The organism is Rhizobium sp. 2YAF20 (genome assembly GCF_052114685.1).
Classification (GTDB): Bacteria; Pseudomonadota; Alphaproteobacteria; order Rhizobiales; family Rhizobiaceae; genus Rhizobium.
The window spans coordinates 1-114,574 of sequence record NZ_JBFRFF010000016.1; the positions used below are offsets into that span (position 1 = coordinate 1).

Consider the following 114,574-nt stretch of genomic DNA (forward strand, 5'->3'; position numbering starts at 1 on the left):
ATGCCATGCGCCATGCGCTTTTCGCATAGCTGCACTGCAGCAAAGTCTATTTAATGTGCGGAAGGAATGGGTATTCTGGTCTTCATCGAAGCGATGCACCTCCTCCCGCAGAGCTTCGATTTCAGACGGCCCACTCCTCCTCCCGAGGGACGTCTGTCGGAACAGCGGCACTCCTCCTCCCAGCCGTTGTTCGGTTCTTTTCGGAAAGCCTGCCGCACCTCCTCCCGCGGCAGGCTTTTTCGTTTTCAGGCCCGGCTGCATCAAAGTCCCAGATCGAGCTGCGGTTCTTGCCCGCTTTCTGCGGTGCTGAGCGACGAAAGGGTGACCCCTAAGAGCCGCACCGGACGTTTGAACGGGAACACCCAGGCGAGCAGGGTCTCTGCAATCTCTCTGACGTTTCCGCGCGTTGGCCGCCTATGGTCGCTATTGAGCGGTATGGGTGGGCTTGGTTATAGCGTCGCCACGGTGCCGGCCGTTACTCGGCTCACGTTTTTCTCCGCCGACGCCATCGTATCATTTGAATTGCGGACGCTAGTCTGAGGAGGCAGTAGCTACGTTTCGAATCCAATCAAAGACGCATGCGTGCTTTGGTCGTCCGACGGCGTTGCGTTGGTGCATCGTTCAACGGTCAGGGTTGCACGTCGTGTAGAAGTGAGTTGGATTGTTGTTGTGTCTGGGTGACCTGCAGCGTCCCCAAAGGGAGGAATTCCACGTCGCCTCGGATCGTAGCGATGACAGCTGAGATTGCATCAAGCCGTGAGGTACTGGACGACAACAGCGCTGAAGTCACCGAACGTCACTTCGGCCGGGTCCAATTGCCGCGCGGCGTAAATTGCTGGAAGCGTTAGATTGAAAGCGGCAAACTCTGCGCTAAGCGCTACGCCACCCGGTACATGGACATCACCGCTCTGCGCTCTTAGCCAGGTGGCGAGTTCTACGATCAAGCGGTCAATGTCACTTAAGTGCGAATGAATGTCCTGGCCAGCGATATCCGATATGAAGCGCTGAAATCGATACTGTTCTCGATCGAAGATAATGCATGATTTGTTGCGGTGCTTTGCCCCCCCGTACTTCTTTGCACCCAGGAAAACCCCAAGTTCCAGGGGCATGTTGAACCGCGGCAGAGGAGGGTTGCCGTCAACTTCGGTGCGCGAGATATCGTGTATGCCATAACGGCACTCTCCGACTATCCGGCAGATCTTATCAAACCGATTATCGGCCGCATTGTCCGTCTCAAGTGCGCAGCGGGCAACATAACCCGACCGAATGACAGTGAAGACAATTGCGTAGAAAAACTGACGATATTCCGCGTCAAAGGGGCAATTGACGAAAACGTCCCGATTTTCGCCTACCATTTATTTCTTGGTGTCCGTGGCGTCAAGAAAATGGCCGGTTGAAGCGTCGCGCCTTACCTTTTCGATCGTCGTCTTAATCTCACGGGAGGTAAAATGCGTAGGTTTGGTTTTCGGGGTGAGAATAACAACGCCATCAGAAAGCGTTCCTGCACTTTTGTAAGCGCCTGAAGACGTCTTGTCGCTTTTGCTTGATACTCTCTGCGTCGCCTGCTTTGCCATACCCAACATATGACCGCACCCATTCCCAAAATCAAGGTGTTTGATAACGCTGAAGCAGCGCTATGGTTAGAGCCTCGTGATATCCTCAGAGGTCGAGAATCCTCCTCCTTCGGCTGACGAAGCGTCGCCCCGCGGCAGGCTTCTTCTTTTTCGGAGCCTTGCCGCATACCGGCCGGCGGCCTTTGCAAGCCGCAACGAAAGGCCTGACAGAAGACCGCACTCGATCACACGTCAAAGAAGGTCAGAAACTTCTTGCCAAACGGGCGGCAACCACAGAAGTGCAAAACGACACCAGTCTTCGAGAAGGGTCCTAGGTACCGCTCCCACAAGAGCCTTAAAATCTCGATCGCTGTCGGCCCTTTGCGCGCATTGCGGTCGATGCACTCAATGGCGCGCTTCGCGCCCTTATTCCGACCACTTATCTTGTGTTCCCGCCCTCCCGGAAGCGGACATTGTCGCCGCATGTCCAAAATGTACCAAAGTTCGTCCGATGCTGGTCTTCACCAACCTCCGCCTACTGCTGTAGAGGTTCCTCGCGATACCGAACGGACGGCAGTGATCCCGTTCGAGACGAGTCCTTTGTCGGTCGGCTGATGCCCTCGAACAGAAAGATCCTGACATGACTAACATCGCCCACTCCGCTGTGCGTTCCTGGCTTGGCGTTCCGTTCGCCACCGCCGACCGCTTCCTGCGTCCCGCCCTTCTCCCGTTCGACCCCGATCTTCCGTATGACGAGAAAGGCCCCGCGCCCTTCCAGGCCGGCGACGCCGGCTGGCTCGAGGCCGACAACGGCACTAGCGAGGATTGCCTTAACCTCAACGTCTGGGCCCCCCAAAGCACCGCTGAGCATCCTCTGCCTGTTGTTATCTATCTCTACGGAGGCGGATTTGAACGCGGCGCCAACACCCAGCCGACGTCGAATGTCTCTGGGCTCGCCGCCACCGGGCGCGTTGTCGGGATCTCGCTTAACTACCGGCTCGGACCTTTCGGCTTCCTCTCACTCTCTCAATATGGCGGCGCTCTCGGCGAGGCGAGCAATCTGGGCCTGCAGGACATCATCACGGCGCTGCACTGGGTCAAGGAGAATATCACCCGATTCGGCGGCGATCCGTCCAATGTCACTGTCGTCGGCCATAGCGCCGGCGCCTATCTCACCATGGCGCTACTCGGCGCACCAACTGCCGACGGGCTCTACCATCGCCTTGCCGCATTCTCGGGGGGCGCCTCTCGGATCGTCCCGGCCTGGTGGGCCGAAGAACTTGCCTCGCGATTGCTTACCCAACTCGGCATCCAGGACGACCCGAAGAAACTGTTCAAGCTTGACGCTTCACTCCTTGCGGAGACACTTGTCGCCATCAGTCCTCGCGATATCGGCGAGCGGCACGGCATCGACAACACCACTATCGGCGTCGTCAACGACCGCTACCAACCGGGAGCTATCCTTCGCGACACACCGCTGCGAGCCCTCGAGTCGGGGCGCCACCGCGACATCGACATTCTCCTCAGCACGGCAACTAACGAGGCTGACTGGTGGGTCATCAACACGTTGGAGACGTTCGACCCCCGCACCACGGATCACGTCGTCAACGAACTGGCCACACATTCTCGTATACCGCGCAGCCATGCGCAGCGCATTGTCGACGCTTATGCCGTCGAGGGACGCACACCGGCGGAAACCCGAGCAGCCATCTTCACTGATTACTTCTTCACGCTGCCGGCCACGCGCGCAACGCTGGCCCATGCCGCAGTCGGCGGGAAGGCCTATCGGCTCGCCGTCGGACCCGTCGAAGGTGCCCCGGCCGTTCATGGTACCGAAATGTATGGCATCGTCGGGCAGGAAAAACCAGGCCGCAGCGACGAGCAAGCTATCCGCGACACCCTCGTTCGCGACGCGCTCCTCGACTTTGCCACCGGCAACCACGCCAAATTGTGGCCTGTGGTCACGGAAGAGCCAACGGCGCACGGCATAGGTAAAATGCCATACGACGCAACCGCCCATGCCGTCGAAGTCCTGCGCACCTTCGAAGGGGTCGAGCGGACCTGAACGCCATCCTTAACGAAAACTTCAGGGGCGACCCAGAATTGTGCGGACGTTTGTCCGAAATATACCAAACTTCGTCCGATGCCGACCTTCTCCAGGCGCCGCTTCCCGCCTACTCTCATGGAGTCTGCTTGGTGCTATCGTTCAGCGCCAAGTTCACTGCGGCGCCCGACGCTTGGCTCGCAATCCAAGGCTGGCGGTGGCCGGCGAACACTGGCGGGTTTTGGGCCAACTCCCCTGGGGTACAACCTAATATGACTAAGACAATGCGTGCAGTCCTGCTGTCCGAACCTGGAGGCGTCGAACGCCTCGTTCTCAAGGACCTCCCGATACCTCAGCCTCCGCCTGACTGGGTGCGTATCCGCGTCAAGGCATTCGGGGTCAACGAGACGGAGGTTACGAGCCGAAAGGGGCTGTCCAGCCCCGATTTCACCATGCCGCGCATTCTGGGCATCGAATGCGTCGGAGTGATCGACGCGGCAGCCGATGGCACGCCATTTCAGAAGGGTCAAAAGGTCGCAACCATGATGGGGGGCATGGGGCGATCCTTTGATGGTTCTTATGCCGAGTACTTCATCGTGCCCGCGCGACAAGTAATCCCCTTCGAGACGGAGCTGCCGTGGGACGTCGTTGGCGCGCTGCCCGAAATGTTCCAAACAGCCTACGGGTCGCTAACCAAAGGGATCGATCTTCGGCCCGGCCAATCCGTGCTGATCCGTGGCGGAACCTCGACCGTCGGGCTCTCTGCGGCGACGCTGGCCAAGCAGATGGGTGCCGTGGTGCTCTCCACCACCCGCCGGCCAGAGCGGCTGGAACTGCTACGCGACTACGGCGTCGATCATCCGCTAGTTGATGACGGTCAGATTTCTCCGACCGTTCGTAACCTTTTCCCGAATGGGGTCGATGCGGCCCTCGAACTTGTGGGCGGCAAAACGCTGCGGGACACGCTTCGGGCGACCCGAACCCAGGGTGTTGTGTGTTTTACCGGCGCTCTTTCCGATGACTGGATAATCGCCGATTTCAGCCCTCTCGGCTTCATTCCCTTCGGGACGCGGCTCACCGCCTATGGCGGAAATGCCGGCGACCTTCCCGCAGATGCCTTCGATAGACAACTGCGCGCCATTTCAGATGGGCGGCTGAAGGTCGCGATAGCGAAGGTTTATCATGGCCTTGAAAATGTCGGGGAGGCACACGCCAATCTCGAGAGCGGCGCCACGCCCGGCAAACACGTAGTCGTCCTTGACTAAGGCCGGCCCGTTTCAACCTCAACCAAGGCGATAACATGTCAAAACAAAACGAGCAGGCCAAACAGCTCGCTGCACATTATGTCGATATTCTTTCGGATTGGGCGCCGGTCACGACGCGGCCGCTGTTTGGGGCCATCGCCCTCTACAGAGATGAACATGTCTTTGCGATGATCTGGAAGAACGCGTTGTACCTCAAGGTCGACGACGCGTCGCGCGGACAATACGAAGCCGAAGGCTCGCATCCGCTCGACTACCAGAGCGAGGGCGAGGACCGGGCGCTTAAATCCTACCTCGAAGTGCCCGCCCATATCCTTGAGGACGAAAAAAAGCTGCACTCATGGGCAGACATCGCCTATAGGGTCGCCTTGAAGTCTCCCAAGAACTGAGGCCGACGGGCTTGTGATCCCGCGGAACTCGTCATGGGGCCAAGCTCCTGCCCGAGCGAGGTTGGCGTCGTCATTTCCGGCGGGACGCTCGTGGCCACACTTGTCCGAAGACGCGTCGTCGCTCAAGCTTTTTTTGCTTGTCACCGGACGCACTTTGACCGGCTGTCTGAAAAGTCGCCGCCTGTGATACGATGTGGCCGCTTCGCCTACATCGATCAATGTCGGAAATTCATGCAATGCTCCAGTCGGGTCCTAGGAACGTGGATATCGAGCGCCTTACCTATCAACCTTCTCGGCCCTACCCTTACGATGTAGAGGTCTTCGATGTTTCCGACCTGAAGCGCCGAACGGGAGCTGACGCCATGCAACTGACGTACAGTTATGAGTTCTATATGTTGATCCTCATTACCCGGGGCGAGTGCGTTCAGATCATCGACTTCGAGCGGGTGTTATGCTCGGCCGGCACAATGCTGATCCTGCGGCCCGGCCAAGCGCACAACTTTGGCAGATCCGAAGACTGGGAAGGTTGGATCGTTTTGTTCAAGCCCCAGATCCTTTTGCCCACCGCGCTTCTTCGCAACGCGCCCGTGGCACTGGCCCCGGAACACTTGCCGGCTCTATTGCAGTTGAACGACCAAGAGTTGCGGCGAGCATCAGATAGCGTCCTCAGAATGCATGAGGATTCCTTGATTGCGAGCTCGCCGGAAACAGACGGCTCTCTCCGTAGCCTCGGACACGAGCCGGTTCACCTTACCGCCGACGTACACGCGCTGTTGCAATTCCAACTCTACGCATTGCTCACTTGGTTAAGTATCGCCCACAAAAAACAAGGAGCGATGGGCCCACGACATACCGGTGCATCCCAACGGTTCGATCGCTTCCGGGATCTTCTGGAACAGCGCTTCGCAGAATGGAGCCGTCTCAGCGACTATTCCAAACATCTCGGATGCACTGAAAAAAGCCTGACGCGAGCGACCTTATCGGCCGTGGGCATGACCGCAAAAGCTCTCATTTCGAAACGCATCAATCTCGAAGCGAAGCGTTTGCTGGCTCACACAGATTTGCCGATCGGCGTTATCGCGGGACGGCTGGGTTTCCAGGATGCCGCGCATTTCAGCAAGTTTTTCAAACGCGAAGCGAACTGCACGCCAAAGCAATTTCGAACCCAGACCGCGCTGCTGGACCGCAATGGGCACGCGTAGCGTGCGGATTCGCATTGGAACCCGGCCGCCGCAATCACTATGCAGCCGATGCAGGTTCGGCTCTTGGCGATGACCACAAGGAATATTTCGCTCGAGACGTCGCGCTGAAGGCTGCCCGTGAGCACAACACGATGAACCAGTTCGCTGCATAGCTAGGACTGGGTGATCATTCTTGGAAAGAGAAGCGGCCGACGGAAGCATGTCGGCCGCTTGCGCACGGCATCCGGCGCCATTGCGAGCAGCATGCACGAAGCAGTCTTGCAGTCTCTCACACGCTATCCATCTGAAGAGAGTAGGGTGCCCAGTAGGGCGGCGCAGCTTCAACGATGTCGCGAATGTTTTTCGGCTCCGGAAAACCGGTCAGTTCCTGATTGGTGCCCACAAGCCGTGCGAAGCGGATCATGTTGGCAGTCATATAGTCGATGTTTTCCTGCCCCCATTCGTTTTCGCCATGCGGCCCACGAACCGCGAGAATGGCCTTCGGTCCGGTCGCTCGCTTGTAGGCTTCGAACGAACCTTCAAGGCTTTCGGAAAAGTCCCAGAGCCCTCTCGCGATCATAAGGGACGGCCAGTTTGGCAATGACGCAAGTACCTCGCTGGTCGCAAACAACTGAAGGTTCTGTTCAAGCCTGCGAGATGCCTCAACATAGGAATCGTTGGGAGCGCGATAGCCAAGTCCTCCGGGAAACGGAGCCATGAGCAACGCCCCGAGAATATTATAACCGTAAGGTCCTTTCGGCTCAGGATTTGGCCGCTCAAAGTCACAGGAACCAGTGAAGTTCTTATGCATGGCCCATAACGTTACCATGCAACCCTGCGAGGCTCCTGAAACGAAGACCGGCAATTCCCGAGCGGAACTGTAGCCAGCGAGAAGCTTACCAGCGGCAGCTGCACCTGCCAGTTCGTTGCCCTCCGGAGTGAGCAAACGCAGCCCCTCTCCAGTCTCCATCGCGGTCAGAAGCCGGAAGATATCCTCAGCCTGCTCGTTCGTATTGCTGTCGTTGTCGCCGCCGGAAATTCCGTGGCCTCTTTTATCCAGCGTGAGAACATCGAAGCCCGCCTGGTTGAAGCGGTAGATGTAGTTGTTGCGCCAGCTCGCCGTGCCCCATTGTTCCGATCCATTTCCACCTGGATAGGCAGCCTGAATCCACGCGCCAGCCGCCTCATCCCAATAACAAGGAACGTCGTCGGGATGGTCTATGGCGGTCGTCTCAATTGAACGTCCGGCGACCACCACAATTAGGATGCGCTTGCGACCTCCTTTGCCGTCGTCCACACCGTCTCCAGCCAAGTGCCAACCACGAATTCGAACCGAGCTCGTCAAGCCCATGTGAATGGTTTCGTAGGGCTCGCGGGGCACCTCGACCTCGACGGTGGTCGTGACCCTTTCCGCCGCCGCCACTGGTTCATTCCACGGCGCCTGACCGAAGAACGCCGGCCGCCTGATGTCTTTGAGATCGACCGATCCCTTTGCGTCAATCAGCCCGCGCGAATCGAGTGTTCCTGTGACGCGGAACTCGTGAGGCACCACGAAACTCTTGCGCATTGCAGAAAGCTCGGCTTCGACTTGCGGATCGTCTTTCGCGGCGGCGTATCGCTCCTTTATCCTCTTGTCAGAAAATTCTTCGATTACGAAATCACCCGAATAGCCTTCGGGCGCAAACTGAGCCATCGGCGTGAAAGGGACGAGTACCGAGCTGCCGTCGGGCTCCGTGACACGGTACGCGGGGAAACTCTTGTTCTGGTCCCAGCCAAGACTAACGGTTCCGTCGGGCTCAGGCTGCCCCGGCGAGACATACGGTCCTACCTCCGGAAAAGGAAATTGACGCAAACGGGCCATTCCTTTGAACCATTCAAGATCTGTGCCGTCTTTTTCAGCCATCATTCTTCTCCGCTCCGATCGGTACGCGTCTGGCGCCGCAGATCAGCAATTTTGATTTTCACTTTAATCGGTTAGCCGTTGGGAATCAGTCTGCATCTTCTTCGAAACGGGCAAGGTCAGCTTCAATGGCGGCCGTTGTGTCCCCACCAGCCATAAGGTTGAGAACTTCGTCTCGGGTCTTTTCTCCCCGGCGAAATTTCGCAAGTACGGCGCCATGTGCCACCACTACGAAGCTGTCGCCGACGAGCATTGCGTGTCTGGCGTTATGTGTGATGAACACGATGCCGACCCCACGTTTACGGGCAAGCTTGACCATGCCGAGAACCTTGGCGGCCTCCTTAACGCCCAAAGCAGACGTCGGTTCGTCGAGGATCAGGACCTTGGCGCCGAAATACATCGCCCGGGCAATTGCCAGAACTTGACGCTCCCCACCTGACAAGGTTCCGACCAATTGGTCTCCACTGGTGACACGCGTGATGCCGAAGCTACGGATTTCTTCAACGGCAATGTTGTTCGCCTTCTCAACGTCGAAGATCTTGAAAGGCCCCCAACCTTTGATCGGTTCGGCGCCAAGAAAGAAGTTTCGCCCGACTGACATCAGCGGAATACTGCCAACATCTTGGTGGACGGTCGCGATGCCTTTGGAGCGGGCCTCTCGCGGGCCGGAGAAACGCGTTGCTTCCCCACCGACATACACGTCGCCACTCGTTGGTTGATAAAAGCCGGACAGGACCTTGATCAGCGTGGACTTTCCAGCCCCGTTGTCCCCGAGGAGGCACAGGACCTCGCCTGGTTGGACTTCAATAGAAACGTCAATCAGCGCTTCGATACCGCCAAACCGCTTGGAGATGGAACGGAGTTCAATCAAGGGGCTCATGGATCGTATCTCCTCAACGCGACGTCAATGCGAGCTTGCGGAAGTAGCTGTTGGCGAGCACTGCGGACAGCAGAAGCACTCCAAGGAAGAACTGAACCCAGTCGGTGCTCCAGCCTGTATAGAAGATGCCTACGCTGATGATGCTGTAAAGCGCAGCGCCTAAGGTGATCCCTATCGCCGATCCGTAGCCTCCAGTCAGCAGAACACCGCCAATGACGGCGACGATGGGAGCTTGGAAGACATATCCTTGCCCGTTGGCAGCGTTTCCGGAATGAAATTCAATGGTCTGAATTACGCCGACCAGAGAGGCTGAGAGTGCAGATCCCATGAACAGAATGATTTTCACGCGGGACGTCGGGACGCCTGCACCACGGGCAGCGTTGAGGTTGCCACCGGTTGCGAATATCCAGTTGCCGAAGCGCGTGCGTGTAAGCATCAGGAAGACGGCGACGGTCAGCAATATCCACCAAAGGATGGAGATGTTGGCTTGTCCCCATCGCGCCGCAAACACGAAGTCCGTGCTGGGCGATGATTTCATCGATATCGATGTGGTGTTTGTAAACAGCCGGGAAAGTCCGAGAGCCGCGCCGGCGACGCCGAAGTTTGTCGCCAGCGTGACAATAAATGAGGGTAGGCCCGTCCGATCGGCGACAATGCCGTTGATAAGCCCGACGGTCGCGCCGAAGCACAGCGTTATCGCGATCATGACCCAAATGTTGATGCCGTAGAGATTGCATCCGATTGCAAGGAGGATAGAGCTGGCGCCCAAGACGGAACCAATCGACAGATCGAGTTCTCCTGCGATCATCAGCAAACCGACCGCGATTGCGATGATACCCAGTTCAGCTGCTGTGTTGAGCCATGCCGCCGACCCGTTAAACGACATGAAGCGCGTGTTCGCCGTGACTATTGCGAAGAAAACGTAGACTACAACTACCGCCACGAAGGCACCTGCCTCGGGACGCATGATCAGGCGTTTGAAGGGGGACCTGACGCTCCGGTCAGTCGCGCGCTTCGTCCCTAACACGGAAGATTGCGATCCCATGCCGTGAAACTCCGTTGAAATGTGGTGGTTATCAAGATGAGGAGCAAGGCCCGGCGAGCTAGTCGCCGGGCCTGCCGGGAGGGTGGCTAGTTGGTGCCACGAATACCCACGTATTTCTCGTTGACCAAGAGGATTTTCTCGGCATCTTTCTGATAGACAAATCGAGGACCCGCATACATGGGTTGGACGGGAGCCAGGTTGTACTTTACCTTCTGGTAGGCGAGAAGAATGCTGTAGTACCCATCGAGATAAGCCTGCAGATCCACGCCAAACTGGACTTTTCCGTCACGGATGCCTTCGAGCACAGCGGTGGATAGGCCGCTCCCTCCGATCTTGATCTTCCCTTGCTCGTGACCCGTTTCGTCGCTCGCCTGAACTGCAAGCGTCGTCTGCGTAGCGCCCAAAGTCATAATCCCGTCGATCGACGGATCAGCTTCGAGCGCACCTTTCATGGCTTGCAGGTTGGCTTGCGGGTTTTGAGCGTCCTGAACCGCGATGGTCAAAACCTTGCCGGTGCCGCCAGCGTCTTTCACGGCCTTCACATAAGCATTGCAAAGAGCTTCCAGGGACGGATTGCCGGGCACGTGGTTCACGCACAGACCGTTCTTGACGCCCGCTTTTACTTGAATCTGACCAGACTCGACGCCAAGGGAGTCGGGATCGTAGCCCACGTAAGTGAATGCTCCAGTATCCTTCCAGGTGGAATAGCCACCATCTTGGATGATCACATTGATGCCTGCTTCTGCAGCGCGTTTGATGACCGGGCTCATGGCATCCGGGAAATAATTTCCAACGACCATGGCGTCAGGCTGAGTTGCGGCGGCTTGATCCAGCAAGCGGGCAAAGTCCGCTTGTAGATTGTTAGCATCTTGGACCGTTGAGTATTGATAGTGGATATTGAGGTTCGAGGCGGCGTCGTCGGCGCCTTTCTTCAGTGCGCTGAAGAAAGGATCGAACAAGGGGCCTGAAACAACGATAATGTTCGGATTTTCAGAGTCCGCCCAAACTGGATGAGCGAAAGATACGGTGGCTAGTGCGGCCAACATTGCGAGGCGCGTCTTCGTCATTATTTCCTCCATTCCCCCTCGATGAGGCTTTTCCTCACGTCGGCTTTCGTGCATGCTCCTCCAAGCTGAATTAGTTCTATTCGGGACATATTAGTTCTGTCAATCGCGAACGTGGTATAAAATATGGATCAAACGGGAATAAATAATATTTTCGACCTTTCTGATGCTACGCAGGCAGAGACGCGCATTCTCCAGCTGCTCGGACAACAGTCAGGGCTCCGTGCGGCGGAAATCTCAAGGCTGACCGGCCTCTCCAAGTCCACCGTCGCACGGGCTGTCGAGCAACTGCGTGGCATCGACATGGTCGTGGAAATGGCGCAGCCTGTAGATCAGGCTGCCAAGCGTGGACGTCCGGGCACGATTCTCGCGCTCAATCCCGCGAAGGGGACGTGTGCAGGCGTGCTGCTTGGACCGGACACGATTGAACTTACGATCGGAGATCTCTCTCATGCTCTGATATCGCAAAAAACCGTTGACATGCCGCGAGACTACGGAGTCGAGAGAGGCATTGGTGTCGTGAAAGAGCTGATCGACCAAGCCTACCGTGACACAAATCTTGATCGCGACCGGTTACTCGGTGTCGGTATCGCCGTTCCTGGACCCGTCGATTTCAATTCCGGTCGTGTTCTTCGGTCGAGCATGGTCCCGGTGTGGGCAGGGGTCGAGATCCGCACACTCTTTGAAACGGCGCTTCGAACGCAGGTTTTTGCCGACAACGAGTCGAACTGCGCTGCTATCGCCGAAATGACTTGGGGGGCAGCAAAGGGCGAGAGCGACTTCCTGTATTTCAAGCTTGATGTCGGGGTTGGCGGCGCCGTGGTTGTCAACGGTCATGTCTTGCGCGGGGTAGCAGGAGGTGCTGGTGAAGTGGGCCACATGGTTCACGATGCTGAGGGGCCGCTATGTCGATGTGGTAACCGTGGTTGCGTCGAGATGTATGCTGGCTGGGACGCCGTCATCGGACCCGCGAAGAGTCGATTTGGACCTGAGGTGTCGTTTGAGAAGATAGCCTTCCTTGCGCTGGACGGAGACATCGGTTGCAAGCGCCTGATAGAGGATGTCGCCGTAGTGGCTGGCCGAGCGCTTGCGAACGCTTGCGCTGTGATAAACCCACCGCTCGTGGTGCTCGGCGGTCGTCAGATCGCCGCAGGCGAAATTCTTATCGATGCTTTGCGAGCGAGCTTCGCACGCTACGCCCACATAAAGCCATATGAAGTTGAGGAGGGTTCGATCACGCGCATCATCCCAGGCGCTTTCAGCAACAATCGCGACACCGCTTTGGGTGCTGTGGGTCTTGTGCTGCAGAACTATGGTCAGCTTATATAACTCGGCTTGGGAGGAGCGTTGTCCATTGAAAGGCCATTAGCTTCACACCAAGAGGCGCTCTGATTTCGGTGCGCCGCTTGGAGTGGTTGGCGCGCTAAATGCAGGCTGCAGTAAGCTCCAGCGAGCGCAAACGGGCATCATGGTCGTAAACATCCGTGACCGTAATCAGTTTATGCCCGTTGACGATGACACTGAGCGTGGCGGTCATTTGTCGATCATGTGCGTGGTGAAATGCGCGCATGGCGTGGACCGCCTTGTGCAACATACTTATCCGGAAAGGGCGTCGGCGGTGATATCGAGCGACCGAAGGCGCTCTGGATGATTGTAGATATCGGTGACAATCACCAGTTCATCAGCCTGGGTCTCCGCGATGAGACCCGCCAATCCCTTTCTCACCGTTTCCTTGCTGCCGATGATCGATCTCGCGAGCATCCTTTTTACCTGGGCTTTTTCGGTCGACGTCCAGTAGCTCTCTATGTCATCGATTGGTGGCTGGCTCACGTCGCGAATACCTCTAAAGATGCCAGTAAAGGACATCTGCTGTGTAGTGGCCAGACGTCTTGCTTCGTCATCGGTGGAGGCTGCAATAATGTTCACTCCCACCGCAGTGTAGGGTTTGCTCAGCTGCTCAGACGGCTCAAACCGTGCCCTGTAGATTTCAAGAGCGGTCAACAGGTATTCGGGTGCAAAATGCGACGCGAACGCGTAAGGCAGGCCGAGTTGTGCCGCAAGCATTGCGCCGAAGTTACTGGAGCCCAGTATCCAGAGCGGCACTTCTGTACCTGCCGCCGGGATCGCTCGGATACGCTGATCGGGACCTGCAGGGGCAAGAAATGCTTGCAGTTCGAGAACGTCTTGTGGAAAGTTGTCAGAGGAATCCGGCGCCCGCCGGAGGGCTCGGAGAGTCAACTGATCGGTTCCAGGTGCTCTTCCAACGCCAAGGTCAATGCGATCCGGAAAGAGCCTTGCCAATGTGCCGAATTGTTCGGCAATCACATAAGGAGCGTGGTTGGGGAGCATGATGCCGCCCGCACCAACGCGGATTGTTGACGTACCTGCAGCGATATGGCCGATGACGATCGCGGTTGCCGCGCTCGCAATGCCCGCCATGTTGTGATGCTCTGCAACCCAAAAGCGCTGGAAACCAAGCTTCTCAGCATGCTGAGCGAGTGCCCTCGCGTTGTCCATGGCGATCCGAGCGTCTGTGTCACGGGTGACGCGTACAAGGTCGAGAATCGAAAGCTTCGTCATTGGACGTCCCGGTCATTTCGCAAAGATGCGGTGGTTCGTAGCTTGGCGTCTACGCTTATCAATCCAGCGCCCGATGTCACAAAGTAGAGGAACACGAAGCAATATACGGCGGCCGCGTAACCCCCATTTTCGGTGGGAAAAAAGCTTTTGGAGAAATGGGCGACGAAATATGCAACTGCCATCTCTCCACTGAGAATGAAAGCTACAACTCGAGTTTGAAACCCTATCAGAAACAAGAAACCCAGTATCAATTCGATAACGCCGGCTACCCATGCGAGTGAACCCATCGGTGGCGTGAATGGGCCGGGATGAAAGTGGAAAACCTTCGCCAACCCAAATGAAAATATCACCAGACCAAGTGCAATGCGGAGAAGGCTCAGGAGGTAGGGTTGCAAGTTCGAAATTTGCTTCATGATATCTTCCTTAGGTGCCTGCGAGTGAGATATGGGGGCAGGAGTTCGGTCCAGTTGGGCCAGGCACGACGCGCTCAAACCGGCCCGCGACAACAAGGTCATCCATGTTGACTTTAAATGACTCCACAGTCATTTAAAGTCAACATCCGTTATGTCGGAGGAGTCATTGTGAGCGGACAAACAAATGTGAAGGCGAGGACGAGGGGTCCGAGCCTGGAAAAAACAGCGGAGACCAGAAGCAAGATAATCAACGCGGCGCTCACTGTTTTTATCGAAAAAGGATATGCCAACACGTCGGTCGCCGACATTGCCGGGAGCGCTGGCATCGCGAAAGGGACGCCGTACAGGTACTTTCCGACGAAAGAGCAGTTGTTCGAGGGAATTCTTGAAGACGTCGTCGTTGCGGCAGTTGCAGACATTTACAACCGTTCACCCTCCGACGACGAAACGGTTGAAGTCTTTCTCAGGCGACTTGTACTTCCGTTCATGAGAGATTTCGAAACCTCAGGACGCGCGGCAATCGCGAGGCTGGTTATTTCCGATGGTGCGGGTTTCCCGACGTTGGTCAATACCTACAGAACGAAGGTGTACGAGCCAATCATCGATTTGATCAAACGATGCGCGGCTACTGCGATCGAGCGCGGCGAACTGAAAAATCGCGCATTGGCTGACTGTCCGTATCTATTAGTTGCGCCGCTATGGATTGGGATCGTTCATAACGCAGTTCTCAACCCTGGCAATCGGTTGGACATGGGAGCCATGTTCGAAACCCAGCTCGACCTTATCTTCAATTCGTAGCATTTGACCACTGGCTCCAGCCTCGCGAGTGATGGTGGCGGATTGGCGCAGGCGACCGGCAAGGAACTCTGGAAAGGTGCATTGCCCGTTGGCGGTCAGACCGCACTGATGACACACGTCTCGCCTGAAAACGAACGTCAGTTTGTCGTCATATCGGCCGGTGGTGCTCGTCAGTCTTCTCGGCGCGGGGACTACGTGATCGCATACGCTCTGCCAAACTGAAAAACAAAAGCCCGGTGACGTTCGCCACCGAGCCCTTTTTGGGAGGCAGTATATGAGATCGTTACCGGCTCGCGCCGGTCACTTTATGACGAGCGGATCGCAAAGATAAGCCGAGGCGACTTCAGCCGTCTCGATCAGAGCATTGTGCAGGTCGGTCCCGGGATAAAACGCTTCCTTCGCCGCTGCTGGAGATTTAAACCAACAGACGAAAATTGCATCCGGAGCTACTGGCTCGGACCAAAGGCGAGGGCGTGAGTGACTACTTGTCACTTCGTTCACCGACGTCTCTAAACTGGACAAGGCCTTTGATGCGGAACTCAGTTTTTCGGTAACCTCGTCGGCGTCCAGCCCGCCCCGAACCTTGATGGGAATCATAACCTTCGTCCCACCGTGATCGTGAGGCCCGACAGTCTCGACGATATTCAGGGACCATCCCTTCAAAAAAAGAAGCTCGTCATCAGGAATGCTGACCGCGCCGGTCTCAGACGCCTGAGCCACCTTCATGGTTTCTGCGTCAGTGAAGTAAAGTTCGACGATGCCGTCTACGCTGAAGGCCCGAGCCTCGGGGATTGTTAGCAATTCTTCGTTGACGCGATTCTGAACGTATTTGCAAACACCCGGCAAGGACAAAGCGAGCTGGGCGTGATTTCCCGCCCAGTGTAATCGAAAAGCCGCCCTGTCTAAATCTTCGCGCTTTGCCAGCAATGTCATGCGCTTCAGCATCATGTAACCTCGTATGACAATTAAATCAGCGTTCGCTCTCTGCAGTGCGCATAACCCCAGGCGCCTGATCGCACATGTTCCACGACGTTGGGAGCCATGCGCAGGTGAACCTGCTGCGGCCTTCTTCAGCCGCAGCAGAACGTTGGGCTTAGTTGAATACCGCCTTCAGCTTCTCTTCTGAAAGCGTAGAGGATAGGTCAGCATCTGGCGGAGCGGAACGCAGGCAACGCGGTGGCTTGCCAGCTTCGGTGTCGGCGTAAATGTAAGGGACGATGACAGTCGGCTCCTTGCTTTCGGTGCCTTCGAAGGCTGCTACGCCAGCTCTTGCTGCGAAGCGCACCATGGATGTCGCACCATCGACGGAGAAGTGCTTCCAGGCTTTGCCAGCGGCCTTTAGGTCTTCATACTTGCAACCAATTTCGTTGATGCCGTTGATGGTTGCTTGGGGCGGGATCGGCAAACCAGCCTGCTCGTACGCCTTGATCCCAGCAATCGTGGCCATCCCCGAATCCGATACAATCGCGTCGATCTGGGGATACTTGGCGATGAGGCCGGTCACAGCCCGCTGCGCGTCTGCAGGGTTCCAGTTGGTTACGATGTAGTTCTCGTCCAGCATCTTGATGTCGGGATACTTTTCGAGCCCTATCTTTAGGCCTTTAAGAAATTCCGTTGAGGACGTTGCACCCGGCGTGCCGCCGAGCAGGACGATGTTACCCTTGCCATTGAGGGTTTTGTTCACCCAGTCGGCCCAAAGCTTACCGATATAGGCCTGATCCTGGTAGACGTTCACGCTGAAGTCGACGCCCGGCGAGCCAGAGATCTTCGAATAATAAGGAACGACGATAGTCGACCCACCATTAAACGCGCTCCGGTAGGCAGGCAAGGCGGCATCGCCGTAGTCGGTAAACGTCACCAACACATTCACACCCATCGAGGCCATGCTGTTCAGGTCGCCGTTGTATTTCTGCTGATCGCCCAGCGAGTCGGCGTACAAGACCTTGGTGACGTTGGGGCATTTGCCAAGCTCGTCTTCGAATTCCGCGCGAGCGATCTTTCGCCAAGTATCTGCGCCGTATCCGTCCACCAGCGCGACTGTCATCGGCTTGGTTCCGCACAACGGCTTGATATCTGCTCCTGCGTTAGAGAGGACGGTATCAGCAGCCTTGGCAGGCACGCTGCTGACGGAAGCCATAAGCGCTGCAAGAATTGCCGATGTGGCACCAAGTTGTCCGATGATTTTCATTGCTCTCCTCCAATTCGCGATGGGCTTATGCGCAAGCATCTTCGTGATGCCGCTATCTCTCTCCCAGCTAAAACATAAGCAGAAAAATTCGCTAATGCAAAGCTTATTCGTTATAAGTAAACATTTTCAAATTGGAGCTGCTGCGGAAATTGGACGCGGGAGTGCGGCAGCGTGCAAGCTGCACCCTGTCGCAAGGCGATAACAATCGAACGTAACAGTCAGCGATGAATCAGCAACTGTTGCTCCGGGACATTCTAACTGTCGATGTCACGATCTGTATCGTGGGTAGTCGACGTAACCTTTGTTGCCACCACCATAGAACGTATTCCGACTGGGCACCGTAAGCGGCCACTCGTTCTCCAGCCGCTCGACCAAATCAGGATTTGCGATGAAAGGCTTGCCAATTGCAATCAAGTCCAAGAGGCCTGTTTCCAAAGCCTTTTCTCCCATTTCCTTATTGAATCCGCCAGCCGCCATGAGGACGCCTTTATACGTCTCACGCAGTACATGTAGCTGGTCGCCAGGGATGCCCTCGCCGCCGATTGTGTGTTGATCACTCAAATGAAGGTAAGCAAGCTTGCGGGAGTTCAACTCCTTTAGGAAGGTTAGCCAGGTCTGTGCTTCGTCGGGGTAAGCGGCCATGTCATGCAAGCGACCAAAAGGAGAGATCCGCAGGCCTACGCGACGCGCGCCGATTGCGTCAGATACTGCATCGATCACTTCAAGAGGAAAGCGAAGGCGGCTTTCCAATGAGCCACCGTACTTATCGGTGCGCGTGTTCACTGAAGCGTTGATAAACTGGTCGAGCAGATACCCGTTCGCACCATGTATTTCTACTCCATCAAAACCGGCCTCGACGGCGTTTTGTGCCGCTTGAGCGAAGTCGTTCACCACTCTTCCAATCTCGTCGATGGTCAGCGAGCGGGGATCGCTGCAGGAAACCTGTCCTGGAGCACCATTTTCGTCATAAGCGAAAGAGTTGGAGGTTTCAGCCGTGATAGCGGTAGGCGCAACCGGAGGAAGTCCACCTGGCTGCAAGGAAACGTGCGAAATTCTTCCAACGTGCCAAATCTGAGAGAAAATTTTGCCGCCTGCCTTGTGAACGCCCTCCGTCACCCGCTTCCACCCATCAATCTGGGCCCGGTTGTAGATGCCTGGCGTATAAAGGTATCCGCGCCCCTCTGAAGAGATCGGCGTTCCTTCGGTGATGATGAGACCGGCGCTTGCGCGCTGGGTGTAGTAGAGGGCAGTGGATGGATCGGGGGCATCTTTCAGTGCCCGTGACCGGGTCATGGGTGCCATGACAATACGGTTGGCAAGGGACAAACCCGACAGATCGTATGATTGAAACAGCTTTGCCATCGAAGGCTTCTCCTTGTGGTACGCCTAAAATGCGGAAACACCATCGGCGATGATCGAACGCGCCCGCTGTTGTAGTGAATTCGGGTAGCTAGAGCGCCTCAACGCACATGGCGATGCCCATCCCACCACCGATGCAGAGGGTAGCCAGGCCCTTCCGAGCGGACCGCCGTCTCATCTCAAACAAAAGAGTATTTAGGATGCGAGCGCCCGATGCTCCGATCGGGTGGCCGATGGCAATCGCTCCACCATTGACGTTGACTTTCGAAGGATCCAAACCAAGTTCTTTGGTCACTGCACACGCCTGGGAAGCAAAGGCCTCGTTGGCCTCCACCAAGTCAAGATCATGTGCCGACCAACCCGCCCTTTCTAATGCATTTCGCGAGGCGGGGATTGGTCCTGTACCCATTACTTGCGGATCGACACCAGCAGTCGCCCACGACGCAATCCGCGCTAGAGGCTGGATGCCACGGCGAGAGGCTTCTGCCTCGCTCATCAGCAAGGTAGCCGCAGCCCCATCGTTGAGTCCCGAGGCATTGCCAGCGGTAACAGTGCCGCCCTTATCGAACGCTGGACGCAGTTTAGCCATGGCATCCAATGTCGCGCCGCGCCGGATATATTCATCTGCGTCTACAGTGACGTCGCCCTTTCGTCCCTTTACCAGGAATGGAACGATTTCATCCTTGAACCTTCCGGCTGTCTGCGCGGCTTCCGCCTTGATCTGGGAAGCAAGAGCGAATTGGTCCTGATCTTCCCGAGAAATCTGCCACCGACGCGCAACGTTCTCGCCGGTAATCCCCATGTGGTAGCCATAGAAAGCGTCTGTGAGGCCGTCCTTGACCATGGAGTCGATCAAGTTCATGTCGCCCACTTTCGTCCCGGATCGCAAATGAGCGACATGAGGAGCGAGCGACATGGACTCTTGTCCGCCAGCCACGATCACTCTGGCATCGCCGATGGCAATTTGCTGCATGCCGAGCGCTACGGCCCGAAGCCCCGAGCCGCAGACCTGATTGACGCTCCAGGCAGTCGCGGCTTGAGGAACACCAGCTTTCATCGCCGCCTGTCGGACTGGATTTTGACCTTGTCCGGCTTGCAGCACTTGGCCCAGAATGACTTCATCGACTTCACTGACGTCTACATTCGCTCTTTCAAGGACAGCTTGGATCACTGCCGCCCCAAGCTCGTGGGCTGGGACATTCGCGAACGCGCCATTGAAGCTTCCGACCGCTGTTCGCGCCGCGCTGGCAAGGACGATAGATGCGCTGGTCAATTTATCAGCTCCTTCTCACTGGACTATAGTTGCTTCGGTCGCTTGGATGAGGTCGTCTTTTGACACCCCGTCGGCAAGTTCGACGATCTTCAACCCACCCTCAACGACATCGAGCACACCAAGGTTTGTGATGATGCGATCGACCACGGCCTTGCCTGTTAGAGGCAATGTGCATTCACGCAGAACCTTGCTCTCACCATGCTTGGAGGTGTGATCCATGACCACTACGACCCGGCCGACCCCTGCAACCAGATCCATCGCTCCGCCCATGCCCTTGACGAGTTTGCCGGGGATCATCCAATTGGCCAGATCGCCGTTTTCTGCGACCTCCATCGCCCCAAGGATCGCCATCGCAATCTTGCCGCCCCTGATCATGGCGAAGCTTGTCGCGCTGTCGAAATAGCTGGTGTGGGGTAGCGCAGTGATGGTCTGCTTTCCGGCGTTGATGAGGTCAGCGTCCTCCTCTCCCTCGAATGGGAACGGCCCCATGCCTAACATTCCGTTTTCCGATTGAAGGGTGACCGACATACCTTCCGGAATGTAGTTCGAGACCAGGGTCGGGATACCAATCCCGAGATTTACATACCAGCCGTCCTGGAGTTCCTTCGCTGCCCGGGCAGCCATCTGATTGCGGTCCCACATTGGGCGTTCTCCTCTAAGCTCTCTTCCGAACGGTGCGCTGCTCGATGCGCTTTTCATGTTCGCCCTGGACCAAGCGATGGACGTAGATGCCGGGAAGGTGAATCTCGTCCGGGTCAAGGCTGCCAGGCGGCACGATCTCTTCGACCTCAGCGACGCAGACGCGGCCACTGGTGGCGGCCGATGGATTGAAGTTGCGAGCGGTCTTGCGGAAAATAAGGTTGCCGGACGTGTCGGCCTTCCAAGCTTTCACGATCGATACGTCCGCGACGATTCCACGCTCCAGTATGTAGGTCTGTCCGTCGAAATCCTTGTGCTCTTTGCCTTCGGCGATCACGGTTCCGACGCCAGTTTTCGTATAGAAGCCAGGAATACCAGCGCCGCCTGCTCGCAAACGTTCTGCGAGGGTACCTTGGGGATTGAATTCAAGTTCAAGTTCGCCGCTCAGATACTGACGCATGAATTCCGCATTCTCGCCGACGTAAGAGGACATCATCTTCTTGACTTGGCGGGTCTCAAGCAAAATCCCGAGACCAAATCCGTCGACGCCCGCATTGTTTGATGCGATCGTAAGTTCCTTGACCCCAGCTGTTCGGATTGCGCCGATAAGAAGCTCGGGGATGCCGCACAGCCCAAAACCTCCGGCTGCGATTGTCATGCCGTCGAAAAGCAATCCCTCTAGAGCCGCTTCAGCCCTGCTGTAGACCTTTTGCACTTGGTAGCCTCCGTGTTGGTGACGACCGGCCAGTGCCACGGCTTCGGCGAACGGAGGCCGTGACGCTGCCGAAAATCAGCTGTTGGCGCCGGACATATGTCGCGCGGCGATGTATCCAAAGGTGATCGCCGGACCGAGTGTGATGCCACCGCCGGGGTAGTTCCCACCCATGATGCTCGCGGCGTCATTGCCAGCGGCGTAAAGACCGGCGATCGGCCGACCGTCGCCATTAAGGACCTGAGCGTTCTCGTTGGTTTTCAATCCGGCGAAGGTGCCGAGATCGCCCACGTAGAGACGCACAGCATAGTACGGGCTCTTTTCAATGGGCTGAACGCAAGGATTGGGCTTCACGTTCGGGTCGCCTAGTGAGCGGTTATAAGACGTCGAACCCTTATTGAATTCGGGGTCTTCGCCCTTCCTTGCATGCTTATTGAACTCTTCCACTGTCCGTTCAAGCTGGTCCGCGTCGGCACCCAACTGGTCGGCCAAATCCCGCAATGTCTTGCCCCGAATCAAGTAACCGTTGTCGATCTGCTTTTGGAACGGGACGGGAGCAGGCTTTGCATAGCCAAGCCCATACTTTCGGAACGCTTTGTGATCTGCGATGAACCAGGCAGCCAGTTCGCCCCCTTCCTCCTCGCAGCGCTTCACCATCGCCTGGCAGAAGTCGTGGTAGGAGTTTGCTTCGTTCACGAAACGACGTCCCGAACGAGTGATGGCGATGACGCCAGGCTTCGAGCGGTCAACGAAGTGGGGGAACGTTCCAAGAGTTCCATCTGGGCGTCGCGGACGCGAAATCGGAACCCAAGCTGCGGGATGGGGAAGATCGGTAACGACCTGAGCGCCCACTTTCTCGCCAAGACGAAGGCCATCGCCCGTGTTGCCGGGGGGAGCAGGGGAAACGTGTTCATGGCCAGTCGGCGCATGGGGCATCAGTTCCTTGCGACGAACCGGGTCCTGCGGGAAGCCACCGGCTGCCAACACGACGCCCTTTGCAGCGTACACCTCGTACTGGCCATCGGGTGCATCGACTTTGGCGCCGAGCACACGACCGTGGTCATCGGTTATCAGCCCACTTACAGGGCTTGAGGTCCAGATGGGGACATTCATGTCGAAACAAGATTTCACCAAGCGAGCGACAAGCGCATTGCCATTGACCAAGCGCATCGGGCGACCGTGGAAGACCTTGTCTCTGACGAACTTCGCCAGAAGCTTCGCCACATAGAACATCGATATCGGCGAGCGGGTGACGTTGAAGAAGTGTAGCAGCTCCTTGCCCGAGCCGATCATCATGCCAAGGAGGGTAATCTCCCAGAGCGGCGGACGGAGACGGCTGATCTCTTTCCCGAGTTCCCGTCCGTCAAAAGGCTGAGCTACAATCGATCTACCGCCTGGCATGCCGCCTGGGGCGTCGGGATGATAGTCGGCAAACGTCGGGCCAAGGTCAAACTTGAGCGCGGTATTCTGTTCGAAGAAATCGACCGCTTTCGGACCAGCCTCCAGGAAGGCGTCGATCCTTGGCGCATCGAAATACTTACCGGTTTCCCCCTGAAGATAGGTCCGCGCCTTTTCAGCGCTATCGATGACGCCAGCACGCTTTGCCGGGGCATTCCCAGGAATCCACATCCAGCCGCCTGAACGAGCGGTGGTTCCACCGAAGACAGGTTCTTTTTCTACAACGAGCACTTTAAGGCGGCGATGGGCAGCAGCCACGGCGCTCGCAAGGCCACCGGCCCCTGATCCAACGACCAGTACGTCACAGTCATAACGTTTCATAGATCTTCCTCTTTCGTCGCGGCACGAGGCCGCTACCGACCGGCGGGGGGGCGGCCGATCGAAATGGCCTGAAATTTCAAATTGTGAACACCATTGGCAGCCCACCCTCTTCGAAAGGCCGCTGACAAAAGTTCGCCTGCACCAAGCTCTCGCAAAGCACCGAGGCGCGGTTTTGGTGGCCGCTGAGCGGCGAGTATCTTGAGTGACAGGTCGTCGAAGCCATCAAACATCGGTCCTCGCGGAACGCTCGGTGGACTCGTTGATGTACATTGGCAGCAGCGCGAGAGCGCCGACGCAGTCAAGATACATGGTTGGTCCTCCCTGGCGCACGGTCTCGACCGTGCCGTCCTCTGTCGTCAGCGACGCACTCCCAACGCACTGACAGTTACATAGGCTAAAACAGCTCGCCTTTGGCCCTACATTCTTTGATAACGAACCGATTTGTCAATAGGAAATTTCTTCGGCGTGCTTTGCTATGTTGACCGGTGTCGCCAGCTGAGTATTAAGTGTGAGGCGCTGGGACGGAGCAAGCCGAGGAAAGATGAGGGATTTCTATGGGTAAGAGTGAGGGGCGGGGCATTCAGTCAATCGACATCGGGGGACGACTGCTTTCCGCTCTGGTAAGCGCGGATGGCCCGATGATGCTTCGTGACCTGGCGGCGGTGGCGGATCTCCCGCCGGCACAGGCTCATGCTTACATTTCAAGTTTCCGTCGGCTTGACCTCATCGAGCAGGATGGTGCGACTGGCCGGTATCAACTGGGTCCCCTCGCTCTCCAGCTCGGGTTGGCACGTATTTCGAGTTTCGGGCCGCTGCGTGCGGCTCGGGATGCCGTAGTCGAGCTGGAATCCGAGCTTGGCTTGATGGTTGCGCTCGTTGTATGGGGCTTAAGCGCTCCAACTGCTGTACAGGTTCGCATCGGAAATTATCCCCTAAACGTCAACCTGCGGCCAGGGATGGCCCTTCCGGTGCTTGGTTCAGCCGCCGGGCGCGTGTTCGCAGCTCTCGGCAGACCCGATGGCATCGATGAGATAATCGCCGCAGAATTCGCCGAGGCGGCCGGAGGGAAGGCCCCATCGAAATCAACGAGGAAGGCCTTCGAGTCTGAACTCGAAGGTATTCGAGAGAAAGGCTACGCGATTACAACAAGCGAACCGGTTCCCGATGTAGATACGATTGCGGCACCGATACTTGGCCCCGACGGTGAGGTTCTGGCGATCGTTATGGTCGTCGGTAATTCTCAGAATCTGGATCTGAAGCCCGATGGACTTCCGACCCGCTTGCTGCTGGCCAAGACTGAAGCTCTTTCTGGTGAAAAGCGATGAAGGACAAACCACAGCAGCGAAATGGTACAGATGCGCGTGGCGTGCAGTCGGTGGAGGTTGGTCTTAACATCCTGCTTCCGTTCCTGACTGCCCCGGGGCCGCTCAAGCTGCGGGAGGTCGCCGAAAGGGCAGGTGTCCCTCCGACAAAAGCGCACGCGTACATGGTGAGTTTTCGCCGGATGGGCCTTGTTGAACAAGATGAAAAGAGCGGCCGCTATCGCCTCGGTCCGTACGCGCTTCAACTCGCGATTGGGCGAATGCGAAGCTTCGATGCCATGAAGTCGGCGGCGACGGCCGTTGAGGCACTGTCAGAAGAAACGCGGCTGACTGTTGCAGTTTCCGTTTGGGGTTCTTTTGGGCCTACCGTTGTCCAGATCCGCAAGGGTGTCGATCAAAACTACATAAACACGAATGTGGGGACGGTCTATTCTGTCTCGGGGACGGCGGCGGGTATGGTTTTCGCTGCATACATGCCGGAACCCGCTATCAAAGCCGCGATCCGTGCCGAGGTGCGTGAGGCTGGAAAGACGCTCCGCGTCGGTAAGACCCGTGCGTATAACGATATTGTCGAAGAAATCGACAACATTCGGCGACAGGGTTTTGCCACCATCTTCCCGCGCCCGGTTCCAGGCATTGCTGCCATCGGCGCGCCCGTGTTCGACTATACCGGTCAGATCCAAATGGCGGTAACCCTGATCGGTACGGAAACCCATCTCGACATTGACCCCTCAGGTCCAACGGTCAAGAAGCTTCTGGCTGTCACGCACAGGCTGTCGTTCGAGCATGGACACGTCGATCCAACAAGTTAGGCCGTGTTTTTGAACTCAACTTGTTGATGTTGATGGGAGTCGGTCGTCCAGCGGCTCACGATCCCTCGTATCTAATTTCTGCCGACGATGGCCCTCTCGTTATTCGAATATGCGTTATTGACATATTAGTTTGCTTTAGGCAAATCTTTGCCAGCCGGTCGGAACAACTGTTCTGGCCATTCGAGGCATGGGAGATGCCTCAATCCAAGAGGAGTTTTAAAATGATCGTTCGCTTCGGCCTGCTGACGCGGCGCCATGATCTGTCTTCGGAAGCGTTTTCCACGTACTGGCGCGCATCGCATGCAGATGTCGTCAGGGCGCAGATGCCGGACCTGCACGGGTATCTTCAAAACTACGTTGTCGACCGGTCCCAAAAGGGTATCGAGTACAAGCGGGGGTCCGTTGAGGTGGACGGAATGGCGCAGCTGTTCTTCCCGTCGCTAGTCGATACTCGAAAGTTCTCCGACGAAAAGATCCTCAAGGCTCTGAAGGAAGACGAAGACCAATTCCTGGGCGGAATCACCATCCTGACGACTTTGCAAAACGTTGTTGCCATGCCGCCGACCACCGGCAAATTCGCAAAGCGGATGTCATTCATTCGCAAGCGTCCGGAAATCTCAATGGAGAAATTCCAGGATGAATGGTTCAACAGCCATTCCTTCCTGGTCAAGCGACTTCCCGGTCTGCTTGGGTATCGCCAAAACATCGTGATCGACCGCATCGCGGACCGGTTCAATCCTGCTTCCCACGCGCTCGAGGTTCCTATCGACGGAGTGGTCGAGCTTTGGTTCGAGAGCGGCGAAGCGACCGAAAACGCGTTCCTGTCGCCGAGCGGCGTCACAGCAATGTCGCACGCGAAGGAGTTCATCAGCGAGGTTTCGACTTACATGGTCGATGTAACAGAGATCATCCCGGAACCCTCGTTCTAAATCCTTCTCTACGTCGAAACGGCTGCTCGCCGCGTGAAGCGGCGGGGAGTCTGTTGTCTCCAGAAACGAGGTCCATGGGTTGAATTGGCTGTCTTACTCAGTTGCCGCCGTGGCGGTTATTATACTCGGCCTTTCCAAAGGCGGGTTCGCAGGCGTGGGGATGATAAGCACGCCGCTTTTGGCTCTCGTTGTAGGACCAGTCAATGCTGCCGGGTTCATATTTCCTGTCCTCATAATCCAGGATGCTGTGGCAGTCTGGATGTACAAACGCGAATGGAGCCGTAGGATCGTTGCTACGATGGTCCCCGGCGCGGCGGTGGGAGTGCTCGCGGGCTACCAGTTGGCGTCTACGGTTCCCGAATGGATCGTGGAGATAGCGCTCGGCGGTATATCTCTGATCTTCGGTTGCCGTCAGCTTTTCCTTATGCTTCGTTCTCAGAACCCAGTAGGCCGTCCACCGGCGATTGCTCTCGGGGTGGTGAGCGGCGTGGCGTCCGGATTCACCAGTATGATAGCTCACTCCGGAACGCCGCCGTTCCAGCTGTACGCTATGCCGCAGAAGCTGGGTCGGGATATGTATATCGGAACGAGCGTTGTGTTCTTTGCTACGCTCAATTGGATGAAGTTTCCTGCGTTTGCAATGCTTGGTCAACTGAACAGGGAGCATCTAACGTCTGCACTCATCTTCGCGCCAATTGCTATTTTCTCAAGCTGGCTAGGTGTTCGGCTCGTTCAGCGGGTTGATGTGGCGCGTTTCAATCTAATCATAACGCTCATCCTGATCGGCGTCAGTTTGGCTTTGATCGCGCAGGGTAGCTTGGCGTCATTGGTATGTCGTCGGTCCCGACTAGCACCCTCCATTTCGACCGGCTGTTTGTCAAAAGGTTCCTCGCCTGCAGAGTACCTTTCTCGACGAGATCTACTGACTGCTGAGCACCCGGAGTTCGAGAACGACTTGTTTCTTCCCGCCCTAATCTGTGATCGCTTTTCGTCTGCGAGCAAAAGGGATCCGCTCTTTGAGACTAAGTTGGATCTGACAACCATCAAGTCTCTGCCGCGCCAGTATCTGCTATGCCGGCGGCACAATGGTCAGGCGTTGCCCGCAGCGAGCTTTGAGATCGCGTTGACGTCAACGTAATCGCGCCAGGAGACGATGTAGTCGACTCCGATTTAAAAGATACCCATCAGGGTCACTCGCCCGATTTCGCTGCGGTCAGCGCGTTCGAAAATGTCGAGCCGCTCCGTGAGCACACGATTGCCATCTGTAGCGATGGCAAGCATCTCGATGCGAACCGTTGCGATGCCCATAGACTTGTCGGCCTCGTCGATCATTCCGACAGCTTCGTCGATGCCGGTTGCGCATGAAATCCCAACGTTTTCCCAAACGGTATCGGAGGTGAACCAGCGCCGCACCGCAGGCCTTCCGCCATCCTCGAAGATCGCTACGGCCGTCGTTCTACGATTATCACCAGCCAACTTCCCGTGTCAGCCTGGCACGATTTTATCGGCCATCCAACCTACGCTGACGCCATTCTGGATCGCCTCGTTCACAACGCCCATCGCATCGATCTATCCGGCGATAGCCTGCGACGAAATCAGCCGCGAAAATCTTGACTCCCAACCACGATAGACTGAAAACAAGCCAGACCAGCAGGACCCCAGCCTCAAGGGGGCGAGATCATCCCGGAATCCGGGGGCGCAATCATCTCGGAACAAAGGGGCGGCTTCATCGGAATCGGCACAGATCGGCTGAACCGGCGTTTTCAGCGACGCGGTCCGCCCTGGGTGTCATTTGTGAAAGGAATCTGGTTCATACGTTTGTTTTTGACTATGCCTGATGGTCCTGATTTATTGCCTGATCCCGTCAGCACCTTGATCTTTTCAGGCAACTGGTCCTCAATGGGACGATGGATAACCTCGATGAAATACGCTCTCTGGCGATCCGACATGCGGGAGCTAAATATCCCGGCATGTCGCGGCTGAGCATTTACAAGGTCACCGAACCGACCGAGCTGAATGCCTAGTCTATGTCCCGATGGCGTTCATTGTCCTGCAGGGAACCAAGCGGACAATTATCGGGGATAAGCTGTTCGAGTACGGCCCCGGCCAAACCATGGTCGTTGCTGCCGAAATTGCCGCCATGGGCCAGATCGTCGAGGCATCGCCGGACATGCCATTCCTGGCGATCAATCTCGATCTTGATCCTGCCGTCATAATGAACGTGGTGCTGTACCTGTCCGAGACCCCCGAACTGCAGATGCAGCCCGGGTTTGCTTTCAGCATGGCCAATGCCGAGCTGATTGGTGCGTGGCAAAGATTGCTAGGAATGTATGAGCGGCCAAAGGAAATTCCGGTGATGGCGCTTCACCTGGAGCATGAACTCATGTTCCGGCTGATGCTGACCCCGCACGCTGAGATGTTGCGTCAGATCGCCGGCGTCGAGTCACGCCTGTCGCATGTTCGACAGGCAATGGCGTGGATACGTGAACACTACGCGGAGCAACTCAGTGTCGAAGATATGGCCGCTATTGCAGGCATGAGCGAGTCAGTGTTTCACCGACGTTTTAAAGCGGTGACGGCTCTAAGCCCACTACAGTACCAAAAGCACATACGGCAGCAGGAGGCCCGCCGCCGGTTGATCGCCAAGCAGACCGATGCAGCTTCGGTCGCATTTGCTATGGGTTACAAAAGCACATCGCAGTTTAGCCGTGAATACAAGCATCTTTTCGGCGAACCACCGCGTCGTGACGCCGAGAGGGTCTCGACCAGGGTCAAAGGTAGCCTGTAGAGTTTCCCGCCTATTAAGTCGTCCATAATAGGTATCGATCTGATTGGCATGGCGCTGGCGCGATCCTGCCTTACCCATCGTGCGGCTGTCGAAACAGTGTTTGCAATGCTCGATCATTGATGCAATGGCGATGTTTGTGCCACCTCTTCTTCCTTTGTCATGACGATGAAGAAAAGCTACTGGTTTATCCGTTCGAGACAGACCATCCGAGATGGCGAACTGACAGTGAAGAGTGGGACACGATCTGTGAAGGCGTTGACCCGCAGCGAATTTTCTTCACTTTGCGAACGAGGGCCGCCAAATCGAGGCGGCCTTCGTAGGCTATGACGTTTTACTTCTGGAGCGCTTCCCACATTTCCTGGTCGCGCTCAGCTGTCCAAACGCGCGGCGTATCGATGCCGCGAGCTTCGTCGTAGGCTCGCGCAACGTTGAATGGCAGGCAGTGCTCATAGATCGCATAGTCGCTGAACTTGGAATCGCAAGCGGCGCGGCAAGCGTCCCACGCCTCCTTCAGGCTTCCGCCGCGCGAGGCCACCCGTTTGACTGGGGCGTAAGTGCTCTCCAGGAAGTCAATCGTGCTGTTGATCGCCTTGTTGACCATTTCGGGGCCAACAAGCGCGTCACCGCGTCCCGGCACGATAGCTCGCGGCTTGTATTCCGCAATGCGCTGCAGTGTCTGCGGCCAGTCCGTAAAGTGAGCATCACCGCAGTAGCACGCAGAGTGGTATTCAACGATATCCCCGGTAAACATAACTTCTTCGTCTGGAACCCAGATCACAGCATCGCCAGCCGTGTGAGACCGGCCTAAATGCATGATCTCGACCTTTCGCTTCCCAAGGTAGACCGTCATCTTCTTCGAGAAGGTCACGGTGGGCCATGTCAGACCTGGAATTTCTTCATGTCCTTCGAACAGACGGGGGAAGCGGCCGAATTCAGAAGCCCAGTCTTCAGCTCCACGCTCTTCCACCATTCCCCGCGCAACATCGGACATGATGATGTCGGTTTCACCGAATGCGGAGGCGCCGAGCACTCGGACAGCATGATAATGGGTCAGCACGACGTGGGTGACTGGCTTGTCCGTCACCGACCGAATGCATTCGACCACTTTCCTTGCCAGGCGGGGGGTTGCCTGAGCTTCGACGACCATAACGCTTTCATCGCCGATGATGACGCCTGAGTTGGGGTCGCCTTCGGCTGTGAAGGCATAGAGGCCTCTTCCGATCTCGGTGAAGGTTGTTTTCTTCTCCGTCAGATCGCCTTGCGATGCAAACTTCTTTTCCATGACTGTTTCTCCTTAAATTCCTGCGCTTTCGGCGACGGCTCTATCCTTCGACAAGACGATCCGCGACAATGCATCCGCTTGGGTGGCTGCGACAAGGCACTTGGCCTGACCGTTGATCTGGTCAGGCTAATATGCGCTTAAATCATTGAAGTTATATATTTTTCAACTGCTCTCACAGACTGATGCGCCAAGGACCGTAAATGTCAGAATAATCGCATTTGACAAATTGGTTCGCCTATAACAAACATACCCGTATGCTCGAAGAGGTCAAGCCTTGTCGGCGGACAGATCGGATCGGAGGAAGATATGAACGTGCTTTTGTACGATTATTGGAGATCTTCATCCTCCTATCGGGTACGGATCGCGCTCAATCTGGCAAATATCCCGTTCGAGAGCAGGAGTGTGAACCTGCTGGAGGGAAAACAGCGTGCGGCCGACTATCTTGAACTCAACCCGCAAGGTTTCGTGCCGACCCTGCTGATCGATGAACAGAAGTTCACTCAGTCACTGGCAATGCTCGAATACCTTGATGAAACGGGGGCGGTGAAACTTCTGCCGGGCGACCCGCAGGGTAGGGCACGGGTTCGTGCGCTTGCTTACGCGATATCGATGGACACTCATCCGATCTGCAACGTTTCGGTCGCCAAGCATGCCGTCGAGGCTTCCGCGGGCGCCATAACGACGCAAGCGTGGATGACCTTTTTTATCGAGCGGGGGCTGACCGCGTTTGAGGCGCTGCTTGATGAACCTGCGACAGGCGCTTTCTGTCACGGAGACCATGTTTCGCTCGCAGACCTATGCCTCGTGCCGCAGGTCTACAATGCGCTTCGCTGGGGCCTGGATGTTACCCGGTGGCCGCAAGTCAGTAGGATTTATGGTCACCTGGAAAAGATGCCAGAGGTTGCGGCTGCGCATCCAGACAATTTTAAGCCTTAGAAAATAATGGATCCTCTGGACCCGTCTGGTTAGATGTAGACCCAAGCCTTTAGAACGCCGAATTTCCTGATGCGACAAAGCTTTCTCGGGGGCGCGCGAAAGATCACTCCGCAAGCTCGCGATGCGATATTGACAAATCCGCTTGTTATACGCAAATTTCGATATGTGAGCGAAGGCTCTGCGTGTGTCAGTCTGATAACGCAGGACAGGGGGATTGTCTGAAGCCGCTTCGTTGATCCAAAGAGGAGGAAATGATGAATACCGCAAAAGCGCTTGCATCGATCGCGCTCATATCCGTGCTTTTGGCTGGCGCCGGCTGGGCCTCTGCTCAGAACGATAGACCATTTGCTCAAATAGATGTTGCTCCCAAGCGCGTGGGTAGCGCAGCAGATCTGCAGTCCATGGACAAGTTCTGTGGAACGAAGAAGATTCGCGTAGCCTATTCCGACGGATTCGGTGGCAATACGTGGCGCAAGATTTCGCGCGCCGAGCTTGAAGACGAAGCGTCGAAGTGCCCGAATATCACCGAGGTCGCATACGTCGACGCTCAAGGAAATCCGCAAAAGCAGATTTCGGACATCCAATCACTGGCCGCGCAGGGCTACGACGTGATCATCATCTTCGCTGACAGCGGCGAAGCTGTTTTGCGGGCAACCAAAGAAGCTACTCAAGCTGGTATCGCTGTCGTGCTTTGGCAGTCTGGTGTCGATTTCCCGGGCACCCCAGGGGTCGACTACCTTGTGAACGTCACCGCCAGCCAGTCAGACATGGGCGGCGTATGGATGAAGTGGATTGCCCAACGTCTGAACGGCAAGGGGAACGTGCTGGTTTACGGCGGAACGCCCGGCGCACCTCAAACGGCGGGACAGAAAGCAGGGCTTGAAAAGGTTGCAAAGGAATATCCCGATCTCAGGATTCTGGAGGATCCGATCGTGACAAACTGGGATCCAGCCCAGTACCAAAAGTTGACGCCCGCGCTCCTCGCCAAATATCCACAAATCGACGCCATCTATTCCGACTATGGAAACGGCGTTATGGGAGCCCTTCGCGCGTTCAAGGAGGCGGGTCGACCCATTCCAATCGTCACCTCGCAGGCAGCGAACGAGCTTTCGTGCTTCTGGAAGAAGGAGAAGGCCAACGAACCTCAGTTCCAAATTGGCACTGAATCGGCCTTCAACTGGATCATCCGCGTCGCCCTGCGCAAGGGTGTAGCTGCAGCCGAGGGCCTCAACAATACTGAGCCGTCGATCATCATGCCGACGATTGTCGAAGACAGTACGGACACCAAGATGCAACCGGTTTGCAGCTCAGACCTGCCGCCCGACATCGCTGCTGTTTCGACGCAGCTGTCGAAGGATCAGTTAAACAAGCTCCTGGCAAAGTAACACGATCAAATCCGACTGACCCTTGGCCGAGCTAACGTCGGCCAAGGCCGCCTTATACAATCGGAAAATCGGATAGAATGACGAAAGCTTTGAAGCGGCCGACGGTCCGCGCGATAACGGCCCTGGTGGTCCTGGTCATTGTTGGCGGACTGCTTGCGCCCAGCACAGTCACGATAGGCGTCTGGCAAGCGATGCTTCCATTCGTAGCAATTTTGGGTCTCGCGGGCCTTGGTCAGCATTTGGTGATCCAACAGCGGGGCTTTGACCTCTCCGTTGCTGGCGTCATATCACTCGCCGCCGTCATCGCAACGATGGCGCCTTCCAATTCGAGTGCCGGTGAAATTGTCCTCTTCCTGGTGCTCGCCCTGCTCGCTGGATTGGCCTCAGGTATATTGGCCGGATTTTTCGTCGCGGTGTTAGGTGTGGCACCCGTCGTGACGACGATCGGCGTCAACGCCCTTCTGTTGGGAGTAACAGTGAGGCTTACTGGGGGTGTGCCAGGTACCGCTCCTCTCAATCTCATCGCGTTTTCGACGGACCGGGTCGCTGGAGTTCCAGTCATCTTCTTGATTTTCTTGCTAGCCGTCGCAGTGATGGCTTTCATGTTGAATGCGAGCGTAATAGGGCGACGCTTTGTCGCCGTGGGCACAAACCCCCATGCGGCATCGATGCTTGCCATATCCGTCCGGGGCTATCAGCTTCTCACCTATGGGATTTCCGGAATTTTCTTTGCGATGGCTGGTGTGCTGCTTGCGGGATACCTGACGACCCCAACGGTGTTTTCCGGCAACCCGTACATGTTGACCACAGTTGCCGCATTCGTGGTGGGTGGAAACGCACTGTCAGGCGAGCGATCCAGCGTCATAGCAACTGCAATCGGCGTCGTATTTCTGACCTATCTCGACCAGTTGCTGGTGTCGCTGGGAATACCGCGATCAGTTCAGAATATCGTCCAAGCAATGATTGTGATTGCGGGTGTCGCTCTGCCTGAATTCGCCCGCAGGCTAAATCGCTAAGATTGTCACGGGGTATAGGATCATGAACAAGAATTCCCCTCCGGCGGTCGAGCTTTGTGCAATCAGCCGCGATTTCGGGACTGTAAAGGCGTTATCAAACGTCAGCTTGGCAGTACATGCCGGTGAAATTCTTTCGATCGTCGGAGAGAATGGCGCGGGCAAATCTACGCTCATAACCATCGCGGCAGGCGCACTTGCGCCGAGCGCTGGGGAACTTCGCGTCAATGGTTCGCTAGTCTCGCGGCCCTCCTCGGAAACGATGCGGAGGGCAGGAATTGCGGTCGCCTATCAGCATCCGGCACTACCACCCGATCTTACCGTCTTGGAATGCTTTTCGCTCGTCGCGGATGGGTTTGAAGGATATGTTGGCAGGCGAAAAGCTGCGGTTCTTCTATCTCGGATTGCGACACCTGCACTGCAGCCACACCCCAGCGAACTCATAAAGGACCTCAACATCGCGCAGCGCCACGTTGTCGAGATTGGCCGCGCGCTGGCTTCTGATCCCCGTGTTATCGTCTTTGACGAACCAACCGAACCCTTTCAGGAAGCCGATGTCCACCAGTTGTTCAAACTCATTCTGGAGCTGAAACAACAGGGAAAGGCAGTTGTCTATATTTCGCATCGACTGCAGGATGTAGCCCAGATTTCTGATCGCATCGCCGTTCTGCGCGATGGAAGGCTTGTCGCCGACAGGCCCGCGGAGGCTTTCAGTTCGAAGGAAGTTGTCGAACTTATCGTCGGGCACGCACTTGAACAGGCTTTCCCCGAGAAGACGCAAGCGCTGGATCACGATATAACCCCGGTGCTGCAGATCCGAGACTTGTCTGGAAGCGGGTTCTGGAAAGTATCGCTCGCTGCGCGAAGGGGCGAGATCGTTGGGGTTGTTGGCGTCGAAGGACAGGGGCAACGCGAGTTCATCCGTGCGTTGGCCGGGGCTGAGGTTTGGCGGTCCGGCGAAATCGAAATCGGCGGAAAGTCGTTAGCCAAATCCGGAAGAGCGGCTGCCCGCTCTGCAGGAATCGCATTCGTCCCGGATGATCGCCACCATGAGGGGCTTTTCCTGTCGCTATCAGTGCGAGAGAATTTTTCGATCGGGCTGGAGAAAAAGGTCGCGCATGGTGGTTTGATGATGCCCACGCTTGAACGGCAGGAGGCAGAGGCAGGGGTTCGGACGTTTCAGATCAAGACCGCCGATGTCGAAACTCCTGTTGGGCAGTTGTCCGGTGGAAATCAGCAGAAAGTTCTGATCGGAAGAGAAGTTGCCGACAAACCGCGCATTCTGATCGTCGATGAACCAACCAAGGGCGTCGATGTTGGAGCTCGTGCAGAAATTTATAGGCAACTCCGCAAGCTCGCGGACGAAGGGATACCAGTCTTCGTTTGCTCATCCGACGGCGTTGAATTGCAGGGACTTTGCGACCGCGTTTATGTGTTTGGCCGTGGTCAAGTCATTGCGGAGCTGGCAGGCGACGACGTAAACGATCACAACATCACTGCCGCCAATCTTGGCGCGACTGATGATCAAGGCGCACAGAGCGGCGAACCGTCGCGAGCGAGAGATGCGAAACGAACGAGTTTCCTGTCGGCAGGACTGTCATCAGTTTACATGCCTGTTCTTGTGCTGATGATCTTGATTGCAGTTGTCGGATTGGCAGCTTCATCTGCCAATCACCGTTTCTTAACTCCGTTCTCGCTGGGGCCGATTTTGTTGTTTGTCTCTGCACTGGGGATTGTTTCTCTAGCGCAACTTTGCACAATCTTGCTGGGCGAAATCGATCTTTCCGTTGGTCCACTGATCGGGTTCGTCGTCGTCTTGTCATCTTATCTGACGCCAGAAGGGGCGGGTCTCACCACGATCGGGCTGGGGCTCCTGACCGTCCTGTTGATAACGGCAGCGCTGGGATTGCTGCAGGGTGCAGTGATCGAGACCCTGGGGTTACCCTCAATGGTCGTTACGCTCGGGACATTTTTCGGTTTCCAGGGACTTTCGCTTCTCCTACGACCGCTGCCTGGTGGCACGATCAGCATCGTGCTTCACGATATCTTCTCCACTCGCGCCAGCTTTTTTCCAATTGCTCTTGGAATCCTGATTGTCGTCGTGCTCGGCCTGGAGTTTTTATTGTACCGCAGTCGTATCGGCCGATCTGTTCGCGCCAGTGGCTCCGATCCTGCATCTGCATTCAAGCTAGGTGTAAGTCGCGGGAAAATGACCTTGCTGATGTTCACGCTATCCGGACTGTTGGCTGGCATCGCGGGCTTGATGATAGCGGGTGAGATAGGGGTGGGGGTGCCTACCGCCGGTGTCGACTACACGCTGATGAGCATTACGTCGGTCGTGGTCGGCGGTGCAGCGATCTCTGGGGGAAGGGGGTCGTTTCTTGCCACAGCGTTCGGAGCGGCACTAATCCAGTTGATAATGAGCACAACCCCATTCCTCAGACTTGGGACGGAATGGAATTACTGGATTACTGGCGCCACTACACTTGTTGCTGCTGGCCTTTTCACGATGTCGCGAAAGCGCAGCTATGCAAGCGATGCCGTACCTTGAAATCAGCGGCTTGCCGCAACTGGTCTACTGGGATCGGGAAGTTGCAGAATTTTCAATGGTGAAAAGGGCCGAACTCAGCGATTCGGCGTCGACGGCGGGGTCGCCTGTGCGAGAAGGAACAACGATGGCTCGCTTCAACAGAGGCTTGCCATTTATCTCACGGATCAGGTCGTGACAATCGGAGGGCTACCCTTCTGCAAATTTTAAGGGCCAGTATTCTTCAGGAGCTTGACCGCGTACGATAGAGTTACGTGCGCTAGAGAGAACACCGTGGCCATCCGGCATTGAGCGCTCTTATCCAGTTCTTCCTGGCGGTACTGTGGAAGACGGATTGTGAATCCTGCTTTTCGCATGCACTAGCGAGCGCACAATCATGGGAGCGGGCGGTCGCCACGCTCCCATGATTTCAGCTCTCAATCGTCGGCACGCACTTGGCAGGGGCCGTCGCCTGCTACGGGTGCATCGTCCTTCCAAAAGGGAATCCCGGGATTATCGCTCGATGCCCAGCACTTGAATTGAGCAAGAGGAAGATTGAGCGACGAACTGTTTTGGGGGCCGAAGTAGAGAGTCGTGATGTTTCCTGCAAGTGATGCTGCCTGGGGGGCCGTCGGGAAGCAAGGATCAAGCCCAAGGGAAGGAGAGCATTTGTCGGTAGGCGTTTGCGTTGTAAGCGTGAGCCTGAGCTTGCTGCCCGGCGGGATAGATACGAACCGCGAGGAAACAGCAAAATCATACCTGCGGATCGACCCCGGAGCGATAGGCTTGTCGTCAAGATATCTGCCGTAGGGCCGGACCGGAATTCCGGCTGCATCCGACCAGGAACGTTCGGGATCATTTTCTGACAAACTTGCCAACAAAGTTCCAGAGGACACTTTTGTTACGCCACCATCAGGGTCGACGGCTTCGACCGTTGCGATCAGCTCGATGTTGGAGGTGTTGGATGAGGCGTAGATTGATGCGCTGATCGGCCCAGCAATCGTCGCTCCTTCGGTAAAGACAGGCGAGTCGTATTGGAGAACGCTTCCCGCACCAGGCTGAGCCCAGGTGATTGCATCTTTGGTGGTCGTATTGGGCAAGTTCTGTGACAGCGTCCGATCTGCAGATAGGTAATATCGCGTATAGTTGCTGACCGGCGGATAGACGCCCGTATTGAACCAGCGATTTGAAATCATTTCGTGGACGTGGATCGGCATCGAAGTCTGATCGATTCCGGTCTTCGCGCCCTTGAGCCAGGTGTCGTACCATTCCAGCGTGATCCGATCGTCGATGTTTTCGCAATGACCGCCCTGGCCCATAACGATGTGGATTTTGCCCGACGGTTTCTGATCTTTGCCCATTTTCTGAAAAACAGGACGCTTGCTGCTTGCATTCTGGAGATAGGTGTAAAGTTCGAGCGAACTCTGCGCGTAGATGTCGCCTTCATTGCTCCACAACAGGACGGGAAGTTCGGCGTCCGCAATCTTTTGGGCGAGGTTTCCAGCAGTTCGTAGATCCCAGAAGGTCCCATCATAGGCGCGTGCGCCGCCGGATGTAACCTCATCCAGGAAAGATTGACCGGATTTCGCCGTCTTGCCGCCCATTGCGCTTCCGATCACTCGCTGAAAGTTAAGGGTCTGGGTGGGGATGCCGCCAGCATAATAGGGTTCGCGATAAAGCTCAGCGCCCATGCAATAGGGCGCAAGCGCCTTTACCGGCGAATGTGGCCCGAGTTCAGCGGCGGTTAAAAACTGATTGATCCCAGCGTACGAGCCGCCGTTCAGGCCGACCACGCCATTTGAGTTTTCAAGCTGCGTGGCCGCCCATTTGACTAATTCGGCGCCATCTTTCGCTTCGTTCTCGTCGAAGAATCCAAACTCGCCGCCCGATGTAGTCGTGCCACGAATATAGGCTGTTACGAAGATATAGCCGCGCTTGACGAAATAGTCTCCGGCGGTGGGCTTGGTGTTCAAATACGGCGTTTGCGTCAGCAGGACCGGAAACGGACCATGAGCCTTTTCTCCCGTTGCAGGGTCGGTGGGATAAGAGATATCGGCATAAACCAGAGTTCCATCCCGCATTTTGACGGCCGTCTGCTTTTCGAGCTTTGAACCGTAAACCGCTTCACCTGGTGCCCATGTTCCTCCCGGCCAAGGGGTGGCCACCTCTGGCTTTGCTGTGTCATCCGCAATGGCCTCAATCGGACTATATAAATTCAAACTGAGAGCCATGGTCGCGGTGAACATCAGCGCGTGTATGAACTTAAATGGCATTGCCTGACTAGGTTTTCTCATGACAAATCCTCCTCTGTCGTTATCCTATGTGGTTGAACCCATTGGCATTCACGGGACGCAAAAACGCAGTCTCGCAAACCACTAGGCGGGCGAGTCCAATTGAAGTTTTTTGATTCCAGCTCAGTCGTAGCTGTGGGGCGCCATCTCGAAGTTTTTGAAATTAATCTCGTCGTGACCGAAGAAGACCCTTGCTCCCGTCAACTCAAGCAGCCGCTTGATCTTTCGAGTTGAAGCGTACCAGACATCTTGATTGCGCATGCCCCAGCCCGCAGGCTCGAAGGACTGAAGGTTTTCTTTGAGTGCACACTGGTCGTTCGTAAATAGGATCGGCCCCGAGTTCGGCAGGTTGAGCACTAGTCCCATCAAGCCGTTTGCGTGTCCGGGCCAGAGATGGAGTATCATCCCTTGGAAGATCTCGATGACTTCGCCAGCAAGGGGCTGCCAGTTGTGATCGAACGAAAGATAGTCCGGAAGATAGTTTCCGTAATCTTCCTTGGTGGCTACCGCATAGAACGCCTGCTTCAGTTCGATCTCGTGCACGTAAATGGGGACATTTGTTCCAGTAAAGTAATGTAGGCCGCCGCCATGGTCGAGGTGTAGGTGGCTGAGGACGATTGCCTTGACGTCTTTGATGTCGTGGCCCGTCAAGGCAATCGCCTGATCGAGGCGGTTCTCGTCCGCATACTCCACCCAAGGAAACGCATCGGCAAACTCGGGCCCCCAAGCCACGGCCGGATTTGGCGCTGAGCCGCAGTCATAGAGAACAAGTCCAACATCGGGATGTTCGATCAGCATCGCGAATGAATGCATCCGACGCAGCTCGTGGTCCGGCTTGCGGTTGGAGACGGTCGATGAATTTCTTCCCCGAAGAAACCAGGCAACGTCACCCTCTGTTGCGCCCAATCGCAGTATCCAGAGCTTCGTACCGACCGGGGCGGTGCGAGTCATTTCGTCTCCTTCCGGTATAGTTGTGACCGAGTGGAAGTAAATTGCTATATGCAAATGACTTTGTCTATAGCAACTTTCTCTCAAGGGCGAATCCTTTTGTTACAGCCCCTTCCCCTTGCAATCGCTGACTAATTTGCAGGTAGCGAGATTGTTGAAAATCCGTCGCAGCCGGAAGACATATATTCGTCTATTGCAAACGAGTTTGGTATGAGTTATCCAAAATCCATACCCGGCCCGAGGGCGCATAGATTTCCGGGCAGCTCGGAGGAACGGGCTTGGAGGAGAAATTCTGTCGACCTCGGAGGCGGGCGACAGATCGCAGGTCGCGACCGCGTTTACATCCCTTGTTCTCTCCAAGCTCAATCATTGGCCGCTACTCGACGGACGCGCACAAAAAGTGGAGGACTAAATGACATTCAGAAAAACGACTATTAAAGCCGCGCTCCTTGCGAGCGTCATGGGAGTAGGTTTCTCGGCTGCCGCTGAGGATATCAAAGTCGGTTGGAACGGCGACCTTTCAGCATCGCCATCGGCACTGAGCGGCCAGGCCGGTGTTCTCGGTATTCAAGCTGCGATCGAAGACATCAACGCTGCCGGCGGCCTGCTCGGCGAGAAGATGACCCTCGTCGTGCGAGACGACCTCTCGCAGCCACCCAAATCCATCCAAAACATGAGCGATCTGATCGATAGCGAGAAAGTCATTGCGACGTTTGGCACGACGAATTCCGGTAACGCGCTCGCTTGGAAGCATATCCCGAACAAACGGCAAAACCCGTCCATGGGCTGCATTGGGTCTGCGACGGATATTACCAAGCCGTTGCCCGGACAGGACAACTACATGTACCGCGTATCGATGGTGGATCGGTCTCAAGTGGCTGGTCTAATTGCTTACGTCAAAGCTCGTCCGGGCACGAAGAATGTCGGCTTCATGGTTGAGACGACAGGTTACGGGCAGGGGGCACTGAAAGATCTTCAGGCGCTCGCAGAAAAGAAGGGCGTGACGCCTGCCAACATCGAGAAGTTCGGCGTTGCCGACACGGACATGACCTCGCAGTTGGAGAAGCTGAAGGCCGCTGGTGTCGACACCGTCATCATCTGGGCACAGGGCACGCCGATTGCGCAGGTCCTTCGCAGCATGCAGAAGATCGATTACTGGCCAGTCACCCTTGCTTCGTGGGCTGCCGACAACGCGAGCTTCTACGACACAGCAGGGGCGACCCTCGCTGAAAAGCCGATCTTCATTCGCACGATCACTGAAGAGCGCACCCCTGCACAGCAGAAGCTCTTTGAGCGGCTGGAACCCAATTTGAAGTCGAAGAGCGCCTTCAGCTTCTCGGCACATTGCTATGACGCCACGATGCTTCTGGCTGCGGCGATCAAGCAGGCAAACAGCACCGAGGGCGCAAAGATCCATGCGGCTCTCGACGACCTGCAAACGCCGGTCGAAGGCATCATGAAGACTTACAACAAGCCCTTCACTGCTGACCAACATGATGCGCTGACAGCAGCGGACTACCGTTGGACCCATTGGCAGGGTGGTAAGCTCCTCCCCTACAAGGACGAAACCGTCTCCGCATTGAAACCAGCGGACTACGCCGAATAAGCAAGTCTTTTTAAAAACAGACAGCATTGGGAGCGGTCATGCTCGCGACTTACATTCAAGCCTTGGTCAGCGGCCTTGCGATTGGGGGCGTTTACGCCCTCATCGCCCTCAGCTTCAGCATCACCTATACCACGACAAAAACGATGAACTTTGCCCAGGGCGAGTTCCTCTCGTTTGGGGCATTCATCGGCGTGACCGCTCTCCTTCTGCTCTCGGGCCTTAGCAGTGACCTAACCGCCATTCCTGGCTCCGCTGTCCTTGGCTGGCGGTATCCGGTGGCAGCCGTCGCTGCGGTGGTTGCGGCCGGTGTCATGGGGATTCTGATTTTTCTGATCGCGGTTCGTCCCTTTGCCGGTAAGCGAGGCATGAACTGGGTAATGAGCACTATCGGGTTTGGTGTCATTCTCCAAAGCATTGGTCTTTCCATCTGGGGTCCGGCCCCTGTCGTGGTGCCGTCACCTTTCGGTGACGGCGTTGTTCGCATCGCAGGTGCGGGCGTCCGCCCGCAGGAAATCCTCGTGCTGGCAGCGGCGGTTGTCATCATGGTGGCTCTCGACCTCGTCTTGCGGCGGTCGAAGATTGGCAAAGCCATGATGGCGGTCGCCCACTCGCCCCAAACGGCGAGCCTCATGGGCATCAACGTGAGTGCCGTCATGATCGGGGCATTCGCATTGTCCAGTGCCCTGGCGGGACTTGCAGGCGTTCTGATTGCACCTATCGCCTCCGCGTCTCTCTTTATGGGGCTCGGTTTTGCCCTCAAAGCCTTTTCAGGTGCGATTATCGGCGGCCTGACTAACCCTCGCGGCTGCATTTATGGCGGCTTCATCCTTGGGGTTCTTGAGTCCGGTGTCGGTCTCTGGGAAGCCCAATGGCGGGAGATCGTTGTCTTCAGCCTGATTATCCTCGTGCTCGCTGTCCGCCCTCAGGGTCTCTTTGGCCACGCCGCAATCGATAAGGTTTGATTCATGCGCCATCTGATCGGAGCTATTTGCCTGGCAGCGCTTGTCGCAATCGCAGTCATGTTCATCGAAAACGAGTTCTATCTACGAACGATGTTTATGATTTGTGTTTACTTGCTCTGCGCGTCGGGCATGAACGTTCTGCTGGGCTATGCGGGACAGAAGTCACTGGGACAAGCCGGACTATTCGCTGCCGGGGCGTACACGGTCGCCCTTCTGACTACACTTTATGGCTTTGGCCCGTGGACCTCGCTGCTCATCGCTTGCGTTGTATCTGCGGTGTTCGGCGTATTCATCGCAGTCCCTTCATTAAGAGTGAAGGGACCAAGTCTGGCGATGGTCACGCTTGCTTTCGGGATCGTCATCGAGAAACTGGTTGCAGATGGGGCCGATATCTTTGGCGGCCCGATGGGGATCTATGCGATCCAGCCGCTCACAATCGGTGATGTGCCTTTCACCGCGCAGCAGTGGGTGTGGTTTGGGCTAGCACTGTGTCTCGTTACGCATCTTCTTTTGCGAAACCTGTTGAAAGGCCGTTTTGGTAGGGCATTCCTATCGCTCCAGGCAGATGAGATCGCTTCGGGAGCGGTCGGAGTTCCTGTCTACCAGTACAAGGTGCTGGCTTTCGTGATTGCTGCGGTCACCTGCGGGCTCGCTGGCGCGTTGGTTGCCCAGCAGAACCAGTACATCAACTCCGACTTCATCAACTTCAACCTTTCTGTCTTCATTCTGCTGCTTGTGCTTTTCGGTGGTAGCGGGTCGCTCTACGGGCCGCTGCTTGGCTCGGTGAGCCTGGTGATCATCGGGGCGGTTCTTGCCCGGTGGACGTGGATTGAACATTTCGTCAATGGTGCACTGCTCCTTTTTGCATTGTTCGCTATGCCGAGAGGGCTGGCCGGGGTGTTGCAGAGCATCCTTCCCAAAAAACAAGCCACTCCGGTCGCCACCGGTCCCGCTGCAACGGCGCCAAAGCTGACGCTCGGGGGCAAGGGTACAGTTTCGACGGGTGGCATCCTGATGACCGTTGATTCCCTTAACAAGGCATTCGGTGGTGTTATCCCGGCAAAGGATGTTTCAATTCGACTGACGGATGGTCATATCCACGCTCTGATCGGACCGAACGGCGCTGGAAAGAGCACGTTCATCAACATGCTAACGGGAGTTATTCGGGCGGATAGCGGCAGTATCAAGCTTCTGGAAGACGATATTACCAGTGACAAAGTGCACAAAATTTGCAGTCGCGGAATTGCGCGAACCTTCCAGAACCTTCGGCTCTTCCAAGATTTGTCGGTTCGGGAAAATGTTTTGCTTGGTCAGCATTCGCGTATGAAGAACGGCTTCTTCTCCTCGCTCCTAGGTTTGCCTAAAGCGCGGAGAGAGGAGGCCAAAGCGTCTCAGAAAGTCGAGGAAGTCCTTGCTTTCGCCGGTCTTACCCAGTTTGCCGATCTTCCTGCTGGAAGCCTGGCTTATGGACTGCAAAGACGCGTTGAGCTTGCCCGTGCGCTAGCTTCCGAACCGAAGCTGCTGTTGCTGGACGAACCGGCTGCAGGTCTCAATCCACAGGAGACTGCCGAACTTGGGCAATTACTTGTCCGTATTCGGGGCGAGGGCGTCACCATCCTACTGATTGAACATCACATGGATCTGGTGATGACCATTTCTGACCATGTGGTGGTCCTGGATTATGGCCAGAAAATCGCGGAAGGGGCGCCGGATATCGTCCAGTCCAACCCGCGCGTCATGGAAGCATATCTCGGCGCTGCCGTCGAAGCGGCTTAAGGAGCAGCCAATGTTAAAATTGGATAATGTCCATCTTGCATACGGTCCGATCACGGCAGTCCGAAGCGCATCGATCGAAGTGCGGGATGGCGAGGTCGTCGCAATCGTCGGCGGAAACGGCGCAGGCAAAAGCACCCTTCTGAAAGGGATAGCAGGTCTGATGCCGGTCCAGTCGGGGAAAATTGCCTTCGACGGCAACGACATCACTCAAGTGCCGCCGCACCTTCGGGTTTCCCGTGGTCTCGCCTTGTCACCGGAAGGTCGTCAGGTTTTTTCTGACCAGTCAGTCTACGACAATCTCAGTCTTGGCGCCTACTTTCGAGGACTTTCGAAAGCTCAGTTGGATGATGAAATCGAGAAGCAATTCGATCTCTTCCCGCGCCTACGCGAAAGGCGAAATCAGCTGTCGGTGACCCTATCTGGCGGCGAGCAGCAAATGCTCGCGATTGCCCGGGCGTTGATGAGCAAGCCGAAGCTGCTGCTGCTGGATGAACCATCACTGGGTCTGGCGCCCAAGATCATCCAGGAAATATTTGCGATCATCGTGTCCTTACGAAAGGCGGGCATCACCATCTTGCTCGTAGAGCAGATGGCGAATATGGCGCTTGCGATCGCCGACCGAGCTTATGTGCTGGAGACTGGAAATGTCACCATGTCGGGCACAGGACAGCAGCTCCTGCATGATCCGAAAGTCCGTGCAGCCTACCTTGGTGTGACGCACAACGCGGCTTAGTCCGAATATTGTGAGGGGTTGAGTGATCCCTCTAACTTTGAAAGCAGAAGAAGGAGCTTGTCAGCATCGGGACCAATCGACCGCAGAAGATTTTTCTCAAAGGCGACAGCTCTCGGAACGATGTCCTCATAGGCTCGCCGACCAGCCGTCGTAAGCGTTAGAATTTCTACTCGACGGTCTTCTTCGCTGCCTCTCCGGCGAAGCCAGCGACGGTCTTCGAGCGCCCGCACGGCCCGGCTGACCTTGGTCTTATGCATCGACGAGTGAAGGCCGATTTCGCGAGCGCCCATTTGTTCGAACTGGCCCAAAGTCGCGAGGACGCGCCATTCCGGAATAGTGAGGTCGTGGTGAGGGCCGTAGACCGTGCGGAACTCCCTCGAAACGGTCGAGGCAATTCGGTTAAGCCGGTAGGGAAGGAACTTTTCAAGATCGAGCATGGTCATCGTTGATAGTTACAAAATTGACAGTTACGTCTGTAACTGAATTAGGAGAAAATATCATGAATGTCCAGAACCCATCCTTCTCCGCAAAGAACAAAGCAGGCGTATCAGCTATTCAAGAGGGATACATGTCCGGCTTTGGAAACGGCTTTGAAACGGAAGCGCTGCCGGGTGCTCTTCCCCTTAGCCGTAATTCACCGCAGAAGGTTGCTTACGGCCTATACGCCGAGCAACTGAGCGGTTCGCCCTTCACGGCTCCCCGAACGACAAATGAGCGCTCTTGGCTCTATCGCATCCGTCCGACAGTTGCGAACTGGGGCAAGTTCGAGAAGGCTGACATCGGTCTCTGGCGAACCGCTCCGGCTCACGAGGTCGACTCCCCAATCGCTCCGATGCGCTGGGACCCGATCCCGCTGCCCGAAGAAAAACTCAGCTTCATCGAAGGTATTCGTACGATCACCACGGCAGGTGACGCTGGTAGCCAGGCAGGGATGGGCGCTCACGTCTACCTGGCGACCCGTTCGATGGAAGACGAATATTTCTATAACGCCGATGGCGAGATGCTCATCGTCCCGGAACATGGCAATCTCCGCTTCTGGACCGAGTTTGGCATCATCGACATAGAGCCCGGCGAAATCGCAATCATTCCGCGCGGCGTTAAGTTCCGCGCCGAGCTCGTCAACGGGCCTGCTCGCGGCTATTTCTGTGAAAACTATGGCGGTGCATTCAGTCTTCCCGAACGCGGACCTATTGGCGCCAACTGCCTTGCGAACCCGCGTGATTTCCTCACTCCGGTTGCGGCGTACGAAGACAAAGACGTTGCCTCCAAGCTCTATGTGAAGTGGTCTGGCAATCTCTGGGTCACCGCTATCGAGCACTCGCCGCTCGATGTGGTCGCTTGGCATGGTAACTATGCCCCTTACAAATATGACCTCCGCCGCTATTCGCCGGTTGGCCCAGTCCTCTATGACCATGCAGATCCGTCGATCTTCACAGTCCTGACGTCGCCGTCGGAAACACCGGGCACAGCGAATATCGACTTTGTCATTTTTCCGGAGCGCTGGCTGGTAGCGGAGAATACATTCCGCCCGCCGTGGTACCATATGAATGTCATGAGCGAGTTCATGGGTCTAATCTACGGTATCTATGACGCGAAGACCGGTGGCGGCTTCGTACCTGGCGGCATCTCGCTCCACAACACGATGTTGCCCCACGGGCCGGACATGGATGCTTTTGAGAAGGCAAGCAATGCGGACCTAAAGCCTCATAAACTCGAGGGCACGCTGGCTTTCATGTTCGAAACGCGATTCCCGCAGAAAGTGACCGCCTTTGCCGCCGAGACGCCGTCTTTCCAAAAAGACTATGGGCAATATGGAGCAAGGCTGACGAAGCACTTCAACCCGAACCAGCGCTGAACAGATGACAAAAATTGACCATACGCATGACCCGAAGCTGAAGAGCTGGGTGGAATCCGCAAACGATAATTCGGATTTCCCGATCCAAAACTTGCCCTTCGGCATCTTCAGTTATGATGGGGCACGACCTAGAGGCGGCGTTAGGATCGGCGATAAGATCCTGGATATCTTCGCTGCTCTCACAGCTGGATTGTTTGCAGGCGATCTTTTTGAAGCCGCTGAAGCCGCTTCGCAGGAGACGTTGAACTCCTTCTTGGCCCTGGGCGAAGGTCCGCGCCGCGCTTTACGCAAGCGACTTTCGAAACTGCTCGCGGAGGGAGCGGAAGAAGCCAAGCGTGTGGCTCGTTGCCTGCACGATTGCGATAATGTGAAAATGCACGTTCCTACCAGGATCGGTGACTACACCGACTTCTACGTAGGTATCCATCATGCGATCAACGTCGGAAAGCTGTTCAGGCCCGACAATCCCTTGTTGCCGAACTATAAGTACGTTCCGATTGGATATCACGGCCGTGCCTCATCCATTCAGCCTTCTGGGACATCGATTAAAAGACCGATGGGACAAACGAAGGCACTTGACGCTGATGCGCCGTGGTTTGGACCCACACAGAGACTGGACTACGAGCTAGAGCTGGGAATCTGGATCGGCCAAGGTAATCCTCAGGGCGAGCCGATTTCCATATCTAAGGCCTCTGCCAGCGCAGCCGGCTTCTGCCTCCTGAACGACTGGTCGGCACGCGATATCCAGGCTTGGGAATACCAACCGCTTGGGCCATTCCTCTCAAAGAATTTTGGCAGCACGATCTCGCCCTGGATCATTACGCCCGAAGCTTTGGCTCCCTTCCAGATTCCGCAGCCCAAGCGTCCACCAGGAGATCCTGAGCCCCTTGCATATCTATTGGATGAACAGGACCAGCAATCCGGCGCCTTCGACATAGAGTTGGAAGTTCTGTTGCAAACGCCTGGACTGGCAAAGCAAGGCTTGCAGCCTCATCGGTTGTCTTTGTCGAATACTCGGCACATGTACTGGACAGTCGCGCAGATGATTGCTCATCACACTGTGAACGGCTGCAACCTGCAGCCCGGTGACTTCTTAGGAACAGGGACAATCTCCGCACCGGATCGCACCGGATTCGGGAGCATGCTTGAAACGACGGAAGGCGGAAAGCATCCAGTCGAATTGGCTTCCGGCGAGCAACGTGCCTTTCTTGAAGACGGTGATGAGGTGATCTTGCGAGCACGAGGACGTCGCGACGGTTATGTGACGATCGGCTTCGGCGAATGCCGAGCAACCATCACTCCAGCTCGGTAACACGAAGGTCACGTCGGTGCGCGGGCGCTCGATGAGGACGCGTACCATCGCTACTGATGAAACTAACAGGAACAAAGTCATGGCACATGTAGCCCTGATCGGCGCGTCTGGAAACGTTGGTTCACGCATATTGCGTGAGCTTGCCAATCGCGGGCACACGGTCACTGCAATTGCCCGAAACGTCGAGAAGATCGAGAACCTGAAGGGGGTGACAAAAGTTGCGGCAGACGTCTGTGACGTCGAAAAGCTCGGCGATCTTCTCAGGGGTCATGCCGCAGTCATCAGTGCAGTTAAGTTTGTGGCGAGCGATTGCCATAAGCTCGTCGCTGCGGTCAGCATTTCTGGTGTCCTTCGGTATATCGTTGTTGGTGGTGCTGGCAGTCTCGAAGTCGCTCCAGGCCAAAAGCTAGTCGATACTCAGTCTTTTCCCGAGGCTTTCAAGGCTGAGGCGAACAAAGGTGCGGATTTCCTAGCCTACCTGAAGGAGGTGGAGGACCTCGAGTGGACGTTCTTTTCGCCGTCAGCGAGGTTCGGGCCGGGCGAGCGAACGGGAAAGTTTCGCTTGGGCTCAGATCAGCTTCTCGTCGTTGACGGTGTTAGCAAAATCTCTTTTGAGGATTATGCCGTCGCGCTCGTCGACGAGCTGGAACGACCTAGGCACATACGGCAAAGGTTCACTGTTGGATACTGACGAAGGGTGCACAGCCGCGGCTGGAATTATGCTTCAGGATCGGCGGGCTCGGGCGGCTCTCATGCTTGCGCCATCTTCCGGTAAGGAGATCGGCGGCCGAACGAATCGCTGAGGTCACCGCACGTTCAGAATAAGGGTAGGCAAAAAATGCTTTCATCTGCTAACCGGAATTCGCTCAGAAGTTATTTTTCGCTATCGCGATGCAATACTAGGTTTCAGGCTTCTGTCTATGAGACGATTGTGATCTTCCACAAGTTTATTCGATCCGCCCCCTAGGTAGAGGCAGATCGGTTCCTTGGGTCTAGAGAGCGAGTTTAGGGCGATGAAGCGGCAGACCGGCGCAGGGCATCTCAACCAACTCGACTGCTGAATGCTCGACCTCGGTGACGATGGCAGTTGCCGTGTTGCCGATGAATGCGATGTTCGTGGCGCGCGACCCGTTTGTGGAGATCACATCGACGAGATTTCCATTGGTATCGAGAACCGAAATACCGCCCTCACCATAGACGGTGCAGTAGAGCCGACCATCAACGCCGAACGCCATACCGTCGGGGCCCGACCAATCCGGGTAGGTTCCATGCTGGTGCACGTTCCCGAAATATTGCCGTTTGGGGTCAGCTTGGGTGAGATCGTAGCGGTACACATTTCCGGTCAGGGTCTCATTGACATACAGCGTCCCATCCTCGTGAAAAGCGAGACCGTTCGCGAACATTAGTCCAGCATCGATGGTCCGCAGAACCTTGGCCGCGACAGGGTCAATTTCGAAGATGCATCCTTCGTAGTCAAAGGTACGATACGCCGGATCGTGAGAGGTGCCAGTGATAAATTTCGTGTCGAGAATGCCGGAATCTGTCAAATATAGAAGTCCGTTAGGACCGAAGCGAAGATCATTCGCCCAGAGAAAGCGCTTCGTGGGATGGGCGATTGTTCGAAGAATTTCGCCAGTCCGACCATAGCAGATGACCTCGCCGTGTCTTGCTTCTGCAACCCAAAGTCTATCCTCCCCGTCGATGGTCATGCCGTTCGGACGGCCGCCGACGTCAATCGTTGGGACGATTCCATCTTTGTAGCTCACACGCGAAACGCAGGCGCGTCCAGCGGCCATCTCGACCGCCCAGAAGCTTCCGTCTGACATTACCACCGGACCTTCGCCCTCGATAATGCCGGTGGCAATTACCTTGTTCATATCCTCACTCCTCCAGGGACATTTCGATTAGCGCTGTGGGATGACGACGAATTCACTAACTGCGAAGCAGCCGATAACTTCGATCTCTCTGTTCGATGAGAACACGGCGTCGGCCACCTCACTCACGGCTTCGGACGCGGTCCAAATCTCAAAGACCGCATCGACGACCTGGTTACCCGCCGCGATCGACTGATCGACGACGATGTCGCGAGCGATGATCGGGTTGATACGGTATTTCCAGCTTTGGCCCCGCTCAGTCATCAATGACCTGATGCGATTGATTGCGTCTTCAAGATCCGCCTCCTCGCAATGTAGGAGGTACAGGTGTTTGGAGGGCAAATCGGCACCGTCGCCGATGAAGACGGAATCGCCAGCCTGTTGGATCAGAAGAGTGACGTCGCTCAGGAAGCCGCGAAGATCGACAATACACGCCTCCTGTTCGGGAGAGGCCATCGACACTCTCATTGCTTCGACATCGTCAAAGTAGAGCTGCGAAATGCCATCAACGCGATGCAGTGCCGAACTCTCGCTTGCCTGTAGCCGCCTGAGTACATGGTTCTGCGAATACGCACGAAGGCCGTCGATCTTGACGACAAGCGGAGCATGAACGTTTCGCCAATGCTGTGTGAAGCTTTTAAAATCAACGCCGTCGCGGTTGCGGATCAAGCCGCTGCGAATAATCATGATCCATCCTTGGTGATGCTTGCCGAGCGTAGTGCCTTGGTCGAAAACTACGACGCGACGGCTCAATGCACCGTCGCGTAGTCCCAATTGTCGTTACTGTTGAATGGCCTTCTTCAGGGCATCAGCCGAAAGAAGCGAAGTGAAGTCTGCATCAGGCGGCAGGTTCTTGTCGCACTTCGGATTCTGGTTCTTGAAGCTGTCGACATAGGTCAGAGGAACAAGATCCGTCGTTTCATCCAGCTTTGTGCCCTCGAATGCAGCAAGGCCTCGGCGTAGCGCGAAGCGAACAATCGTAATCGTGCTGTCGAGCGACATGTACTGCCAGCCCTTGCCAGCGGCTTTATCATCCAGGTATTTGCAGTTGATATCGTTCTGGCTTGCGAGGACGGTCTGCGCCGGGACAGGAAGCCCGGCATCCTGGAATGCTTTGATCCCGGCTAGCGAGATTACGCCGTAGTCGGACATTACAACATCGATTTTCGGATACTTTGCAATCAGTCCCGCTACGACTTTCTGGGCGTCCGCCGGGTTCCAGTTGGTCGCGACATAGTTCTCGTCGAGAAGCTTGAGATCCGGGTAATTCTTCACCTCATCGCGAATGCCTTGCATGATCGCAGTCGAGGTCGCAGCGCCGGGGAAGCCGCCCAGGAAAACAACGTTGCCCGACTTGATGTTCGTGCCTGCCCAACGGGCCATTTCCCTACCGACTTCAGTCATTTCCTGATGGGGATTGGCCGTGTAATCGACGCCAGGAGTCCCCGTGAGTTTGGCGTTGTAAGGTACGACAACGGCGCCAGCCTGCATTGCTGTACGGTAGGCGGGGAGTGCGGCATCGCCGAAATCCGCGAATGTCATAATGATATCATAGCCCTGAGCTACAAAACTGTTGATGTCGCTGTTGTACTTTTGTGCGTCACCGCCCGCGTCAGAGTAAGCGATCTTATTGACGTTCGGGCAACGGCTCGCTTCGTCCTTCATCTCTTGGAATGCAATCTTCCGCCAGGTGTTTCCGCCGTAGCCATCGATCATGGCGAGGCTAGCCGGTTTGTCGCCGCAGATTTTGGAAATGTCGGCGCCTGTCCCGAGCTTCGCAAAGTCTGCCGCGAATAGGGGCCTTGCTAAGGCGGTAGCCAGCAGGCTTCCCATAAGTGCTAGACGAAAGAACACTGAAAATGTCATTTTAAACTCCTCCCAAGCGACGTCGATAAAGCCGCGTCGACCGTCGCGTTCGACTTGCGGCGCGTGAGCTTCGTCCTCCCGACGAGAGCTTTCCCGATATAAAACCGATCGTCTGAAAATTTGCTTTTATCTAACCGTTATGTCAATAGCGAATGAACGAACAGGATATCGAATCCGTCATATTGCATAAAAACCGTAATATAAACGATTGAAATCCGTGGTATTTCTCGTGTTCTGTTACGCCAAATTGTGAAGCTGGTCGGTTTCCTTAAACTGCCGCTGCGGAAAGCGAAAAGGTCGATTTCGCACGGACGTTTTCCCCGCGAAATCGACCTTCTCGCCCTTGGTCCGCCTTCGGCATCGACGACGTCAACCAAATTTCGGTGACACTGGTGAACGCTTAGGAATGTGTCTGCTTAAGGCAGAGTGTTCGGGGCACTCCTCGATTACGCAGGTGCTCAGCCCTTGGTGTATCCGCCGTCTACATCGAGTCTTGCACCTGTAATGCCCGTGGACAGGTCGGAGAGAAGATAGACAAAGGCGTCAGCGATTTCGGAAGGCTCGATGAAGCGGCCAATCGGCTGATCGTTCAGCCAGATATCGGCGATCTGCGGATTGGTGCGCTGAGTTTGTCGGACCATCGGGGTAGCGGTGTAGCCGGGCGCGACAGAATTCACGCGAATGCCTTCGCTTGCCCATTCGACACCGAGAAGGGCGGCGAGGTGAGCTGCTGCCGCCTTCGCCGCGCCATATGCGGCGGTTCGCTCCGGCCGAACGACCTTCGTGGCCGCGATCGAAGACGTGATAACGATCGAACCGCCCCGTCCACGCATCTGTCTGCCGAATGCGCGACAGCAATAGAAGACGCCATCAAGATTGACGGCGACGATTTTTCGCCAAGCCTCGTCGGGAAAGTCGAATGCCGAATGCATTTCGACATATCCAGCATTTGCGGCAAGCCCTTTAACTGGACCCAACTCCTTCTCGATCTGAGCGGCAATCCGATCAACCTCGGCGGAGTCGGTGACGTCCAGTCCGTAAGCGCGGACAGTCGCCTTGGTCTCGGCGCTCAGTTGGTCCGCCACCGCGCGGGCTCCCTCTGCGTTCACATCGGTGATCGCGACTTTAGCCCCGAGCTGTGCGAGCGCGGCGGCGATTTTTGCGCCGATCCCGCTTGCCCCACCCGTTACGACATACACGTTGCCTTCAATGCCCTTCATAAAACTGTAGTCCTTCGATTTCATTCAGATTTTATTTGGTCGGTCGCGGCGGTTTAGCCCGATGATTTTCACTTGCCCCGAAATAGCTCAGGGAGATATCGAACGGTGACCGCCAGAATAATGGCCAACGCCTGGACCAGAAGCTGGACGGCTGTGCCAGCGCCAAGGGCAAGAACCATCTGTCCCAGCTGAACCATGAACACAGCTGCCACGCCACTCGCGACAACACTACCTCGACCGCCGGTGAAGGGGGTTCCGCCAACGACAACGGCAGCGATGGCAGGGAGAAGGTAATCGTTGCCTGCGGTCTGCGAGGCGGAGCCGATGAACCCTGCGAAGAGAATTCCCGCCACCGCGAAACAGACCGCTGCAATTCCATAGGTGGCAACTTGGTAACGTAAGATCGGAACGCCTGCTGCGGTGGCCGCTGCGGGATTAGCCCCGACTGCCACAAACCGTCGGCCGAAGACTGTCCGGCGGGTAACGACGCTGATGAAAATGATAAATAGAAGCGCCAGAATGATCGTCATGGGCACGCCAAAAAGTGTCTGGTGCGAAAAAGCGGCCAGCTCACTTGGAGCGCTCATAGGGCTGCCGCCGGATATCGTGCGGATAGCTCCTAAAAGGATCGCATTCGTCGCTAGGGTGACAACAATCGGTGTGATGTTGACGCGCGATACGAGCAGCCCATTGAAAACGCCGAACACGTAGGCGAGAACAAGCGTGACGGGCGTCGCAATCAACAGCGAACCAGTGACAAACCCGAGCTTTGCAAAAACAAGGCCCGAAATCGTCATCATTCCTGCGAGAGACATGTCGAGACCCCGTTGCTGGATAACGATCGTCTGCCCGGCCGCCACGATCGCCAAGATACCCGCAAAAGGAAGCATCGAGTAGATAGAGGCAGCGCGGATCGTTCCAGGGGCGACCGCCGCGCTAACTGCAAAGAGCAAGGCAGTGCCAACCCAAATCCAGGCGAACTCGTTGGTCATCGCATTTCGAAGTTTCACGGCTAGTGCGTCCGAGTACGTCATCGTTGCCTTTTCTGAGACTATGCTACTCATGCCGCGATCACCTTCTGTCTGCTCTTCGAGTAGAGTGCCACTGCTGCAAGGATTAGGCCGCCCAGCAGGTAGGATTGCCATGCCTGGTCGAGACTGAGGAACGAGGTGACGGCGTTGATCTGAGTGATGAAAATCGCTCCGAGGAGGGCTCCGACGAATGAGCCTCGTCCGCCAAAGAGGCTAGCGCCGCCAATAACGACTGCAGCAATCGAGGAAAGCGTGTAGCCCAGGCCGGAGCGAGGATCGCCGATGCCGACCTGCTGCATCATTGTGATTGATGCGATACCGGCCATCACAGAGCAGCCGACGTAGGCAATAAAGCGAGTTCGGCGCGGGTTGACACCGGCTACGCGAGCCGCCTCGGGGCGAGACCCAAATCCTCGAATCGAGACGCCAATGGCTTTCCGATAAAGCGCCAGCTCGAACAGAAGTGCGACGACGATTGCGACTAGGAACGTTACAGGGACGAAACCGATCCGCGTTGCCAGGGTCGACAGGACAGTGCCGTCGATCATGCCACCAGGTACGGGTCGCAGGAGAAGCGCGACGGCCTGCACCGCCATGTAGGTTGAAAGCGTTGCGATCATCGGATGCAGCTTGATCGGGTCGACCAGGATCCAATTGACCACACCGACAAGTGCTGCAACGACTATGACAAGGCCCCAACCCATCGCCTGCGTTTCAATGGGCATGCCCTTGATGAGGAAAAACGAGGCAACCACCTGTGACAAGCCCATTAGCGGCCCGACTGACAAGTCGATACCCCCTACGAGCATCAAAAGCTGCTGCCCGTAGGCTACTAAGGCCAATGTGGCGACGAGGGTCATCATTCCGGCGAGACTTCGGGGGGATATATAGAACGGGTTCCAGAATGCAGCCGTCACGCCAAGGATCAGGATTGCTGCAGCAACCATCGCAAGCGGCGCCGCGTCGCCTGCAGCCCATTTCCAGATCGGGCTGCTTTGATGATAGGCCTTCTCCCGCTGGCTCGTTGATTTGAGGACCGCTGCGGTGATGTGATCTTCAGTCACCTTCTCGCCAGACAAGGTCTCGACGACCTGACCACGCGAGAAGATAGCCACCCGGTCGCTAAGCCCTGCAACTTCCTGGGCATCGGACGAGACGACAATCACCGCTACGCCCTTTGCGGCCGTGTCCCTAAGGACTTTGTAGATCTCGGCGCGAGCGCCGACGTCCACGCCTTGCGTTGGTTCATCGACGAGAAGAACGCTGGGATTGGTGGCTAGGACCGATGCCAGGACCACCTTTTGCTGGTTGCCGCCCGAAAGCGAACGAATTGGTGTCTCGATACCAGGTGTCTTCACCGCAAATCGCTTTACGGCATCTCGCGACCGGCGCTGTTCCGACCCCGGACTGACGAACCCGCCGATCAGATCTGCTGCGGGGCTTCGAGAAGAGAAGTTCTCCCGAACTGTCAGGTCTGCAAAGATACCTTCCCGATGGCGGTCTCCCGGCAGATAAGAGACGCCGGCGCCCATCGCATCCTTTGTCGATGAAAATATAAGGGATTTTCCCGAGATGGAGAGGGTTCCCCGTCCTTTAGCCAACCCGGCAAGCGCCCGCATGAACTCACGCTGGCCGTTAGCGTCGATGCCAGCAAGGCCCAGGATTTCGCCCTTGCTAACGCTCAATGTAACGTTCGAAAAACCAGGACCGGAAAAGTCACACACGTCAAGCACAGCGGGACCGATGTTGGTTCCTGCTTTCTCCGGGAAGGCACGGTCGAGCGATGTTCCTACGATAAGGGAGACGATCTGGTCTTCGGAAAGCGTGGAAGCGTCGTACGTGCCTTGGCCTTCACCATCCCGTAGAACCGTCAGCCGGTCGGCCACTGCTTGCACCTCGCGAATTCGGTGCGAAATGTAGATGACAGCCGCACCGCGAGCCGTCACTTCCCGAATTCGTACAAACAGTCTTTTAACGTCCTCAGCCGCCAGATGCTCGGTCGGTTCATCGAGAACGAGAACTTTTGGCTCGCAAGCGAGCGCCTTGACGATTTCAACGATGAACCGTTGCTCCGGATTGAGGGTAACGACGTGGGCCCTAACATTGATAGCGACGTCGGAACTCCACCGCTGCAGCAACTGACCCGCCCATTGCGACAGGTTTGAAAGAGACGGGCGCTTCGATTCCGGCAAGCCGAGATAGAGGTTCTCTCCTACGGTCAGGTCTGGCATCAGGGAAGGTTCCTGACGCACAATTGCCAATCCTAGATCGCGAGCGAGTTGGGGATCGCCACGCACTTCCCGAGCGGCAATCTTGATAATGCCCTGCTCAGCCAAAAGGGCGCCAGATGCAACCCCCATAAGCGTCGATTTACCGGCCCCATTTTCCCCGACGAGGCCATGTACTTCGCCCGCGCGGACGTCAAAGGTGATCTCGTGAAGTGCCCGCACTCCGGGGAAAATCTTGCAGACGCCAGACATTTCCAGAAGCAGTTCGTCTCGGGGAGCTACGACAGATATCGTCATCTTGCTGCCCGCCTCCGGTATTCGTGCTGAATAAGCGACGCGCATAGGTGCGCATGAGCAAAAGCTCGCGTCAGTGACACGCTGAATCCTCCTAGTGCGACGACCGCGCTTTGGCGTCGTCCTCCTCCTGCGGCGCACTCCTTTGCGCCACTGCCGTGGGGCGTGAAACCCCGACCCATATTCTTTGATAGCGAAGCGATTTGTCAATAAAATATTTCTGTAGAGAAGCGGCGGCTAATTTTCTACGGGCTGTTTCGCGCTTGAAAAGCCTGCTGTAAAAGCATTTTTTGACCTGTCGATGCGAGTTAAATCGGTTCGTGTGTCTTAATATACATTGCGTCCGCCAATTTCGTCAGAAAATGATGTCTCCAAAAAAAATTCGCATACAACGAAGTTATTCGCTATATGGGGATAAATCCATGCTGCATGCGAAGGTTTCGCTTACACACCCAAGGAGGAATTCATGCTACTGAAAGACCGTATTGCGTTTGTGACCGGAGCTGGTCAGGGGAACGGAGCTGCAATCGCACTGGGCCTAGCGGCTCAGGGTGCTCGGGTCATCGCAACGGATATTAACGGCGAAGCCGCTAAGCGGACAGCCAACGAGATCAAGAGGAAGGGCGGCGAAGCTTGGTCCTGGACGCTCGACGTCACCAACGCAGACGCCTGCTACGCAATCGCCAAGGAAGTTGAAGAGGTCGCCGGGCAGGTATCGATCCTCATAAACAATGCTGGGATTTGCCCTCGCAACACGATTGACAGCCCGGACGTCCGCAAATCCTGGGACGCGGCCCTGAGGGTCAACCTTGACGGCACGCTGAATGTTACCCTGGCATTCGTCCCAGCACTGCGGGCGACGAAGGGAACCATCATCAATATGGCTTCCATTGCATCTTTCGTGTCGACGGCAACTTCCATTAGCTATTCGACATCGAAGGGTGCTGTGAAAATGCTTACTCAAAACCTCGCCCAGGAGCTGGCGAAGGACGGTGTTCGCGTCAATTGCATCGCACCTGGCACGTTTAAGACACCGATGACAACTGCAACGACCAGTGACCCGCAGCGCTCGGAGAAGTTTCTCAATCGCATCCCGCTGGGACGCTTCGGTGAACCGGAAGAATTGGTGGGGCCCACCGTCTTCCTGGCGTCCGACATGTCCACGTACGTCACAGGTTCGACGTTGGTCGTCGATGGCGGCTATCTCGCCGTGTGAGATCCGTCTGATTCCGAGGGAGGGCCAGCCAAGCCCCTCCTCTGCGTTTCCTTATTGGGCGCCGTTTTTTCTCGAAGAGGGAATTGCGGGCGGAAGGATTGAGCGAAGCAACGCCAGTGCACCCGACACGGCGCAGACTAAGCAAACACCTGTCCAGCCAAACCATTCCCAAGCGACGCCTCCGATCGTCGCGCCAAGTGTCATGCCGATCATCGCGGCACTCATCAGCAATCCGTTGAGGCGGCTGCGTGCTTCGGGATCGATAGAGTTGACGATCGTCTGGTGCGAAACGAGACCTGCCATGACGCCGAGATCAAACAAGACGGTACCTGCGATCAGGACAGGAAGTGACGTTGGAAAAAGCAGCATCAATGCGAAAGCGAGGCAAACAAGTCCCGCGCCAATTCGAATTGCAACTGCCGGACCGCGACGGTCGGAAAGTCGTCCGAAGAGTGGCGCTGCTAATGCTCCCGCTGCGCCTGCCAAGCCAAACATGCCTGCCGCCGAAGCTCCCAGATTGAAGGTCGCTCCGGTGAGCATCACAGCAAGTACCGACCAGAACGCCCCCAGAGGCGCCGCCAGCAAGGCTTGGGTCAGGAGTGCCTTCCGTAGGCTTCCGTGTCGAATCAAAAGCACCCATAGGCTTCTTAGAAGATTGCCGTACGAACTGCGAAGCGTTGAAGGCTGTTCGGGTAGCCAGCGCCAAACCGCGATATTTACGAGCGCGACCAGTGCCGCCGCAGTTCCATAGATGGCACGCCAACCGAATGCGTCGCCAATGATGCCGCTGACGGTGCGCGACAAGAGGATGCCGCAAAGCAGACCCGTTGTGACGATTCCGATCGTGTGACCGCGATGCTGGTGGGTCGAGAGGTGAGCCGCCATCGGGACATAGTCTTGGCCAAGGCTTCCCAGAATGCCCAGAACAACGCTGGCGGAGAGCAGAACAGCAAACGTTGGCGCAATTGCAGCGACAACAAGTGCGGCTACGAGCAACGATGCCTTGATCAGAACCAGACGCTTGCGCTCAAAGAAATCGCCGAGTGGAGCCAACAACAGCATGCCAGTGGCATAACCGGCTTGGGTCAACGCTGGCAGTAGGATCGTCTGTTTCGAGGAAGAACCGAACGAGTGAGCAATGAGAGGGAGAACCGGCTGGTTGTAATAAACACTTGCGACACCGACGCCGGACCCGATGGCGAGAAGCATAATCAATGCTCCACTGACGTGCTCGGCTCTGTCCGCAGTGCGAGACGCACCAGAGCTGCTGGTCATTTGAATTTGTGCTGACATTTGTTTCTACCTTTTGCGTAACCTCCCTGCAGCCAAGTTATTGACGATTCGGCTAGCGTTAAAGTAGGCAATGATACAATCTGAGGAGACCTTATGTCGTCAATAGGAGATAGAGGTTGATCGCCGAGGACCATTTAAGAGGGATCGCGACCTTTGTCTGCGCAGCAGAAGCAGGCGGTTTTCACCCAAGCGGCAGTGCGGCTGGGAATATCAAAGTCCGGTGTGGCGAAGAGCGTGCTGCGGTTAGAAAACCGACTAGGCATTCGGCTTTTCAACAGGACGACCCGACGTTTCGCCTTAACTGCTGACGGGCAGGCGTTTTACGAAGCATGTGCCAAAGTCCTCGCCGACTTGGAGGGTGCACAAGACGCTCTGAGCACGAACGTCCTTCGACCGCGGGGAACGCTGAAGGTCGACTTGCCCGTAGTTTTCGGGCGGCGCTGGGTTCTGCCGATCCTGCTCGACATAGCGGACCGGTACCGTGAGCTATCGATGGAGGTCACTTTTACTGGTCGGCAGATCGATCCAATTGAAGAAGGCGTTGATCTCGTTCTCCGCATCGGAGATCTCGCCGACAGTTCCAGCCTAGTAGCTCGACTGCTCGGGATACAAAAATCGGTTTTGTGCGCCGCCCCTCATTACATTGATCGCTTTGGTCATCCGGAATCGATAACGGTTCTCAGCGATCATTCCTGCATCGTATTGGCTGGTAGTGGACAAGTGATGCAATGGATATTTGCCGACGAAGCAGGAGGATTCAGCCCATACCCGGTTTCCGGTCGCCTGATCTTCAATGATGCTGATGCAGTTTGCGAGGCCGCGCTAGCAGGGCAGGGCATCGCATTGCTGGCGACGTGGTTGATTGCTGATCATCTAAGAGATGGTCGCCTCGTCCCGATTCTTCCGAACGTCGAAACGCGTGGATTTCCGATCTATGCAATTTGGCCGCGTTCGCGTCTTACCGCTCCGAAGGTAAGGGTAGTCATTGATGAACTAGTCGCGCGATTTTATCCTCGGCCCCCTTGGAACCAAGACTAATTCCATAGTTGTCAACACAGAAAATCTCAGCAGCTGTGCCGCGTACGGCTTGAAGCCACCAAGGTAAATAATTGATACAGACAAATCTCTCAATGCGGTCGCCTATATCCAGCGTAACGAAGTCAAAAAGCGGGCGATTTGCTGGCCGCGCCGAAGAGTTTCGCCCCCGAGACATTGCCTTTCAGTGCCGCGGCGTCCGGTGCGCGGCAAGTCAGAGAACCAACGGCTCTTGCTGTTATGAGATCGCCCATATGTGCAAGACAACGAACGCGCGTTCACTGCAGTGAATGGCAGTAAGCTGCTGGCGATCACAATGCCATCCCCGTGATCGCCAAAACTTCAAAGCTTCGTCATTTGCCGGGGCCTAAAAGTTGGAATGACAGTCAGGCCTGCGGGCTGGGTAGACCACGCCGACTATGGTTTTGAGCTCGGACGTCCAGGGATATGGCTTAGGATTGACTTTGAGAAGCCGCCGTCGACGCAGAGGTCTTGACCGGTGATGTAACCCGCAAGTGGGCTTATCAGGAATTCAATTGCATTAGCAATGTCTCTTGGATCGCCGATCCTCGAAAGTGGGATCAGATCCTCTCTTGCCCGCTTGATCGCTGGGTCGGCGTATAGGTTTTCAGACATTGGGGTACGGGTCATCCCCGGAGAAACGATATTTACGCGAATGCCATCCGGCGCCCATTCTAAGGCGAGAGTCTGCGCAAGCATATTTAGCGCCGCTTTGGTTGGACTATATGCTCCTGATCCCGCATGGGGTATGTGCCCCGACATAGAAGATGTGAAGCATGCGGCGCCCCGGCTCTGCTTCAAATGCGGATAGCAATGTTTGGCCAGAAGCCATGCGCCGCGAGTGTTGATCTCGAACATCTTGTCCCATTCGGCAACGGACAGATTACAGATAGTACCAGGGCTTGCTACGCCGGCATTAGCAACGAGAGCGTCAAGACCGCCGAATTCCGATACCGCCGCCTCTACGAGGCTTGGGGCCACATCGACGTTACTCAAGTCGCCTGACAAGGCAATAGCATCGCCTCCCAAAGCGCGCACTGAACGTGCAACTTCCTCTTGCGGTTCGGATGAACCAAGCCCACACACGGCGATCTGGGCACGCTCGCCTCTTGATGCTGCGGCTTCTGCAATCCGGATGCAAGCCGCCGCGCCGATTCCGCGGCTTCCTCCACTCACTAAAACTCTCATAAATGCCTCTCCTATTGGACGGTCAAAAGATAATATGGAATTCGCTTCCAAATCGCAACACAGTTCTAAACGTTGCCATGTTCTAAGATTTGTTGCCAGGGTACTCATCTTGAGTGAGAGGTTGCCAGCTTTGGCGTGTGATCTGATCCACATTCAAACGGGGTTCGCATCGACCCCGTGGTATCCGCCTCTTTCAGGTAGTACCGCGGCTGACCGCTCACTCAATCACAGAAGTTGCGGAGAAATTCAGCATACGAAGAGGGATTGCGATATGGGGTTCATCACTCGATGTTCCAGCCCCTTTTTTTGAGTTCCTGCAGTCCCTTCTTGATCTCCAATAGCGGTTCTTCCTCGCGAATAATCTCGAGAACCACGCGGTCGATACTGAAAACTGAATCGATGGCGCGTCCCAGACCCTCAAAGTCTATGATCCCCGTACCGATGGGGTCGTGACCCCACACGTCCGTCCCCGTATCCGAGATATGCACGAGACCGATGTGCGTGTGATGCGATAGAAGACTGGCTACCGGATCCTCGCCTATATAGGCCGCGTTCGCGACGTCATAGACGATGCCCAGGTTTTCGCATTTGATCTCCTCGACGACACCGACCAGTTCACCGATAGTCGGCCTGAAGCAATATGGGGTATTCTCCATGAGCAGCCGCACGCCGGCTTGCTTCGCAACCGGCAGAAGCACGTCAAGACTTTCACGTAGCCAGTCAAGGGCTTGCGGGATCGTGGGGGAAATCATCGGGCGTCGCGTCCCTGGAGAGACTACAACGTCGGTTACGCCCCAGTCGACCGCAAGATGGATGACATCTCTGATATGGTCCGAGCTCTTGCGCCTCATGTTTGCGCCAGGGCTGGTGAGATTGATATCGTAACCGCCGGCGTTCAGCGACCTAACACTTGCCCCGTGGTCCTGCAGTTGCTTCCTCGCGTCCGATCGCAATCCTGTCGACATCTCGTCAGGCCAGCAGTGTGGGGAACTCACGGGAACTTCAAAGTCCTTAAAGCCATGTCGGATGAGTTCAGACATCGCCTCGATCGCAGTGGATTTCCAAAGATAGGAAAAGGTATTGATAATCATTGATGTCTCCCTGTCGCCTTAGCGTTACATCCGAGATGCGTTGATCGTGATTTTGTTCCGGTATCGCCGAACGGCCGCCGCAAGATTAAAGTCGAGATTTGGTTGATTGACTTGCAATCGCTCTACGCCCCGCAGCTGTCGCGGTATTCGCCCAAAATGCCCCGGGGGATAAGCATCATTTCGAACCTGGAACAACCCAGGCCAAAAAGGTGGTTTAGGGAATCGAGCGGAGTACCGGCTCGTGCACGAGTAGGTGTTCATAGTATAGGCGGCATTCACCTGCGTCACTTCTGGCTCCTCTTTTGGCAAGTTCGGGTGGGACCTAAGACAGCGCGAAATTTAGCAGAGCGTCTTCGCCTAGTTGGACGGACACGTCGCCCGGATCGGTAACTTCGAGTGCACCACAGAGGCTTCCCGTCGTGATAATCGAGCCTGCCCTGAGCGCTGCGGCAGGCCTGGATCGATTGTTCGCTTGATCGCAGAGCCAGGTAAGGGCGTCTTTCGTCGGATGCTGTGCAGCAGCATCAAAGGCAACTTGCTTGTTGAGCCAAATCTTAAGGGGGAAACTCGAACCGGACCTAAGGACTGCTAAGGGTAGGGCTGGCCCTCTTACATAGCCCATGTTTCCAAGGCGGTCTGCCAGAAAGGCCAGGAAGGAAACGCTGCCGCCTTCCGAAATGCCGCTCCAAACCAGTTCTGCGCCAAGGTAAACCTCGGCAATTGCGGCCTCGATGTCGGCCCGCTCGTAGGCCTTGTCCGTTCGAATAGGAAGATCCTGGCGAAGCTTCACCGCAATCTCCACCTCGATTTTCATACCTTTTCGCCAAGCGATTATCGGCTCGGGCGGATTGTCTAAGTATGGATGAAGTGGTGCGGCGACCGGGTCACCGTCGGGCGATTTGGCCACCTTCCAACCCGAGGCGTGTGCTCCTTCAAGCTTCAGCAATTGGCTCTGTACCTCAATTGCGTCCTGAAACGCTAAAGGCAATTTCACCAGCTGATCGGTCAGAATCTGGATTCCCTCACGACGCAGGCTGTAAAGTTGATGAGCCAGAGCAATTACATCAGGAGTAGCTAGTATTGGTGTCATGTTTGCCTCTTGAGTTCATTCGAACGGTGTCGCTTGAAAGATGACCGTTCAAAATCGTGCGCCCTTGACCGCACTGGAAAGCCGGCGCGCTCGGCAGAAAATTGCCATTCTTGAGCACGCGGTAGCCATTGCCGCGCCCTTTCAAAAGCAAAATCTGACCGCGACCGCTGCATGTTAGGACACATCCTTAATCCGCTCGCGAAACCTTGCTGTCCCTTGCTGAATATGGTCGAGCAGATCCATGACTGCCCAGTGACGCTCGGAAATGTCATAATCAGTGACGCGAGAATGGACGCTGTCAAAGGTGCCAAGACGGTTGTGCCAGACCTTTGCCAGACCCGGATAGCCCAGCGGCTCAGCCATCGCTGCTAGCGCTAGGAAGTTTTCAAGTTCGCGGCGCAGATCACTGTCTTCGGAAGCGTGCTTGTAAAGCCAGGCGTACAGGTCGGGGTGGATGTTAGTGAAAACGCCAGAAAAGCCTTGCGAACCGGCGCGCATAGCGGCTGCGGCGATGGCTGCATTGGCGTTGACGATCGCAAAGCCGGAATCGCCGGAGAGCGCGACGCGCCGCTTCACCGTTTCTAGGTCGCAGGAGACATCCTTCAGTGTTACGAAGCGGCCAGTGTCGCGGCACAGCTTGAACTCGTCGTCGCTCAAGAGACGGCGATAGGGAGCAGGGCATTCGTACAGACCGAGGGCCAAGTGGCTCGGGAGCCAACTCAATATGGCATCAAGGCTGGAACGAAATGCTTCGGTTCCCTCATTTCTTGTGTCGAGCCTGTTGCTCACCAGGACAAGCGCATCGATCCCCGTCTCGGCCATCGCCACCAGTTCGGCGCGCTGGTCATCACGGCTTTCGCTTATATGTCCTGATGAGATGACCGGTACGCGCCCGGCAGCCAACGAGACAACTTTTTTGGAAAGCTCAACTCGCTCTTCCAACGACAACTTCTGCATCTCGCTCGACTGGCAGACCGCGAAGAGGGTGTCTGCACCGTTGGCGATATACCACTCTACAAGTCGCTCGAGACCTTCCCAATCGATCCGGTCGTCCGGCGTGAAAGGAGTAAGCATAACGGGGACAATACCCCGGGCCTGGATCTTCATGACGTAACCTTTCGCTATCTCTTGAATGTTAAAGCGCAGTTCCTGCCGGCAAACCCGCAGCAAAACCTGCCATCAGGCGGATCTGCGCGAGCAGCATGTCATTCCCGTCGGACACCGTTGCACCGGCTGCCTTTGCGGCGCGCAAAAGGGTCGTCTGGCTGCTTAAGCTGGCGATATCAGCGATGAGCATTTCAGGCTGTATCGCTGCGGCTGGCATAGGGAATACTCTGTCTCCCTTGACGCCGATCGGAGATGCATTGACGACGATATCGTAGTCCCACCCGGCCGATCCATCGACCGCTCTTGCGCATTCTTCACCGCGGAAGGAATTGACCATAGTCTCGGTGAAAGCGACGGATTCAGCCGAGAGATCCATCAGATCGATTTTCCCTACGCCTTCTTCAGCTAGCGCAAAAGCGATCGCGCGACCTGCTCCGCCTGTTCCGACAATCAGCACACGGGCGCCGCGCAGTCGCGATTTCGCCTCTCCGAGTCCTTCAATGAAGCCCACACCATCAAAGAGCGCGCCATTCATCTGGCCGTCCTCTCCACGCTGGACGCAGTTGACGGCACCGACTGCCTTTGCTGTTGGCGTGAGGGTTGAACACCTCTTTGCGGCCGCGACTTTGTGAGGGATCGTGGTGCTGATACCGCAGAGGTTGGGAATGGCAGAGAAGATATCCCACGCCGCCCCGAAGTGTTCGGCGGATATCAGGAATGGCACTGCACAAATGTTCACTTCGGCAGCCGCAAAGATCGGGTTGATCAGACTCGGCGTTTGTACCTGGTGGATTGGATCGCCGAACACTGCGTAGATACGCGAGTTGCCGTCGAGGTTGGGTATATTCACTCGCATAGTTTCATTCCTTGCCGAACAGGCTGCGGCAACGATCGATCGCGATGTCCATGACCTCCGCTGGGTCGCGAGACCACCAGTCGGTGGAGAAGATCTCTACCTCGACCGCTCCTTCATATCCTGCGCCTCGCATCATCGAATGGATGCCGCGCAGGTCGATGATCCCATCACCCATCATGCCTCGATCGGTCAGGAGATGCCGCGTAGGGATCAGCCAGTCGTTGACATGAAAACCAAAGAGTCGGCCGGCCTTGCCCGCACGCTCGATTTCGGCTGCCAGTCGCTCGTCCCACCAGCAATGATAGACATCGACGACCACGCCGATGCCCGGTCCTAACGCTTCGCACAGACAATTTGCATGGGAGAGGCTGGCGATGACGGTGCGATCGCCGGTAAGCATGGGATGAAGTGGCTCAATGGCCAGCTTCACCCCAATCTTGCGTGCGCACTCGTGGACTTTGCCAACGAGATCCTCAATCCGTCGTCGTGCTGAACTCAAATCCTTTTCATTGTCTCGTAAGCCTCCCGTAAACAGGAAGACATGGTCAGCTTCAAATCTGGCGGCCCGCTCGAGCTCCGCCTCAGCCCGGTCAAGTGCGTCCGCCGCTAACGGCCCAACGCGATTATATCCTGAGACCGTCATCCCGAAATCATTCAAGACAGAAAGAGCGTCTGTCTCGCCGACCTTGGCGATTTCGTCTCCCCAGATGGAAACGGTCTGAAGTCCTCGCTCCGAGCAGAGCCGAAGAAAGGTCAACATATCTGCTCGCTCGCGCACTGTGGCGTGGTTGAAGACAATGTCTGTCATCGGCTCCTCTGAACGTTTGAATATCAATGTTTGTCGGACCGTGGCTGGGTCGCAGCCGCACTATCATGATCATGTTGTTCGTCTGGGAGGACGGATCTCTCATCTGTCCCCCAAGCACCTGATTTTGCTACCAAAACGTCCGCCTGTGGCGACGGTTTTCTGGCGTGAGCCATGGAGAAACATAGCCACGGTCAGCTTCCTCGATGAGCGCTCCCGGCGGAATAAGTTCGTCGATCTGGTCGAGTGTCGGCGCCTGAAGAATGGTGTCAAACCCAGCTTCCATGCCCTTGAACTGCTCGAGCGTGCGAGGCCCCAGGATCACGGAGGTCACCGCGGCATGCGCGAGCGGAAATGCCTGAGCCATGTGCATAAGGGACAAACCTGCCTTCGTCGCGATGCGTTCAAGTTCTGGAAGCAGTTCCAATTTGCGCCTGTTACCTTCGCGCTGCATATCGAAGCGTGTCTGTAGGATGGGGTAGTGCTGCCCCCATTGCCCTTTTACGCGCTCGGCCCTGGATCCTGACGGCGCTGAGCCATCCGCTTTGTACTTGCCGGTCAACCAGCCGCCGTTCAGAGGGCTCCAGGCGGTAAATCCCATACGGTAGTGTTGAACCGCGGGAAGGGTTTCTCTCTCTGCCGCGCGTTGAAAGATCGAATAGGGCGAGCTTTCATTGATGAACCGCGCCATCTTATTCAATCGGCTAACCGATTGAGTCTCTGCCAGGTACCAGCTCGGCAGGGTCGAGCAGCCGACATAGCGAACCTTACCTTGGGCCACAAGGTCGCTGAGAGCGCCCAGTGTTTCATCGAGATCCGTCTCAGGGTCGGGTCGATGCAATTGATAGAGATCAATATGATCAGTGTTCAGCCGTCGCAGGCTGTTTTCGACCTGCTTCATAATCCAGTAGCGCGACCCGCCCTGTTCGTTGCGTCCTTCACCAGCCGCCAGACGAAACTTGGTTGCGAGCACCACCTTGTCCCGACGGCCTTCAATCGCTTTGCCGACGATCTCTTCGGCCTCTCCATGGGAATAAGTGTCAGCAGTGTCGATGAAGTTGATGCCGCGGTCCAAGGCACAGTGCACGATGTCAATGCACTCTTTCTCGTCTGTATTTCCATCTGCTCCGTAGCTCATAGTGCCCAGCATGTATTCGCTGACCTGAACTCCAGTTCTCCCAAGGTAACGATATCTCATAGCCTATGCCTCTTCTTGAGCTCAAATGTAGCTCGGTCCGGATAGTGTTCGCGCCCGATGGCACAGGTATGCCATCTGCTTTTTCAGCCGCGGTAAGGCGAGAACTCGGGGCGGCCGAAACCACTGATTCTCGCGTCGACGTTTTGACGACGTTTCTGGATGGTCGTGTCGTGGCAGGGAGCTGGATGGAGGTGACCAAGCACTATCCATCCAGCGTCAAATCAAAGTTATGCTGCCTTACTGCGCCTTTGCGAGTGCATCGTCATACCGCTTGATCAGCTCATCGTAGGCATCTGCCGGCGATCCGTCTTTCAGGATCATTCTCTGAAAAGCTTCCCCCAAGATGGTGTGATACGTGGAGAGGATAGGGGTATAGGTCACCGTTTGGCCACGCTGGGCTACCAGATCAGCCCACTGCTTTTGATCCTTACCGGCGTCGGTCTGGAAGTATGGAGCGGTGTATGCCGATTTACGCGAGACCACTTCACCGCCCTCGGCCGCGAAAGCTTGCGCCTCCGGAGACACCATGAACTTTACGAATGTCCAAGCAGCATCCCGATTGGCGGTCTTCTTGTTGATCGCAATATTGTAGCTGTAGACCGTCTGTTTGTCGTTTGCCGTGTACCCCGGCGCCGGAGCCCAGGCCAGGTCATCACCGCCGCCTTGGTTCTTCACTGTCTTGAAGCGATAAAGGCCGAAGACCGCCATCGCTGCACTACCGGACCGGAGCGCGTCGTGCACTTCATTGAACCCCATCTGTGCGCTGCGCAGCGGTGTCACCTTGCACTTCGTGTAGAAATCTTTGATCGTTTGCGCCGCCTTGATGAACGACTCTTTTGAAAAGGCAATCTTGCCGTCAGGGGTGAAGTATTCACCGCCATTTCCGGGCAGCATTGTACTCAGGAAGAATTCTCCGAGGCTCTGGGCACCACCGAGGCCGCCCGTAGCGCCGAGCGGAACGGCGAACGGGATCGTATCCGACTGGCCGAATTTGGCGCCTGTTGCACACACTTCATCCCAGGTCGTCGGCGGTTTGACCCCGGCCTTTTCCAACATGCTCTTGCGATAGAAGAGGATCGGAATACGGAAATCTTGGGGGAGTGCATAAAGCTTTCCGGCAACCTTCGTGCCGGACAGCGGCAGGAGCCAATCCTCATCCGGAATGCCGTCCTTCTTCACCAAATCATCGAGCTGGAGAAGATTTCCAGTGGCAGCAAATTCGGGAACAGCGAAGCCGACCACGCGTATCACGTCAGGGGTCTGGGCGCCGGACTTGATGGCGCGAGCTGCGGCTCCCCCGGTCGGATCGACAAGAAGTTTGATCTTGATGTCAGGATTTTTCGCCTGAAATGCGTCGATCATCTTCGTCTGAGCAGCGGACCTCGGATCCTTTGAATTGTTTGGATCCAGAAACGTCTGGTAGATGATTTCCTTGCTCTCAGCAAAGGCTTGCGGAGCAAGGAAAGCAAAGGTGGCGGTAGTCATTCCAAGCGCGGCCACCGCTTTAATGAATTGGCGTTTTGATGTAATTGGCATGCGTCTTCCTCCCAGGTTGAACAAGCTGCGGTGTGAACTTTTTGTTTAGGTCATCAGCCTTTGACGGCGCCCGCCGTGAGCCCGGAGATGAACCACTTCTGAACGAAGCCGAACATGAGGATGACCGGCATTGATGCGATCATGACGAAGGCCATCATGTAGGACCACGAAATACCGACAGCGTCGAAAACCTGATTGACGAGGGCGACCTGCAGAGTCCGCTTCGCGACCTCAGGCGCAAAGACTGCTACGGTAATATAGTCGTTCCAGGTGGTTACAATGCCGATCGTCGCGACAGCCGCTATGCCCGGACGTATCAGCGGTAAAATCAGAGCCCAGATAATCTGGAACCGGGATGCGCCGTCGATCATGGCGGAGTCCTCGATTTCCACAGGAACTGCTTCAACGAAATTTGCGATGAACCAGACGGTCTGCGGGATGATCCTCGCCGAAAGGATGATCGTCACCACGATACCGCTATTGAGCAAACCGACCGCTTCCAGCAGATAATAGGTTGGAACCAGCAAGGCGACACCTGGCACCATCGAGGTCGCAAGAACCACCAGCATCAAAGCGCGCTTACCTTTGAACGAAAAGCGTGCTGCAGCGTAGCCCGCTGGAATGCCCACGAGGAGAGCGATGATCACGGCGCCGACGGAGTATGCAACTGAGTTCCAAAGATCGTTCAAAAAGGCCGGATCTTGGAGAACCTTGATGTAGTTCTCCAGAGTTGCCGCACTTGGCCATATGGTCGGGGGAACGGCAACCGCTTCCACTTCTGTCTTGAAAGAGGTCGCAAAGGCCCAAAGCACTGGTCCGAGAACGATAATCCCGATCACGAGGGATCCCAGGATCGCGGGGATCTGTGCGCCTGGACGGTTCGAATAAGCGTTACTCATATTGCAATCCTATCCGGTAACGCGGCCGGTGAGCCGGCTGTAAAGAGCACCAAGGGCGACATTGATGACAAGGACGACGATCGAGACGACTGCGGTCGGTCCGATGTTGACCGCCTGCACGGTTCCACGAAACGCTTCGAAGCTAAGCGTGGTCGTCGACCCCAGTGGTCCGCCGCCAGTCATGACAATGATCAACGTCATCAAGGTCAGGTACATGATCGAAAGTGTCAGCGCGGTGCTGCCCAGGGTAGGAAGGATTTCAGTGAGCGTGACGTAACGGAATTTCACGATGGGCCCCCCTCCATCGATCTCTACGGCTTCGTAGAGTTCTTTCGGGATGGACTGCATGGCTGCTGTTGCCATCACCATGACATATGGAAACGACCACCAGGCTGTGACGATAATCAGAAGGGGCAAGGCCATTCCTGGATCCCCCAACATCAATCCGGGGTCAATACCCAGCTTCTGAATCACGTAGGGTATCGGCCCAAACGACGGGTTGAGGAGCCAGAGCCAGATGCTGCCAACAACCGACATCGACAGTGTCCAGGGAAAAAGGATGAAGACGCGCAGCGCAGACCCAGCAACGCCGGCCCGGTTCAAAACCAGCGCTGAGGCCATGCCAAGGATTATGGCACCCGCTAGAGATCCGAAGACGTAGGTCAAAGAAATTATCGTCGTGTCCCAAAACCCGGATGAGCTCAGAACCTCGACGTAATTGGCGAGACCCGTAAAGCCTACGAGCTCGTAATATTTCGTTTTCTGGAAGCTCAACCAGATCACGAAGATCGTAGGATAAAGCGTTACAAGAAACAGGATCAAAATAGCGGGGGTAAACCACAGAAGGGGACCCCATCTAAAGCGATTTGCGTCGCCAGTGGCGTCCACCACGTCGCTCGTAAGGTTCGTCCCGCCTTGGTTGGTGCTGACTTGCAACGGAGATATCGACATTTGATTACTAATCCCGTGTGGACGTCTCAGGGAGAGTGGGTGGCGGGCGCGTCTTAAGACAAGCGCCGGCCGGTACTCTCGCTGAAGAGGTGTACGCGTGAAAGATCAGGGGCCACAGTGATGGTCTCGCCAGCTTTCGGGAGAACTCGATCGCGGAATATGCAGACGATCGTTTGAGTGCCATGCCGAGCGATAATCTGTGTCTCGGAACCTGTCGGTTCGACGACTGTAACTGTAAGAGGAAGTCCCTCGTTACTTAGATTGAGATGCTCAGGACGAACGCCGTAAATCACGTTCTCCGATATAGCGTCGACCCCTGCAGGCAAAGGAAGCGTGTGCCCGTTCTCAAGAACGAACCGGCCGTGCTCGACTTTGCCTTTGAGGAAATTCATCGAGGGCGATCCGATAAAACCGGCGACGAAGACGTTGGCCGGATAGTCATACAGGTCAAGCGGCGCACCGATTTGCTCGACATAACCGTCGTGCATGACAACGATCTTGTCGGCCATGGTCATTGCCTCGACCTGATCATGGGTCACGTAAACGGTCGTGGTTTTGAGCCGCTGGTGCAATTCCTTGATCTCAGCGCGCATTTGCACACGCAGCTTCGCATCGAGGTTTGAAAGCGGCTCGTCGAACAGGAACACCTGCGGATTACGAACAATTGCGCGGCCCATCGCCACACGCTGACGCTGCCCGCCCGAAAGTTCGCGGGGGTAGCGATCAAGAAGTTTGGTGAGACTGAGGATTTCAGCTGCGCGTTGGACGCGCGTCGCCCGTTCCTCGTGCGAAGCCTTTTTCAGCTTCAACGAGAAGCCCATGTTTTCGGCAACGGTCATATGGGGATAAAGCGCGTAGTTCTGGAAGACCATCGCGATATCTCTGGCCTTCGGGGGAATGTCGTTAACGGTGCGTCCGCCAATCTGGATCTCGCCGCCTGAGATATTTTCGAGGCCCGCGATCATCCGCAACAGGGTTGACTTTCCGCAACCCGAGGGCCCGACCAGCGTTACAAACTCTCCTTCATGGATATCGACAGACACGCCATGAAGCACGGCTACGGCGCCGTAAGATTTGCGAACGTCCTTCAGCTCAACATTAGCCAACTGTTTCCTCCTACCGGCCAACGAGGCGGCCACCTATTCTAAGGCGATCTCCCCGATCGCTATCGGAACGTTATTCCACTAAGGACGGCGGGTGTCAACAGACGTCAGCGGTGCGTCGAGCACCCTGATAGCTAACAACGTCTTTTAAATAATATTCCCAACCACTTGAGAACTTCTCGACGTGTTGGTTTGCGGGGTAGGCGAGGCGATCCGATAAGGCCAAAGTTGCGAAAGTTCCTCGGCAGTGGCCTTAACCTGTTCCGCTAACTGCGGGAGTACGACCGAAGAAAAGTGGTGGATGGGTCCGGCGATGCTCACCGTTCCAACAACCTGACCTGCAACACGAATGACAGCGGCGACAGCGGCGACGCCGGGTTCAGCTTCCTCGATCGCGGTGGCCCATCCGCGCTCTACGGTCTCATCCAAAGCCGCAGAGAATGTCTGCCGAGAGGTGATGACCCTCGGACCGCCTAAGTCTGTTCGACCAAGTCCGCTCGCGACAGCCCTGGCCAACGCCTCCTCCCGATCAAGGGTCGCTAGCCATGCTTTTCCGTTGGCGGTGGTGTGAAGTGGCACTTTTGCGACAAGTTCCGGCTGGTAGATCAGACCGGACCGCATGCCTTGTGAATGGGATATCCACGTCAAACCATCACGATCAAGGATCGCAATCCTGCCGAGCCCCTTCGTATTGCTCGCTAATCGGTCCAAAATCGGTTGGCAGATGTCGGGGATCCGTGTGCCGGCTAGCAGGCGCTGGCCCATCACGGCAAGGCGCAATGTAAGTCTATAGAACCCGTTCTCGGGATCCTGTTCGGCCCAGCCTAACTCACACAGACTGTTGAGCAGGCGATGCGCCGCGCTCTTCGGGACGTCCAGGCGGCGACTGATTTCGCCTAATGACAGTCCACTGGCGTTCTCACTCAACAGGGTGATGACATCGAAACAACGGTCCAGAAGGGATTTGACAAGTCGCATGATACCACGATATTCGATTAATCGGAACGCTATTCCAATAGCATTACGAGGGGCGTTTCACAAGGAGCCGCTAGAACGGCAGTTAGACCGCTATCGGCGGGTCGTCGGCGCCACCCGGTCGCGGTCCTGAATTCGTTTAAGCATGGCTTCTCGCCATGATAAACCCGCGATGAACGGAGTCGTGATGAAGATCGCAGTATTCGACGTCAGCCACTGGCATTTTCCGCTTTACATCGCTGCGCTGAAGGATCCGGGTATCGAGGTAATCGGCATATCCGACAGCGCGTTATTTGCCGGGGCACGTTTTTCCGAAGTGCTTAATTGTAAGCTCTATGGCTCAAACGATGAGCTCATGAGCCAGGATTTCGACTTCGCACTCGTTTTTAGCCGTCACTCTGATATGGCCGAACTCGCGGAGCGGCTGATCGCTAAAGGCAAGCCTTTTCTCATCGAGAAGCCGTGCGGGGTTAATCTCGAGGAGGTTCGTCGTATCCGCAGACTCTCTGAGAAACACGGCGTCTTCGTAAGCGTGCCTTTCATCATGCGCGTGAGCGACCTAGCTGATCGTCTCTCACCGACTGCTGGGTTCACGCCAGACGGTTTCCAGCATCTCACCTTCAGGTTTATTGTAGGGTCAGTGGCTCGTTATGAGCGAAACGGGTGCGCATGGATGCTTGACAAGGCGCTCGCCGGAGGTGGGTCGATGCTGAACGTCGGCGTTCATTTCATCGACTTGATTTCAAGCCTGACGCAGGCCCCCATCACTCACGTCTCAGGCCAGGTGCAGATCTATCGGCCTGATGTAACCGTCGACGAACAAGCTATATTCACCTGTCGAAATGGCGCAGGACAGATCGGCGTAATCGAGACAGGCTATTTGTATCCCTCCACCGCCGAAGATCAGCGAGATTTCGCCTTTTCGCTCTCGCATCGTCAATCCTACATTCGCGGTTACGCCGACCAGTTCTATGCCAAGTCGCGCGAAGACGAGAAGGCTTATGCGACAACCATTGAGTACAACACGGACGAGTATTACCCGATTTTCCTCCGCCGCAGCTGGGCGGATTTCGCAAATGGCCGACCTCCCGTCGCTGGTCTGCACGAAGCGGAGCACGCGCTGGCCGTTGTTGAGGCGGGCTACCGTTCGGCGGCAAACGGCGGAACGCCTGAGCAGGTTGAACCCACTCGCTAGTTTTCGTCCACAAACGCTTCTTTTTGCGAGCAGTTACAATGGCTTTTGGGCCGCTTCGGGGCGTTTTGAGGGATATGGGCAGGATTTGGGCCGGTGGTATCGGTGGAAAGGTGTTGTGGACGCGAATGCGCACACGCCGCGGGGCCAGCTGTTGCCGATGCGACGCAATTGCGACGGGTCAGCGTCAGGTGGACTTGAGGCGGGTGAAGAGGACGAGGTTGTAAGCCATGCGGCGCGTCAATCAAGATGAGACCTCTCATCCAGATCGCCGCGCTATAAAGCCACGACCGATGACCAGACGTAAGTGTTGAAGTGCTCCAGGCCGCGCCATGTGCAGCGGTCCAGGCCGTAGGCTCACTTCAGGCATGAGATGCCGGCCTCGATGCCAGCGGGACGACGCGTAACAATGATACGGGATTTGTTGCAACGCCGGATGGCCCGCGAGAACGTGATGCCTGATCGGTCAGGCATAACGCTTGGTACACCAAGTCGACCCGCAGCTAAGCCCAGAGCTCACAGATGTGGTCGACGGTGAGGTCGGCTTGTCCAGTGATCATGTGCATGCCGGAATGGGTTTCGACACCCTTTGCTGCGGCCAGCGCGAGAAGTCTGGTGGTCTCGGGCTGGGCAATGACTTCGGCGAATGTCATGCCAGGTTGCAGGAGATCTGGATTAAGCGGGAGCGCGTCGGTGTCCTGAAGGCCGAGCGATGTGGCGTTGATGACGAGCTGGCCTGCTGCCGGCTCGGGGTTGCCTGCCTTGGCAACCCTCTTTCCAAAGTCGGCATTCACCGTTTCTGCCAACGCTTCAGCTTTGTCGAACGTTCGATTTGACACCGTGATGCTATTGGCACCGGCCTCGACGAGGGCAAACGCTATAGCGACCGAAGCACCACCAGCTCCGATGATGAGCGCGTCGCGACCTTCCGTTGCGATCCCCTTCGACTGGAGGCCGCGCACAAAGCCCTTGCCGTCGAACTGGTAGCCTCGAAAGCTGCCGTCGCGCTCGCGCCGGACGAAATTGACGGCGCCGACCCGGACAGCCACCGGATCGAGACTGTCGCAGAGACCGATCGCTGTCTGTTTATGAGGTAGGGTAATGCCGAACCCCACAAGGTTCGGCATCGCCTTCAGACCGGCCCAGATTGTAGTCAGGTCCTTTGCGGGAACATGGAGCGGGACAGATACGATATCTGCTCCGCGTGCCGCAAAGAGTGGGTTGACCGCCGCTGGTGACTTGGCCTGGGCGATTGGGTCGCCGATGATTCCAATCAGCCTGGTTGTGCCGCGAATGGTGACACCGCTTACCACGACAGTTCCTCGCGCTTGAGCCAGACGATGCTGCCGTCCTCAATGCCGACAATGATGTCGAGCGCGCCGCGGCCGGCCCAGTCGACGACTTCCGGAGAGGCGACATGCATCGCCATCTGAATGGTCTCGTCCCGGTGCTTGAGCGGAACTGGCAATGCAAAGCGCGGCTCTTCCGATGTTCCGACATTGCGCGAGAAGAACAGTCCTGCCTGCTTCGTTGTATTGCGTGGCGCGCCGGTCTTCGGATCCGGTGGCACGCAGGCACGGGCATGGGTGCCGAAGATAAGATCCGTGCGACCTGTGCCTTCCCAATCGCAGAAGCACAACTTCACGCGCCCGCGCCCGCCGCCAACATCGACCGTAAAGCGCATTGCGTCCCCGTTTTCCCAACGCAGGAAACGTTTGTCGACGAGTTCCGTATCGGACGCCTTCCTCCAGTCGCTGAGGACTCCGTCCTCATCCAATGCGACATAATGAAGGTCGTTGTCCTTGAGCCAGTCGACGACGGCCGGTCGAACCCGCCAGACGGTCTTCAAGGGCTTGCCCTTGAAGGTTAGGAACTCCTCCTCGCCAAAGCGTGGCGGCAGGACCTTTTCGCCGGTGTTGCGGAATAGCCGATGACGGCCCGTGACGTCGCTGACCAGAATGTCCATGCTGCCATTGCCGGTCCAGTCGGCAAGCGTCGGGCAGGAATAGCCGAACATCTTCTCCGACGGTCCTTGGATGGAGCCCGTCAATCCGGCTGCAAGCCGGATCGGCTTGTCGCCACCCTTCAGTATGACTTCCTTATCGAGATAAATGCTGCCGTCCTTTTCCCGGCTCTGGTAGAAGAGAAGTTCGCCGGTACTGTTGCCAACGACTAGATCATAGTGCCCGTCACCGCTGAAATCGTAAGCAGCCGGGCTTGGGAGAATACCGGCGTGAATAAGTGGCTGGGTCGTCTCTATTCGGCCACGCTGCTCGAAGCGAGGAAGGCCATCCTCGCCATCACCGACATTCTTGAGAAAGCTGATATAGCCATCTTCCGCACCAACGAGGATATCTTCACGTCCGTCACCATCCCAGTCCACCACGCAGGGTAGATGGATGCACTGTTCGAGTTCCAGAACCTTGTCATCGAGAGCGCGGATAAGGCTGGTGGGTTCGAATGTGCCGTCCTCGCGCTGTTTTGCGATATGCAGGATATTCCAAAATTCGCCTGCAACGACACTCTGACGCTCTGCGCCAAAACGGCCAAATGCAGGGGCGAGTTGGCCGTAGACCTCGAACGGCGTTTCGCCCGAGATGAGGGCATGACCCTTTTCAAGCACGGGAGCTGCGAGCGTACCCTTGTTCTTAAATGCGTATAGGAAGCCTCGCAGCGGTCCACCGAGCCAACGACCGGCGTCGTCATAGCCGCGATAACCTTCGTCGTTCCATTCCAAACCATTTGGCCAGTAGTCGTTCCAGTAGTCGCTACCGACGATTAGTTCCGGCACCCCGTCGCCGTCGATATCGTGGAACCGGGCCATATGGAAATATTCGTTACCCTTGACCCAGTCGGCATCAAGATCAAGACGCACGGGATCTCCGAATTCTGGCGCCCCTTTTTTCCCGACGTTAGGAAATACATAAATCTGCTTACGAAGCCGTGACGCCGACACAAGGTGGAAAATATCCCCATCCCTGATGGCCGTCACATAGCCGCGAACGCCTTCGACCAGCTCCTCTTCACCCAAAATTGGAGTGCCGTCAGGATTAGAGCCGATCTGGCGGCGCAGGAAGACGCGACCGTCATAGCAGGCGTCCCATGCCGAAATTAGCATGTCCTTCGTGCCTCTACCGCTCCAGTCAACTATCTCAACACAGGTGATGATCCGGCCTGCGACTGCTGCGGTCTTGACGTCCTGATGGTACTTCAATGCCTCCGAGCCGTAGTCGGGACCGTGCCAAACAGTGGCGTCGTCCTCCCATCGCGTCACGCTCATCGCAAACCCTCCCTAAGTGTGGATTTAAATGGAAATGATTTCTAAAACGAAACGGCCTTTCAAATCCAGCGAAAAATCGATGCCGGCGCTTCTTCGAAAAAATCGCTTCACGAACTCAGGGGACGACGTTTGGACAAAGAAGCGGAGACTGATGTTATGTCCGACTAAGCACAGGGTAACCGAGAGTGCACTGACACGTCTCTCGCATGTCCAACTCGGTCGATTGGTGCGAACTGATCAGATAACAGCGCAGAACATTATCCGATAGGTGACGTCATTGGCCCGTGGACTAATGATTTTCTCGGCCAGCAGAGCGCGGGAGGCTGCGGAACTTCCTCCTCGGAAAGCCTGCGATGATGTGTGCGATGGCAATGGTCAGCAATCTTATCGACATATACCTGCGGAAATAGGCGAAACTCCGAAAAGGTGATGTGAAGTGCAGTGCAGCTAGATACCCGCTACCGCACTGCTCCCGTTGCAACGATCAGTGGCGTCATGGTTCGCTGACGAACTCGCAGAGGCCAGATATCGCTCAATTCCGCCGCTGCCTTATTGAGAGAGCGGACTAAGTCAGGCCAACGGTCTTCAGTCAGGCGCATAAGAGGCCCTGCAACGGAAATCGTTCCTGCTACCGGAGCTTCAATGTCAGAATTCGCCCGAAACGGAACTGCAACCGCTGCGGTACCAGCCTCTCCCTCTTCGACAGAGGTTGCGAAGCCCCGTTCTCGGGTTTCATTCAGCCGAACTCGTAGTTCATCAATTGAGCGGGCAGAATTAGGACCCAGCTTTCGTTTAGCCGTAAACCCGCGAGAATAGACGACTTCCAGCGCCCGCTCTTCAGGCAGAGTAGAAAGCCATGCCTTCCCATTCGCCGTTGCGTGGAGAACAATCTCTTGTCCCATGTCCGGATCATATCGGAGGCCGGTTGTCGCACCTTGTGCACGTGCCACCCAGACTAGATCCTGACCTTCCAGGATTGCTAGGCGACAATATTCCTGCGTTTCCGCGGCCAACCGATTCAAAACGGATTGGACCACGTCAGGCACATTCCGCGCATCAAGATTCCGGAACGCTAAGGCGCTCAATCTAAGAGAAAGGGCATAGTGTTGACTCGCGGCATCTTGGGTCACCCACCCGTGGCCAATCAGCGTCGTCAAAAGACGATGGACCGCACTAGGCGGCATATCGAGGCGTCCGGCGAGGTCGGACAACTCAATCGGTCCTGCTTCTCCAGCCAGCACTTCCAAAAGGGTGAGGCATCGTGATACGGCTGCGACGGTCAAACCTTAAATCTCCTTTTAATACAGCATATAAGGTTTGTTTCCAATTTGGAATAGGCTTCCACAAACGATCCTCATCTGTCATTGGCCGGGTGCTCGTCCAAGATCATTATAGGACTCTCAGCGCCATTTTCTTTGGCGCTCAACTTGACAGTCACTTCCGTAAAATGGTCGGCGTCGATGGTGAATTTAGCAGATGCTTGGTATCGATCTGATCGCTGGCCTGCGATGACTTCTGCCACCGTCCCGTCCTTTTAGGCATGCAGCGCCGTCTGCATTTTCATCGCCTCGATGGAGAACAGCACGTCGCCGATCTCACGACCTGGCCACCCATCATGAGGACGCACCGCATCGGCGCGCTGAGATGAGCGTCATCGGCGGCATCCAACTTGCGGCGAGCCGCGCCCTTGGTTGCGCCGTGCGCCCCGACCGGCACCTTGATGCGGCGCGCTGGCGGTGGAGCTCGAAGAACACCGTGACCGTGCTTTGGCGGACCACAACGCTCATCACCTGATTGACGATGGCCAGCGTCACAAGACTTGATTGAAATAGAAATCGATTCTAAAAGATAAAGCAATTTCAAATATGGGATCTGCAAATGAGAGTGAGAGCTGATGGCGTCGTTCCAATGACGCTCACCCGAATGACTACAGACGATCTCATTGCTAGGCCAGGTCATGAGGGAACCGAACGATTCCGCGCCGGCGTCGCAAAGCAAGCTTAGGATTAGCAGTTATGATCGTCACGTTTGGCTCAATCAATGTTGACCTCATCTATCTAGTCGAGGAGATACCTCAAGCGGGTCAGACCGTCTTAGCGCGGGGTTCGCGAACCGAGGCTGGCGGGAAGGGGGCCAACCAAGCATTGGCAGCTGCGCGGGATGGCGCGAAGGTCGTCATGACGGGGGCGGTCGGCGACGACGCTATGGCCCCTATCGCCCTTCAGAATTTGGAGGGCAAGGTCGATATCAGCCGCGTGGTCCGATCGAGGGAACCCACTGGCTCCGCCGCGATAATGATCGATGCCAATGGCCGCAACATGATTGCGGTTGCAGCAGGTGCCAACCTTGTCGCGCAATCTGATGGTGTTGAAGATGAGCTGCTTCGGAATGCAAGTTACGTCCTGATGCAGATGGAGAACCACGCAACTCAGATCGAAAATCTAATCAGACGCGTTTGCAATCATTCTGCTAAATCGATCCTCAACCTCGCGCCGGCCCACCGGCTGGAGCGCGACCTTCTGTCCCTGGTCGACATTGTAGTTGTCAACGAAGACGAGGCCGAAGCTCTTGCAGGTTGGCTTAGATGCGAGCCGGGCGCGAGATCGTTGTCAGACGCTCTCAACACCGGGGTCTTACGTACCATGGGAGGCGAGGGAGCCGAAGCTTTCATCAACGGCGAGGAGTTAAGGGTACCGGCGCTGCCCGTTGATGCCGTGGATACGACTGCGGCAGGCGACTGCTTTGTAGGGGTGCTGGCTTCGGCTCTCGATCGAGGCCTCTCTTTCGACGCGGCAATGCGTCGAGCGGCAACGGCGGCTGCAATTGCCTGCTCCCGTCCGGGAAGCCAGTCGAGTATTCCCCACATCACCGAGACGGATAGTTGGATGACCTGAGAAACGAGGCGAGAGCAACGCACATTGGGTGCGGACCTTCGAATGTGACTGAAGACGTCGTCAATCAAACTACTACGGACGGCATGCAATGAGCTATCCTGCATTTATCTCGGCCGTGTTCATTCTCCTCCTGAGCCCAGGGCCAACCAATACACTTATGGGGTTGGCATCGGCACGCAACAGCTTCTGGCGCGTTCCAAAATTATTACCTGCCGAACTGTGCGGCTACCTCGCCACGATCCTGCCACTCACGTGGCTCGGGGGAGAGTTGATCAGCCGTTGGCCGGAAACCGTCCTCATGTTGAAGGTCGCGGCAGCGATCTGGGTCATGTATCTCGCTACAAAGCTCTGGATGGCGGGAAACAGTGAAATCACGTACGGCAGAGTCACCGCTCAACGCATATATGTGACGACGATGCTCAACCCCAAGGCCCCGGTGGTTGGACTTGTTCTGTTACCTCGACCAACAGCGCCGGACTTCTTGCCCAAGCTCATTTTTTTCGCCGCTCTGGCAAGCATCGTCGCCATGATTTGGGGTGTGATCGGCAGGCTGACGCAGTTAGGTGCGCAAAGCCACAGCCGCTATATAATACTCCAGCGGGCCGCGTCCGTCTGGCTGGCCATCGTGTCCTGCACGGTCGTCGCGGGACTGTTTCAAACCTGAGAGTGCGCGGGGGCATCGTCAACTTAACGGAACGTGGAATTCGATGTGCGATGACGGGCCATGATAGACTGTGATCCGCTATATCGCCATCGCTTTCCCGCTGAAGTCATTGCCCAAGCCGTATGGCTTTATTTCCGTTTCCCTCTCAGCCTGCGGATGGCCGAGGACTTGCTTGCTGTCCGTGGGATCATTGTCTCCCATCAGACGGTTGTCCGGCTGTGGGCGAAGAAATTTGGGCGGACCTTCGCTAACAACATCCGTCGTCGCTCATCCGGCCAGCTTGGAGCCGCGCGAGCGGTAGTTGCTGACAGCGAGCCGTGCACCAAAACTACTGCGACATGCAAATCGGCTCGTTGACCGAAAAGACAAAATAACATACTAGTCAGTCAGATTTGCGATTCAAAATCGATAATTTTCACGCTTCCTGAGCATGGCCCATCTTGTCCGAGCCATCTTGTTCGCCAGTGCGACCGCCACCAGCATGCGCGGCTTCTTCGCGAGCATCCGCGAAAGCCACGATCCTTGTACTGGCGGTTTGCGACACGCCCAACTCAGGCGCGCCTCCCCGAGCTGGAAGGCCGTCAAGGAGACCCAACTAGACGGCGCACAGAACCCGATCTCCGTCAACCTTCGTCTTGAATGTGTTCACGGCACACTCGGCAGGCCCGCGCTTGACCTCGCCCGTGCGAATGTCGAAGAGAGCGCCGTGCAACGGGCATTCGATCAGACCATCCTCCAACCATCCGTCCGAAAACAAGGCGAAGGCATGAGGGCAAATGTTGTCGGTTGCGAAAAAATCGCCGTCGACGTGGTAGATTACCACCCAGTTTTCATTATGCTTGAAGTGGTGCATTCCTCCGTCCGGTATATCGGCAACACCACAAGCGTCGATCCAGGTTTCTTCCATCACAGTCATGCTGCCTCACAGTGTCGCTTGAGTTTCAAGTCCAAATTTGGCGGGAATGGGAAGGCCCTTACGCAGAGCCCGCCTCAGTTCGGATATCTGTCTGCCCGAGTTTATCCCGATTGCTCCCAGGAACCGGCCGGCGTCATCCCACGCGATGTCGACCCAGGCGTTTTGGGATTCGCCAGGATGAGTGACCATCCGCGAAGCGGTAAGGGGCAGCCCAAGGTATTGAATGCTCGCCTCGTATTGATCCGACCAAACCCAGGGCATCTCGCGATACCCATCTCCAAGTGAGCCAAGGGCAGCTTCGCCTACGATCGTCCCTTGATCGGAAGAAGTTGTCCAGCATTCTGATCGCGTCAGAAGCCCAAGCCGCTCCAAGGGATACCTCGTCGCTTCACCCGCGGCGAGAATGTAGGGATCGCTTGTCCTGCCATGGATATCGACTGCAATTCCGCCATCGACATCAAGTCCGCAATCAACTGCGAGTTCAACATTGGGGAGAACGCCAATCCCGACTAGCACTGCATCGGCCGGGATTTCGCCGCTGGCGGTCCGTACGATCATCCCTCCAGTAGAAGGGTCCTCTGCGATCTGGTCGACTTGCGCGCCTAGCTTTATGTCCACGCCGTTCTTCTTATGCAGGTCATGAAGCCAGGTGCTCAGACTTTCGGGGGCAACGCGAGCAAGCAGGCGTGGCTGAGCCTCCAGGACCACCGCCTCAGCTCCGAGTGCGCGAGCGGACGCCGCGACTTCCAACCCAATGAAACCGCCACCGATGATTGCTATCCGGTTGCCCGGGCACAGAAAGGGCCTGAGCTTCTCGGCGTCGACAGCAGTGCGAAGGTAGTGAAGTCTTTCGCTCGTTGGATTGTCGACCTCTAGCCTGCGCGGTCTCGAACCGGTCGCGAGGATCAATTTCTCGTAAGAAATCTCGCAGCCGTCGTCGAGCAACACGCGCTTCTGCCTGCGATCTACTTTGGTTGCCCGCGTAGAAAAGAGCTGAGTCAGGTTTGGAAAGGAACCCCGAACTCCAAGCGACCGCAGCGGCTTGTCGGACGTCAATAGTTCCTTGGAAAGCATTGGTCGTTCGTATGCCGGCCGATCCTCGTCCGAGATCAGCGTCACATCGCAAAGAGGATCAAGCTCAAGTATGCGGTGTAGCGCGCGGTAGGCTGCAACTCCTCCGCCGACGATCACTATTTTTGACATCGTTCCTCGCAAAATCAGGCTAAAGCAACTTTTGTCCGTTCGGAGCTGTTGGCTTTGACGACGCAGATTTTCGAACGGCCAGATTGTTGGCCGCTCATTCCGGTGATGCGGACACTCTCAGGTGATGCCCGAGATGGTGGAATGACGGATCATTCGACTTCTGCTAATGCCGTAGAAACCGTCAGTCGCATCAAGCTGCCTATGCAGTTCTTCTGTCCTCAGGTTTCGACCCGCTTACGCAGCGTCTTCCGCTGGCAGCGTTTCAACTGCGCGCATCATGGCCTCGAGGTACCACTTCGTGAATCTTGCGGTCTTGTACTCGATCGGGAGGGCGTAGGGGCCGGGGTTATAGAAGCGCGACAGAACACCCAAATGATTGTCTTCGACAATCTTTTTGTCGGCAGCCGACGTCACATCCCAGAGCCAGGTAACCTTCTCACGATGGTAGTCAACACCTTCCTTGGCGTCGCCGCGGACGAGCCAGGTGAACGTGAGTGTGGTCTCGTCGGCCGACTTGGGCGAGTAGCAGAACATGCCGCCGTAATCGGAGTACGTGATGAAGTGATTGTGCGGGCCTACGTAATAGAGCGAGAAGGCACCGTCGTGGGCAGGAAGGTTACCCATTATCGGAGCAACAGGGTTACCGTCGCTCGTTGCGCTCAGAACGCCCGGCTTCATCGGCACACGGTCGGCAAAGGTCATTTCGTGACCCTCGGGGGCGTTGAGCGCCCAGAGGTCATTGCAGACGAAGTTGAGGTCCAGAGCTTTTGTGCGCTCAACAAGCTCCTGGCGAAGCTGCGCTTCGTTCGGGAGGCCCATACCGTGCAGATCAGAGAACTCGGGGTGCGCCGGACCACAGTGCATGCACTCGACTTGGTTCTCGAGGGCCAGCTTCCAGTTCGCCTTGAAGGTAATCTTGTTCTGGTGGATTACCTTGGCGTTTGCCCAATCGTAGTTCCCGTAGATGCCATCGACCGTCTGAATTGCCGTATCGATTTCGAGTGGACTTTCGGAGAGGCTTACCAGGATGAGACCCTGAGCAACGCGCACAGGCAGACGGGTTAGACCATGGCTTGCCTTGTCGAAATTACGAGGCATCATCCGAGCGTGCTGCAGCGAACCGTCGAGACCGTATGACCAAGCGTGGTAGGGACAAACCAGCGTATTGCCCTCGGCTTTGCCACTGCCATCGCAGATGCGCGATCCGCGGTGTCTGCAAACGTTGGACATGGCATAGATTTCGCCATCCTGCGCACGGGTTACGATGATCGACTCCTTGTCGATGTCGTAAACAAGGTACTGGCCGGCTTCCGCGATTTGGCTTTGATGCCCTACGCAGTGCCAATGCTTCATGAGAACGTTGTCGATCTCGAAGCGGTAGATTTCGGGAGAAGTGTAAAATGCCTGCTGTAGTGAGTAATCGCCCGGCTGGTTCGCGATTAGCTTTGCGATTGTGTTCCCAATGGGCGAACTATTATTCGCAAGAAAATTCCGGTTTGGCTTATCCAGCATAGCGGCCTTCTTCCAAAATTTGCGCTCAGGCATGGCCTTGACGGCAGGTTTGCGTCCACGATTTACGCAGTATCAGGTCGATCGGAGGCAATTGATATATACAGTTTCTACCAATCAGAACATGCACAGTTTCTGGCCGGTCGCCGCCTAGTCGATCGATGACTCAGGACAGGTGCCGCCGCTGGAGTGCTTGAGTGGCGGTGGTTTTCCGAGGATTTTGGCGGGGTCTCTTAGCGAAGTCGGTAATTTTCACCGAGGGAAAAACCTCCAATATCTCGCTGGGTTTTCGGTAAAATGCGGCGCTTCGCGCTTGAATTCGCGGAGCGGTGGCACGCATGTTCAGCGAACCCGCTGAGCTACTCCTTGCGCCGGCGGACGTCAGATTTTCTTCTTGGACTGAACCGACAGATCAACGAGTTCCTGGAGCTGTCCGTAATCGCCTTCCATCCAGGATGCCGAGAGATTGATTCCGAAGAAGTTGTGGAATCCATCAGAGGGTGAAAACATTGGTCCTGGCGCGAGGCTTAGTTTCAAATCCAGCGCCGCGGTCGAAGCACTTATGGCGTCAAACCCGAATGGGCCGCGTACCCAACACATGTACCCGCCTGTAGGTTTGGAGAACGTGAAATTCCTGGGAAGCAGTTGGGTTAGAAGGCGCAACCCTTTCTCCGCCCTGGCTGACAGGGAACGCCGTAACCGGCGGATGTTCTTGTCGAACTGGCCCGACCCAACATAGTCAGCAAGGGTCTGTTGGAGAAGCTCGTCTCCCAGCAGTAGGTTGTTGAGGAATTTTCGTTCCATCAGCTGAGGGGTAGACTGACGACCAACAACCCAGCCCAGGTTAAAATTGGGGCCCAAGACGTCGAGAAAATTGCCAAACAGGAGAGACTTGTTCGATGTGATGTGAGCCATAACCGGCTTTCTGATCTGCTCCTTGTAAGAAAGCTCGGAAAACAGATCGAACTCGATTGTCGGGATCTCGTGCATCTCGATTATCCGCGCGAGTTCAGCGACGGTTTCCGCGCTCGAACTGACCCCGGTGGGAAAGTGGTTCAGAGGTGAAAGTATTGCTGCCTTTACCCGGAAGTTCCCGAGCAGATAGGCGAGCTGCCCAGGGTCGATACCCGTAGTGGGATGAGAATAGATCTCGAGGACTCTCAATCCTCTCTTCTGCAAGGAAAGAACAAGGGGGAGGTAAGTCGGAGTGTCGAGGAGCACTGTATCGCCGCGCGCAGTCAACATATCCAGGCAAAGGTCAAAGCCTTGGAGACCCGTGTTCGTGATCACGACATCTTGGACACCAACATCTAAGCCTCTGACAACAAGCTTTTCTGCGATCAGGGTACGCAAATGCTCGTTGCCTTCCTGCGGGTTCGGCTGAACACGGAGGGCAGCCGACTGACGAGACGTAAGCCGCAGAAATCGGTGAACCTCCTCGGTCTGAAAAATCTGGGGATGAGGGTTGATCCCACCAAAGCCCCCCGGCTCTTGCTTGTGCCACTGCGACAGCATCGCGTAGGTAACATCGGCAACGGAGACGGATTGCGCGCGCTCTCCGATGAGCTTGGGCTCCCTTGCTGAAACACCACTGCCCTGGTCGGTAACATAGTAGCCGGAACGTGGCAGCGGCGCGATTACCCCAGCCGCAGTCAGGATTTCGTAGGCGTGTTGGACCGTGATCGGACTTATCGCGAGCTGCCTGCTTAGCTTTCTGATCGATGGCACCTTGCCGCCGGGCTTGAGCGATCCTCGAGCAACTAATTCGCGGATGTGCTTTTCCGCCACTTGATACTTCAGCATGGGTCTTTCCGCTTCGAGCCGCCGACCGGCAGTGGGCGCTACTGCACCAATCTGTACTTATCCGGATCGGTATAAACTGTCTATATGAATGGCCCCGGCTTGGTGGTGTTATTTCTGCGGAGTCCAGGGGGGAAGGCTTGTCGCATCAATGCATGCCGGCAGTGCCCGCTTCGAAATGACGCACAACGCTCAATAATGCTAACTGTAAAGTCTGAGGAGCAGCATGAAAAACGCAAGCAAGTTCTACATCGACGGGAAATGGGTAGAGCCCAGCTCCAACGCGACTCGCAATCTGGTCGATCCGGCAACTGAAAAAGAGTTCGCCACGATTGCTATGGGTACAGCCGAAGACGTCGATAAGGCGGTCGCAGCAGCACGGCGGGCTTTTCCCAAATTCTCGAAGTCAACGATTGCGGAACGAATTGCTTTGCTTGAGAAGATCGACACCATCTTCCGCCGGCGCGAGCAAGAAATCGCCGACATCGTCACGCAGCAGATGGGAATGACGCACAACTTGAGCACCACGGGCCTGTTGGACTGGTGCAAGGTCCACACGGCGCTCACAATCGAAATCCTTAGGAAGTTCGAATTCGTCGAGAAGATGGGGACTACCACCGTTTACAAGGAACCAATTGGCGTCGTCGGACTGATCACTCCCTGGAACTTCCCCATTGGCCTAATCTTCACGAAGGTTCTTCCCGCGATCGCGACCGGTTGCACGATGGTTTGCAAACCAAGTGAAATGACGCCGCTCGACGGGATTGTCTTTGCAGAGATCATGGACGAAGCTGGCGTGCCGGCCGGTGTCTTCAATCTCGTCAACGGCGATGGCCAGACGGTGGGCGAGGCGATCTCCAAGCATCCTGGCATCGACGCTATCTCCTTCACCGGGTCGACGCGTGCTGGCATTCAGATCACCAAAGCCGCGGCAGATACGGTGAAGCGTGTGGCCTCGGAATTGGGCGGAAAATCCGCGAACATCATTCTGGACGACGCCGATTTCGCTACCGCCATCGAGAACGCCGTCGCTGCGTGCTTTTACATCAATGGCCAGGCATGCGATGCGCCTACGCGCTTGATTGTGCCGCGCGCTCGGATGGAAGAGACGGTCGAATATGCCAAGAAGGCCGCGGACGCTTACGTCATTGGACGACCGAGCGATCCGAAAACCACGATGGGTCCCGTCATGAACGCTAACCAGTTCAAGCGGGTTCAGGAGATGATCCAGTCCGGCATCGACCAAGCCGCTCGCCTTGTGTGCGGGGGAACGGGACGGCCGGAAGGTATAGAGGCTGGTTACTTCGTCAAACCAACGGTCTTCGCTGACGTCACGCGCGATATGCGCATCTTCCGCGAAGAAATCTTCGGACCAGTCCTCAGCATCACCGCCTACGACAATCTCGATGATGCCATCGAGATTGCTAATGACACCGTTTACGGTCTTGCCGCTCATATTACCGGGAAGGACATAGATACGGTTCGTCATGTTGCGCGCGAGGTGCGTGCTGGTTCGGTCTATCTGAATACACCTGATTGGGATCCCAAAGCACCGTTCGGTGGATATCGTCAGTCTGGCAATGGCCGAGAGTGCGGTGAGCACGGCTTTACCGATTACCTCGAACTCAAGGCCGTCATTGGCCACGGTTGATATACCACCAATTAGGAGGGCTGTGCCGAACCCGGCGCAGCCCCATACAGTCTACCGAAATACCCGGAAAACAGGCCGTCAACCGGCTGCGTACTTTGAAAGGAAGCCTAGGACTCTTTCTCTAGCGAGTTCATGAGCTTTAGGACTGAAGCGGTCAGTCCGAAACCTGTTGAAGAACGCGTGCTCGGCCCCGGGGTAGACATAGAATTCGTCATCTGACCGAACCCGGTCATTGACCCAAGCGTGCACAGTATCGATCACCTCAAGAGGGTTGTGATTGTCTTGATCGCCGTAATGAAATTGCAGAGGGCACGAACTGGACTTGATCTCCTTTTCAAGCAGATCAACTTTCACGCCGTACATCGAAATGACGCAACTAGGAGTCGAAGCTGCGCCAACCCGGACAGCGAGTCTTCCACCCAGGCAGAAGCCCATAACGCCGGGTCTTTTCTCGGTCGGAACGGTCTTTGCAAGCCACTCGATGCTGGCCGCCAGGTCCAATGCGCAACGCGTCTCGTCGATACGGGTCGAGTAGTCGACGGCAAGATCGCGCTGCACCGGATCTTCACCGTTTCCGAGGTCGAGTCCGGGCTGCAGCCGCCAGTAGATGTCGGGGACAAGGATGGCAAAGCCGGAAGCCGCAAAGTCATCGGCTATCGCCCGCATCGCAGACGTAACACCAAAAATTTCCTGGATCATTACGACCGAGCCCTTTGGCGTTCCCGTAGGGCGGGCGAGATACGCGCCCATCGTTTTCCCGTCGATCGGAATGTCCACATCCGTCGTCTCAATCGGCATTCTGTCTCCTTTTTTGGTATCTATATATATGTAGACAAAGGTAGTTTACCTATCTATCTTGCCTTTGACAAGCAAATGAATATGGGAGCACACAATGAAAGAAGGGGCTAGTGGTCCACTATCCGGTATTCGGATTGTCGAGCTGACAGCGATGATCACGGGGCCGCTTGCGGGGACGATGCTTGCGGATCTCGGAGCGGAAGTAATCAAGGTGGAGAGCCCATCAGGTGGCGACGCTTTTCGAGCGTTCCGGGGAGGTGCCTACAGCCCGTACTTTTGCACTTATAACCGCAACAAAAAGAGCGTGGTTCTTAATCTCAAGGACGCCGCCGGCCGAGAGGCCTTCATCAAGCTCATCCAAACCGCTGATGTCCTGATTGAGAATTTTCGTGCGGGTGTGATGGACCGTCTGGGGCTCTCGCTCGAAACTCTAAGGTCAGTAAAACCGGATCTTATTACCTGCTCGATTACGGGCTTCGGCGAAAGCGGTCCCTATGCTGATCGGCCGGCATACGACGCCGTTGGTCAGGCACTTAGCGGTATCTCCAGCCTTTTTCTTGGCAAAGATGCGCAGATCACGGGACCATCGGTCGTGGATAACGTAACGGGGATGTACGCCAGTTACGCGGTGCTCGGGGCTTTATTCGATCGACAGCGCGGTGGAAAGTCACGCACAATTCGTCTCAATATGCTCGAATGTGCGATTGCGTTCATTAGTGATCCATACGCCAACTATACGATGGCGGACGTCGAGCCAGATCCTCTTATGCGCGTCAGAGCGTCACAATCCTATGCGCTCAGATGTTCTGACGGTGCTCTTCTGGCGATCCACATGTCGTCGCCGGAAAAGTTTTGGCAGGCAGTTTTAGCCGCGTTCGACCGTAAGGATCTAGGCTCAGATCCAAGGTTCAACTCGCGAGCTGGCCGACTACAGAATTACGTTGAACTGGCGGCAGAACTAAATCGAACAGCGGCAGGCCATTCCCGGGAACATTGGTTAGCGCGCCTCGTCGAGTATGACGTGCCACACGCCCCGATACTCACCCTGCAGGAAGTGATCGACGATCCACAAGTCCGGCATCTCGAGACGTTCACGCAAGCAGTCCATCCCAAGTACGGGGTCCAGACCATGATACGCCGTCCCGTTCGCTATGACGAAAGCAGAGACGACCAGCCTCTCATACCTGCGCCAGATCTCGGCGAGCATTCCGCAGAGGTTCTTGGCGAACTCGGTTACTCGCTATCAGAAATCGAATTGTTGACCCAGGTGGAAACGGCGCAAGCGGATACCGCGCCTAGGAGAGCTGCGCAATGAGCCGGAGCACACAAGTAGGAACCCATCCCAACGACCTTTCGAGACTGCGGGTGCGGGGCCTCGATACACTCAACGACGTCGTAGGAACGATGTCGTTCACCGAGGGGTTCTATTTCATCGTCACAGGTCGCAAGCCGTCACGAGAGCAGACGCGTGTCCTCGACGCAGCGCTGCTCATCCTGATGGACCACGGGCTTACACCGAGCGCGCTTGTCGCACGAATGGTTGCAGACTCCAACCGCGAGGATGTCCAAATCCCATTGGCCGCAGGCATATTGATGGTTGGCAATCGTTTCGCCGGCACAATGGTAGGGGCTGGACGCATTCTCACCGATGGAATGCGGCATGAGGGCGATAAGCGTGAGTGGGCCGACCGGGTCGTCCGTGACTTCAAGCAGTCCCGCCGCCGCATCCCTGGTTTCGGCCACCCGAACTACAAAGAAATTGATCCGCGAACCGCTCGTCTGTTTGAAATCGCAACGGTCGCCGGGGTCCGCGGTGACTACATTTCGTTGATCAAGACACTCGGCCAAGCGGTCAACGATGACGCGGGCCGCAATGTTTTGCTAAATGTGACGGGTGCGCTCGGCGCCGTCCTGCACGAGATCGATTTTCCTGTTGAGATGATGCGATCCGTCGCGGTCCTCGGACGGTGTGCAGGGCTCGTTGGCCATATCCGCGAGGAGTTAGAGTCCCCTATTTCACCTGAACTATATGAGTTCAGTGAATCAATTTCGTACGCCGAGTGAGAAGAATGGCAAACATCGTCGGCTAGTCAAATAGATTACTTGACTAACCTATCTAGCATATCTACCATTGCTCAACTCGACAGAGACTAGCCAAAGAATCGCTACAGCGATCGAAGGGAACATCAATGATCTATGCAAAGACAAGCAAGGTCATCAGTAACAGCGGAGAGGCGCACGCGGACAGCAAGTTGCTGGACGTCGTTTATTACTCCGTTGCGTTGCCTCCCCCCGATTTCGTCGATTCTCAGCCGGTCTGGCGACATTCAACCGTGCCGTTCTTTAGAGAGCGGCAGTATTAGATTTCATGTTCATTAGGAGGAAATGCGATGGCTATGTCAGATCAGTTTGAAGTCCTGTCACAGGTGAGCAAGGGGACTAAAGTCGGAAACCTATTTCGCTCTGTTTGGCTTCCGGCAATTCTGTCCTCGCAGTTGCCCAAGCCCGGCGGCGAACCTGTGCGTGTCAAGCTACTGGGCGAGGAGTTGATCGCGTTTCGCAATGGTAAGGGTACAGTCGGCATCACGCAGGCAAACTGTGCTCACCGGTTGGCCCCGCTCTTCTACGGTCGAGTCGGGGATCAGGGTATTCGCTGTGCCTATCACGGTTGGCTATACGGTACGGACGGTCAATGCCTCGAGATGCAGAACGAGCCTGATCCGGCGGTTTGCGCCAAGGTGAAAATCACCGCTTACAAAGTCGTCGAGAAGGCCGACATCATCTGGGTCTACATGGGAGAGGGTGAGCCGCCCGCGTTTCCGAAGTTCCCTTGGATCGACCTACCCAAGTCGCAGAGAAACGCGACGGTCTGGCTCCAGGAGTCGAGCTGGTTGCAGGGCATCGAAGGCGAACTCGACAGCTCGCACGTCTCCATCCTGCATACCAACCCCGCCACGATGGCGACTTCGCCAGTCCATCAGCATTATTCAGCCACGGATCTGTCTCCAAAGATACTGGCTAAGAACACTCCGGTCGGCATTCTGGCCGCGGCCCGCCGAAACGCCGATGACAAGTTCTATTGGCGCGTTTCGCAGTTCATGCTGCCAGCCTTCAGCTCTATTCCTAGCGCTGATTTCCCAATCGGTGGACGAGCGTTCATCCCGATCGACGATCAGAACGCCTACACATGGGATTTCAACTACTACGACAAGGACCTGCCGCAAGCATTCCTTGACTACGTGGGCAAGGGGCTCGCATTCCCGCCCCAAAGTAACTACCAGTCTTACAAGCTTAACACAGGGACGATCATTGACACTTGGATCCCTGTTCGCACGGCTACCAACAACTATCTCATAGATCGTGAAGGGCAAAGCCTTTCCAGCCCGACAGGTATCCATGGTCTGAACGACCAGGACCGAGCAATGCAGGAGGCCATGCTTCCGCTTCAGGGAACCAGCGGCCGCGTCGTCGACCGCGAAAAGGAGTTCTTGGTCGCTGCGGACATTGCCATCGTTCGTGCCCGACGCCGAATTCTGGAGGTCGTCCGCGACGAGGCTTCACTCCAGAAGTTCCGGGACACAATCAAGGACGGCTCCGCGTACTGCGTCAAGCCGCTGGACGTTGTCTCCGATCTCGATGAGATCGACGCGTTTGTCAAGAAGTTCGATCGGGAACTGTCGCCTCAGCTTGAGCCCGCTTGAGGTCCGGCAAGCGTAGCAAGGGTCATTTACATGGCTTGGTACGTTGCGAAAGTGAGAACTGGAAACACTTCGGAGAGACCGTCCGCCTTCTGGGCGGCCGGCCAGTGGCTCGCTGGCTTTATTGTCGAGCCGTATCACGCCGCTGAGGAAATCTGTCGGCGAGCGTGCGTGCCGATCAAAGGCGGCACTGGCCAAACTGAGATCACTGACTGTCCTCTTCAGCATGCGGCCATTCATATTCCGGCCCGACAGCCAATTGTACTTCGATGTCTAGCAGATCAGCCGTCGACCACTTCATCTTATCCGGCAGACCGCGGCGCAGGGCCGCGTCTAGCCAGATGTCAATTACAGGGAGAGTAAGATGGCGCGTGCCGTGGCTGCGGTTTTGGAAGGCCCGAAAAACCTCCGCTTTAAAGAGTTCGAAATTCCAGCGCCAGGCGAGGACGGCGCTGTCCTGCGGGTTGAAGCTTGCGGGCTATGCGGAACTGATTACGAGCAGTGGCTGGGCCATATGGCCGGCTGGGGTGGTGGCATGAACATCATCCCCGGTCACGAAATAATGGGGTACATTGAAAGCATCGGTCCGATCGCCTCAAAGCTCTGGAAGGTGAAGGAGGGTGATCGCGTTGCGATCGAACCGATCATCCCGTGCGGACATTGCGAAGACTGTGTGAAGGGCAACTATACACGCTGCGAGTCTGACAAGGGGTATGGCCTTTACCAGAACATCACCGTAGCTCCATCGCTTTGGGGCGGATACTCCAGTCACGTGTATCTCCATCCCAGAACGATGGTGCATAAACTCCCGTCGGATATCGAAACGGACGTGATGACACTCGTCAATCCGCTGTCCAACGCGATACGTTGGATTTACGAGGTTGGCGGGGTCGGGCTCGGGACCACCGTAGTGATTGCAGGCCCTGGACAGCGAGGACTGCTTGCAGCAGCGGTGGCGAAGCGCGCAGGTGTCAGCAACATCATTGTCACTGGGACGTCCGGTGACGCCGCACGCCTGAAACTCGCACGGGAACTCGGAGCAACCGCAACCATCGACGTCCAGACAGAGGACCCTGTTCAGCGCGTTGCCGAATTGACCGGTGGCGCAATGGCCGACGTGGTTCTTGACGTGTCGGCGGGTGCCGTCGCCCCGATCCTTCAGGGTATCGACATGCTGAAGCGCGGGGGACGTGTTGTCCTTGCGGGCTTGAAGGGGAAAAACAGTCTCAACGGCTTCCCTGTGGACAAGGTGGTGCTGCGTGAGATCGAATTGATCGGAGTTCTGAGCGCCGGTTGGCAATCGACAGAACTGGCGATCAAGATGATCGAATCCGATCCGGCAATGTTCAAGTCGCTCTGCTCGCACACCTTCCCACTGGAACGGGCAGAGGACGCGGTGCGGACGTTGGGAAGAGAGACTCGTGACGGCAACGAAGCGGTCCATATCACCCTAACGGGACCTTCAGTTGGCGGAAATCCGTAATGTGTGCGGCGTGCACCCTGCGATTGAGAGGCGTGGCCGAGAGATACACGGCCACCGAAATACCCTTGGTCGAGAGCGATGTTCCCGAGCAAACCTTGGAACTAGTCACCTACGCATCGGAGTTCGTAGGAGGCCTTACTGCGTCAAGAGCCAGTGAACCGGGCAAGGCGTCAGCATTGCCCCTGTTCGAACTTTTGAAGAGGCCGTCTTAGCGGTCGTTGAAACGGCAACCTGAGAGATAACGGCCTAAAAAAGAAAGGCCAATAGAGCTTTCCACGGCAGGCGACGAGGGTAGTAGGCCCGGTCGACCGCTGGGGAGGGAAGAGGAACGTTTGTGTATTCCGCCAACAAAAAGGGGAACGAAATGAATAACGATACACATGCAATTTATACCCGAAAAGAGTTCATGAAACGCCTGCTCGGAAAGCTAAAGCCGGCGCTCCCATTGTTTGCGGTCGCCAGCCTGGCGATGGCAAACGAAGCAACCGCTGCCGAGTGCGGCGACGTCAGCATCGCGGAGATGAACTGGGCCTCCGCGGGTGTTGCTGCAAACATCGACAAGGTGATCCTTGAAAAAGGCTACGGATGCAAGGTGACTCTGGTGACGGGAGACACTCTTCCGACCTTCGCCTCGATGACCGAGAAGAATCAGCCGGATGTCGCTCCGGAAATGTGGGTCAACCTCCTCAAGGAGCCGCTCGAGAAGGCCATTCAGGATGGCAAGGTCGTCAACGCGGCCCGTCTTCTGAAGGATGGCGGCGCGGAAGGATGGTGGGTGCCGGACTATATACTTGAAGCCAATCCCGATATCAAAACCGTAGCAGATGCGCTCAAACATCCCGAGCTGTTCCCCGCTCCGGAAGATCCATCCAAGGGTGCCGTCTACGATCCTCCAGCAGGCTGGACGAGCCAAATCTCGACTGCAAATCTCTTCAAGGCATTTGATGCCAAGAAGAAGGGCTTCGTACTCGTAGATACAGGCTCGGCGGCCGGCCTCGATGGCACAATTGCCAGCGCTTACGAGAAAAAGAAGGGATGGCTGGGCTTCTATTGGGCACCGACCGCTCTTCTGGGCAAATACAAGATGTCGCGTTTGCCTTTCGGCGTTGAGCACGACGCTGCCGAGTGGGCGCGATGCACAGTTGTAGCGGAGTGCGCAGATCCCAAAATCAACTCCTATCCCAAGCCGGATGTGTTCACGGTGGTAACCAGGAAGTTCGCAACCGACAACGCTGTCACAATGGACTACTTCAACAAGCGCGGTTGGCCGAACGATGTCGTCAACAACGTCCTCGCCTGGATGTCCGACAACCAGGGTACGAACATCGACGCGGCCAAGTATTTCTTGAAGAAGTACCCCGAGGTATGGGCCTCCTGGGTAACTCCGGAAGCTGCGGAGAAGGTCAAGGGTTCGCTCTAGTACCCTCATATGACGCGCGACGTAGTGCGATTGCGGATCTGGCGTCGCGCGCATCTCTGTACTGCCTGAGATTCCCTGGGGCAGTTTCGTACCTTCGTAACAGCGAGACGTGATCGAAATGGGCTTGTGTAACCTTACCGAAGTAGTTTGCGGATTTCCGTCTTTCGACGACACCGAGATCCGGCTGGCGCGAAAGACGATAGATGACGGCTTCCGGACTTTCGTAAGATGGATCGGACCCGCGATCGATGTCCTGGTTTTACCGTTGCAGCACGTGCTAAATGGCATCGAGCAGATGTTTGTCGAAGCGCCCTGGTTTATTGTCTTTGCGATCATTCTCTCAATCCTTTATGCAGCCAGTCGCAGTCTGACGATCACCGTGCTGAGCGCCATAGCGCTGTGTGCAATCGGTCTTCTCGACCTTTGGAACGACACGATGATCACCTTGTCTATGGTGACGGTGAGCACGTTCCTTGCGATCGCCAGTGGAATCCCAATCGGTATCCTGATGGCTCTTTCGAACCGCGCGCAGAGCACTCTTAATCCCGTCTTGGACGTGATGCAGACCCTCCCAAGCTTTGTCTATCTCATTCCGGTCGTCATGATCTTTGGAATTGGCAAAGTGCCCGGCCTCATAGCTGTTGTTATCTATGCGGTCGCTCCGATGATCCGCCTAACGAACCTCGGAATCCGATTGGTCAGTGAGGAAATGTTGGAGGCAGCCGATGCTTACGGCGCATCGCCGTGGCAGAAGCTAAAAGGAGTGCAGTTACCGCTGGCGCTGCCAACGATTATGGCTGGCATAAATCAGACTATCATGATGGCGCTTGCCATGGTGGTGGTCGCCTCAATGGTTGGCGTAGGCGGTCTCGGCAAGAATGTCCTCCAGTCGATCAACAGCCAGTTCTTCACCGTCGGGCTAGTCAACGGTCTCGCAGTTGTCGCGATCGCCGTGATTTTCGACCGAGCCAGCCAAGCTTACGGTCAGAGACTTCAGAGGCACAGGGGCGGCCAATGACGAATTGTTTGGATATTCGAAACCTCACCAAAATCTTCGGTCCGCGCAGCACCGAACTTGCAAAGCTCTTGAAGGCCGGACTTTCGAAACGGGACCTCAACGAGAAGCACGGTCACATTCTCGGAGTGAACGATATCAGCCTGTCGGTTAGAGCAGGAGAGATACTCGTCGTCATGGGGCTGTCCGGATCCGGAAAATCGACCTTTGTCAGGCTGCTCAATCGCTTGATTGAACCGACAGAGGGCGAGGTACTGTGCGAAGGTGTCGACGTGACGAAGCTCAGTGCCGGCGACCTGCGTAAGTTCCGTCAAAAGCGAACTGCAATGGTTTTCCAAAAGTTTGGCCTATTTCCTCATAGAACTGTTCTGGAGAACGCCGCCTACGGACTTGAACTGCAGGGCGTGCCGCTGGATAAGAGGCGACGGGAGGCAAGCACGTGGATCGAACGGGTTGGCCTCAGCGGGTCTGAAAACCATTACCCGAACCAGTTGTCTGGAGGCATGCAGCAGCGCGTTGGTCTGGCAAGGGCTCTCGCCACAGAGGCCGACATCCTGCTGATGGACGAAGCCTATTCGGCTTTGGATCCGCTGATACGTGTCGACATGCAGGACATGCTCCTAGCCCTCCAGAAGGACCTAAAGAAGACTGTGATCTTCATCACCCATGATTTGAGCGAGGCATTGAAACTTGGGCACAACATCGTGGTCCTGCGCGAGGGCACGGTCATGCAACAGGGACGAGGAAAGGACATCGTACTCAATCCCGCCAATGACTACGTCGCCAAGTTCGTCCGAGATGTGAACCGAGCGAGCGTTCTGAGAGTAGGGGACGTCTTAGACCCCATGGCTTTGGGCGGATCTCGGCTGAAATTGGCGGAAGACTCTACGGTGTATGCCGCACTTAAATTCATGAACACTGAACAGGTAAGTGCAGCGAATGTCGTCGACGATACCGGTCGTACGATTGGCACGGTAAGCATGAATTCCATCGTTGCGGCCATCGCCACCTAGCTGAACGACCTGCTCGCGCTGTCCAGGAGGTATCAAACGTTTTCTTTCAAAAAACGTTGCTCAACTGCTCAACACACATTCGTTTTGTTGCTCGTGTCGAGGATCTTAACGGCCGGGTCGCTTCTTCAGAGCTGACGATCCTCAGAAACTCTGAAGGCTTACGCGCGGAGGCGCGTTACTCAAAGTATGCGCCGTCTCCACCCCATTAAATCGGGATATTCCTGAGCATTGAGGTCCGTGTCAGAATTGCTCCGGCAAGAGCTGGAGATTTGCGATGGCGGATGATGAGGGTTTTGTTGGCCGCTTCGAGGTTGTCGAGGCGCGTCGTGGAAATCGGCGATGGCCCAATGAGCTCAAGGCTCGGATTGTAGCGGAAAGCCTTCAGCCGGGTGCGCGGGTTATTGATGTTGCGCGTCGCCATGACGTTATTGCGCATCAGCTTTCGGATTGGCGGCGGCAGGCGCGTCAGGGTATTTTGACGTTGCCTGCGGAGCTGATGGCCGCCGTGCCTTGCGAGAACAGCGAGCCATTTGTGTCTGCCTTCGTGCCACTGGCGATTACGACAGAGCCGCCGCAGATTACCGATGCATCGGCAGTTCTGGAGCCGGTCGCTGCCACGTCGGGGATCATGACGTTGGAAATCGGTTCAGACCTCGTGGTGAGAGTTCCCGGCGATGTGCCGGTTGATCGCGTTGCGGCTTTGGTGCGAGCGATGCGAGGGAGGGCATGATCGTCGCGGGTCAACGATTACCGATCCTGATCGCAACGCGGCCGGTGGACTTCCGCTGTGGCCATCAGGCTCTGGCCTTGATGGTGCAGACCGAGTTGAAGCTTGATCCGCATTCCGGGGTGACAGTGATCTTTCGCTCGAAGCGCGGCGATCGCCTGAAGATTTTGGTGTGGGACGGAACCGGAATGGTGATGATCTATAAGGTTCTTGAGTCGGGAAAGTTTGCATGGCCAAAAGTGCAGGATGGAACGATGCGTCTTTCGAGGGCTCAATATGAAGCCTTGTTCGAAGGTCTTGATTGGCGGCGGGTTATGGCGCTACGGGTGACAGCGCCGACTGCGGCAGGATGACTCACTGGCTTGATTTTGGCATTGTTTTATTGAGATTTTCTGCTTTCATTTGCTATAAAGGAGCATGTCGCAGCCGATCGATCTCAGCCAGTTCCCGGACCTTCCCGTCGAGGTATTGAACGCCTTTGCGGCGGTGCTGTTCGAGCTGTCGGTCGAGCGTGCGGCCCGTCAGCATGAGCAGGCGGTGGTGGCCGAAAAGGACGCCTTCATCACCGAGTTGAAGGAACTGATCGAGAAGCTGGAAGGCCAGGTTCTCGATTACCGCCGCACGAAGTTTGGGCCGAAATCGGAAAAGCTCGATCCGACGCAGATGGAATTGGCACTGGAAGATCTTGAGACGGCCATTGCCGAAACGCAGGCCCAGATCGCGTTCGTCGAGGACAAGATCGCGGCCAGCGCAGCCGATCCCGAAAAAGCTGGTCTTCGCAAGGTGCGCAAAGCACGGGCGCTTCCTGCTCATCTGCCGCGGGTCGAGCGGGTGATCGAGCCCGATAGCATTGCTTGCCCCTGCGGCTGCGGCAACATGGTCAGAATCGGTGAAGACAAGACTGAGCGCCTGGATCAGATTCCGGCGTGCTATCAGGTGATCGTTACGATCCGCCCGAAATACGCGTGCCCCAAGGGCCGCACGGGCGTCGTTCAGGCCAAGGCCCCGGCCCATCTGTTGGAAGGCAGTTGGCCGACCGAAGCCTTGTTGGCTCAGATCGCCGTGTCGAAGCATTCGGAACACATGCCCCTTAATCGTCAGGCGGTCGTCATGGCACGACACGGAGTGCCGATCGACCGCTCCGTCCTTGCCGATTGGATGGGCCGGACGGGTGCTCTGATCGCGCCGGTCGTCGACCGTATGGCCATGATCCTGAAGCAAGGTAGCTCAAGACTTTATGTCGACGAAACCACGGCCCCGGTGTTGGATCCGGGACGCGGCCAAACAAAAACTGGTTATCTCTGGGCTATTTTGCGTGATGATCGCGGTTGGAACGGATCCGCTCCGGCAGGCGTGGTCTTCCACTATCGGCCTGGGCGTAAAGGAGAATATGCCGCAGAGATCCTCAATGGCTTCAACGGCACGATCCAGGTCGATGCGTACGGCGGTTACTCTCACCTGGCTTTGCCAGACCGCACGGGCGGCGATCCGTTGAAGCTGGCCTTCTGTTGGGCGCACGGTCGCAGAAAACTGATCAAGGCCAAGCCGAAGAAGGGCTCGCCCATCGTCGACGAGGCGTTGTTACGCATCGCCGCTTTTTATAAGATTGAAGACGGCATCCGAGGCCACGATCCCGAACATCGCCGGGCAGTCCGCCAACACCTGTCACGCCCATTGGTGGACGAGTTCTTCACCTGGCTGGCCGCTCAGGCCGCGCGCATCTCGCGCAAGTCCGATCTCGGTGTAGCCATGGCCTATATGCTGAAACGCCAAGACGGCTTCCGGCTGTTTCTTGACGACGGCTGCGTCGACATCGATTCAAACCTGGTCGAAAACGCAATACGCAGCCCGGCCATGAACCGCCGCAATGCGCTCTTTGCGGGCCATGATGAAGGCGGACGGAATTGGGCCCGCTTTGCTAGTCTGATCGCAAGCTGCAAAATGAATGGTGTCGAGCCCTACGCTTATCTGCGCGATCTCTTTATCAGCCTGGCAAATGGCCATCTTGCCAAAGATATCGACGCCCTTATGCCATGGGCATATGCGCAACGAATCGGCGCCTCACAATGAGCACGTCCGGGACTCCCCGGCGTGCTCATTGGGCTTGCAGTAACGAATGACCCGACCATTGCAACGGCAAAATCAATGGGTCGGAGACGCCGCTTACTACTCAAACAGTGATACGTCAATCGCACCTTATCAAAGCAACGCGATAACTGAGTTTTTGACGAAGCCCGTGCTGCAGCTTCCCTGGTCCGAAAGCACGAAGATCAGCTCGCCCTTCTGCGAAGGCGAATTACGACGTCAACATGCGCAACTTCCAATCCATCCGGAATCATGGGAAGATTCTCGAAGGTCACCTTGCTGAAGGGGATGTCCTGGATCTCGTTCGCACCTACAACGAAGAAATGATGATGGTCAGAGACATTCGTGTCGAAATAGGTTTTCGAACTTTCGACAGTAAGGACGCGCACAAGTCCGGCTTCGGTAAATTGGTGCAGCGTGTTGTAGACCGTAGCCAGCGAGAGCGTGACGCCCGCGGCAAGGACCTCCTCATGGAGTTGCTCTACGGTCACATGCCTATCCCCCTTGGCAAACAAAAGCCTGCCAAGCGCAATACGTTGACGGGTCGGGCGCAGGCTCACGCCGCGAAGGCGTTCTCGAATTGCGATCGAGCCTCCATCGGACATAAACGATACTCCTTCCCCATTTATTCGGTCGCGCCGATCTGTGAATCGGCGCGATCCTTGAGTTTTTAAGAGAGCCACCAACGAGAGATGCAGCGGAACGCGTCCAGGTCGCCGAGGGTAGAGACGTCGTTGGGACGATTGACGTTGTCCTTCATTGCCCAGACATAGTTCGCGAATGCAGGGGTGATGAGCCCTCCTTCATCGTGGATGATGCGCTGCATCTCGTGATACATTTTCGTGCGCTCACCTTCATCGATCGTCTTACGAGCCGTTATGACAAGCTCATTGAAACGCTCGTTGTTGAAGTGAGTCTCGTTCCACGGAGAAGTCGGAAGGAACGCTTCTGTGAAGCGCCCATCCGCGGTGATGGCCTCGTACCAGAAGGAGCCACAGAGCGGCTTCTTGAGCCAAACGCGATCGTAGTAGCCATCGTCTGGTTCGCGAGTAACATTGATATTGATGCCCGCGGACTGTGCCGAAGCTGCGTACAACTGGCTGGCAGCAAGCGCTCCCGGAAAGCCGATCTCCGCGATGTTCATTGGAACGTCGAGCGAGTCCAAGCCCGCTTGCTTCAAATGATACTTAGCCTTATCCGGATCATATTCTCTCTGTGGCAGCGAGGGGTCGAAGTATTTCGCCGTCTGGAAAATCGGATGATCGTTCCCGACGGTTCCGTACCCGAACAGTACCTTCTTGACAATCTCCTCGCGGTTGATCGCATATTTCATGGCAAGGCGGACGTTGTTGTCCTTGAACGGCGCGGTGTCCGTCAGCATCGGAAGAGCGTAGTACAGGCCGCTCGGCGTGTCTTCCACGCGTATGCCTTTCACGCGCTTGAGCATATTGACGGTCTTGAGGTCCACAGAATTGACGACGTCAACCTGGCCTGAGCGCAACGCGTTCATTCGAGCTGCGGCATCACCGATGATCAGGACTTCCGCGGAATCCAGGAAGCCAAAATTGTCGAGATCCCAGTAGTTTGGATTACGCGAGAAGCTCATCCGCTGACCCGGCTCGAAGGTCTCCAGCTTGTATGGACCTGTGCCGTCCTTTGTCGCGCGGTCGCCCTTGCCATCTTTCTCGGGCACGATAACAAGAAAATCCGTTTTCAGTAGATTTGGAAAACCAACGTTGGGGCTATCTAGTGTGATAATAACTCGATTGGGGCCGTCTGCTGCTATGTTGGCAACTGGTTCCAACAGAGCCTTTGCTGGCGAGGCCGTCTTGTCGCCTCGATGCAAGTTTAGCGAGGCGACAACGTCATTTGCAGTGACAGTTTTCCCGCTGTGGAAGGTTACGCCCTTGCGGAGGTTGAATGCCCACTGCGTCAAGTCCTTCGACGGCTCCCAACTCTCCGCGAGATTGGGGACAACATAACCTTTTTGATCCATTCCGACGAGTGTGCTTCGGGACGTCGCCATCATGAGAAACCCTGCGTCGACAGGGGTCATTGTTGGGTCAAAGCTATCGGTAGATGCCCCCCAAGCCAGTCCAACCCGAAGGTGGCCGCCTTTGTTCGGAGCCGCTAACGCCGTCCGCTCAAACGATGAAGCTATTGCGGCAGCTGCGGCACCCTGTAACAGGGCTCTGCGAGAAATATCAAACATGGTCGTCCTCCTAAGGCCAAAGTAAAACCAGCAAGAACTCATAGCGTACGAATAGGTTTATTTAGCGCGTCGCTATGGTGTCAAATGGATCTGCGTGTCGGCCGAATCCCGACATAGATCCTATTTCAGCCTCGGGCATTAGACGCCCGTGGCGACTAACTCTGAGCGGTCTGCCAACCCATTGCGCAATAAAAGAACCTTATATAACTTAGGTAGTTTAGTGAGTATGGAGAGTTAGAACGCACTCGTCAACAGGTGTTAACGGACGAATGTGAGTATCAGAGTGAACAAGCTTGGCCGTGAGAAGAGCCAGCGTGGTCAGCACGTCGCCATCCATTCAGATTTTAGGTCGCAGGGTTCATTTGCGGGAACATCGACTGAGCGCCGAGTTGCGGCCAAGCGACTGGCGCGGATGCTAACGACAATCGTTGAGCCGATGGCAAATCATTTCTCCACCTCCTTGCGATGACGCGGATGCCGTTTACGTCATCCGCGTCGCTCGAACATAGCCAGATCAACGGATCGCACATCTGCTCGGGCTGGATTAGATCTTCCCGGGATAACCCGCTATCCGTAGGAATCATGTCCGTGTTAACAGGTCCGCCGGGTAGCAACACATTCGCTGTAACGCCGCTTCCCTCGAGGTCATGTGACATAATCCTTGAAAGGGCCTCCAAGGCTGCCTTGCAAGGTCCATAGCCGCCGGTACCGGGCCTGAACATCGTATCAAGGCTGGTCGTGATGTTTACGATCCTGCCCCAGCGCCTTGTCAGCATTCCCGGCACGCAGAGACGCGAAAGCAATTGCGCCCCGAATACGTTGGTTCGAAGCATTGCCAACCAGAGGTTATCCTCGATCTCCCAAAACTTCTTGGGCTCCGTTAGATATTTCGCTCCGGCGCGCTCCGGTCCAATCGCGGCGTTGTTGACGAGAATGTCGATGCCGCCGAAGGCTTCGGTTGCCTTTTCCAGCACTTGTTGCATTGAAAGCTCATCGCAGATGTCGCCTGGCATCGCGAGGATGGAACGTCCCTCACGCTCCAGCTCTTGTGCCGTTGTCTGCAACGCTCCGTGCGCGATATCAACCATGACCAGGTTTGCGCCAGCGTTAGCTAAGGCAATAGCCAATGCTTTTCCGATACCTTGGCCCGAACCCGTCACGAGTACCGTTCTATCCAGAAGAGGCTTCATAGGGGGATCCAATCTCATTTGGATGACCGAGGGGTGAATAGTGCTTCAACAGCACGGGCAATGCTCAATAGTCGGCGGTCCTGCCCGTTGGTGCAGGTGATCATCAGACCGACGGGAGCCATGCCCGGCGAGTGGCACGGGATCGATATGCTACAGCCGTCTGAAGCATTGACAGTCGTCGGATTTCGCAACGCCAGTAGATTGATACGATTATAGGCCTCATCATCATCTTCAAGGTCGCGAAGTAGGGGCGCAACAATTGGTACAGTCGGCATGATCAGTGCATCAAACGGCTCGGCCTCGGCGTGCCATGCCTTGATGTATTCCTGTCGCGAATTAAGAAGCTCAATATAGTCGGCGGCGGTGGATTGCGCTCCCCGGTTAATGCGCACGAGAACGCGAGGATCGTATTCACAGCCACGGCTGTTGATCAGATCCCTGTGCCGATGAAACGCTTCTGCGGCAACAATGCCACCATTCTTGAGAAGTGCGGGCAAGCGGTCGAATGCGGCCATCGAGAATTCCGCGAGCCTGACGCCAGCTCTCGACATCTTCAATAGCGCCTCCTCAAATGCCTCCGACACATCGGCGTCCATGTCTTCGAGCACGTAGTTTGACGGCAGGCCGAACGTCAGTTGTCTCAAATTGCCGATTTCGCTGCCCATTTCCTGCAGCGAGATAGCTTCGTAGACGCGGGCACAGATATCTACCGATGCGGCGAGAGGACCGATGGAGTCGAAGCTCTTAGAAAGCGCAAAAGCGCCCGTAAGTGGCACGGTAGGCGCACTCGGTTTGAAGCCAACGATTCCATTGAAGGCGGCAGGGATACGGCATGAACCACCTGTGTCCGTGCCCAGGGCCGCTACGGCCATACCGTCAGTGATCGAGATTGCAGCTCCTGACGAGGACCCGCCCGGAATTCGGCCGGCCGATCGATCCCAGGTATTCAGAGGGGTGCCGTAATGCGGATTGAGGCCCAACCCACTAAAAGCGAACTCTGTCATGTTCGTTTTTCCGACGATCGCCGCTCCAGCCCGTCGCAACCGTCTTACAACGACTGCATCGACAGATGCCGGGGAAAGGTCCCGCACGGCTGCCGACCCAGCCGTGGTGGTTTCGCCCTGAACATCGAAAAGATCCTTGATCGAGATCGGCCATCCCGCCAGCGGCGGAAGCTGGACACCCACGCGTTTCATTGAATCCGCAGTATCGGCGGCCAGCCGCGCAGATTCCTGATACAGCTTTGTGAAGACCAGTTTGCTTTGCCCATTCTTTTTACCAACGCTCGCGAAAGCTTGTTCGACGAGTTCACGCCGGCTCGACGTGGCGAACGGATCTAGGAAATTCTGCATTGGGACGAACTTTCTGAAGCCAGTTTGTGTTGAGCATTGGTTTGATGGTTCGACACCCGCAATTAGGGAGAAAAGCCCGAACGAGGGTCCGTCACTACCATCCATGTAGCCACATGTTGTCGGCCGGCGGCGGTGGAGCGCCCTCCAGCGGTGTCAGATGGCGATACCTGCCACCAAAAAAGATCAGTGCCGCGTCGTTTTGCTTAGGGGTGGCAAAATCCGTGACCTTGCCGACAAAGATATCGTGATCTCCGCCGTCATAGATTGCGTATGGATCGCATTGGAAATGAGCCAAACTCCCGGCGATTAGAGGAACTCCGTTGTCTCCGGCGATATCGAAGGTTCCCGCCCACTTGTCTGTTCCGGCCCTCGCAAAGCGGTTCGACACTGCCACCTGGCCTTCGGTCAGAATCGAAATGCCGTAAGCTGTCGCCCGCCGCCATTGTTCGATCCCGAGAGAATCCCGAATGAGGCTGAACAAAACCAGTGGAGGATCAAGTGACACCGAGTTGAATGAACTGATAGTTGACCCTAACCGCACACCGTCAACGGATGCGGTAACGACCGCGACACCGGTAGCGAACTTACCGAGAGCTGAACGGAACTCACGTTGATCGATTGTCACGACGGCACCTCCATAGGAGCTGAATTCCAAAGCCCAGACAACTGCGACGCGACCACGTCATTGTAGGACGGATACCCCTTGAGAATTCCAATATCGCGAGCGAATGCATTCATTCCCGCGACGGCCTCGTGAGGGATTGTCGAGCTGTAGTACGGGAGGTCTCTTTTAATGAGGTCGCCGATCAGTTCCGCTTCCGCTGCCGGAAACAGCTTTCGGCCAACCTTAGTAGCGAGGCTAAGGTCTGCCCTCAACGCAAGTTGGGCTTTGACTATAGCGCGCACCGCGGAGGCCACCGAAGATGGAGACCGCTCAAGGAGATCGGTCGTGACGGCTCCGGATGCGAAGGTGTAGTTGAAACCGGTGGCCGGCCCATCACCCCTACGCACATCCAGAACAATAGTGCCAACCCCGCGCCGTGTGGCTACTTCGGCTGCCATTCCGTTAGCCCAGAAGCCGTCAATGAGCCCATTTTCAAGGGCCTTTGCGGCTGTGAGGCCGAAATTCACGCTGGAACCTGTCGCGCCGGGAACCGGGGCGATCCTTACTTGATCACGTTCGATGTCGATCCCTCCTTCGCGCAGCAATCGCCGAAGGCCCATTTCAACCCAGGGAGCGGCTCCGATACTCTTGCCGCGAACAACGGATAGGTCGTTGCGTTTTGCTGCGAGATCGGACCGCATGACCAAGAACCAATACATTCCCTGTGCTTGCGCACACACAAGCTTCACGCCCTTCCATTCAGGAAAGGCGGAAAGTGCGGAGTGGGCCGAGCCTCCGACGAAATCGATTTGTCCGTCGCGGAGAGCGGCGTACGCACGATCGACCGGAAATAGAAGCCGTAGCTCGGCATCAACGCCTTCTTCCTTGAAGTAGCCGAGTTCGACGGCTGCTGCGACGGGGAAATAGGAGTTGGAAATAAGATCGGGGACCGCAACCTTGAACGTCACAAGCAGCCTCCTAGCTCTGAGTTTCGTCGTAGTAGTGGATTTCGAACAGCACGCAGCCGGCGACCGATTTGAATGGGCCGTGGTAAGCGCCCGGCGGGCGGCAAGCATAAGTGTTCGGAGGAAACTGCTCCCCGCCATTTCCCTGCTCGTCGTTGCCGACGATAAGGTCACCCGACATCAGGAACACTTCCTCCCAGTGGTCGTGAACAAAAGGCTTGGTCGTAAAGGCGCCTGGCTCGAAACGAAGAAGGCGGGTGCGACCGCCTACCTTTTTGGTCTCCTCGATGTCGCTTGCCAGAATCTTCTGCTGAATTCCCGCCGGATACCCGGGCGGCGTCACCCATCCGGAGCTGAGATCAAGTGTGTGGAATTCGAGATGTGGTTTGTTCATTGGCATTGGTTTGCTCCTCACCCTTCGATCGGGAGTTCTTCGATGCGATACTGATGTTTGATCTTCCGCACACGGACTGGGTCTTCGATTTCCATTTCAAAAAACTCGGTTGCCGCGATCTTGCCGTGCACTGCCAGCGTGCCGCAGAACATGACTGAGCCAACGGACAGCTTATAGTCCACGCCGCCATAGCGGGTGAGCAGGTCAGACGGGTGGCGCATCTTCGAAAGCGGTCCTTCCTGGTACAAATTCCTCTTGCCATTCCGAGTGGCCCAGGAGCGGACGATCAATTGGTCCCAGTGATCGGACACTTCTTCGAAAGCCCAGAAACCCAGACTGATCGGCTTTGCGCAGAGCTGCTTTGAGATCGTAATTCCGACGGTTTCGACCTCACGATCGGTGTGGTCGGAACCTATCCCCAGAAATAGTCCGTTTGTGGTGCTGACGATCACAGGTTCGACTTCCCCGCTGGACTGGGTGCCCACAACGGCAATGGTGTCGCTCTGCGTCAGAAGAGAAGCGGCCACACGATAGAAGATGGGGGTTGATTTTGGCGGCTTCACACCGAGCTTTTCGAGTTCGTCAATGTGAGCCTGTAGCGCCGCCGGATCTCGTCCGGTCCAACCTGCGATAATCGCCCTGTCGACGGCCGTGGTCTGGCGGCTCGAAGCGCCGGTTCTCATTTCGATATTCACGCCTTGGTGCAACATCCGTTTGCATTTCTCCTCGGTTCTAAAGTCGCATGAGGCTGCGATTTCCTAGTGTTTTCAGTCGTCTAGAAGAACAGTAACCTCATTTTCGATCAACTCAGTTGCACAACAAAACAAACTGAGCTAGCTTAGGTATTTAGATGAGTATGAAGCGTGAGTTTGTTTTCGTCAACAGCGAACCAGGGCACGCTTTTCAAATTGCAACGACGTTCAACTAGGCGAGGATCGATATGAACATGGCTGCTAACGCAATTGGCGGGTCGGACGGACAGGCAAAGGGACTTCGGTCGGGGGAGGAGTACCTTGCGTCTTTGCGTGATGGACGGAAGGTGTATGTGGACGGCGCGTTGGTCGAAGACGTGACCAGCCACCCCGCGTTTTCTCGCGCGGCTCGGTCTATCGCCAACCTGTATGACATCGCTGCCGCTCCCGAAAATCGGGAAAAGATGACTTTCAATTCGCCCAAGACCGGCGCGCCAGTTTTGAAGGGATACCAGATCCCTCGGTCGCACGCGGACCTAAAGGCCCGCCGCATCGCAGCCGAAACCTGGGCCGAATCGACATTCGGTCTGATGGGTCGTTCCCCTGACCATGTTGCCGGATTCTTCTGCGGCTACGCAGCTGTTCCGGAGGTGTTTGCCGCTGGAGGACAGCAGTTCGCCGACAACGTCGTCTCATTCTACGAGCATCTGCGAGACGGCCACAAATACGTCAGCTATGCGATCGTTCCCCCGCAGATCGACCGCAGCAAGCCTGCGCATCAGCAGAGCGACCCGACCCTCTATGCAGGCGTGGTCCGGGAGAAGGACGGCGGGATTGTCATCAAGGGAGGGCAGCAGCTCGCGACGGGAGGCCTCTATTCCGATTACATCTACATCAGCAGCATCCATCCGCTGCAGCCGGGCGACGAGAACTATGCGATCGGTGTAGCGGTACCCGCAAACGCGCCGGGCCTGAAGCTCTATCCACGCCGGCCGTTCGGTCAAAAGGCCACGAACTCCTTCGACTACCCGCTATCCGGGCGCTTTGACGAGACCGATTGCTTCGTCGTCCTCGATGACGTGTTTGTTCCTTGGGAGCATGTCTTCATCTACCGCAACATTCAGGTGGCGCGCGATCAGTGGTGGAAGACGCCGGCTCACCTTTACGGAAACCATCAGGCGCAGTGCCGCTACACAACCAAGCTGCGTTTCATGATGGGCTTGGCCAAGCGGATGAACGAACTGACTGGCAACGACGCCAATCCAGCCGTGCAGACGCAAATGGGCGAACTGGCTTCGTTGATCTCAATCATCGAGAACAGCTTGCTTTCGCAGGAAGTCACGGCGTCGATAGACGAGAAGGGCGTGCTGTGGCCATCCCGGACTGGTCTGTACTCCGTCATGGCGTTGCAGTCCGAACTAAATGCGCGGATGATCGAGATCATTCGCGAATTGACGGGCGCAGCTATGATTACGCTACCGTCGTCGGTCGATGACTTCGACGGTGCAGAGACAAAGGATGATATCGCTCGCTACTTCTGCTCATCTTCGGCCGATGCGAAGCAGCGCGTTGCGGTGATGCGGATGGCCTGGGACTTCATCGGCTCGGAGTTCGGTAACCGCCACCAGCAGTACGAAAAGTTCTACGGCGGCGCGTCGTTCCTCGTGAAACAGAACGTCAACCGCCACTTCGATTACGCCCGCGGAACGAAGATGGTCGAAGATGCTCTCAAGCTGCCGGCATTCTAACGGTCGAGAAGTTTACTGAGGCGGCCCACCCGTTATAAAATAGAGGACAGCGAGTGATTTCGCCGCCGTCCTCACCTCCGCTTGAAAATCAAGTTTTCCACTGGGCCAGCTGCATTCCAGTTGCCCGGGGGTTGAAAAATCTATGTTATATTACTAAGCTGAATATACCAATTAATGTTTCGGAGACGGCCAAATTCCTGGTCGTCAATTGCAGAAGGTTTCCATGAATTCGCAGCCAAAGGCAAAATCTAGCGCGCCCAAGCCAAAGCGTGTCTCGACTCCACCGACGTTGTCTCCTGAGCATATTGACATGGAAAGCCTGCGCCGCAAGGGAAATGCCGCCAAAAAGTCTCGTGAGACCGAGGATAAGCACACCTACTTCATTGGGGTCGCCGAGGCGCGCTACGTTCTAAGGAAGGCCTTCCGCATCGTCGAGGATCAAGCCAAAGAGTACGGTATTGATCCACTCGCGCACCAGGCCCTGATCCAGATCTATGGCAGCCGCGATATGCAGCTCCAGGTAAACCAGATCGCCAATAGGCTCGATATCGCGCCGGCGTTTGCTTCGAGCCTCGTTAAAACGCTTGTCGAGAAGGGGCTGGCTTCGCGCCGACGGGACGAGCAGGACCAGCGGATCACCTACGTGGCAATCACGGAAGAGGGTAGGGATATCATGGATTCGATCGACGAGAAGGTGAAATTTCACGTCGATTACTTCTCTGGACAGTTGACTCGCGAGGAGCGAGAGAGCGCTCTCTCTATCCTGATGTTCTACGCAGGCGCGAAGTTCTGAAGGGACTTTGGCGGCGCGGACCCGCCACGAGTCCATTTTCAGAGAGCCAAAAATCGCGGCAGAACCGCCCTTTACGCAGCAGAATAGGTTACTTTCACGGTTCATGCTGCCACAACTAAACGTTGAATTGTGATAGTTGGCTAGGCTATGGTGGCGGTTCAAAAATGCGATTCGAGGTCTAAATTTTGTTTTAGCGTGAAAGCTGAGAGGGCAAAGAAGGAGAAGTCGGAGGAACAGACGTACGTCTATCCAGAGCCTCTCCGTTTGCGAAAGTAGGCGGTCGAGGTTTTTGCGCCTCAAGTCGCCGCAACGCTTAACTTCAAAGCCGGCGATGATCTAGCCGGATTCATAGGCAAATTCGGTGGCAAGGTGGTCGTCGGATCAATTGGTGACGAGGATAGCGAAAGCGGTTCCATAATCTCCGGGTCGCTTTCCGATTTCACTATCTATCTGTCCTCTATCCAAGAGAAGTACCCGGCTGCGGTACTGCGCGCCACCAGATTGTCGACAATACCGATCCAAAACAGCGACGCGCCGAGTGGGAGCCAACTGGTTCGCGGCCGCATTTTTCAATGCCAGAAGCTGATGTTCCAGTGGCTCACGTCATTCGCCCCGAACACGCTCAGAGTTCTTTCAAAGTCAGCCGAGCAGCTGTTAAGTCCAGTGTAGAGTCATAGAGTGACGTAGATGTGCCCGAATACCGAGTACGCCTATTCTGTCGGTCGACTTAACCGATTCCACCGCATCCAGGCTTTGCGTGCGTTTCCCACATCCGTCGATAGCCCTTGCCAAAGGCCATTGGCTTCGCAGTAACGAAGGCATCTTAAGGTTACGCAACTATATATCTTGACTAACATAGTTGGCGAATATATTGTTCCTGTGATCGATCACGATCGCCGAACATTTTCAGAGAACTGCTTCAAGCGGTCGAAGGGAACAATGATGGTTATCTCGCGCAGGAATTTTCTTTCAACTACCGTCGCGGCATCTGCCGTTTTGACGTGCCCAGGTCTCGTTAAGTCCGTTTTCGCGGCCGCTGAATCCATCAAGATCGGCGTCCCTACAGGGATCACTGGAAACTGGTCGGCGCTTGGCCTGCAAATCCAGAGAGCTTGCAAGCTTTTTGAGAAGGCTACAAATGCCGATGGCGGCATTGATGGCCGGCAGGTCCAGTTTTTCTATGAGGACACCCAAGGCGACCCGGCCACATGTGTACGAAAGACATCCGAACTCATCGAGCGAAACAAGATCAACCTTGTTACCGGTATAATTTCCAGTCCGGAGTCGCTCGCGGTGATGCCGCGGCTGGAAGAGTGGAATGCTCTTTACGTCGCCAGCGTTACGGGCGTGGGCTCGATCACTGCCAAGAACTTCGTACCTAACGCCTTCCGTTCGTGCTCGTCCGGCCCCATGCGAGCTCGGACAATTGCGCTTTGGCTCGCCAAAGGTCCGGAGAAGCGGTTCTTCTCCATCGCACAGGACTACGCTTGGGGCAAAACGAGTGTTGAGACATTCGGCAAGCTCCTGGCGGGTATGAACAAAGAGCAGATTGGTTCTGTTTTGACCCCACTCGGAGCGAAGGACTATTCCAGCTACATCGCCAAGATTCGCGAGGCGAACCCCGAAGTCCTCTACGTTGCCATGAGCGGCGACGACGCGACCGCGTTCCTCAAGCAAGCAGCGCAATATCGTTTGTCGGATCGGATGAAGATCATCACCGAGGTGCTAGATCTGCTCAACACAAAGCCACTTGGCGAGGTGGGGCTCGGCCTAACGGGCGTTTCGCAGTACAATTTCGGATACGACACGCCAAAGAACGCCGAGTTCGTGAAACTGTTCAAGGCGGAATACGGCGACATCCCTGACACTTGGGAAGGCGAGAGCTGGCAGGCGCTTCAGTTTCTCCGTGAGGCCATCCTCCGGGCCAAGTCGACGGATACGGCGGCCGTTCGTGCCGCGCTTGAGGGCCTCGAGATCGACTCCGTCAAAGGGAAGGTCACAATGCGAGCTTGCGATCATCAGGCGGAGCAGCAGGTCTTCATGGCTACGCTCGAAAACCAGAGCGGTTTGCCCTATCCAACCCCCAAGATCATACAAGCATTCGCAAGTCCGGACGTTGTGCCCGAGTGCCGCAAAGATTCCTACTGATCTCAGCAGTCCAAGCCTGAGGTGAGATTGTTCAAATCTAGCGCCGGGTGGACTCCCGGCGCGCAATCATCGCACCCAGAAACCCGGCTCGTAGGAATCAAACAATGATCTCATGGCAGACGTTTCTAAACCTATCCATCAACACGCTGGCACTGGCGGCATTGCTCGCAATCATCACTGTGGGCCTGACGCTAATCTTCGGAATAATGCGCATCATGAACTTCGCACATGGTGCGGTCTACATGATCGGCGCATACGCTGGCATCTCAGTTGCAACAATCACCTCTTCATTCTGGTTGGGCTTTCTGGCAGCCCCGATAGTTTCGGGAATGATCGGCGCGCTGTTTGAGTTCTTTCTTTTGAGGAGGCTGTACGGTCGCGACGGCGGAAACTTCCTTCTCGTTACCTTCGGCATGAGCCTCGTCCTGACGGAGAGCACGAGACTGATATGGGGACCGAACACCCGCGACGTCGCATTGCCAGATGCACTTTCGAGCGTGGTTTGGTTGGCTGGCGAACCCTTTCCCGTGTATCGGCTCTTCCTTATCGCCGTCGGTGTCGTGGTACTGGCAGGCTTGACCTTTGTCTTCTTGCGCACACGGCTTGGGCTCCTGGTTAGAGCCATTTCGCAGAATGCGGAGATGACCAGCGCTCTTGGGATCAACGTCGCAGTCATCAGATCACTGACGTTCACCGCCGGCTGTATGTTTGCCGGACTGGGAGGATATCTCGCCGTGCCTTTGATCAGCGGATACATCGGCATGGGTAGCGCCGTCATCATCGACGCTTTTGTTATCGTCATGATCGGAGGCATGGGGAGCTTCATTGGTTCCGTGTTCGGAAGCGTTTTGGTCGCGGCAACGCAGACGTTTGGGAATTTCTACCTGCCCGAGTTTGCCTTGATTGCTACGTATGTCCTGATGATCTGCATTCTGCTATACCGACCTGGTGGTCTGTTCGGGGAGGCTGAATGATGAAGATCACGGCCCCTTTAGTTGTCCTACTGCTGGCGCTCTCCCCTCTGGCTATCTCCGGATATCAGGTATCAATCCTGATCGAAATTCTGATCTTTTCCCTGTTCGCAATGAGCCTCGATATCCAGGTCGGCTACGCTGGGATGTTTTCGTTCGGCCACGCAGCTCCCTATGGAGCCGGAGCGTATGTGGCTGCCATCGCACTCCTTGACGGGTGGTCACTTCCTCTTGCACTCGTCATGGCTACGGGAGCGGTCATCGTCCTTGCGTTGCCGATCGGTTGGCTCTGCACAAGAGCCAACGGCGTGGCGTTTGCAATGTTGACGCTCGCTTTCGCGCAACTAGCTTTCGCCATCACTTTCAAATGGGACGGCGTTACGGGAGGATCGGACGGCCTTTCCGGTCTGGCAAGAAACCCGGGACCTTTTGAACTTAATTGGTTCACATCTCGGGAAGGCTACTTCTGGCTGACCTTGGCCATTGTCGTCGTCTTATTTCTCGTCTCGCACAACTTCGTCCGGTCACCTCTCGGAACCGCGATCGTCGCAGTCCGCGAGAACGAAAAGCGTTCCAGGGCTATCGGCTATAACCCGCGCCTGTTGCGGCTATCAGCATTCGTATTCTCCAGCGCGTTGGCCGGAGTGGCAGGAGCGCTTCACGCAGGTTTTCTTCTGTTCGTTTCTCCAGAACTCGTTCACTGGACATTGTCTGGTCAGGTTTTGATTGCCGTGGTTCTGGGCGGGGCAGGAACTCTTATCGGTCCTATGGTCGGTGCCGCGATAATCGTCCTGGCGAGCCATCAGCTCAGTGGTGTCACCGAGAGCTGGCAGTTGTTCATGGGCATTCTCTTCATCTTGATTGTAGTCGCTGCGCCCAAGGGTCTGTGGGGTATTCGATCTTCGATGCTGCACGTGTACCGCCTTCGAAAGGAACGAGCCTTGGAGGATCGTCATGTCGCTTCTTGAGTGTGTTGGCTTGACTAAATCCTGGGGCGCTCTCACCGCGGTCGACAACGTCGACATTTCGGTCAAGCCAAGGGACGTCGTTGCCGTCATCGGCCCCAATGGTGCGGGCAAATCGACTTTGTTCGACTTAATCGCAGGTTGTGTGGGAAAGACCGCGGGGCGCGTCCTTTTCTGCGGCAGTCAGGTCGAGCATCTGCCGGATGAAACATTGGCACGCCGTGGTTTGAGCCGCACCTACCAGATTACGTCTCTCTTCCAGGAACTGACGGCCCTGGAAAACGTCAGGCTAGCGCTACAGGCGAGCAGCAATAGGCGTCTGCGTCCAATGTTTTCTCGTGATTTTGTCCTCCAAACCGAATCCGATGCCACGTATTGGCTCGATAGGGTGGGTCTGCGATCTCATCGAGACGTCGTTGCAAAGACGATGTCCCATGGTGACCAGAGGCTGTTGGAGATCGCAGTGGCTTTGGCCGTGAAGCCCAAGTTGCTGCTGCTCGATGAGCCTACCCAAGGCATGTCACTTGAGGAAACACGTAGTACGGTGGCCCTTCTTAAAAGCCTGCTCGACGAAGGGGACATGGCCGTTCTACTGGTCGAACATGACCTCGACGTTGTCTTCGGACTTGCCCATAGGATCGTCGTCCTGGATCGAGGCAAGAAGATTGCGGATGGTTTGCCATCCGATGTTCGTGAAGATCCGGCCGTGCAACAAGCCTATCTGGGGACACACCATGCTGCAAGTTAGAGGAGTTGAAGCCGGATACGGCACCGGGACA

At 56.1% G+C, this 114,574-nt stretch carries 102 protein-coding genes and 6 pseudogenes (1 of these 108 cut by a window edge); 50 read left to right on the plus strand and 58 right to left on the minus strand.

Annotation, left to right across the window (positions count from 1 at the left end):
* Positions 1 to 260 precede the first annotated feature (260 nt).
* A pseudogene (locus AB4Z52_RS18525) lies at positions 261 to 395 on the minus strand (DinB/UmuC family translesion DNA polymerase); the annotation flags it as partial.
* 354 nt (positions 396 to 749) lie between these two features.
* Positions 750 to 1,355, minus strand: a complete 606-nt coding sequence (locus AB4Z52_RS18530; protein ID WP_442219388.1) for a hypothetical protein — start codon at positions 1,353 to 1,355, stop codon at positions 750 to 752.
* A gap of 838 nt (positions 1,356 to 2,193) precedes the next feature.
* Here AB4Z52_RS18530 and AB4Z52_RS18535 point away from each other — a divergent pair.
* From AB4Z52_RS18535 to AB4Z52_RS18555, 5 genes are all read left to right on the plus strand, one after another.
* Positions 2,194 to 3,618 (plus strand): carboxylesterase family protein, encoded by a 1,425-nt coding sequence (locus tag AB4Z52_RS18535; RefSeq protein ID WP_442219389.1) that lies wholly within the window; start codon positions 2,194 to 2,196, stop codon positions 3,616 to 3,618.
* 251 nt (positions 3,619 to 3,869) lie between these two features.
* Positions 3,870 to 4,862, plus strand: coding sequence for a zinc-binding dehydrogenase (locus tag AB4Z52_RS18540; RefSeq protein WP_442219390.1), 993 nt, complete (start codon positions 3,870 to 3,872; stop codon positions 4,860 to 4,862).
* A gap of 35 nt (positions 4,863 to 4,897) precedes the next feature.
* Positions 4,898 to 5,248: a TfoX/Sxy family protein gene (locus AB4Z52_RS18545; protein ID WP_442219391.1), complete on the plus strand. Its 351-nt coding sequence runs from the start codon at positions 4,898 to 4,900 to the stop codon at positions 5,246 to 5,248.
* Positions 5,249 to 5,508: 260 nt separating this feature from the next.
* Positions 5,509 to 6,450, plus strand: a complete 942-nt coding sequence (locus tag AB4Z52_RS18550) for an AraC family transcriptional regulator (RefSeq protein ID WP_442219392.1) — start codon at positions 5,509 to 5,511, stop codon at positions 6,448 to 6,450.
* A 14-nt stretch (positions 6,451 to 6,464) separates the two neighbouring features.
* Positions 6,465 to 6,602, plus strand: coding sequence for a hypothetical protein (locus AB4Z52_RS18555; protein ID WP_442219501.1), 138 nt, complete (start codon positions 6,465 to 6,467; stop codon positions 6,600 to 6,602).
* 116 nt (positions 6,603 to 6,718) lie between these two features.
* Here the strand turns inward: AB4Z52_RS18555 and AB4Z52_RS18560 are convergent, their stop codons facing one another.
* From AB4Z52_RS18560 to AB4Z52_RS18575, 4 genes are all read right to left on the minus strand, one after another.
* Entirely contained in the window at positions 6,719 to 8,332 is a 1,614-nt protein-coding gene (locus tag AB4Z52_RS18560; protein ID WP_442219393.1) for a hypothetical protein, read from the minus strand.
* Positions 8,333 to 8,417: 85 nt separating this feature from the next.
* Positions 8,418 to 9,209 (minus strand): ATP-binding cassette domain-containing protein, encoded by a 792-nt coding sequence (locus tag AB4Z52_RS18565; protein WP_442219394.1) that lies wholly within the window; start codon positions 9,207 to 9,209, stop codon positions 8,418 to 8,420.
* Positions 9,210 to 9,222: 13 nt separating this feature from the next.
* Positions 9,223 to 10,254 carry an ABC transporter permease gene (locus tag AB4Z52_RS18570; RefSeq protein ID WP_442219395.1) on the minus strand — a complete coding sequence of 344 codons (1,032 nt, stop codon included), beginning with the start codon at positions 10,252 to 10,254 and terminating at the stop codon, positions 9,223 to 9,225.
* Between the two features lie 86 nt (positions 10,255 to 10,340).
* On the minus strand, positions 10,341 to 11,321 hold the full coding sequence (locus AB4Z52_RS18575) for a sugar ABC transporter substrate-binding protein (RefSeq protein WP_442219396.1): 981 nt from the start codon (positions 11,319 to 11,321) through the stop codon (positions 10,341 to 10,343).
* A gap of 123 nt (positions 11,322 to 11,444) precedes the next feature.
* Here AB4Z52_RS18575 and AB4Z52_RS18580 point away from each other — a divergent pair, with 123 nt between their 5' ends.
* Complete coding sequence (locus tag AB4Z52_RS18580) at positions 11,445 to 12,647, plus strand: ROK family protein (RefSeq protein ID WP_442219397.1); 1,203 nt, start codon at positions 11,445 to 11,447, stop codon at positions 12,645 to 12,647.
* Positions 12,648 to 12,914: 267 nt separating this feature from the next.
* Here the strand turns inward: AB4Z52_RS18580 and AB4Z52_RS18585 are convergent, their stop codons facing one another.
* Both AB4Z52_RS18585 and AB4Z52_RS18590 read right to left on the minus strand, forming a co-directional pair.
* A complete protein-coding gene (locus AB4Z52_RS18585) occupies positions 12,915 to 13,898 on the minus strand; it encodes an LLM class flavin-dependent oxidoreductase (protein ID WP_442219398.1) in 984 nt (327 codons plus the stop codon).
* Positions 13,895 to 14,314, minus strand: coding sequence for a DoxX family protein (locus AB4Z52_RS18590; RefSeq protein ID WP_442219497.1), 420 nt, complete (start codon positions 14,312 to 14,314; stop codon positions 13,895 to 13,897). The genes AB4Z52_RS18585 and AB4Z52_RS18590 overlap by 4 nt, the downstream gene beginning before the upstream one ends.
* A 165-nt stretch (positions 14,315 to 14,479) precedes the next feature.
* Between AB4Z52_RS18590 and AB4Z52_RS18595 the strand changes: the two genes are divergently transcribed.
* Both AB4Z52_RS18595 and AB4Z52_RS18600 read left to right on the plus strand, forming a co-directional pair.
* A complete protein-coding gene (locus AB4Z52_RS18595; RefSeq protein ID WP_442219399.1) occupies positions 14,480 to 15,109 on the plus strand; it encodes a TetR/AcrR family transcriptional regulator in 630 nt (209 codons plus the stop codon).
* 6 nt (positions 15,110 to 15,115) lie between these two features.
* Positions 15,116 to 15,331: pseudogene (locus tag AB4Z52_RS18600) on the plus strand (hypothetical protein); the annotation flags it as partial.
* Between the two features lie 78 nt (positions 15,332 to 15,409).
* Here AB4Z52_RS18600 and AB4Z52_RS18605 read toward each other — a convergent pair.
* The 7 genes from AB4Z52_RS18605 to AB4Z52_RS18635 all read right to left on the minus strand — a co-directional run bounded on the left by AB4Z52_RS18605 (position 15,410) and on the right by AB4Z52_RS18635 (position 23,059).
* Positions 15,410 to 16,057 carry an EthD domain-containing protein gene (locus AB4Z52_RS18605; RefSeq protein ID WP_442219400.1) on the minus strand — a complete coding sequence of 216 codons (648 nt, stop codon included), beginning with the start codon at positions 16,055 to 16,057 and terminating at the stop codon, positions 15,410 to 15,412.
* A 145-nt stretch (positions 16,058 to 16,202) separates the two neighbouring features.
* Positions 16,203 to 17,246 (minus strand): substrate-binding domain-containing protein, encoded by a 1,044-nt coding sequence (locus AB4Z52_RS18610; RefSeq protein WP_442219401.1) that lies wholly within the window; start codon positions 17,244 to 17,246, stop codon positions 16,203 to 16,205.
* Between the two features lie 318 nt (positions 17,247 to 17,564).
* On the minus strand, positions 17,565 to 18,659 hold the full coding sequence (locus AB4Z52_RS18615; RefSeq protein WP_442219402.1) for an alkene reductase: 1,095 nt from the start codon (positions 18,657 to 18,659) through the stop codon (positions 17,565 to 17,567).
* 88 nt (positions 18,660 to 18,747) lie between these two features.
* Positions 18,748 to 19,929 carry an acetyl-CoA C-acetyltransferase gene (locus tag AB4Z52_RS18620; RefSeq protein ID WP_442219403.1) on the minus strand — a complete coding sequence of 394 codons (1,182 nt, stop codon included), beginning with the start codon at positions 19,927 to 19,929 and terminating at the stop codon, positions 18,748 to 18,750.
* 15 nt (positions 19,930 to 19,944) lie between these two features.
* A complete protein-coding gene (locus AB4Z52_RS18625) occupies positions 19,945 to 20,571 on the minus strand; it encodes a 3-oxoacid CoA-transferase subunit B (protein WP_442219404.1) in 627 nt (208 codons plus the stop codon).
* Positions 20,572 to 20,584: 13 nt separating this feature from the next.
* The gene (locus AB4Z52_RS18630) at positions 20,585 to 21,283 is read right to left on the minus strand and encodes a CoA transferase subunit A (RefSeq protein WP_442219405.1); all 699 of its coding nucleotides are present in this window, start codon (positions 21,281 to 21,283) and stop codon (positions 20,585 to 20,587) included.
* Between the two features lie 75 nt (positions 21,284 to 21,358).
* Entirely contained in the window at positions 21,359 to 23,059 is a 1,701-nt protein-coding gene (locus AB4Z52_RS18635) for an FAD-dependent oxidoreductase (RefSeq protein WP_442219406.1), read from the minus strand.
* 638 nt (positions 23,060 to 23,697) lie between these two features.
* Here AB4Z52_RS18635 and AB4Z52_RS18640 point away from each other — a divergent pair.
* From AB4Z52_RS18640 to AB4Z52_RS18655, 4 genes are all read left to right on the plus strand, one after another.
* Positions 23,698 to 24,384, plus strand: coding sequence for an IclR family transcriptional regulator (locus AB4Z52_RS18640; RefSeq protein ID WP_442219407.1), 687 nt, complete (start codon positions 23,698 to 23,700; stop codon positions 24,382 to 24,384).
* A complete protein-coding gene (locus tag AB4Z52_RS18645) occupies positions 24,381 to 25,193 on the plus strand; it encodes an IclR family transcriptional regulator (RefSeq protein ID WP_442219408.1) in 813 nt (270 codons plus the stop codon). The genes AB4Z52_RS18640 and AB4Z52_RS18645 overlap by 4 nt, the downstream gene beginning before the upstream one ends.
* A gap of 221 nt (positions 25,194 to 25,414) precedes the next feature.
* Complete coding sequence (locus AB4Z52_RS18650) at positions 25,415 to 26,122, plus strand: EthD domain-containing protein (RefSeq protein WP_442219409.1); 708 nt, start codon at positions 25,415 to 25,417, stop codon at positions 26,120 to 26,122.
* Between the two features lie 160 nt (positions 26,123 to 26,282).
* A complete protein-coding gene (locus AB4Z52_RS18655; protein WP_442219498.1) occupies positions 26,283 to 27,260 on the plus strand; it encodes a sulfite exporter TauE/SafE family protein in 978 nt (325 codons plus the stop codon).
* A 32-nt stretch (positions 27,261 to 27,292) separates the two neighbouring features.
* Here AB4Z52_RS18655 and AB4Z52_RS18660 read toward each other — a convergent pair whose 3' ends face one another.
* Entirely contained in the window at positions 27,293 to 27,535 is a 243-nt protein-coding gene (locus AB4Z52_RS18660; RefSeq protein WP_442219410.1) for a hypothetical protein, read from the minus strand.
* A 15-nt stretch (positions 27,536 to 27,550) separates the two neighbouring features.
* Here AB4Z52_RS18660 and AB4Z52_RS18665 point away from each other — a divergent pair.
* Positions 27,551 to 27,736, plus strand: a pseudogene (locus tag AB4Z52_RS18665) (ATP-binding protein); the annotation flags it as partial.
* 149 nt (positions 27,737 to 27,885) lie between these two features.
* Here AB4Z52_RS18665 and AB4Z52_RS18670 read toward each other — a convergent pair.
* Positions 27,886 to 28,071 carry a hypothetical protein gene (locus tag AB4Z52_RS18670; RefSeq protein ID WP_442219411.1) on the minus strand — a complete coding sequence of 62 codons (186 nt, stop codon included), beginning with the start codon at positions 28,069 to 28,071 and terminating at the stop codon, positions 27,886 to 27,888.
* A gap of 86 nt (positions 28,072 to 28,157) precedes the next feature.
* Here AB4Z52_RS18670 and AB4Z52_RS18675 point away from each other — a divergent pair, with 86 nt between their 5' ends.
* The gene (locus AB4Z52_RS18675; protein ID WP_442219412.1) at positions 28,158 to 28,910 is read left to right on the plus strand and encodes an AraC family transcriptional regulator N-terminal domain-containing protein; all 753 of its coding nucleotides are present in this window, start codon (positions 28,158 to 28,160) and stop codon (positions 28,908 to 28,910) included.
* A gap of 331 nt (positions 28,911 to 29,241) precedes the next feature.
* On the opposite strand, the gene AB4Z52_RS18680 is transcribed toward AB4Z52_RS18675, so the two are convergent.
* The gene (locus AB4Z52_RS18680) at positions 29,242 to 30,192 is read right to left on the minus strand and encodes an MBL fold metallo-hydrolase (protein WP_442219413.1); all 951 of its coding nucleotides are present in this window, start codon (positions 30,190 to 30,192) and stop codon (positions 29,242 to 29,244) included.
* 306 nt (positions 30,193 to 30,498) lie between these two features.
* On the opposite strand from AB4Z52_RS18680, the gene maiA reads away from it, so the two are divergent.
* The 4 genes from maiA to AB4Z52_RS18700 all read left to right on the plus strand — a co-directional run bounded on the left by maiA (position 30,499) and on the right by AB4Z52_RS18700 (position 36,077).
* A complete protein-coding gene (maiA, locus tag AB4Z52_RS18685) occupies positions 30,499 to 31,128 on the plus strand; it encodes a maleylacetoacetate isomerase (protein WP_442219414.1) in 630 nt (209 codons plus the stop codon).
* Between the two features lie 296 nt (positions 31,129 to 31,424).
* Positions 31,425 to 32,513 (plus strand): substrate-binding domain-containing protein, encoded by a 1,089-nt coding sequence (locus tag AB4Z52_RS18690; RefSeq protein WP_442219415.1) that lies wholly within the window; start codon positions 31,425 to 31,427, stop codon positions 32,511 to 32,513.
* A 77-nt stretch (positions 32,514 to 32,590) separates the two neighbouring features.
* Positions 32,591 to 33,529, plus strand: coding sequence for an ABC transporter permease (locus AB4Z52_RS18695; RefSeq protein ID WP_442219416.1), 939 nt, complete (start codon positions 32,591 to 32,593; stop codon positions 33,527 to 33,529).
* Positions 33,530 to 33,551: 22 nt separating this feature from the next.
* The gene (locus tag AB4Z52_RS18700) at positions 33,552 to 36,077 is read left to right on the plus strand and encodes an ATP-binding cassette domain-containing protein (protein ID WP_442219417.1); all 2,526 of its coding nucleotides are present in this window, start codon (positions 33,552 to 33,554) and stop codon (positions 36,075 to 36,077) included.
* A 413-nt stretch (positions 36,078 to 36,490) separates the two neighbouring features.
* Here the strand turns inward: AB4Z52_RS18700 and AB4Z52_RS18705 are convergent, their stop codons facing one another.
* Both AB4Z52_RS18705 and AB4Z52_RS18710 read right to left on the minus strand, forming a co-directional pair.
* A complete protein-coding gene (locus tag AB4Z52_RS18705) occupies positions 36,491 to 38,347 on the minus strand; it encodes a CocE/NonD family hydrolase (RefSeq protein ID WP_442219418.1) in 1,857 nt (618 codons plus the stop codon).
* Between the two features lie 120 nt (positions 38,348 to 38,467).
* On the minus strand, positions 38,468 to 39,295 hold the full coding sequence (locus AB4Z52_RS18710; protein WP_442219419.1) for an N-acyl homoserine lactonase family protein: 828 nt from the start codon (positions 39,293 to 39,295) through the stop codon (positions 38,468 to 38,470).
* Between the two features lie 409 nt (positions 39,296 to 39,704).
* On the opposite strand from AB4Z52_RS18710, the gene AB4Z52_RS18715 reads away from it, so the two are divergent.
* Genes AB4Z52_RS18715 through AB4Z52_RS18730 form a run of 4 tightly spaced genes read left to right on the plus strand, consistent with a single transcriptional unit; the run spans position 39,705 to position 44,369 of the window.
* Entirely contained in the window at positions 39,705 to 40,898 is a 1,194-nt protein-coding gene (locus AB4Z52_RS18715; RefSeq protein ID WP_442219420.1) for an ABC transporter substrate-binding protein, read from the plus strand.
* A gap of 38 nt (positions 40,899 to 40,936) precedes the next feature.
* Complete coding sequence (locus AB4Z52_RS18720) at positions 40,937 to 41,860, plus strand: branched-chain amino acid ABC transporter permease (RefSeq protein WP_442219421.1); 924 nt, start codon at positions 40,937 to 40,939, stop codon at positions 41,858 to 41,860.
* A gap of 3 nt (positions 41,861 to 41,863) precedes the next feature.
* Positions 41,864 to 43,636 carry a branched-chain amino acid ABC transporter ATP-binding protein/permease gene (locus AB4Z52_RS18725; RefSeq protein ID WP_442219422.1) on the plus strand — a complete coding sequence of 591 codons (1,773 nt, stop codon included), beginning with the start codon at positions 41,864 to 41,866 and terminating at the stop codon, positions 43,634 to 43,636.
* Positions 43,637 to 43,646: 10 nt separating this feature from the next.
* Positions 43,647 to 44,369 (plus strand): ABC transporter ATP-binding protein, encoded by a 723-nt coding sequence (locus AB4Z52_RS18730; protein WP_442219423.1) that lies wholly within the window; start codon positions 43,647 to 43,649, stop codon positions 44,367 to 44,369.
* Here the strand turns inward: AB4Z52_RS18730 and AB4Z52_RS18735 are convergent.
* The gene (locus AB4Z52_RS18735; protein ID WP_442219424.1) at positions 44,366 to 44,812 is read right to left on the minus strand and encodes a MarR family winged helix-turn-helix transcriptional regulator; all 447 of its coding nucleotides are present in this window, start codon (positions 44,810 to 44,812) and stop codon (positions 44,366 to 44,368) included. The genes AB4Z52_RS18730 and AB4Z52_RS18735 overlap by 4 nt on opposite strands.
* Before the next feature lie 56 nt (positions 44,813 to 44,868).
* On the opposite strand from AB4Z52_RS18735, the gene hmgA reads away from it, so the two are divergent.
* The 3 genes from hmgA to AB4Z52_RS18750 all read left to right on the plus strand — a co-directional run bounded on the left by hmgA (position 44,869) and on the right by AB4Z52_RS18750 (position 48,227).
* Positions 44,869 to 46,224: a homogentisate 1,2-dioxygenase gene (gene hmgA, locus AB4Z52_RS18740; RefSeq protein WP_442219425.1), complete on the plus strand. Its 1,356-nt coding sequence runs from the start codon at positions 44,869 to 44,871 to the stop codon at positions 46,222 to 46,224.
* 4 nt (positions 46,225 to 46,228) lie between these two features.
* Positions 46,229 to 47,536: a fumarylacetoacetase gene (fahA, locus tag AB4Z52_RS18745; RefSeq protein ID WP_442219426.1), complete on the plus strand. Its 1,308-nt coding sequence runs from the start codon at positions 46,229 to 46,231 to the stop codon at positions 47,534 to 47,536.
* 79 nt (positions 47,537 to 47,615) lie between these two features.
* Complete coding sequence (locus tag AB4Z52_RS18750; RefSeq protein ID WP_442219427.1) at positions 47,616 to 48,227, plus strand: NAD(P)-dependent oxidoreductase; 612 nt, start codon at positions 47,616 to 47,618, stop codon at positions 48,225 to 48,227.
* Between the two features lie 301 nt (positions 48,228 to 48,528).
* On the opposite strand, the gene AB4Z52_RS18755 is transcribed toward AB4Z52_RS18750, so the two are convergent.
* From AB4Z52_RS18755 to AB4Z52_RS18780, 6 genes are all read right to left on the minus strand, one after another.
* A complete protein-coding gene (locus tag AB4Z52_RS18755; protein ID WP_442219428.1) occupies positions 48,529 to 49,413 on the minus strand; it encodes an SMP-30/gluconolactonase/LRE family protein in 885 nt (294 codons plus the stop codon).
* Between the two features lie 27 nt (positions 49,414 to 49,440).
* Entirely contained in the window at positions 49,441 to 50,097 is a 657-nt protein-coding gene (locus AB4Z52_RS18760; RefSeq protein WP_442219429.1) for an EthD family reductase, read from the minus strand.
* A 93-nt stretch (positions 50,098 to 50,190) separates the two neighbouring features.
* Entirely contained in the window at positions 50,191 to 51,276 is a 1,086-nt protein-coding gene (locus AB4Z52_RS18765; protein ID WP_442219430.1) for a substrate-binding domain-containing protein, read from the minus strand.
* Between the two features lie 458 nt (positions 51,277 to 51,734).
* Positions 51,735 to 52,496 carry an SDR family NAD(P)-dependent oxidoreductase gene (locus tag AB4Z52_RS18770; protein ID WP_442219431.1) on the minus strand — a complete coding sequence of 254 codons (762 nt, stop codon included), beginning with the start codon at positions 52,494 to 52,496 and terminating at the stop codon, positions 51,735 to 51,737.
* Between the two features lie 68 nt (positions 52,497 to 52,564).
* On the minus strand, positions 52,565 to 53,560 hold the full coding sequence (locus tag AB4Z52_RS18775) for an ABC transporter permease (protein WP_442219432.1): 996 nt from the start codon (positions 53,558 to 53,560) through the stop codon (positions 52,565 to 52,567).
* Positions 53,557 to 56,052, minus strand: coding sequence for an ATP-binding cassette domain-containing protein (locus AB4Z52_RS18780; protein ID WP_442219433.1), 2,496 nt, complete (start codon positions 56,050 to 56,052; stop codon positions 53,557 to 53,559). The genes AB4Z52_RS18775 and AB4Z52_RS18780 overlap by 4 nt, the downstream gene beginning before the upstream one ends.
* A 463-nt stretch (positions 56,053 to 56,515) precedes the next feature.
* Between AB4Z52_RS18780 and AB4Z52_RS18785 the strand changes: the two genes are divergently transcribed.
* Complete coding sequence (locus tag AB4Z52_RS18785; RefSeq protein ID WP_442219434.1) at positions 56,516 to 57,265, plus strand: SDR family NAD(P)-dependent oxidoreductase; 750 nt, start codon at positions 56,516 to 56,518, stop codon at positions 57,263 to 57,265.
* Positions 57,266 to 57,316: 51 nt separating this feature from the next.
* On the opposite strand, the gene AB4Z52_RS18790 is transcribed toward AB4Z52_RS18785, so the two are convergent.
* Positions 57,317 to 58,474, minus strand: coding sequence for an MFS transporter (locus AB4Z52_RS18790; RefSeq protein WP_442219435.1), 1,158 nt, complete (start codon positions 58,472 to 58,474; stop codon positions 57,317 to 57,319).
* A 237-nt stretch (positions 58,475 to 58,711) separates the two neighbouring features.
* Between AB4Z52_RS18790 and AB4Z52_RS18795 the strand changes: the two genes are divergently transcribed.
* Positions 58,712 to 59,596, plus strand: coding sequence for a LysR family transcriptional regulator (locus AB4Z52_RS18795; RefSeq protein WP_442219436.1), 885 nt, complete (start codon positions 58,712 to 58,714; stop codon positions 59,594 to 59,596).
* A gap of 414 nt (positions 59,597 to 60,010) precedes the next feature.
* Here AB4Z52_RS18795 and AB4Z52_RS18800 read toward each other — a convergent pair whose 3' ends face one another.
* From AB4Z52_RS18800 to AB4Z52_RS18855, 12 genes are all read right to left on the minus strand, one after another.
* Positions 60,011 to 60,802, minus strand: coding sequence for an SDR family NAD(P)-dependent oxidoreductase (locus tag AB4Z52_RS18800; protein ID WP_442219437.1), 792 nt, complete (start codon positions 60,800 to 60,802; stop codon positions 60,011 to 60,013).
* Between the two features lie 281 nt (positions 60,803 to 61,083).
* The gene (locus AB4Z52_RS18805) at positions 61,084 to 61,893 is read right to left on the minus strand and encodes a sugar phosphate isomerase/epimerase family protein (protein WP_442219438.1); all 810 of its coding nucleotides are present in this window, start codon (positions 61,891 to 61,893) and stop codon (positions 61,084 to 61,086) included.
* A 322-nt stretch (positions 61,894 to 62,215) separates the two neighbouring features.
* A complete protein-coding gene (locus AB4Z52_RS18810) occupies positions 62,216 to 62,707 on the minus strand; it encodes a hypothetical protein (RefSeq protein WP_442219439.1) in 492 nt (163 codons plus the stop codon).
* 450 nt (positions 62,708 to 63,157) lie between these two features.
* Positions 63,158 to 64,090: a dihydrodipicolinate synthase family protein gene (locus AB4Z52_RS18815; protein WP_442219440.1), complete on the minus strand. Its 933-nt coding sequence runs from the start codon at positions 64,088 to 64,090 to the stop codon at positions 63,158 to 63,160.
* Positions 64,091 to 64,118: 28 nt separating this feature from the next.
* Complete coding sequence (locus AB4Z52_RS18820) at positions 64,119 to 64,946, minus strand: shikimate dehydrogenase family protein (protein WP_442219441.1); 828 nt, start codon at positions 64,944 to 64,946, stop codon at positions 64,119 to 64,121.
* A gap of 4 nt (positions 64,947 to 64,950) precedes the next feature.
* Positions 64,951 to 65,754 carry a sugar phosphate isomerase/epimerase family protein gene (locus AB4Z52_RS18825; RefSeq protein WP_442219442.1) on the minus strand — a complete coding sequence of 268 codons (804 nt, stop codon included), beginning with the start codon at positions 65,752 to 65,754 and terminating at the stop codon, positions 64,951 to 64,953.
* 127 nt (positions 65,755 to 65,881) lie between these two features.
* Complete coding sequence (locus tag AB4Z52_RS18830) at positions 65,882 to 66,949, minus strand: aldo/keto reductase (RefSeq protein ID WP_442219443.1); 1,068 nt, start codon at positions 66,947 to 66,949, stop codon at positions 65,882 to 65,884.
* Positions 66,950 to 67,186: 237 nt separating this feature from the next.
* Positions 67,187 to 68,509: an ABC transporter substrate-binding protein gene (locus AB4Z52_RS18835; protein ID WP_442219444.1), complete on the minus strand. Its 1,323-nt coding sequence runs from the start codon at positions 68,507 to 68,509 to the stop codon at positions 67,187 to 67,189.
* A 29-nt stretch (positions 68,510 to 68,538) separates the two neighbouring features.
* Positions 68,539 to 69,384 (minus strand): carbohydrate ABC transporter permease, encoded by an 846-nt coding sequence (locus AB4Z52_RS18840; RefSeq protein ID WP_442219445.1) that lies wholly within the window; start codon positions 69,382 to 69,384, stop codon positions 68,539 to 68,541.
* Positions 69,385 to 69,393: 9 nt separating this feature from the next.
* Positions 69,394 to 70,335 carry a carbohydrate ABC transporter permease gene (locus AB4Z52_RS18845; protein ID WP_442219446.1) on the minus strand — a complete coding sequence of 314 codons (942 nt, stop codon included), beginning with the start codon at positions 70,333 to 70,335 and terminating at the stop codon, positions 69,394 to 69,396.
* 53 nt (positions 70,336 to 70,388) lie between these two features.
* Entirely contained in the window at positions 70,389 to 71,441 is a 1,053-nt protein-coding gene (locus AB4Z52_RS18850; RefSeq protein WP_442219447.1) for an ABC transporter ATP-binding protein, read from the minus strand.
* A gap of 144 nt (positions 71,442 to 71,585) precedes the next feature.
* A complete protein-coding gene (locus AB4Z52_RS18855; RefSeq protein WP_442219448.1) occupies positions 71,586 to 72,416 on the minus strand; it encodes an IclR family transcriptional regulator in 831 nt (276 codons plus the stop codon).
* 184 nt (positions 72,417 to 72,600) lie between these two features.
* On the opposite strand from AB4Z52_RS18855, the gene AB4Z52_RS18860 reads away from it, so the two are divergent.
* A complete protein-coding gene (locus AB4Z52_RS18860; RefSeq protein WP_442219449.1) occupies positions 72,601 to 73,608 on the plus strand; it encodes a Gfo/Idh/MocA family protein in 1,008 nt (335 codons plus the stop codon).
* A gap of 500 nt (positions 73,609 to 74,108) precedes the next feature.
* Here AB4Z52_RS18860 and AB4Z52_RS18865 read toward each other — a convergent pair whose 3' ends face one another.
* The 4 genes and pseudogenes from AB4Z52_RS18865 to AB4Z52_RS18880 all read right to left on the minus strand — a co-directional run.
* Positions 74,109 to 74,918 (minus strand): shikimate dehydrogenase family protein, encoded by an 810-nt coding sequence (locus tag AB4Z52_RS18865; RefSeq protein WP_442219450.1) that lies wholly within the window; start codon positions 74,916 to 74,918, stop codon positions 74,109 to 74,111.
* Positions 74,912 to 76,885, minus strand: coding sequence for an FG-GAP repeat domain-containing protein (locus AB4Z52_RS18870; protein WP_442219451.1), 1,974 nt, complete (start codon positions 76,883 to 76,885; stop codon positions 74,912 to 74,914). The genes AB4Z52_RS18865 and AB4Z52_RS18870 overlap by 7 nt, the downstream gene beginning before the upstream one ends.
* Positions 76,886 to 77,343: 458 nt before the next feature.
* A complete protein-coding gene (locus AB4Z52_RS18875) occupies positions 77,344 to 78,168 on the minus strand; it encodes an IclR family transcriptional regulator (protein WP_442219452.1) in 825 nt (274 codons plus the stop codon).
* A gap of 151 nt (positions 78,169 to 78,319) precedes the next feature.
* Positions 78,320 to 78,696 (minus strand): annotated as a pseudogene (locus AB4Z52_RS18880) (biotin/lipoyl-containing protein); the annotation flags it as partial.
* A gap of 204 nt (positions 78,697 to 78,900) precedes the next feature.
* Here AB4Z52_RS18880 and AB4Z52_RS18885 point away from each other — a divergent pair.
* The 3 genes and pseudogenes from AB4Z52_RS18885 to AB4Z52_RS18895 all read left to right on the plus strand — a co-directional run.
* Positions 78,901 to 79,779 carry a ribokinase gene (locus AB4Z52_RS18885; RefSeq protein ID WP_442219453.1) on the plus strand — a complete coding sequence of 293 codons (879 nt, stop codon included), beginning with the start codon at positions 78,901 to 78,903 and terminating at the stop codon, positions 79,777 to 79,779.
* Positions 79,780 to 79,867: 88 nt separating this feature from the next.
* On the plus strand, positions 79,868 to 80,443 hold the full coding sequence (locus AB4Z52_RS18890) for a hypothetical protein (RefSeq protein WP_442219454.1): 576 nt from the start codon (positions 79,868 to 79,870) through the stop codon (positions 80,441 to 80,443).
* Between the two features lie 60 nt (positions 80,444 to 80,503).
* Positions 80,504 to 80,719 (plus strand): annotated as a pseudogene (locus tag AB4Z52_RS18895) (IS6 family transposase); the annotation flags it as partial.
* 123 nt (positions 80,720 to 80,842) lie between these two features.
* Here the strand turns inward: AB4Z52_RS18895 and AB4Z52_RS18900 are convergent.
* The 5 genes and pseudogenes from AB4Z52_RS18900 to AB4Z52_RS18920 form a co-directional block, all read right to left on the minus strand.
* A pseudogene (locus AB4Z52_RS18900) lies at positions 80,843 to 80,983 on the minus strand (IS110 family transposase); the annotation flags it as partial.
* Between the two features lie 55 nt (positions 80,984 to 81,038).
* Entirely contained in the window at positions 81,039 to 81,359 is a 321-nt protein-coding gene (locus AB4Z52_RS18905) for a non-heme iron oxygenase ferredoxin subunit (protein ID WP_442219455.1), read from the minus strand.
* A gap of 6 nt (positions 81,360 to 81,365) precedes the next feature.
* Positions 81,366 to 82,562, minus strand: a complete 1,197-nt coding sequence (locus AB4Z52_RS18910) for an NAD(P)/FAD-dependent oxidoreductase (RefSeq protein WP_442219456.1) — start codon at positions 82,560 to 82,562, stop codon at positions 81,366 to 81,368.
* A gap of 234 nt (positions 82,563 to 82,796) precedes the next feature.
* Positions 82,797 to 84,074, minus strand: a complete 1,278-nt coding sequence (locus tag AB4Z52_RS18915; protein ID WP_442219457.1) for an aromatic ring-hydroxylating oxygenase subunit alpha — start codon at positions 84,072 to 84,074, stop codon at positions 82,797 to 82,799.
* Positions 84,075 to 84,452: 378 nt separating this feature from the next.
* Entirely contained in the window at positions 84,453 to 85,874 is a 1,422-nt protein-coding gene (locus AB4Z52_RS18920; RefSeq protein ID WP_442219458.1) for an aminotransferase-like domain-containing protein, read from the minus strand.
* 223 nt (positions 85,875 to 86,097) lie between these two features.
* Between AB4Z52_RS18920 and AB4Z52_RS18925 the strand changes: the two genes are divergently transcribed.
* A complete protein-coding gene (locus tag AB4Z52_RS18925; RefSeq protein ID WP_442219459.1) occupies positions 86,098 to 87,522 on the plus strand; it encodes an aldehyde dehydrogenase family protein in 1,425 nt (474 codons plus the stop codon).
* 78 nt (positions 87,523 to 87,600) lie between these two features.
* Here the strand turns inward: AB4Z52_RS18925 and AB4Z52_RS18930 are convergent, their stop codons facing one another.
* Complete coding sequence (locus AB4Z52_RS18930; RefSeq protein WP_442219460.1) at positions 87,601 to 88,320, minus strand: dienelactone hydrolase family protein; 720 nt, start codon at positions 88,318 to 88,320, stop codon at positions 87,601 to 87,603.
* 94 nt (positions 88,321 to 88,414) lie between these two features.
* Between AB4Z52_RS18930 and AB4Z52_RS18935 the strand changes: the two genes are divergently transcribed.
* From AB4Z52_RS18935 to tnpC, 11 genes are all read left to right on the plus strand, one after another.
* The gene (locus AB4Z52_RS18935; protein WP_442219461.1) at positions 88,415 to 89,635 is read left to right on the plus strand and encodes a CaiB/BaiF CoA transferase family protein; all 1,221 of its coding nucleotides are present in this window, start codon (positions 88,415 to 88,417) and stop codon (positions 89,633 to 89,635) included.
* On the plus strand, positions 89,632 to 90,384 hold the full coding sequence (locus AB4Z52_RS18940) for a citryl-CoA lyase (protein WP_442219462.1): 753 nt from the start codon (positions 89,632 to 89,634) through the stop codon (positions 90,382 to 90,384). Before AB4Z52_RS18935 ends, AB4Z52_RS18940 begins: the two co-directional genes overlap by 4 nt.
* A gap of 125 nt (positions 90,385 to 90,509) precedes the next feature.
* The gene (locus AB4Z52_RS18945; RefSeq protein ID WP_442219463.1) at positions 90,510 to 90,683 is read left to right on the plus strand and encodes a hypothetical protein; all 174 of its coding nucleotides are present in this window, start codon (positions 90,510 to 90,512) and stop codon (positions 90,681 to 90,683) included.
* A 27-nt stretch (positions 90,684 to 90,710) separates the two neighbouring features.
* A complete protein-coding gene (locus AB4Z52_RS18950) occupies positions 90,711 to 92,021 on the plus strand; it encodes a Rieske 2Fe-2S domain-containing protein (protein WP_442219464.1) in 1,311 nt (436 codons plus the stop codon).
* 361 nt (positions 92,022 to 92,382) lie between these two features.
* The gene (locus AB4Z52_RS18955; RefSeq protein WP_442219465.1) at positions 92,383 to 93,501 is read left to right on the plus strand and encodes a zinc-dependent alcohol dehydrogenase; all 1,119 of its coding nucleotides are present in this window, start codon (positions 92,383 to 92,385) and stop codon (positions 93,499 to 93,501) included.
* A gap of 406 nt (positions 93,502 to 93,907) precedes the next feature.
* Positions 93,908 to 94,921: a glycine betaine ABC transporter substrate-binding protein gene (locus AB4Z52_RS18960; protein ID WP_442219499.1), complete on the plus strand. Its 1,014-nt coding sequence runs from the start codon at positions 93,908 to 93,910 to the stop codon at positions 94,919 to 94,921.
* 118 nt (positions 94,922 to 95,039) lie between these two features.
* A complete protein-coding gene (locus tag AB4Z52_RS18965; protein ID WP_442219466.1) occupies positions 95,040 to 95,939 on the plus strand; it encodes an ABC transporter permease in 900 nt (299 codons plus the stop codon).
* Positions 95,936 to 96,949, plus strand: a complete 1,014-nt coding sequence (locus AB4Z52_RS18970; protein WP_442219467.1) for a quaternary amine ABC transporter ATP-binding protein — start codon at positions 95,936 to 95,938, stop codon at positions 96,947 to 96,949. Before AB4Z52_RS18965 ends, AB4Z52_RS18970 begins: the two co-directional genes overlap by 4 nt.
* 274 nt (positions 96,950 to 97,223) lie before the next feature.
* The gene (tnpA, locus tag AB4Z52_RS18975; protein WP_442219468.1) at positions 97,224 to 97,679 is read left to right on the plus strand and encodes an IS66-like element accessory protein TnpA; all 456 of its coding nucleotides are present in this window, start codon (positions 97,224 to 97,226) and stop codon (positions 97,677 to 97,679) included.
* Complete coding sequence (tnpB, locus tag AB4Z52_RS18980; protein WP_442219469.1) at positions 97,676 to 98,029, plus strand: IS66 family insertion sequence element accessory protein TnpB; 354 nt, start codon at positions 97,676 to 97,678, stop codon at positions 98,027 to 98,029. The genes tnpA and tnpB overlap by 4 nt, the downstream gene beginning before the upstream one ends.
* 64 nt (positions 98,030 to 98,093) lie before the next feature.
* Complete coding sequence (gene tnpC, locus AB4Z52_RS18985) at positions 98,094 to 99,746, plus strand: IS66 family transposase (RefSeq protein ID WP_442219470.1); 1,653 nt, start codon at positions 98,094 to 98,096, stop codon at positions 99,744 to 99,746.
* Positions 99,747 to 99,946: 200 nt separating this feature from the next.
* On the opposite strand, the gene irrA is transcribed toward tnpC, so the two are convergent.
* The 8 genes from irrA to AB4Z52_RS19025 all read right to left on the minus strand — a co-directional run bounded on the left by irrA (position 99,947) and on the right by AB4Z52_RS19025 (position 107,188).
* Positions 99,947 to 100,366 (minus strand): iron response transcriptional regulator IrrA, encoded by a 420-nt coding sequence (gene irrA / locus AB4Z52_RS18990; protein WP_442219471.1) that lies wholly within the window; start codon positions 100,364 to 100,366, stop codon positions 99,947 to 99,949.
* A gap of 65 nt (positions 100,367 to 100,431) precedes the next feature.
* Positions 100,432 to 101,973: an ABC transporter substrate-binding protein gene (locus tag AB4Z52_RS18995; protein WP_442219472.1), complete on the minus strand. Its 1,542-nt coding sequence runs from the start codon at positions 101,971 to 101,973 to the stop codon at positions 100,432 to 100,434.
* A gap of 344 nt (positions 101,974 to 102,317) precedes the next feature.
* Positions 102,318 to 103,163 carry an SDR family NAD(P)-dependent oxidoreductase gene (locus AB4Z52_RS19000; protein ID WP_442219473.1) on the minus strand — a complete coding sequence of 282 codons (846 nt, stop codon included), beginning with the start codon at positions 103,161 to 103,163 and terminating at the stop codon, positions 102,318 to 102,320.
* A gap of 14 nt (positions 103,164 to 103,177) precedes the next feature.
* Positions 103,178 to 104,515: an amidase gene (locus tag AB4Z52_RS19005; RefSeq protein ID WP_442219474.1), complete on the minus strand. Its 1,338-nt coding sequence runs from the start codon at positions 104,513 to 104,515 to the stop codon at positions 103,178 to 103,180.
* 94 nt (positions 104,516 to 104,609) lie between these two features.
* Positions 104,610 to 105,140, minus strand: coding sequence for a flavin reductase family protein (locus AB4Z52_RS19010; RefSeq protein ID WP_442219475.1), 531 nt, complete (start codon positions 105,138 to 105,140; stop codon positions 104,610 to 104,612).
* A complete protein-coding gene (locus AB4Z52_RS19015) occupies positions 105,137 to 106,087 on the minus strand; it encodes an ABC transporter substrate-binding protein (RefSeq protein ID WP_442219476.1) in 951 nt (316 codons plus the stop codon). The genes AB4Z52_RS19010 and AB4Z52_RS19015 overlap by 4 nt, the downstream gene beginning before the upstream one ends.
* 10 nt (positions 106,088 to 106,097) lie before the next feature.
* Complete coding sequence (locus tag AB4Z52_RS19020; RefSeq protein WP_442219477.1) at positions 106,098 to 106,484, minus strand: cupin domain-containing protein; 387 nt, start codon at positions 106,482 to 106,484, stop codon at positions 106,098 to 106,100.
* Positions 106,485 to 106,495: 11 nt separating this feature from the next.
* Positions 106,496 to 107,188 (minus strand): DUF2848 domain-containing protein, encoded by a 693-nt coding sequence (locus AB4Z52_RS19025; RefSeq protein ID WP_442219478.1) that lies wholly within the window; start codon positions 107,186 to 107,188, stop codon positions 106,496 to 106,498.
* A 230-nt stretch (positions 107,189 to 107,418) separates the two neighbouring features.
* On the opposite strand from AB4Z52_RS19025, the gene AB4Z52_RS19030 reads away from it, so the two are divergent.
* The 7 genes from AB4Z52_RS19030 to AB4Z52_RS19060 all read left to right on the plus strand — a co-directional run.
* Entirely contained in the window at positions 107,419 to 108,918 is a 1,500-nt protein-coding gene (locus tag AB4Z52_RS19030; RefSeq protein WP_442219479.1) for a 4-hydroxyphenylacetate 3-hydroxylase family protein, read from the plus strand.
* 310 nt (positions 108,919 to 109,228) lie between these two features.
* Complete coding sequence (locus AB4Z52_RS19035; RefSeq protein ID WP_442219480.1) at positions 109,229 to 109,711, plus strand: MarR family winged helix-turn-helix transcriptional regulator; 483 nt, start codon at positions 109,229 to 109,231, stop codon at positions 109,709 to 109,711.
* Between the two features lie 942 nt (positions 109,712 to 110,653).
* A complete protein-coding gene (locus tag AB4Z52_RS19040; protein WP_442219481.1) occupies positions 110,654 to 111,859 on the plus strand; it encodes an ABC transporter substrate-binding protein in 1,206 nt (401 codons plus the stop codon).
* 104 nt (positions 111,860 to 111,963) lie between these two features.
* Entirely contained in the window at positions 111,964 to 112,833 is an 870-nt protein-coding gene (locus AB4Z52_RS19045; protein WP_442219482.1) for a branched-chain amino acid ABC transporter permease, read from the plus strand.
* Positions 112,830 to 113,798 carry a branched-chain amino acid ABC transporter permease gene (locus AB4Z52_RS19050; protein WP_442219483.1) on the plus strand — a complete coding sequence of 323 codons (969 nt, stop codon included), beginning with the start codon at positions 112,830 to 112,832 and terminating at the stop codon, positions 113,796 to 113,798. The genes AB4Z52_RS19045 and AB4Z52_RS19050 overlap by 4 nt, the downstream gene beginning before the upstream one ends.
* Positions 113,785 to 114,543, plus strand: coding sequence for an ABC transporter ATP-binding protein (locus AB4Z52_RS19055; RefSeq protein ID WP_442219484.1), 759 nt, complete (start codon positions 113,785 to 113,787; stop codon positions 114,541 to 114,543). The genes AB4Z52_RS19050 and AB4Z52_RS19055 overlap by 14 nt, the downstream gene beginning before the upstream one ends.
* Positions 114,530 to 114,574, plus strand: partial view of an ABC transporter ATP-binding protein gene (locus AB4Z52_RS19060; protein ID WP_442219485.1) — the 5' end (the start) only. It continues 651 nt past the right edge of the window; only the first 45 of its 696 coding nucleotides appear in the window; the start codon lies at positions 114,530 to 114,532; its stop codon lies beyond the right edge, outside the window. Before AB4Z52_RS19055 ends, AB4Z52_RS19060 begins: the two co-directional genes overlap by 14 nt.

What these genes read in the sequence shown, in the direction of transcription:
- AB4Z52_RS18810 (WP_442219439.1), bottom strand. Translation starts at nt 62,707, where the DNA reads ATGAAAATCGAGGTGGAGATTGCGGTGAAGCTTCGCCAGGATCTTCCT.
- AB4Z52_RS18750 (WP_442219427.1), top strand. Translation starts at nt 47,616, where the DNA reads ATGGCACATGTAGCCCTGATCGGCGCGTCTGGAAACGTTGGTTCACGC.
- AB4Z52_RS18650 (WP_442219409.1), top strand. Translation starts at nt 25,415, where the DNA reads ATGATCGTTCGCTTCGGCCTGCTGACGCGGCGCCATGATCTGTCTTCG.
- maiA (WP_442219414.1), top strand. Translation starts at nt 30,499, where the DNA reads ATGAACGTGCTTTTGTACGATTATTGGAGATCTTCATCCTCCTATCGG.
- AB4Z52_RS18730 (WP_442219423.1), top strand. Translation starts at nt 43,647, where the DNA reads ATGTTAAAATTGGATAATGTCCATCTTGCATACGGTCCGATCACGGCA.
- AB4Z52_RS18995 (WP_442219472.1), bottom strand. Translation starts at nt 101,973, where the DNA reads ATGTTTGATATTTCTCGCAGAGCCCTGTTACAGGGTGCCGCAGCTGCC.
- AB4Z52_RS18615 (WP_442219402.1), bottom strand. Translation starts at nt 18,659, where the DNA reads ATGGCAAAGCTGTTTCAATCATACGATCTGTCGGGTTTGTCCCTTGCC.
- AB4Z52_RS18825 (WP_442219442.1), bottom strand. Translation starts at nt 65,754, where the DNA reads ATGACAGACATTGTCTTCAACCACGCCACAGTGCGCGAGCGAGCAGAT.
- tnpA (WP_442219468.1), top strand. Translation starts at nt 97,224, where the DNA reads ATGGCGGATGATGAGGGTTTTGTTGGCCGCTTCGAGGTTGTCGAGGCG.
- AB4Z52_RS19040 (WP_442219481.1), top strand. Translation starts at nt 110,654, where the DNA reads ATGGTTATCTCGCGCAGGAATTTTCTTTCAACTACCGTCGCGGCATCT.
- AB4Z52_RS18755 (WP_442219428.1), bottom strand. Translation starts at nt 49,413, where the DNA reads ATGAACAAGGTAATTGCCACCGGCATTATCGAGGGCGAAGGTCCGGTG.
- AB4Z52_RS18950 (WP_442219464.1), top strand. Translation starts at nt 90,711, where the DNA reads ATGGCTATGTCAGATCAGTTTGAAGTCCTGTCACAGGTGAGCAAGGGG.
- AB4Z52_RS19055 (WP_442219484.1), top strand. Translation starts at nt 113,785, where the DNA reads ATGTCGCTTCTTGAGTGTGTTGGCTTGACTAAATCCTGGGGCGCTCTC.
- AB4Z52_RS18885 (WP_442219453.1), top strand. Translation starts at nt 78,901, where the DNA reads ATGATCGTCACGTTTGGCTCAATCAATGTTGACCTCATCTATCTAGTC.
- AB4Z52_RS18700 (WP_442219417.1), top strand. Translation starts at nt 33,552, where the DNA reads ATGAACAAGAATTCCCCTCCGGCGGTCGAGCTTTGTGCAATCAGCCGC.
- AB4Z52_RS19030 (WP_442219479.1), top strand. Translation starts at nt 107,419, where the DNA reads ATGAACATGGCTGCTAACGCAATTGGCGGGTCGGACGGACAGGCAAAG.
- AB4Z52_RS18770 (WP_442219431.1), bottom strand. Translation starts at nt 52,496, where the DNA reads ATGAAGGGCATTGAAGGCAACGTGTATGTCGTAACGGGTGGGGCAAGC.
- AB4Z52_RS18715 (WP_442219420.1), top strand. Translation starts at nt 39,705, where the DNA reads ATGACATTCAGAAAAACGACTATTAAAGCCGCGCTCCTTGCGAGCGTC.
- AB4Z52_RS18910 (WP_442219456.1), bottom strand. Translation starts at nt 82,562, where the DNA reads ATGTCAAAAATAGTGATCGTCGGCGGAGGAGTTGCAGCCTACCGCGCG.
- AB4Z52_RS18560 (WP_442219393.1), bottom strand. Translation starts at nt 8,332, where the DNA reads ATGGCTGAAAAAGACGGCACAGATCTTGAATGGTTCAAAGGAATGGCC.
- AB4Z52_RS18760 (WP_442219429.1), bottom strand. Translation starts at nt 50,097, where the DNA reads ATGATTATTCGCAGCGGCTTGATCCGCAACCGCGACGGCGTTGATTTT.
- AB4Z52_RS18635 (WP_442219406.1), bottom strand. Translation starts at nt 23,059, where the DNA reads ATGAAACGTTATGACTGTGACGTACTGGTCGTTGGATCAGGGGCCGGT.
- AB4Z52_RS18855 (WP_442219448.1), bottom strand. Translation starts at nt 72,416, where the DNA reads ATGCGACTTGTCAAATCCCTTCTGGACCGTTGTTTCGATGTCATCACC.
- AB4Z52_RS18915 (WP_442219457.1), bottom strand. Translation starts at nt 84,074, where the DNA reads ATGCTGGATAAGCCAAACCGGAATTTTCTTGCGAATAATAGTTCGCCC.
- AB4Z52_RS18695 (WP_442219416.1), top strand. Translation starts at nt 32,591, where the DNA reads ATGACGAAAGCTTTGAAGCGGCCGACGGTCCGCGCGATAACGGCCCTG.
- AB4Z52_RS18530 (WP_442219388.1), bottom strand. Translation starts at nt 1,355, where the DNA reads ATGGTAGGCGAAAATCGGGACGTTTTCGTCAATTGCCCCTTTGACGCG.
- AB4Z52_RS18645 (WP_442219408.1), top strand. Translation starts at nt 24,381, where the DNA reads ATGAAGGACAAACCACAGCAGCGAAATGGTACAGATGCGCGTGGCGTG.
- AB4Z52_RS18640 (WP_442219407.1), top strand. Translation starts at nt 23,698, where the DNA reads ATGATGCTTCGTGACCTGGCGGCGGTGGCGGATCTCCCGCCGGCACAG.
- AB4Z52_RS18930 (WP_442219460.1), bottom strand. Translation starts at nt 88,320, where the DNA reads ATGCCGATTGAGACGACGGATGTGGACATTCCGATCGACGGGAAAACG.
- AB4Z52_RS18725 (WP_442219422.1), top strand. Translation starts at nt 41,864, where the DNA reads ATGCGCCATCTGATCGGAGCTATTTGCCTGGCAGCGCTTGTCGCAATC.
- AB4Z52_RS18970 (WP_442219467.1), top strand. Translation starts at nt 95,936, where the DNA reads ATGACGAATTGTTTGGATATTCGAAACCTCACCAAAATCTTCGGTCCG.
- AB4Z52_RS18545 (WP_442219391.1), top strand. Translation starts at nt 4,898, where the DNA reads ATGTCAAAACAAAACGAGCAGGCCAAACAGCTCGCTGCACATTATGTC.
- AB4Z52_RS18610 (WP_442219401.1), bottom strand. Translation starts at nt 17,246, where the DNA reads ATGGCTTCCGTCAGCAGCGTGCCTGCCAAGGCTGCTGATACCGTCCTC.
- AB4Z52_RS18735 (WP_442219424.1), bottom strand. Translation starts at nt 44,812, where the DNA reads ATGACCATGCTCGATCTTGAAAAGTTCCTTCCCTACCGGCTTAACCGA.
- AB4Z52_RS18535 (WP_442219389.1), top strand. Translation starts at nt 2,194, where the DNA reads ATGACTAACATCGCCCACTCCGCTGTGCGTTCCTGGCTTGGCGTTCCG.
- AB4Z52_RS18820 (WP_442219441.1), bottom strand. Translation starts at nt 64,946, where the DNA reads ATGCGAGTGAATATACCCAACCTCGACGGCAACTCGCGTATCTACGCA.
- AB4Z52_RS18765 (WP_442219430.1), bottom strand. Translation starts at nt 51,276, where the DNA reads ATGACATTTTCAGTGTTCTTTCGTCTAGCACTTATGGGAAGCCTGCTG.
- AB4Z52_RS19020 (WP_442219477.1), bottom strand. Translation starts at nt 106,484, where the DNA reads ATGCCAATGAACAAACCACATCTCGAATTCCACACACTTGATCTCAGC.
- AB4Z52_RS18780 (WP_442219433.1), bottom strand. Translation starts at nt 56,052, where the DNA reads ATGACGATATCTGTCGTAGCTCCCCGAGACGAACTGCTTCTGGAAATG.
- AB4Z52_RS18625 (WP_442219404.1), bottom strand. Translation starts at nt 20,571, where the DNA reads ATGTGGGACCGCAATCAGATGGCTGCCCGGGCAGCGAAGGAACTCCAG.
- AB4Z52_RS18815 (WP_442219440.1), bottom strand. Translation starts at nt 64,090, where the DNA reads ATGAAGATCCAGGCCCGGGGTATTGTCCCCGTTATGCTTACTCCTTTC.
- AB4Z52_RS19045 (WP_442219482.1), top strand. Translation starts at nt 111,964, where the DNA reads ATGATCTCATGGCAGACGTTTCTAAACCTATCCATCAACACGCTGGCA.
- AB4Z52_RS18585 (WP_442219398.1), bottom strand. Translation starts at nt 13,898, where the DNA reads ATGACGAAGCTTTCGATTCTCGACCTTGTACGCGTCACCCGTGACACA.
- irrA (WP_442219471.1), bottom strand. Translation starts at nt 100,366, where the DNA reads ATGTCCGATGGAGGCTCGATCGCAATTCGAGAACGCCTTCGCGGCGTG.
- AB4Z52_RS18805 (WP_442219438.1), bottom strand. Translation starts at nt 61,893, where the DNA reads ATGATTATCAATACCTTTTCCTATCTTTGGAAATCCACTGCGATCGAG.
- AB4Z52_RS18945 (WP_442219463.1), top strand. Translation starts at nt 90,510, where the DNA reads ATGATCTATGCAAAGACAAGCAAGGTCATCAGTAACAGCGGAGAGGCG.
- AB4Z52_RS18860 (WP_442219449.1), top strand. Translation starts at nt 72,601, where the DNA reads ATGAAGATCGCAGTATTCGACGTCAGCCACTGGCATTTTCCGCTTTAC.
- AB4Z52_RS18940 (WP_442219462.1), top strand. Translation starts at nt 89,632, where the DNA reads ATGAGCCGGAGCACACAAGTAGGAACCCATCCCAACGACCTTTCGAGA.
- AB4Z52_RS18670 (WP_442219411.1), bottom strand. Translation starts at nt 28,071, where the DNA reads ATGTCGGATCGCCAGAGAGCGTATTTCATCGAGGTTATCCATCGTCCC.
- AB4Z52_RS19025 (WP_442219478.1), bottom strand. Translation starts at nt 107,188, where the DNA reads ATGTTGCACCAAGGCGTGAATATCGAAATGAGAACCGGCGCTTCGAGC.
- AB4Z52_RS18680 (WP_442219413.1), bottom strand. Translation starts at nt 30,192, where the DNA reads ATGGAAAAGAAGTTTGCATCGCAAGGCGATCTGACGGAGAAGAAAACA.
- AB4Z52_RS18565 (WP_442219394.1), bottom strand. Translation starts at nt 9,209, where the DNA reads ATGAGCCCCTTGATTGAACTCCGTTCCATCTCCAAGCGGTTTGGCGGT.
- AB4Z52_RS18830 (WP_442219443.1), bottom strand. Translation starts at nt 66,949, where the DNA reads ATGAGATATCGTTACCTTGGGAGAACTGGAGTTCAGGTCAGCGAATAC.
- AB4Z52_RS18935 (WP_442219461.1), top strand. Translation starts at nt 88,415, where the DNA reads ATGAAAGAAGGGGCTAGTGGTCCACTATCCGGTATTCGGATTGTCGAG.
- tnpB (WP_442219469.1), top strand. Translation starts at nt 97,676, where the DNA reads ATGATCGTCGCGGGTCAACGATTACCGATCCTGATCGCAACGCGGCCG.
- fahA (WP_442219426.1), top strand. Translation starts at nt 46,229, where the DNA reads ATGACAAAAATTGACCATACGCATGACCCGAAGCTGAAGAGCTGGGTG.
- AB4Z52_RS18720 (WP_442219421.1), top strand. Translation starts at nt 40,937, where the DNA reads ATGCTCGCGACTTACATTCAAGCCTTGGTCAGCGGCCTTGCGATTGGG.
- AB4Z52_RS19000 (WP_442219473.1), bottom strand. Translation starts at nt 103,163, where the DNA reads ATGAAGCCTCTTCTGGATAGAACGGTACTCGTGACGGGTTCGGGCCAA.
- AB4Z52_RS18960 (WP_442219499.1), top strand. Translation starts at nt 93,908, where the DNA reads ATGAAACGCCTGCTCGGAAAGCTAAAGCCGGCGCTCCCATTGTTTGCG.
- AB4Z52_RS18785 (WP_442219434.1), top strand. Translation starts at nt 56,516, where the DNA reads ATGCTACTGAAAGACCGTATTGCGTTTGTGACCGGAGCTGGTCAGGGG.
- AB4Z52_RS18775 (WP_442219432.1), bottom strand. Translation starts at nt 53,560, where the DNA reads ATGAGTAGCATAGTCTCAGAAAAGGCAACGATGACGTACTCGGACGCA.
- AB4Z52_RS18605 (WP_442219400.1), bottom strand. Translation starts at nt 16,057, where the DNA reads ATGATGCTGAAGCGCATGACATTGCTGGCAAAGCGCGAAGATTTAGAC.
- AB4Z52_RS18965 (WP_442219466.1), top strand. Translation starts at nt 95,040, where the DNA reads ATGGGCTTGTGTAACCTTACCGAAGTAGTTTGCGGATTTCCGTCTTTC.
- AB4Z52_RS18575 (WP_442219396.1), bottom strand. Translation starts at nt 11,321, where the DNA reads ATGACGAAGACGCGCCTCGCAATGTTGGCCGCACTAGCCACCGTATCT.
- AB4Z52_RS18870 (WP_442219451.1), bottom strand. Translation starts at nt 76,885, where the DNA reads ATGAGCGTGACGCGATGGGAGGACGACGCCACTGTTTGGCACGGTCCC.
- tnpC (WP_442219470.1), top strand. Translation starts at nt 98,094, where the DNA reads ATGTCGCAGCCGATCGATCTCAGCCAGTTCCCGGACCTTCCCGTCGAG.
- AB4Z52_RS18925 (WP_442219459.1), top strand. Translation starts at nt 86,098, where the DNA reads ATGAAAAACGCAAGCAAGTTCTACATCGACGGGAAATGGGTAGAGCCC.
- AB4Z52_RS18955 (WP_442219465.1), top strand. Translation starts at nt 92,383, where the DNA reads ATGGCGCGTGCCGTGGCTGCGGTTTTGGAAGGCCCGAAAAACCTCCGC.
- AB4Z52_RS18540 (WP_442219390.1), top strand. Translation starts at nt 3,870, where the DNA reads ATGACTAAGACAATGCGTGCAGTCCTGCTGTCCGAACCTGGAGGCGTC.
- hmgA (WP_442219425.1), top strand. Translation starts at nt 44,869, where the DNA reads ATGAATGTCCAGAACCCATCCTTCTCCGCAAAGAACAAAGCAGGCGTA.
- AB4Z52_RS19050 (WP_442219483.1), top strand. Translation starts at nt 112,830, where the DNA reads ATGATGAAGATCACGGCCCCTTTAGTTGTCCTACTGCTGGCGCTCTCC.
- AB4Z52_RS18800 (WP_442219437.1), bottom strand. Translation starts at nt 60,802, where the DNA reads ATGAGAGTTTTAGTGAGTGGAGGAAGCCGCGGAATCGGCGCGGCGGCT.
- AB4Z52_RS18580 (WP_442219397.1), top strand. Translation starts at nt 11,445, where the DNA reads ATGGATCAAACGGGAATAAATAATATTTTCGACCTTTCTGATGCTACG.
- AB4Z52_RS18675 (WP_442219412.1), top strand. Translation starts at nt 28,158, where the DNA reads ATGGCGTTCATTGTCCTGCAGGGAACCAAGCGGACAATTATCGGGGAT.
- AB4Z52_RS19005 (WP_442219474.1), bottom strand. Translation starts at nt 104,515, where the DNA reads ATGCAGAATTTCCTAGATCCGTTCGCCACGTCGAGCCGGCGTGAACTC.
- AB4Z52_RS18705 (WP_442219418.1), bottom strand. Translation starts at nt 38,347, where the DNA reads ATGAGAAAACCTAGTCAGGCAATGCCATTTAAGTTCATACACGCGCTG.
- AB4Z52_RS18905 (WP_442219455.1), bottom strand. Translation starts at nt 81,359, where the DNA reads ATGACTGTGATGGAAGAAACCTGGATCGACGCTTGTGGTGTTGCCGAT.
- AB4Z52_RS18840 (WP_442219445.1), bottom strand. Translation starts at nt 69,384, where the DNA reads ATGAGTAACGCTTATTCGAACCGTCCAGGCGCACAGATCCCCGCGATC.
- AB4Z52_RS18570 (WP_442219395.1), bottom strand. Translation starts at nt 10,254, where the DNA reads ATGGGATCGCAATCTTCCGTGTTAGGGACGAAGCGCGCGACTGACCGG.
- AB4Z52_RS18710 (WP_442219419.1), bottom strand. Translation starts at nt 39,295, where the DNA reads ATGACTCGCACCGCCCCGGTCGGTACGAAGCTCTGGATACTGCGATTG.
- AB4Z52_RS18920 (WP_442219458.1), bottom strand. Translation starts at nt 85,874, where the DNA reads ATGCTGAAGTATCAAGTGGCGGAAAAGCACATCCGCGAATTAGTTGCT.
- AB4Z52_RS19035 (WP_442219480.1), top strand. Translation starts at nt 109,229, where the DNA reads ATGGAAAGCCTGCGCCGCAAGGGAAATGCCGCCAAAAAGTCTCGTGAG.
- AB4Z52_RS18845 (WP_442219446.1), bottom strand. Translation starts at nt 70,335, where the DNA reads ATGTCGATATCTCCGTTGCAAGTCAGCACCAACCAAGGCGGGACGAAC.
- AB4Z52_RS18890 (WP_442219454.1), top strand. Translation starts at nt 79,868, where the DNA reads ATGAGCTATCCTGCATTTATCTCGGCCGTGTTCATTCTCCTCCTGAGC.
- AB4Z52_RS18790 (WP_442219435.1), bottom strand. Translation starts at nt 58,474, where the DNA reads ATGCTTCTCGCCATCGGGTCCGGCGTCGGTGTCGCAAGTGTTTATTAC.
- AB4Z52_RS18655 (WP_442219498.1), top strand. Translation starts at nt 26,283, where the DNA reads ATGATAAGCACGCCGCTTTTGGCTCTCGTTGTAGGACCAGTCAATGCT.